We start from the raw sequence: 90,433 nt of genomic DNA on the forward strand, positions 1-90,433 counted from the left end.
GCAGGCCCGGGCCGCCTGAGGCCCGGAAACGCTGTAACGCCGGGTTAGTGGCTCTACCCACCCCGTTGCAACAGGGGGGGAAGAGCCACCAACCCGGCGTTACAGCGGCGGCTCGGCCCGCGCGGGGCGAGCGCCGAAGGTCAGGCGTTCTCGCCGAGGCTGTCGTCGGCGAGGTTGTCGACGTCGTTGCCGTGGCCCTCGGCCTTGAAGCGCTCGAAGGAGGCACGGACCTCGGCCTCCGCCTCGGTGCGGCCGACCCAGTCGGCGCCCTCGACGGACTTGCCGGGCTCGAGGTCCTTGTAGACCTCGAAGAAGTGCTGGATCTCGAGGCGGTCGTACTTGGAGACGTGGTTGATGTCGCGGAGGTGCTCCAGGCGCGGGTCGTGGCTCGGCACGCAGAGGACCTTGTCGTCGCCACCGGCCTCGTCGGTCATCCGGAACATCCCGATCGCGCGGCACTCGATGAGGCAGCCCGGGAAGGTCGGCGACTGCAGGATCACGAGCGCGTCGAGCGGGTCGCCGTCCTGGCCGAGGGTGTTCTCGATGTAGCCGTAGTCGGCCGGGTAGGCGGTCGAGGTGAAGAGCATGCGGTCGAGGCGGATCCGCCCCGACTCGTGGTCGACCTCGTACTTGTTGCGCTCACCCTTGGGGATCTCCACCAGCACGTCGAAGCTCTCCACGTCTTCCTCCACACTCCCGGCACGCACTCGGGCCGTCTCAGTCACTCTGCCGCCCCGAGCGGGAGCCCGAGGCGAAGTCCTGGGGGCAGTGTCGCGCACAATGGCCGCGATGCGCGAAGCAAGAGGGTCGAAAGATCGGGGACGTGAGGTACGCCACGTCCTCCGCAACTGGCTGCCACCCCTCCTGGTGCTCGCGCTGCTGGCAGCGGGGGTCGGTGCGTACCGCTTCGAGTGGGGCCAGCGCTACCTGCCGTGGCTGGCCGCCGACCCGGTCACCGAGCCCGAGCAGGTGCCACCGCCCGCCGGTCTCGACCTGCCCGCCTGGGCGGCGCCGGCGGTCGACGCCGAGCCGCTCGCCGTGACCGCGCCCGTGGTGCCCGACCGGGTGGAGCGGGCCGTCGCGCAGGCGCTCACCGACCCCGACCTCGGCCCTCACGTCGTCGGCGCCGTGACCTCGCTGACGCCCGGCTCGGAGGTCTGGACCTCCGGTGACGGGCGCTACCTCCCCGCCTCGACGACCAAGCTGCTCACCTTCGGCGCCGCGCTGCAGGTGCTCGGCCCCGACCACACGTTCACCACGAGGGTCGTGCGCGGCGAGGGTCCGCGCGACGTCGTGCTCGTGGGCGGCGGCGACCCGCTGCTCGCCAGCCAGCCCCTCGCGGTCGCCGAGGCGGAGTCGACGTACCCCGCCCGTGCCGACGTCTCCACGCTCGCCCTCGAGACCGCCGCGGCCCTCGGCGAGCAGGCCTGGGTCCGGGTCCGCTTCGACGACGGCCTCTTCAGCGGGCCGAGCGACAACCCCGCCTGGCGCCGCGACTACGTGCCCGACGACGTCGTCAGCCCGATCACCGCGCTGATGGTCGACAGCGGGATCGCCCCCGACGGCCTCTCCCGCTCCGACGACCCGTCCCTGGCCGCCGCCCGAGTCTTCGGGGACGCCCTCCGTGCCGCCGGCGTGGAGGTGGTCGGTCAGCCCACGCGGGTCGGCGCACCCACCGACCCGGCCGGCAGCGCCGAGGAGCTGGCCTCGGTCGAGAGCGCGCCGCTGTCGGAGGTCGCCGAGCGCATCATCGACGTCAGCGACAACGAGGGTGCCGAGGTGGTCGCCCACCAGGTCGGCCTGGCGGTCTCCGGCACCGGCTCCTTCGAGGCCGGCGCGGCCGCCGTGCTCGAGACCCTCGGCGGCGTCGGAGTCGACGTGAGCGGCGACGAGGTGTACGACGGCTCCGGCCTGTCGCGTCGCAACCGGGTCTCGACCTCCACGCTGCTGCAGCTGATCCAGCACGCCTCGGGACCCGACGGGGAGGTGATGCGGAGCATCGTCACCGGGCTGCCGGTGGCGGGCTTCACCGGCTCACTGACCTCCCGGTTCGCCGGGGGGCCGGCGATCGCGCGCGGCCTCGTGCGCGCCAAGACCGGCACGCTCACCGGCGTGCACGCGCTCGCCGGCATCGCGGTCGACCGCGACGGGCAGCCGCTGGCGTTCGTGCTCGCGGCCGACCGGGTGGCCCCGGAGGACTCCCTCGACGCCCGCGAGGCGCTCGACCGGGCCGCCGCCAGGATCGCGGCCTGCCGCTGCTCGGCGTCCGCCGCCGGTTGAGCAGGGCGCCCTGGCGCCCGTGCCGAGACCACGGCCACCCCTGGGAGATGGGTCTCGACACGCAGTCGCGAGCCCGGTCGCGTGCTTGCTCCACCTCCCGCCCCACGCCGCGAGCTCATTCTTCGCTCCCGGCTAGTGTCGTGACATGAACCTCGTCGACTGGGACTTCGCCGTGACTGTGGGGTCCCGGATCGCCGGACCGGGGCCGGACGTGTCCCCCGACGAGGCCGCCGCGGCCGTGCTCGAGCTGCGGGAGGGTGCCGCCCGCTCGACGCCGCTCGTCGGCGACTACACGGGCCTGCAGACGCGTCCCGGCACCGCACCGGTGCTGGTGGTCGACCGGCCGGGCTGGCTGCGCGCCAACGCCGACGGCTTCGCCACGATCCTCGACCCCATCGTCGCGAAGGTCGCCGAGAAGAAGGGGCGGCCGTCTCCGTTCGCCGAGGCGATCGGCTCGCGCGTCACCGGCGCCGAGGTCGGCCTGATGCTCGGCTTCCTCGGCTCGAAGGTGCTGGGCCAGTTCGACCCGTTCTTCGCCCCACACGGGCGCCTGCTCCTCGTCGCCCCCAACATCGTGCACGTCGAGCGCGAGATCGGCGCCGACCCGAGCGACTTCCGGCTGTGGGTGTGCCTGCACGAGGAGACCCACCGGGTGCAGTTCACCGCGAACCCGTGGCTCGGTGACCACCTCCTCGCCCAGATGCAGGGCATCGCCGACACCATCGAGCCCAGCGCCCTCCTCGACGGCCTGCGCCGCGGGGCCGAGGCCATCCGCGGCGGCAACGGCAGCGTCCTCGACCTGGTGTCGTCGCCCGAGCAGAAGGAGATCCTCGACCGGGTCACCGGCGTGATGTCGCTGCTCGAGGGCCACGCCGACGTGGTGATGGACGGCGTCGGCCCGACGGTCATCCCCTCGGTCAAGCAGATCCGCAAGAAGTTCAACCGACGGCGCCAGGGCATCGGCTCGCTCGACAAGCTGCTCCGACGGCTCCTCGGCCTCGACGCCAAGATGGCCCAGTACCGTGACGGCGCCGTCTTCGTGCGCCACGTCGTCGACAAGGTCGGCATGGAGGAGTTCAACGCGATCTGGACCGGCCCTGAGACGCTTCCCTCGAAGGCCGAGATCAGCGACCCCGACGCGTGGGTCGCCCGCGTGCTGTGACGCTCCACCCCTCGGTCGCCGCGGTCCGGGTGCCCGTCCGGGCCGAGCTCTCCCGGCTGGGTCCCGGGGACGTCGTCGCGGTCGCCTGCAGTGGTGGCGCCGACTCGCTGGCCCTGGCCTCCGCCGCGGTCTTCGAGGGTCACAAGCTCGGCCTGCGGGTGGCGGGGGTGACCGTCGACCACGGGCTCCAGCCCGGCTCGGCCGAGCAGGCGGAGCGCGTGGTCGCCCAGCTCGGTGCGATCGGTGTCGACGAGACGCTCACCGCCCGGGTGGAGGTCGACATCGCCTCCGGCCTCGGGCCCGAGGCCGCTGCGCGGGAGGCGAGGTACGCCGTCCTGGAGCAGGTCGCGGTCCACCTCGACGCCCGCCTGGTGCTGCTCGGCCACACGCTCGACGACCAGGCCGAGACCGTCCTGCTCGGCCTCGCCCGCGGCTCGGGCGGTCGTTCGCTGCAGGGCATGCGCCGAGGGTTCGGGGTCTTCGCGCGCCCGCTGCTCGGCGTACGCCGTGACGACACCGTGACCGCCTGCCAGGTCGAGGGCCTGGGCGCCTGGGACGACCCGCACAACCACGACCCCGGCTACACCCGCGTCCGGGTGCGCGACCGGGTGCTGCCGGTGCTCGAGGAGGAGCTCGGCCCCGGCGTCGCCCGGGCCCTGGCCCGCACCGCCGACCAGCTCCGCGAGGACACGTCGCTGCTCGAGGCGCTGGCCGACGAGGCGCTGGCACGGGCCGTGCGACCCGACGGGCTCGACGTCGACACCCTGGCCGCCGAGCCGGCCGCCCTGCGGCACCGGGTGATCCACCGGTCCGCACTCGACGCAGGCGTGCCGGCCTCGGAGCTCACCCGCGCGCACGTGCTCGAGGTCGACCGGCTGCTGGTCGCCTGGCGCGGGCAGCGCTGGGTCGACCTCCCCGGCCCGCGGCGGGCGGTGCGCCGTGACGGGCAGCTCGCGATCGAGGCCCCGCCCGCGTCCTGACGTCGCCCTCCTGAAATGATGCGGCCCGCCAGATGGGCGTGACCTCGTGGGTGGGTACGGGGTTGAGCAGGTACCCACACCTCGAGGGGGAAGAGATGCACCGAGTGCTGGTCGTCGACGACGAGCCTGATGTCAGGGACCTGGTCACCCTCATGCTGCGTCGCGCGGGATACGAGGTCCACAGCGTCGCCGACCCCCGCGAGGCCATCGCCGCCGCGGAGGACGTACGACCCGACGCGGCCGTCCTCGACTGGAGCATGCCGGGCATGAACGGTGGCCAGCTGTGCTCCCTGGTCCGCGAGCACCCCGAGCTCGGGGACCTGCCCGTGCTCATCCTGACCGCCCACGCCGACCGGCAGACCCGGGACCGGGCGTTCGCGTCCGGGGCGGACGACTTCATGTCGAAGCCCTTCACCCTCGCCGAGCTCACCCGGGCGATGGCGGGGCTGATCGACTCGCGTGACCGGGCCGGCGCCGCTCGGTCGGCACCCCTCGGACTGCCCGGCCCTGACGGCGCGCCCTAGGCTGCAGCCATGGACACGTCCCACGTGGAGCACGACCTGGTCAACGTCCTCTTCAGCGAGGCCCAGATCCAGCAGCGGCTGGGCGAGATGGCCCTGCAGATCACCGAGGACTACGAGGGGCGTGACCTGCTGGTGGTCGGCGTCCTGCGCGGGGCGGTGATGGTCATGGCCGACCTGGCGCGCGCGATGCCGCGCCACCTGGAGATGGACTGGATGGCGGTCAGCTCCTACGGCTCGGGCACGAAGTCGAGCGGTGTCGTGCGGATCCTCAAGGACCTCGACACCGACATCAGCGGTCGCGACGTGCTGATCGTCGACGAGATCATCGACACCGGCCTGACGCTGAGCTGGCTGGTCAACAACCTGTCCAGCCGCAGCCCCGCCAGCGTCGAGATCGCCACGCTGCTGCGCAAGCCGGAGGCGCTGTCGATGCCCGTCGAGCCCAAGTACGTCGGCTGGGACATCCCCAACGAGTTCGTCGTCGGCTACGGCCTGGACTACCGCGAGCGCTACCGCAACCTGCGTGACATCGGCACCCTCGCGCCCCACGTCTACTCCTGATCCGCCGGTCGACCCCGCCCGCGGCGTCGCCAGGCTTCACCCCGCCTGAAACAATGGTGTCCGAGCGGCGTGTAGCGTCGCGTCATTCATCTGTCGACACACTCGAAAGTTGCCTGTGAAGCGCATATTCAAGGGCCCCTGGCTGTGGATCGTCCTGTCCGCCTTCGCGGTGCTGCTGGCGATCCAGTTCCTCGCACCCAGTGATGGCTACGACGAGGTCAAGACCTCGACCCTCTCGAAGTACATCGCCGACGGCCAGGTCGACGAGATCGAGTTCAACGGTGTCGACCAGGAGATCCGGGCCACCCTCGACAAGGGCGTGCGCGAGGACGGCGACAAGGTCGTCGCCTACTACATCGACGGTCAGCAAGAAGGCATCCTGGCCGCCGTCGACGAGCAGGTCGCGGCAGGCAAGATCAAGGACTCCAACTCCGAGTTCCCCCAGCCCAGCTTCCTCGGCTCGCTGCTGGCCACGCTCCTGCCGTTCGCGCTGATCATCTTGCTGTTCATCTTCTTGATGAACCAGGCCCAGGGCGGCGGTGGTCGCGGCGTCATGCAGTTCGGCAAGTCCAAGGCCAAGCTGATCAGCAAGGACATGCCGAAGACGACGTTCAGCGACGTCGCCGGCTGCGAGGAGGCGATCGAGGAGCTCGGCGAGATCAAGGAGTTCCTCACCGACCCGGCCAAGTTCCAGGCCGTCGGCGCCAAGATCCCCAAGGGCGTCCTGCTCTACGGCCCGCCCGGCACCGGCAAGACGCTGCTGGCCCGCGCCGTTGCCGGCGAGGCCGGCACCCCCTTCTACTCGATCTCCGGCTCCGACTTCGTCGAGATGTTCGTCGGTGTGGGCGCCTCGCGCGTGCGCGACCTGTTCGAGCAGGCCAAGGAGAACGCGCCGGCGATCGTCTTCATCGACGAGATCGACGCCGTCGGTCGCCACCGCGGCGCCGGCATGGGCGGCGGCCACGACGAGCGCGAGCAGACCCTCAACCAGCTGCTGGTCGAGATGGATGGCTTCGACGTGCGCGGCGGCGTCATCCTCATCGCCGCCACCAACCGGCCCGACGTGCTCGACCCCGCGCTGCTGCGACCGGGCCGCTTCGACCGCCAGATCCAGGTCGACGCGCCGGACCTCAACGGCCGTCACCAGATCCTCAAGGTCCACTCGCGCGGCAAGCCGATCGCGCAGGACATCGACCTGCTCAGCATCGCGCGTCGCACGCCGGGCTTCACCGGTGCCGACCTGGCCAACGTGCTCAACGAGGCCGCGCTGCTCACCGCCCGCAGCAACGAGAAGCTCATCACCGACGCCTCGCTCGACGAGGCCATCGACCGCGTCATCGCCGGTCCGCAGCGGCGTACGCGCCTGATGAGCGAGCGCGAGAAGCTCATCACCGCCTACCACGAGGGCGGCCACGCCCTGGTCGCCGCGGCCCTGCCCGGCACCGACCCGGTGCACAAGGTCACGATCCTGCCGCGCGGTCGCGCGCTGGGCTACACCATGGTGCTGCCCGACCGCGACAAGTACTCCCAGACCCGCAGCGAGATGCTCGACTCCCTCGCCTACATGCTCGGCGGGATGGCGGCGGAGGCGCTGATCTTCCACGACGTCACCTCCGGTGCGGGCAACGACATCGAGAAGGCCACCGGGCTGGCACGCGCGATGGTGACCCAGTACGGCATGACCGAGCGCCTCGGCGCGGTCAAGCTCGGGGACAGCAACTCCGAGCCCTTCCTGGGCCGCGACATGGGCCACACGCGCAACTACTCCGAGGAGACCGCCGCCGCGGTCGACGGGGAGGTCAAGAAGCTGCTGGGCCACGCGCACCAGGAGGCGTTCGAGATCCTGGAGACCAACCGCGACGTCCTCGACGCGCTGGTGCTCGCGCTGCTCGACAAGGAGACGCTCGACAAGGCGGAGATCGCGACGATCTTCGAGCCCCTCACCCGGCGTCCCAACCGCCCCGCGTGGACCGGTTCGCCCGAGCGGGTCCCGTCGTCCATCCCGCCGGTCGACATCCCGCAGGAGATCCGCGACCGCGTCAACGCGGAGGCGGCCGCCCAGGAGGCCGAGGGCAACGTGATCCTCACGCCGCCCGGTGCTGGTGGTGACATGCACGGCACTCCCGACCCGGGCACGGACACCCCGGCCCCGCCACGCCCGGACGCGCCGTGACCGACCGGATCTCCACGCCGGAGGTGGCGCCCGAGGAGGTGCCGCCGTTCGACCACGCGCGGGCCGAGGCTGCGGTCCGCGAGCTGCTCGCCGCCATCGGCGAGGACCCCGACCGCGAGGGGCTGCTCGAGACGCCGGCGCGGGTGGCTCGGGCGTACGCCGAGCTGACGCAGGGCATGCGCCAGACCGCGGCGGAGATGCTCACCACCACCTTCGACCTCGGCCACGACGAGATGGTGCTGGTCCGCGACATCGAGCTGTGGTCGATGTGCGAGCACCACCTCGTGCCCTTCACCGGCGTCGCCCACGTCGGCTACATCCCGGCCGAGAGCGGCAAGATCACCGGTCTGTCCAAGCTCGCCCGGCTCGTCGACGTCTACGCCAAGCGTCCGCAGGTCCAGGAGCGGCTGACCACCCAGGTCGCCGACGCGCTCATGGAGATCCTCGAGGCACGCGGTGCCATCGTGGTGATCGAGGCCGAGCACCTCTGCATGACCATGCGCGGGGTGCGCAAGGCCGGGGCCCGCACGATCACCTCCGCGGTGCGCGGCACGATGCTGACCGACCAGGCCACCCGCGCCGAGGCGATGTCGCTGATCCACGCGGGATCCAGGTGAGCGAGGGCGCCGCGCCGCGTCCCCCCCGGGTGATGGGCATCGTCAACGTCACCCCCGACTCCTTCTCCGACGGCGGCCTCTACGACACCACCGACGCGGCCGTCGCCCACGGGCGCGAGCTGCTGGCGCAGGGTGCCGACCTGCTCGACATCGGCGGCGAGTCCACCCGGCCCGGCGCCACCCGTCCCCTCGTCGCCGAGGAGCTCGACCGCGTCGTCCCGGTGATCCGCGAGCTCGCCGAAGGCGGTGCCCTGGTGTCGGTCGACACGATGCGCGCCGAGGTCGCCGAGGCGGCCCTCGCGGCCGGCGCCCGGATCGTCAACGACGTCTCCGGCGGACTCGCCGACCCCCGCATCCTCGACGTCGTCGCCGGCAGTGGCGCCACCTACGTCGCCATGCACTGGCGCGCCCACGCCGACCGGATGCGGGACTTCACCGACTACTCGCCGGACGGTGTCGTCGACACCGTGCGCCGCGAGCTGGGCGAGCGGCTCGAGGCGATCGAGGCCGCCGGGATCGGCCGCGAGCGGGTGCTGCTCGACCCGGGCCTGGGCTTCGCCAAGGAGCCGCGGCACAACTGGGAGCTGCTCGCCGCGCTCGACGTGCTGCACGGGCTGGGCTGCCCGCTGCTGGTCGGCGCGAGCCGCAAGTCGTTCCTCGGCTCCCTGCTGGCCCGCGACGGCCGTCCGCGCTCGATCGAGGACCGTGAGCACGCGCACGTGGCGCTGGTCGCGCTGCTGGCCGACCGGGGCGTCGACTGTCTCCGCGTGCACGACGTACGAGCCACCCGCGACGCGCTCGCGGTGGCAGCAGCGATGGGAGCGGTCAGTGACCGATGAGCTCTCCGTGTCGGGGATCGAGTGCTGGGCCCACCACGGCGTCTTCGAGTTCGAGCGGCGCGAGGGGCAGACCTTCGTGGTCGACCTGGTCCTCGGCATCGACACCCGACCCGCGGCCGCCTCGGACGACCTGGCGGACACGGTCAACTACGGCTCGCTGACGACCGACGTGAAGGCCGCCGTGGAGCGCGAGCCGGTCGACCTGATAGAAACCGTCGCGCAACGCATCGCGGATGTGTGCCTGTTGGACACTCGTGTTGAATGGGCGCGAGTCACGCTCCACAAACCTGATGCCCCCATCGACGCGACGTACTCGGACGTCGCGCTGACGATCACCAGAACGCGAGGCAACGCTCATGACTGAGACCCCCAACCCCAACATCGTGGACGCCGACTCCCTCACCGGTGAGATGCACCCGATCCGCCGGGTGGTGGTCGCGCTGGGGTCCAACCTGGGGGAGCGGCTCTCGTCGCTCCAGGGAGCCGTCGACGCACTCGCCGACACCCCGGACTTCTTCGTCACCGGCGTCTCGCCCGTCTACGAGACCGAGCCGGTCGACTCGCCCGAGGAGGCCAAGCCCTACCTCAACGCCGTCGTCCTGGCCGACACCACCCTGCCGGCGGCCCGCCTGATGGAGCGCGCCCTGGCGATCGAGGACGCCTACGAGCGTGAGCGCAGCGAGGTCCGCAACGCGCCGCGCACGCTCGACGTCGACCTGATCGTCGTCGGCGACCGTCGCTCCAACGAGGACTTCCTGCGACTGCCCCACCCGCGCGCCCACCAGCGGGCCTTCGTGCTCCAGCCCTGGCACGACCTCGAGCCCGACGCGGTCTTCCCGGAGCGGGGCCCGATCGCCGACCTGCTCGCCGACGTCGACGGCTCCGGCGTGCGCAGGCGCGAGGACCTGGCCCTCGAGGTCGAGTGACCATCCCCCGAGCGGCACCCGGATGAGCGGGACCGGGCCGGAGGACGAGCCTCCGGAGCCACGCGGCACCCTGCACCCCACCTCGGCCCGAGCCCTCACGGCCTGCTCGGTGACCGGCCTCGTGCTCGGCTGGGGGATCCACCCGCTCATGACGCGGATCGCCGGTGGCCCGCCGCTCGTCTCGTGGACCCAGTCGCTCGCCCTGGTGCTCGTCGCCGGCATCATGTCGTTCCTGGCGTGGCACACCTGGCAGACCGTCCAGGTCCGCGGCGAGCGTCTCGAGGTGCACCAGGCCGTCAACCGGCTCGTGCTGGCCCGGGCCTGCGCCCTGGGAGGTGCGCTCGTGGCGGGCGGGTACGCCGGCTACGCGGTGAGCTGGCTCGGCGACCAGTCGCAGTACTCCGACCGCTGGATCGTCCGGTCCGTGGTGGCGGCCCTCGGCGCGGGCGTGGTGATGCTCGCCTCGCTCGCGCTCGAGCGTGCGTGTCGCGCCGACGGCGGCGAGCCGCGGCCCTAGTCTGGCCGCATGCCTTCCCAGCAGTCACAGCAGTCACAGGCGTCCCGTACGCCGGCACGTCGCCGCCAGCGGAGCACCCGGCTGGCCGTCGCGGTCACCCTCCTGGTGGTCGCTGGAGTCGTCGTGGTCGCCGCTGTGGTGTCGGGATCCGCCGTCCTGACCACCGCCGCCGCGGTCCTCGCGGTGCTGCTCGGTGCTGCCGCGACCCGGATCACCCACTCCGAGCTGATGCAGGCCCGGCGAGACGCCGCGCGGGACCGCGCCGAGCAGGCCCAGGAGTACCGCGCGCTCACCGAGCGTCGTACGACCGAGTCCGCGGCGTTCGCCGCCGACATGCGGCGCAAGATCGCCGACCGCGAGGAGGCCATCGACGTCCTCGAGCGTGCGCTCTCCTCAGCGCAGAAGAACGCCGCCGAGCAGACCCTCAAGCGCGGCCAGGAGGCGCGTCGCGCCGATGCCGCAGAGCGGGGTCGCGACCTCGCCCAGAGCGGGCGCGACGATGCCGAGGGCCGTGCCGCCGAGGCGATCGTGCTGGTCGCCGAGCTCGAGGCCGAGCTCGACGTGCTCCGCGCCGAGGTGGTCTCGCTCCGCGCGGCCGCCACGCGGACGCACAAGAGCGCCTGACTCCCGCCGCCGCCCCCGCGAGCGGTGAGCGAGACACCTTCTCGACGCACGGAACCTGCCTCACGCACCTGTCCCACGCACCGCCCGACGTCCGGCGGGCAGCGTGCGGAAGAATGACCTGACGTGATTCCCGAGGACAACCGGTTCGAGAGCGACCCCTCCGACGCGCTGCCCGAGGACCCGGGACTTCCCGACGGGTGGTACGCCGACACGCCGGACGCTGCCGACGAGGCCACCGTCGACCGGCTGACCGAGCTGCTCCGCGCCCACGAGCGCGCGGGCCGGGGCTGGGCCGGCGCGGGTGCGGACGACGTGCTGGTCGAGATCTCCGAGCACGGCGTGGCGATGCGGGAGAACGTCGTGGTCCGCGATGCCGGCGATCGGATCCAGGCGTGGGGCAGCGTCCACGACCGGGCCGAGGGACGGATGCTCTTCGTGCACGTGGTCGACCGCGACATCGACGAGCGCGCCGCGGACGCCTGCAGCAGCACGCTCTTCGCGTGGGCCGACGCGCAGGCGAGGGCGGTCGGCGAGGCCCGCGGCCTGGCGACCCAGCAGATCGACTCCGGCTCCTTCGCCGACGACGAGCGTCAGCACCGCTGGCTGGCCGACGCCGGCTTCGACCGGGTGCGCACCTGGTGGCAGATGAGCCGCTCCGTGGAGGCGGAGGAGGCCGAGCTGGTGCCGGACCCGTCGCGCTGGGAGCGCAAGGGCGTCGTGTTCCGGCGGGTCGAGCGGCAGGGGGACGGCATGCCCGACGTCGCCGACCTGCGGGCCGTCCACGACGTGCTCGAGGGCGCGTTCACCGACCACTTCAACTCCGCCGAGGAGACCCTGCAGGAGTTCGTCCACCGGCTCCGGGAGGACCCGGGCCACCGGTGGGACCACTGGTGGCTCGCCGAGCTCGAGGACGGCGAGGCCGCCGGCGCGCTCGTCGGCACGGTGAGCGAGTCCGCCACCGGTCCCGACGGGTCGTACGTCTCCTACCTCGGCGTCCTCGAGTCCGCCCGCGGTCGCGGGGTCGCCACCGGTCTGCTGCGCACGATCATCGCCGACGCCGCCTCCCGCGGCCGCGACCGTGTCGGCCTCGAGGTCGACGCCGACTCGCCCACCGGGGCCGACAGCCTCTACCGCTCGATGGGCTGGGGCACGAAGTACGTCACCGAGTCCTGGCACCGGGACGTGCCGGTCCGGTAGGTCCGGCACCCTTTGCACCCGAGACTCCCGCCTCGACCCCCAGATCTCGGCCGACAAGCGAGGTGGTCACCGGATATCCGGAGACTCCAGAGTCAGCGGAGCGACTCGCGCAGCGCCTGGTGCACACCCGCCGGGGTGAGCACGCCGAGGAACGTCGGGCCGCGGCGCACGCCCACCATCGGCTTGTCGTCGCGCAGCATCGCGGCGAGGGCGTCCTCGAGGGAGGAGTCGATGTCGATCGCCGCGCCCAGGTCGCCGGTGGAGATGCCGTCGAGCGGCTCGAGGTGCTCCTCGCGGAGCCGGGTGACGGTGAGCGTGCGCAGGCCCCCGGCGCCCACGAAGTCGGCGACCTGCTCGTCGGCCGGGTGCGCGAGCAGCTCCGACGGGGTGGCGTACTGGGCCAGGCGGCCGCCGGTGGCGAACACGGCCACCCGGTCGCCCATCCGGATCGCCTCGTCGATGTCGTGGGTCACCAGCACCACGGTCTTGCCGAGCTCGGCCTGGAGCCGGCGGAACTCGTCCTGCAGCCGGTGGCGCACGACCGGGTCGACGGCTCCGAACGGCTCGTCCATCAGCAGGACCGGCGGGTTGGCGGCCAGCGCCCGGGCCACGCCGACCCGCTGCCGCTGGCCGCCCGAGAGCTCGTGCGGGTAGCGACGGGCGTACTGCTCGGGCTCCAGCCCGACCGTGGCGAGCAGCTCGTGGGCGCGCTCGCGGGCGACCGACTTCGACTCGCCGTAGAGCAGCGGGACGGTCATCACGTTCTGCTCGATGCGCTGGTGCGGGAACAGGCCGATCTGCTGGATGACGTAGCCGATGCCGCGGCGCAGCTCGACCGGGTCGGCGCCGGTCACGTCCTCGCCGTCGAGCCAGATCCGCCCGGTCGTGGGCTCGATCAGCCGGTTGATCATCTTCAGCGTCGTCGACTTGCCGCACCCGGACGGACCGACGAGGCAGACCATCTCGCCGCGGGAGACCTCGAGGTCGAGCTCGTGGACGGCCACGGTCCCGTCCGGGTAGGTCTTGCCCACGCCCTCGAGCCGGATCATCGCGTCGACGGCCGAGTCGCTGCCCCGTGTAGCGTCCATGCGGTGACCTTACTGGGAGTCGCCGACGACCCGAGCTGCTACAGCCAGCTCGTCAACGACTGGATCTGTCCGGCCTACGTCTCGGATCGGCAGCAGGAGATCGTCGACGCGACGATCCAGCACATCGGGATCACCGTCGTCTCGGTGGTCCTCGGGCTCCTGATCGCCTTCCCGCTCGCGCTGGCCGCGCGGCGGCTGCCACGGCTGGAGTCGACGATCCTCGCGGCCACCACGGGGATCTACACGGTGCCCTCGCTCGCGCTGTTCCCGCTGCTGGTGCCGTTCACCGGGCTGACCGCCACGACCGTGGTGATCGGCCTCGCGCTGTACGCCCTGACGATCCTGGTGCGCAGCCTGCTGGAGGGCCTGCGGTCGGTGCCCGACGAGGTGCGCGAGTCGGCCACCGGTCTCGGCTACGGCCGCGGTCAGCTGCTGCTCAAGGTGGAGCTGCCGCTCGCGCTGCCGGTGATGATGGCCGGTCTCCGGGTCGCCACGGTGTCGACCGTGGCCCTGACGACCGTCGGGTCCCTCGTGGCCTACGGCGGTCTCGGCAACCTGATCAAGGACGGCGTGCTGACCGACTTCCGCGCCGAGCTCTTCACGGCGTCCCTGCTGTGCGTGCTGCTCGCGTTCGTGCTGGACGGACTGCTGGTGCTGGCCCAGAGGGTCATGACCCCGTGGACGAGGGGAGCGCGCGCATGAACACCCCACGACGTTCTTCGCCTCCCCCGCTCCGCTCCTCCACCGAACAACGCCGCGGGGGCCCCGCATGAGGGTCTTCAGCGACATGTGGACCTACCTGTCCGCCGGCGCCAACTGGTCGGGCAGCGACGGCATCGCCGCCCTGCTCGGCCAGCAGCTGCTGCTCACCGTCACCGCGCTGCTGATGGCGATGGTCGTCGGGCTGCCGATCGCGCTGTGGCTGGGGCACCTCGGCCGCGGCGGCTTCCTCGCGATCAACATCTCCAACGTCGGCCGTGCCATCCCGACCTTCGCGCTGCTGGCCCTGCTCGTGGTCGCGCCGTGGCCCGGTGCCGCGCAGCTCGGCCCCTACGGCCGCGCCGGTCTCGCCACCCTCATCGCCCTGACCCTGTTCGCGCTGCCGCCCATCATCACCAACTCCTACGTCGCCATGCGCGAGGTCGCACCCGAGGTGCGGGAGGCGGCGAGGGGCATGGGCATGACGGGGTGGCAGCAGTTCTGGCGCGTCGAGCTGCCGCTCGGCCTGCCGCTCGTGGTCTCCGGGCTCCGGCTGGCGCTGGTGCAGGTGTGGGCGACCGCCACGATCGCGGCGCTCGTCGCGGGACCCGGGCTCGGGCAGATCATCACCGACGGGTTCTTCCGCTCCAACTACGGCAAGGGCATCGCCGGGGCGCTCGTCGTGGCGGCGGTCGCGCTCGTGCTCGAGCTGCTCGCCGCGTTCACCCAGAGGGCGGTCGACAGCACCCGTCGGAGCACCCCTTCAGGTGGGCACACTGACGCATTGTCGGTCACCGGGTCTACGGTGGACGAGCACGCCGAAACCGTCGGCTGACGTCGCTTTTCCGGACACGCGCAGCTCTCGCTGCGGGACACAGAAGGACCACCATGCCCATCGTTCGCACGCTCGCCGCGGTCCTCGCCGCCACCGCGCTCACGCTCACCGGCTGCGCCGGTGACGACCTCTCCAGCGACAACGCCTCCGACAGCCCGAGCTCGTCGGGTGGCGACAAGGGTTCGGTCACCGTCGCGGGCCAGAACTTCCCCGAGGCCACGCTCGTCGCCTCGATGTACCAGCAGCTCCTGGAGAACGCCGGCTACACGGTCGAGACCAAGCTCGTCGACTCGCGTGACGCCTACATGCCGACCTTCCCCGGAGACGTCGACATCGTCCCCGAGTACGTCGGTGGCATCGTCAACTTCCTCAACACCCAGGCCAACGGCGACAGCGCCAAGCCCTTCGAGGCCGGTGACGGCCAGCAGCTCGCCGACGACGGCGCCACCCTGCTGAAGGACGCCGGCATCGAGCTGCTCGACATCTCCCCGGCCACCGACACCAACGCCTTCTTCGTCACCCAGGACTACGCCGACTCCGAGGGCCTGAGCACGCTGTCCGACCTCGAGGGCAAGAGCGTCGTGCTCGCCGCGGCGCCCGACTGCAAGGGACGCCTCGACTGCGAGGGCGGCCTGTCCGACGACTACGGCATCGACGTGACCAAGGTCCTCGAGCTCGGCTACGCCTCCGCCCAGACCTACAAGTCCGTCATCGACGGCGAGTCGCAGCTGGGCGAGACCTCGACCACCGACGGCACCCTGGAGTCCCAGGGCCTCGTCGTGCTCGACGACGACAAGCAGATCCAGCCCGCCCAGAACCTCGTGCCCGCGGTCTCGGCCGACTTCCTCGCCGACAACCCCGACGTCGCCGACATCCTCAACCCGCTGATGGCCGCCCTCACCACCGAGAACCTCACCGAGCTCAACGGCAAGATCGCCGTCGACCGGGCCAAGCCGGAGGACGTGGCCAAGGAGTTCCTGGAGTCCAACGACCTGCTCTGACCTCCCGCAAGGTCGGGGCACGAGCAGCAGCAGCGACGAGCCTCGAGATCACGTTCATCAGCGTGGTCTCGAGGCTCGCTGACTGTCCGGTCCGCCGTGTCGCGGGTCAGACCTCGTGGTCCCGCAGTGCCAGGGCCTCGGGAGCCACGGTGGTCTCGTCGAGCACCGTGTGCGGGATCGACAGCCGCCAGGCGCCGGTCGCGACGTCCTGGACGCGCGGGACCGGTCCGTCGAGGGTGGCGACCCACTCCATGAGCGAGGTGACCTCGGCGCGTCGGTCCTCGGCCACCAGCCAACCCGCCAGCCGGTGCACCGGCGGGAGCCCGCTCCCGACGAGGGTGCGCGTCCCCCAGAGCTCGAGCACGCCGGAGCGCAGCAGCCGCCACCACTCGGGCGTGCAGCCCGGCACCAGCAGTAAGTAGCGCCACAGGTCACCGGCGAGCACCCGGTCGACGAAGACCTGCTCCACCTCGACCGAGCCGTGCGCCCGGACGGAGGCGAGGCTCGTCCGCTTGGTCTCCCAGCGGTCGGCGAGGTCCTGCACCGACGAGGCGCGGGTCTGGGTGATCGACCCCGGGCGGATGCGCCAGTGGTAGACGACCTCGTCGAGCACGTCGAAGGTCGCGTCGAGGAAGGACCGGGTCGTGGTCGGCTGGTCCTCGTAGCGGGTGCCCTCGGGCCAGGTCAGGCCGGCCTCGTCCCAGAACGAGCGTCGCCAGACCTTGTTCCACGCGAAGACGTCGCCGAGGATCTCCGGCCGGTCCTCGATGCGCGCTCCCCGGAGGGGACGGTGCAGCCGGCGCATCCACGGCGGTTCGACCAGCTGGTCGCCCTCCCAGCGCACGATCGAGCCGGTCGCGAAGTCGGAGCCCGAGTCCGCGAGCGCCCCGACCAGGTCGGCGTACGCCGTCGGGGGGAGGACGTCGTCGGAGTCGAGGAAGGCGAGGTGGTCGCCGCGCACGTGCTGCACGCCGAGGTTGCGGGCCGCGCCCAGGCCGCCGTTGACGGAGTGCACGACGGTGATGCGGGTGTCGCGGCGGGCCCACTCGTCGGCGATCTCGCCGGTCCGGTCGCTCGACCCGTCGTCGACGATGACCGCCTCCCACCGCCGGTGGGTCTGCGCCAGCAGCGACCGGACGCAGTCGTCGAGGTAGTCCTCCACGCCCCAGGCCGGGATCACCACGCCGAGGAGCGGCGCGCGACCGAACAGGCGTCTCATGGGTCGCGACCCTAGCCGCCGGTAGGCTGCCCGCCGTGACCGAGCAGCCCAGAGCGATCGACGAGATGAACCCCGACGGAGTGCCGCGGAAGGTCCTCTTCGTCGCCGGCGCCGGCCGCAGCGGCACCAGCACGCTGGCCGGCATCGTGTCCAAGCTGGGCATGCACGTGCCGCTGCCGGAGGTCCCGCCCGACGAGTCCAACCCGCGCGGCTTCAGCGAGCCGCAGTGGGTCGTCGACGTCCACGACGAGTGGCTCAGCGAGGCACTGGTCCAGGTCAGCGACTCACGCCCGAGCGCCTGGTTCGACACCGGTCGCATCTGCAGCCGCGAGCCGGCCCGGATCCGGGTGAGCGAGTGGCTCGAGCCGCACTTCGCCGAGCATCCCGAGCTGGTGATCAAGGACCCGCGGCTGAGCTGGTTCCTCGGGCTGTGGCGCGTGGCCGCGATCCGCACCGGCGCGACCCCGGTCTTCGCCACCATGCTCCGGGCGCCGGCCGAGGTCGTCGGCTCCAAGCAGAAGTACTACGCCAACAAGCTCGGCTCGGCCCACCTCGCGGCCAGCTGGGTCAACATGCTGCTCCACACCGAGCGCGCCACGCGGCCGGCGGAGGGTGACGGCGGCCGCGTCTTCGTCCGCTACGAGGACCTGCTGAGCGACTGGGTGAGGACCACGACGGCACTGGGTCACGCGCTCGACCTGCAGACGATCGTCCACACCCGCAGCGACCAGATCCGCGAGGTCCACCGCTTCATCGACCCCACCCTGCGCCGGGTTACCTCGACCCTCGACGACCTCGCCCTGCCGAAGCGGCTGCACGAGCTCACCGGCCAGACGTGGGAGGAGCTCAACAAGCTCGCCGACGAGGGCGGCGACACCACCGAGCGCCAGGCGACCTTCGACCAGCTCCGTGAGGAGTACGTCGACCTCTACGAGGAGGCCGCGGCCATCAGCCGCTCGAGCGCCGAGCACTCGCGCCTCCAGGCGCGGCGTCGGGCGCTGGCCGAGGCGCAGCCGGAGGAGCCCTCGAGGTCGCTCGCCGACCGGGTCCCCCACGACGTACGCGCCGCCATCCCGCCGTCCGTGCGCCGCGGGGTGCGCAGGGCGCTCGGGCGCGAGCGGGACGACCAGCAGTGAGCGTCCCGGTCGGCGGCGGTCAGGGCCTGACCAACCTCGAGGGGCACGAGGACTTCGACATCGTCTGGCCCTGGGCCGAGTCACGCGGGGGACCGGGGGCACTGCGCCGCGGTGCGACCGCGGTGCTGCGGGTCAAGAACGAGGCGCCCGGACTGCGGTTCGTGCTCCCGCCCCTGCTGCGCGCCTGCGACCACGTGCTGCTGGTCGACAACGGCTCCGACGACGGCACCGGCGAGGAGGCGCTGCGCGTCGCCGCCGAGCACGGCCTGGCCGACAGGTTCACGCTGAAGGAGTACCCCTTCGCGGTGGCCCGCGCGGGCGCCGAGCACCTCGCTGTCAACGAGCGCTCGGTGCACTCCCTGGCCTACTTCTACAACTGGTGCTTCTCGCACGTGCGCACCCGCTACTCGTGGAAGTGGGACGGCGACATGGTCCTCACCACCGAGGGCGAGGTGTCGATGGCCGACCTGTCCTGGCAGGTCGGGATGGCTGAGGCGGTGATCCGCTTCCCGCGGCACGGGCTCTACATCGAGTCCGACCAGAAGGCCTACCTCGACCTCGGCCTGCGCAACATCGAGGAGTGGGGCTTCCCGGTGAGCCCCGACTACGTCTATGCCAAGGCGCCGGAGTGGGAGATCCGCACGACGCCCGACCACATCGAGATGTTCGCGCTGCCGCAGGGGCTGTGCGTCGAGCTCAAGTGGCTCGACGGCGACGAGTTCGCCCACTGGACCAACCCCGAGTCGTTCGCCACCTCGATCCGCAACCGTCGCAAGCGCCGCGAGTGGCTGGTCTGGAACGCGCTGCACGACGGCGAGGTGCCAGACGGCGTCGTCGAGATCGCCTCACCCGACGGAGTGCACGTGGTCGACCACGTGACGCACACCTGGCTGCCGCGCGCGCCCCGGCCGTTCGTCGTCGACGATCCCGACCACGCGAAGCTCCACCTGCGCGCCTGACCCGGGGTAGTCCAGTGGCAGATGGCTGCCGGATGTCCTCTGGGACGACCACTTGCCACTGGACTACCCCGGCGGGGCGACCATCTGCCACTGGACCACCCCCAGCGGGCGAGTGGGATGCGTCACGCTCGCGCTCGGTTCCGCAGCTGTGTGCGCGGGCGTAGGCTCGATGGTGATCGCAGTAGATCGGTACCCGCGAGGGACTGAAACGAAGAGGTCGTCATGCAGAAGCTCTCCATCGGTGTCGTCGGCGCCGGTCGTGTCGGTGCCGTCCTGGCCTCCGCACTCCGCTCCGCCGGGCACCAGGTCGTGGCAGCGGCCGGCGAGTCCGACGCCTCCCGCAGGCGCATCGAGTCGCTGCTCCCCGGTGTCGCGGTCGCCAAGCCGACCGACGTGGCACGCGCGAGCGACCTGCTCCTGCTGACCGTCCCCGACGACATGCTCGGCAACGTCGTCCGCGTGCTCAGCGACAGCGGCGCGATCCGTGCGGGCCAGGTCGTCGTGCACACCAGCGGTCGCCACGGCCTCGCCGTGCTCGAGCCGGCCCGCGAGGTCGGCGCCCGCACGATCGCGATGCATCCGGCGATGACCTTCACCGGCACCGACGTCGACCTCCCGCGGCTCTCCGGCTGCGTCTTCGGCATCACCGCCGACGAGCCCGACCGCGAGCTCACCGAATCCCTCGTCGCCGACCTCGGAGGGCGCCCCATGTGGGTCCCCGAGGAGCGTCGCACGCTCTACCACGCCGGCCTCGCACACGGCGCCAACCACCTCGTCACCCTCGTCGCCGAGGCGATGGAGATCCTGTCCGCAGCCGGTGCCGACGACCCTGCCGCCACGCTCCGCCCGCTGTTGACGGCCGCGCTCGACAACGCCCTCGAGGACGGCGACGCCGCCCTCACCGGCCCGATCGTCCGCGGCGACGTCGAGACCGTGCGCGCACACGTCGCCGACCTGGCCGCCACCGCGCCGCAGACGCTGCCGTCGTACGTCGCGATGGCGCACGCCACGCTCGACCGCGCCGTCACCGACGGTCGGCTCCTGCCGATCCGCGCCTCGAAGATCCTCCGGGTGCTCACCGCCGCCGAGGCCGCCGGGGCCGGCGCACACCGGGACGATGTACGTCGATGACGACCACCCCGGCCCTCGCGAGCACCCGCGAGGAGCTGGCCGCCCTGCTCGCCGACGCCCGGCGCTCGGGCGACCGGATCGCCTTCGTGCCGACGATGGGCGCCCTCCACGAGGGCCACGCCAGCCTGATGCGCACCGCCCGTGACGCCACGTCCGGTCCGGTCGTGGTGAGCATCTTCGTCAACCCGATGCAGTTCGCGGCCGGCGAGGACCTCGACCGCTACCCGCGCACCCTCGACGCCGACCTCGAGGTGTGCGCCGTCGAGGGCGTCGACGTCGTCTTCGCGCCGAGCGTCGAGGAGATGTATCCCGGCGGCTTCAGCCACGACTCGGTCCACGAGAGCGTCACCGTCGCACCCGGCACCCTCGCCACGATCCTCGACGGCGCCTCCCGGCCGGGTCACTTCGACGGCGTGCTCACCGTCGTCGCCAAGCTCTTCGGGCTCGTCCGCCCCGACGTCGCCGTCTTCGGGCAGAAGGACTACCAGCAGCTCGCGCTGATCCGGCGGATGGTGCGCGACCTCTGCATGGGCATCGAGATCATCGGCGCGGAGACCGTCCGCGAGGCCGACGGCCTCGCGCTGTCCAGCCGCAACCGCTACCTCGACGCCGACCAGCGCCGGACCGCCGCGGCACTCAGCCGCGCGCTCCGGGCCGCGCAGGAGCGGGCGGCGTACGGCGTCCCTGCCGCACGCTGGGCCGCGATGTCGGTCCTCAACGTCGAGCCCGGCCTCGAGCTCGACTATCTCGCGCTGACCGACGTCGACCTCGGCGAGGCGCCCGAGACGGGCGAGGGTCGGGTCCTCGTGGCCGCGCGGGTCGGGTCGACGAGGCTCATCGACAACGTGGCGGTCCGGTTCGACCGGGTCGTCGCGCCGGCGGGGACCGCGACCGCGGCCCCGACCACACCCTGAGAGGAACGGCTGAGACGGATGCTGCGCACGATGATGAAGTCCAAGATCCACCGGGCGACCGTGACCCAGGCCGACCTGCACTACGTCGGGTCGGTGACCGTCGACGAGGACCTGCTCGACGCTGCCGACCTGCTGGCCGGCGAGCTCGTGCACATCGTCGACGTCACCAACGGCGCCCGCCTCGAGACGTACACGATCGCCGGCGAGCGCGGCTCGGGCGTCATCGGCATCAACGGCGCGGCCGCCCGGCTGGTGCACCCGGGCGACACCGTGATCCTCATCGGCTACGGGCAGATGGAGACTGCCGAGGCGAGGGAGCACCAGCCGCACGTGGTATTCGTCGACGCCGACAACGCGATCATGGCCACCGGCCACGACCCGGCCGAGACGTTCGGCGACGAGACCCTGAGCCGCGGCGACCTGGTCGCTCGATAGCCTGCCCGGATGACAGACCACCGGCCGGTCCCGGGTCGCCTCCGCGCACCCGCACCCGGTTGGACCACCCGCGCCGACGTCGTGGTCGTGGGCTCCGGCATCGCCGGGCTCACCGCCGCTCTGCGGATCCATGCGGCTGATCCCTCGCTCCACCTGCTCGTCGTGACCAAGGACGTCCTCGCGGCCGGCTCCACCCAGTGGGCGCAGGGCGGCATCGCCGCGGCCCTCGGCCCGGGCGACACCCCCGAGCAGCACGAGCGCGACACGCTCGTCGCGGGCGCCGGTGCCTGCGACGTCGAGGCTGTGCGCGTGCTGGTGACCGAGGGACCCGAGGCGGTCCGCGAGCTCATCGCGCTGGGCACCCAGTTCGACCTGCACCCCGACGGCGAGCTGTCCCTGACCCGCGAGGGCGGCCACCACCGCGACCGCATCGCCCACGCGGGCGGCGACGCGACCGGGGCCGAGATCCAGCGGGCGCTGATCGCCGCTGTCGAGCGGGCGCCCGCGATCGAGGTCATCCAGCACGCGCTCGCCGTCGACCTCCTCCGCGCGAGCGACGGAGGGGTGGCCGGGCTGACGCTGCACGTGCTCGGCGAGGGCCAGCACGACGGCGTCGGCGCCGTGCTCTGCCGGGCCGTGGTGCTCGCCTCCGGTGGGCTCGGCCAGGTCTTCAGCCAGTCGACCAACCCCAGCGTGTCCACCGGCGACGGCATGGCGCTCGCGATGCGCGCCGGCGCGCGGGTGCGCGACCTGGAGTTCGTCCAGTTCCACCCCACCGTGATGTGGCTCGGTCCCGACTCCCAGGGCCAGCAGCCGCTGATCTCCGAGGCGGTCCGCGGCGAGGGCGCCTTCCTGGTGGACTTCGAGGGCGACCGCTTCATGCGGGGCCAGCACGAGCTCGCCGACCTCGCCCCGCGCGACGTCGTGGCCAAGGCCATCACCCGGCGGATGATCGAGACCGGCCGGCCGCACATGTGGCTCGACGCACGCCACCTGGGCGCGGAGTTCTGGGAGCGACGGTTCCCCACCATCCTCCGGGTCTGCCGCGAGCACGGGGTCGATCCGGTGACGCAGCTGATCCCGGTGGCCCCGGCCCAGCACTACGCGTCGGGCGGCGTGGTCACCGACCTCTGGGGCCGTACGACGGTGGCCGGCCTCTACGCCACCGGAGAGGTCGCCTGCTCCGGTGTCCACGGCGCCAACCGTCTCGCCTCGAACTCGCTGCTCGAGGGGCTGGTCTTCTCCCGCCGGATCGCCGAGGTGCTGCCCGCCGAGCTCCGCGACTGGGCCGAGCCGGCTGGTGACGAGCGGCCAGCGGGGCTGGTGTCGGGGGAGCGTCGTCGCGCGCTGCAGGAGGTGATGACCAGCCGGGTGGGCGTGCTGCGGCAGGCCGACGGGCTGGCCGAGGCGCTGGACCTCCTCGCCGCGATCGAGCCGGGCGACGCCGAGGTCGGCCCCGCTGCCTGGGAGACCACCAACCTGGTCGCGATCAGCACCGCGCTCGCCGGGGCCGCCGCGCTGCGCACCGAGACCCGCGGCTCCCACTGGCGCGAGGACTTCCCCGACCGCGACGACACGAAGGCCGGCCACGTCGACTCGTGGCTCGTCGACGGCGTCGTCCACAACGTCTGGCACCACGCACCCTCGACCGACCCGAGCACCACGGAGGTCCCGGCATGAGCACCCTCGACGACGTACCCACCGAGCTGCTCGACGAGCTCACCGCAGCCGGTCTGGACCCCGACCACGTCTGGGAGATCGTCCGCCGTGCGGTCGCCGAGGACCTGCCCGACCCGTCGATGGACGATCCGACCAGCTCGTCGACGATCGACCTCACCGCCCGTGGCGAGGCGGTCCTCGCCGCGCGCGAGCCCGGTGTCGTCGCCGGCCTGGGCGTCGGCGCGCTCGCCTTCTTCATGCTCGGCGCCGACGCCACGATCACCGACCGGGTGGCCGAGGGCACCCGCGTCGCGCAGGGCGACGTCGTCATGCGGATCACCGGCCTGACCCAGCGGATGCTGGTCGCCGAGCGCACCGCCCTCAACCTGGCCTCGCACTTGTCGGGCATCGCCACCGCGACGTCGCGGTGGGTCGAGGCGCTCGAGGGATCGCCGACCCGCGTCCTCGACACCCGCAAGACGCTGCCGGGTCTGCGCGCGCTGCAGAAGTACGCCGTGCGCTGCGGCGGTGGGGTCAACCACCGCACCAGCCTCCAGGACATGGCGATGGTCAAGGACAACCACGTCGTCGCCGCCGGGGGAGTGCTGCCCGCGCTGGAGGCGATCCGCGACCGCTTCCCGGGCCTGCCGGTCGAGGTCGAGGTGACCACGCTCGAGCAGCTCGAGGAGCTGCTGGCGCTGCCCGAGCCCCCGGAGCGGATCCTGCTCGACAACATGACCGACGAGCTGATGACCGAGGCCGTACGACGGACGGGCGGGCGGGTGCCGCTCGAGGCGAGCGGCGGGATCACCCTCGAGCGGGCCGGTCGCATCGGCGCCACCGGCGTCGACTTCGTCTCGGTCGGGGCGCTGACCCACTCGGTGATCGTCCTCGACCTCGGCATGGACCTGTCCCCCCCATGACGTTCTTCTCCTCCGCTTCGCTCCCCCGAACAACGCCGCGGGGACCCCGGACCTCGATGAAGGTGCTGCTATGACGCTGCTCGCGGTCGACATCCGCAACACGCACACCTTCCTCGGCCTGCTGGACGGGGAGGAGGTGACCGACCACTGGAGGGTCAGCTCGCTGGAGGGGCGCACCGCCGACGAGTGGTCGGTGCTGATGCTCGGGCTGCTCGCCGAGCGGGTCGACGACGTCGACGGGATCGCCCTCTGCTCGACCGTCCCCGCCGTCCTGCACGAGTGGCGCGAGATGATCGCCCGCGAGCTCGGCGACGTGCCGGCGGTCATCGTCGAGCCCGGCGTGAGGACGGGCCTGCCGGTGCTGATGGACAACCCCCGCGAGGTCGGCGCGGACCGGATCGTGAACTCGCTGGCCGCCGCGACGCTCCACGGCGGCCCGGCCATCGTGGTCGACTTCGGCACCGCGACGACGTTCGACGTGGTCAACGCCCAGGGGCAGTACGTCGGTGGTGCGATCTCGCCCGGCCTCGAGATCTCGCTCGAGGCGCTCGGGCGACGGGGCGCGCAGCTGCGCAAGGTCGAGCTCGCCCGGCCCCGATCGGTCATCGCGAAGAACACCGTCGAGGCGCTCCAGAGCGGCCTGGTGTTCGGCGTCGCCGCCCAGGTCGAGGGACTCGTGGGCCGCATGATCGCCGAGCTCGATGTGGCTGCGGATGAGGTCACGGTGATCGCCACCGGCCACCTGGCACCTCTGCTCGTCGACGAGTGCCGGTGTTTCACGGTGCATTCGCCGTGGCTGACGCTGCAGGGTCTGCGTCTGGTGTTCGAACGCAATTCCTAGCCCGTGGCCCGAGGGACGGGCGCGCGACGCGTAGCATCGGCGCTTTGGCCACGGACCACGGAGGGTATTCGAGGTGTCGGCGAGCGTTCCCCATGCCGAGCAGGCGCACGTCCGCGAGGACGGGCACCCCTCGACGTCCGATGCTCCGGGTCCGGGGCTCGGCACCGGACAGCGCCGTCGACCGGCCGTGGCCGTCGGCCTGGGTGTCATCGCGCTGCTCGCCTCGTGCGCGATCGTCGTCGGCGGTGGCAGCCCGGCGGCGCTGGTGCTCGTCGCGGTCGCCGTCTCGACCCTCGCCCTGCGCTGCTGGCTCACCACCGCCCTGGCGTTCGCGACCGTGCTGTCGGGAGCCCTCGCGCTGGTGGCGGTGAGCATGCGGGTCGCGCCGGTGATCGGGGTACCCGTCACGTGGCTGCCGGTGCTCCCGGCCGTGGCCGCGGCCGTCGCGCTGGTCGTGCTCTGGCTGCGCCGCAGCACGGCCTTCGCCGTGGATCGGTCCGACCTGGTGCTGGGTGCGGTGCTGGTGGCGCTCTCGCTGGTGCAGGTCGTCGCGGTGCCCGTGGTGCGCTGGCTGTCCGGCAGCCCCAAGCTCGCCTGGATGATGAACAACGACAGCGTGTGGAACCTGGTGTCCGCGCGCTTCATCGTCGAGGACGGCGGCCTGGTCCCGGTCTCGCACCGCAACCCGGCACCGCTGGCCAACGAGGTGGTGGCCTTCTTCATGGCGCCCGGCCGCTCAGGGGTCGACCGGACCGCACTGCTGGAGCACGACCTCTACCGCGCCTCCGAGGTGCTGCTCCTGCTGGTGGGAGCCACGAGCCTGCTCGCGGGCCTGGTGGTGGCTGCCGGCGTCCCATCGTCACGTCGGTGGTCCCGTGCCGTCCTCACCCTGGTGGCGGCGGCGATCCCCTGGACCTGGTCGCTCGCCGGTCAGGTCTTCCTCTACGGCTTCTGGAACTCACTGCCCGCGGCGATCCTGATCCTGGCGGCCTGGGCGGCGTGGACGTCGTCCGATCGCTTCCCGGTGACCTCCTCCGGCCTGCTGGCGCTCATCGGGACGGGTCTGCTCGCGTCCTGGGCGCCGCTCGTGCTGGCGCCGGCCGCACTCGGCGTCGCCGTGGTCTGCTGGCGGTGGCGCGCGCACCTCGACCTGCGCGGTCTCGCGATGCTGGCCTGGTTGTCGCCCCTGGCCCTGCTGGTGGCGTACGCCGGCTTCGTCACCCGAGCCGATTTCGCGGCCGCGTCCGGCGGCCTGGCCGCGGAGGGCCTGTTCCCGCCGTTCGGTCAGAACCTCCCGCCGGTGTTCTGGCTGGTTCCGTTCGGTGTGCTCGTGCTGCTGTCGACGTGGTCCACGGTGCGCATCGATCTCGTCGGCGCGGTCGTGGTGGGCCTGGCAGGAGCCGTCGGCACCCACTACCTGATGGGGCAGCGGGCCGGCGCGGCCGGGGGGCCGTGGGGCTACTACCCCCAGAAGTTCGCGTGGACGCTCGCGCTGCTCGCCCCGCTGCTGGTGCTGCTCTCCGTGCGCGGAGGCCTCGCGGTGGCCGGTCTGCGCCGCATCCAACAGGGAACTCTCGTGCTCGGATCGGTCGCGCTGGCCGGGACGCTGTTGCTGCAGGTGCCGCCGGCAGATCCTCGGCCGGTCACCGGGGAGCGGTACCCGGTCGCCCACGGCACGCCCGACTATCGCCTGTCCTCGATGCTGCCGGTCGTGTCGATCTCGTTGAGCGACCGCTCGAGCGCGCTCGACCCGGCTGTCGACACGCTGCTGCGGTTCGAGGATCCTGACCGCAAGGTCGTGGTGTCGCGGTGGTCGCCGGAGCCCGGCGACAACACCTTCGTCAACTACTGGCTGCTGCAGCTTCCGGTGGATCGCAGCGACGAGATGCCCAGGCCGTACGCCTACGGCCTGGACAGCTTCGACCCGTCCGCGCTCTGTGACCTCGTGCGCGACTGGGGTGGCGGGGTCGTGATCCAGACGCGCAGCGACACCCTCGACGACGAGATGAGGGCGTTGTGCCCGCGGCAGGACTTCGAGGTCCGCGTCCACTGAGCAATTCGCGGCGCAATCCTCGCGCACCGGTTCGAATTGCCTGAGGGGCGGCCGCGAGACGGTTCTTCCCGCGTTTGCCGAATTGTTGCGTCAGGGTATTCCTGACTCCTTTTGTCGAATTGTCGCATTCCTGCCACACTCCTTTTCATCCGCACGTGCGAATGAAAAGGAATACCGTCATGGCTCAGAAGGTCAACATCATTCTCGTGGACGACCTCGACGGGACCGAGGCCACCGAGACGGTCACGTTCGGCCTCGACGGGACGTCGTACGAGATCGATCTCAACGACGCCAACGCAGCCGCGCTCCGCGAGGCGGTGAGCGGCTACGTGGGCCACGCCCGCAAGGTCACCGGTGGTGGACGTCGTACGCGCAGGGCGAGCAACGGTTCGGCAGGCACCGCCTCGAACTCCAAGGACGTCCGCGAGTGGGCCAAGGCCCAGGGCATGGAGGTCTCCGAGCGCGGGCGCATCTCCGCTGACGTGCAGCAGGCCTACGACGCCGCGCACTGACCCCCCGTACGGCTGAGCGCCACGTCCCCGAGAGGGTGCGGGGCGTTCGCTGTCAGCGGACGCCTCCGATGTTGCGTGGGGAACACGTAGGCTGAGGTCGGGCGTTGAGCCCAGTGTCCGTGCTCCCGCTCCGGCGGGGGACAGGCGGACCACGCAGACGTAGAGGAGCGCACATGTTCGAGCGGTTCACCGACCGAGCCCGGCGAGTTGTCGTGCTGGCCCAGGAAGAGGCCCGCATGCTCTCCCACAACTACATCGGGACCGAGCACATCCTGCTCGGCCTCATCCACGAGGGCGAGGGCGTGGCGGCCAAGGCCCTCGAGTCCCTCGACATCTCCCTGGAGGCCGTGCGCGCCCAGGTCGAGGAGATCATCGGCCAGGGCCAGCAGGCCCCGTCCGGCCACATCCCGTTCACCCCCCGCGCCAAGAAGGTGCTTGAGCTCTCGCTGCGCGAGGCGCTCCAGCTCGGCCACTCCTACATCGGCACCGAGCACATCCTGCTCGGCCTGATCCGTGAGGGCGAGGGCGTCGCCGCCCAGGTGCTGCAGAAGCTCGGCGCCGACCTCAACCGGGTGCGCCAGCAGGTCATCCAGCTGCTCAGCGGCTTCCAGGGCAAGGAGTCGGCCGCGGCCGGCGCCCAGACCTCGGGCTCGGGCGGCGAGGCGCCCTCGAGCTCGCTCGTCCTCGACCAGTTCGGCCAGAACCTCACCCAGGCCGCCCGCGAGGGCAAGCTCGACCCAGTCATCGGGCGCGAGCAGGAGATCGAGCGCGTGATGCAGATCCTGTCGCGCCGCACGAAGAACAACCCCGTCCTCATCGGCGAGCCCGGCGTCGGCAAGACCACCATCGTGGCCGGCCTCGCGCAGGACATCGTCAAGGGCAACGTGCCCGAGACGCTGAAGGACAAGCAGATCTACACGCTCGACCTGGGCGCGCTGGTGGCCGGCTCGCGCTACCGCGGTGACTTCGAGGAGCGCCTCAAGAAGGTGCTCAAGGAGATCCGCACCCGCGGCGACATCGTGCTGTTCATCGACGAGATCCACACCCTCGTCGGCGCCGGCGCGGCCGAGGGCGCGATCGACGCCGCCAGCATCCTCAAGCCGATGCTGGCCCGCGGCGAGCTCCAGACCATCGGCGCGACCACGCTCGACGAGTACCGCAAGTACCTCGAGAAGGACGCCGCGCTCGAGCGCCGCTTCCAGCCCATCCAGGTGCAGGAGCCCTCGATCGCGCACACGATCGAGATGCTCAAGGGCCTGCGCGACCGCTACGAGGCCCACCACCGCGTCACGATCACCGACGAGGCCCTGGTCTCCGCCGCGACGCTGGCCGACCGCTACATCTCCGACCGGTTCCTGCCGGACAAGGCCATCGACCTCATCGACGAGGCCGGTTCGCGCCTGCGCATCCGCCGGATGACCGCGCCGCCGGACCTGCGCGAGTACGACGAGAAGATCGGTGACGTGCGCCAGCGCAAGGAGGCCGCGATCGACGGGCAGGACTTCGAGGCCGCCGCGCGCCTGCGCGACGAGGAGAAGCAGCTCTCCGCCCGCAGGTCCGAGCGCGAGAAGCAGTGGCGTGCCGGTGACCTCGACGAGATCGCCGAGGTCGACGAGGAGCTGATCGCCGAGGTCCTGGCCGTGGCCACGGGCATCCCGATCGTCAAGCTCTCCGAGGAGGAGTCGACCCGGCTGCTCAAGATGGAGGACGAGCTCCACAAGCGCGTCATCGGCCAGGAGGAGGCCGTCAAGGCCCTCTCCCGCGCCATCCGGCGCACGCGTGCGGGCCTCAAGGACCCGAAGCGTCCCGGTGGGTCGTTCATCTTCGCCGGCCCCTCGGGCGTCGGCAAGACGTGGCTGTCGAAGACGCTCGCCGAGTTCCTCTTCGGCGACGAGGACGCCCTCATCCAGCTCGACATGAGCGAGTTCTCCGAGAAGCACACCGTGTCGCGGCTCTTCGGTTCGCCGCCCGGATACGTCGGTTACGAGGAGGGCGGGCAGCTCACCGAGAAGGTGCGCCGCAAGCCGTTCTCCGTGGTGCTCTTCGACGAGGTCGAGAAGGCTCACCCCGACATCTTCAACAGCCTGTTGCAGATCCTCGAGGAAGGTCGCCTGACCGACTCCCAGGGTCGCGTGGTCGACTTCAAGAACACCGTCATCATCATGACCACCAACCTCGGCTCGCGTGACATCGCCAAGAGCGTCAACCTCGGCTTCGGCGCGGTCGGCGCGGACCCGGCCGGCTCCTACGAGCGGATGAAGAGCAAGGTCTCGGAGGAGCTCAAGCAGCACTTCCGCCCCGAGTTCCTCAACCGTGTCGACGAGATCGTCGTGTTCCCGCCGCTGTCGCAGGAGCAGATCGTCGCGATGGTCGACAACATGATCGACGCGGTCGAGCTGCGGATGAAGGACCGCGACATGTCGCTCGAGCTCACGCAGGGCGCCAAGGCGCTGCTCGCCGAGCGCGGGTTCGACCCGGTGCTCGGCGCGCGCCCGCTGCGTCGCACGGTGCAGCGCGAGATCGAGGACGTGCTCGCCGAGAAGATGCTCTTCGGCGAGGTCGGCCCCGGTCAGATCATCCTGGTCGACGTCGAGGGAGAGGGCCCGGCAGCGAAGTTCGTCTTCAAGGGCCAGAAGAACTCCGCGGTGCCCGACATGCCGCCGCTCGAGACCGCCGACCTGGCGCTCGAGCCGCAGCGTGACGACGAGGGCAACCTCGAGGGTCCCGACGACTCCGAGGGTCCGGTGGACATCCCTCGCGACCCCGCCTGACGACCAGCCTGGCAGTCAGCCGATCACCCCGGGAGCGCCCAGCGCCCCGGGGTGGTCTGCGTCAGGAGGCCGTCGTCGACCAGCCCGGCCAGGCAGCGCTCGCGCTGGTCGGTCGTCGGCCACGCGGCTTCGACCTGCGCGGCCGTGACCGCGTCGTTCTCACGCACGAGGGCCATGATCCGGCCGCGGCACTGCCGGTCGGTGCCGGCCCACGCCTGTCCGCGACGGGGCGGGCCGTCGTACGCCGGGAACCCGGCGCCGCGCCAGGCGCACGCCTCGGCGACCGGGCAGGCGTGGCACGCGGGCTGGCGCGCGGTGCAGACGAGCGCACCCAGCTCCATCGTCGCGACGGCCCACGTCGCGGCGGTGGCCGGGTCGTCCGGCAGCAGCGCGGTCGCGACGTCCCGCTCGGCGCGGGTCACGGCGGGCGCGGGGAACTCCTCGCCCGTCACGACTCGGGTCAGCACCCGGCGGACGTTGGTGTCGAGGACGACGTGGCGCTGGCCGAAGGCGAAGCTGGCGATGGCCGAGGCGGTGTAGTCGCCGACGCCCGGGAGCGCGAGCAGGTCGTCGTACGACGCGGGCACCTCGCCGCCGTGCCGCTCGACGATCGCGATCGCGGCGGCGTGCAGCCGCAGTGCGCGGCGGGGATAGCCCAGCCGGCCCCACATCCGCACCGCCTCGCCGGTGGACTCCCCGGCGAGGTCGGCCGGCGTCGGCCAGCGCTCGAGCCAGAGGGCGTGGACGGGCAGCACCCGGGCCACCGGGGTCTGCTGCAGCATGAGCTCGCTGACCATCACCGACCACGGCGTGGCCTCGAGCCCGCGCCAGGGCAGCTCGCGCGCGTGGTTGTCGTACCAGTCGATCACGGCGTCGTGCAGCACGCGGGGATAGGAGTCCATCGCGGCGATCGTAGGTGAGCCGGTGCGCCTCCGCCGAGACGGGCCGCCCGCTCCCTAGCCTGGGGCCATGCCGACGACCAGACGACCTCGCAGGCCGTTGCCGGCCCGGGTCTACTGGATCCGGCGCCTCGTCGTGCTCGGCGTCCCGCTCGTGCTCGTCGTCGTCCTCGCGCGCTGGCTGGGTGGCTCGTCCGACGCCCAGGACCCTGCCGGTGGCACCGCGACCCAGGCCGGGGCGAGCGTCGAGACGACGCCCGCGCCGACGGCCGGCCCGACCGCCCAGGCGCCGACGGGCAAGAAGGGCGGCAAGGGCAAGAAGAACCAGCAGCAGCAGGAGCCCGCTCCGCCGCCCGAGCCGGTCCTGGCCGAGCCCACGGGCCCGTGCGTCGACTCCGACATCGTCGCCACGCCGGCGATCACCTCGGCGCCCGGCGGATCCGACATCGCGCTGACGATCAACCTCCGCACCGCCATCTCCGAGGCCTGCACCTGGCAGGCCTCGGCCGAGACGATGACGGTGACCATCACCTCCGGCAGCGACGACATCTGGAGCAGCCGCCAGTGCCCGGCGTCGATCCCGGCCCAGGACGTGGTGATCCGTCAGGCCGTCGACGCCCCCGTCGTGGTGACCTGGTCGGCGAAGCGCTCCGACGACGGCTGCACCGCCCGCACCAAGTGGGCGATGCCGGGCTTCTACCACGTCCAGGCGGCCGCGCTCGGTGGCAACGAGACCGACGTCCAGTTCGAGCTCGTCCCCCCGACGCCCCCGGTGGTCACCCAGACCGTCGACCCGCAGCCGCAGGGCGGGAAGAACAAGAACAAGGACAAGAGCAAGAACAACCAGGGCGGCGGCAACAGCGCGGGCTGAGGCGCTCGGGCGGTGGTCCACCCACCGTCCTGCGTCGCGAGCGTGGCCCGGCCTCCGCTGCAACGCGTGTCGTCGAACGCTGCGCCCGAGGGCGGCGACATCCTGCCGGGCTCGGAAAATCGGCGGACCACCTCGGGATCGAGCGGTGCGTGAGACAGGTTCTCGGCGCTCTGCTCGTGTCCCACTGACCGCTGTCCGGGTGGTACGGCCTGCTCGCCTCGGGGCCACATCGCGGACACGTGTCCGAGATGTGGCCCTTGGTCGAGCGGGTCGGGGGCCACTTCTCGGACACGTGTGTCAGGCGTCGCCCCGCGCAGCGCGATCGAGGGGCGAGATCGCGGACACGTGTGGCGATGGTGGGCGTACGACGAGAGCGCGGGCCACATCTCGGACATGTGTGTCAGACGTCGGCCCGCGCAGCGCCATCGACGGGCGACATCTCGGACACGCGTGGCGATGGTGGGCGTACGACGAGAGCGAGGGCGACATCTCGGACACGTGTGTCAGACGTCGCCCCGCGCAGCGCGATCGTGGGGCGAGATCGCGAACACGTGTGGCGATGGTGGGCGTACGACGTGAGCGCGGGCGACATCTCGGACACGTGTGTCAGATGTCGCCCCGCGCGGTGCCCTCGAGGGGCGAGATCGCGGACACGTGTGGCCGTTGTAGGCGGCCAAGCGGGTGGAGGGCCACTTCTCGGACACGTGCGGCGGTTGCGGTCCCGGGCTGGCCCGGTCCGCCCACGCCCCGAGCCGTTGCGTCGCTCGCGGCTGCGGGTACTCAGATGTAGCGCTCGGTGATGCTCGACTCGGCGAGGCGGGAGAGGCCCTCGCGCACGGAGCGGGCGCGGAGCTCGCCGACGCCGTCGACGGCCTGGAGGTCGTCGATCCCGGCGGAGAGCAGCTGCTGGAGGCCGCCGAAGTGGTCGACGAGCCGGTCGACGACCGCGACCGGGAGGCGCGGCACCTTGGCGAGCAGGCGGTAGCCGCGGGGTGCGACGGCGGCGTCGAGGTGCTCGGCCCCACCGAGGCCGATGGCGCGCGCGACGGCAGCAGGGTCGACGAGCTCGGTGGGGGAGAGGCCCTCGAGCTCGGCGAGGTGGGACTCGGGGCTGGCCTGACGACGCCTGCCGGAGGGAAGGTAGTCGCGGACCACGAGCTCGCGCTCGGCGTCGACTCCGGTGACGAGCTCCTCGAGCTGGAGGGACAGCAGTCGTCCGTCGGTGCCGAGCTCGAGGACGTAGTCCTCGATCTCGCGGGCGATCCGGATGACCATCTCGAGGCGCTGAGCGACCACGGCGACGTCGCGCACGGTGACGAGGTCCTCGATCTCGAGCGCGGACAGCGTCGCGGAGACCTCGTCGAGACGGAGCTTGTAGCGCTCGAGGGTGGCCAGGGCCTGGTTGGCGCGGGACAGGATCTTGCCGGAGTCCTCGAGCACGTGGCGGATCTGGCCGACGTAGGCCGCGATGATCTGCATCGACTGGGAGACCGACACGACCGGGTGGCCGGTCTGCTTGGCGACGCGCTCGGCGGTGCGGTGCCGCGTGCCGGTCTCCTCGGACGGGATCGTGTGGTCCGGCATCAGGTGCACCGCGGCCCGGTGGATGCGGGTGATGTCCTTGTCGATGACGATCGCGCCGTCCATCTTGGCCAACTCGCGCAGCCCGGTCGCGGTGAAGGGCACGTCGAGGGTGAAGCCGCCGGTCGAGATCGACTCGACCAGCCGGTCCTGGCCGAGCACGATGAGGGCACCTGTGCGGCCGCGGAGGATCCGCTCGAGACCGTCGCGCAGCGGCGTACCGGGTGCGATCGAGGCCAAGGTCGCGCGCAGCCTGAGCTGCTCGTCGTTGCGCTCTGCCACCGGGTCCTCCGCGTGCTCTGTCCGTGGCGCCCCCGTGCGCCCCCGGTGAAGTGTAGGGCGCGGGCCCGGTCTGGACGCTCGCGCGGTCAAGGCGTGAGGAAGCCGTGACCTGCCGGTCCCGGCACCGTGCGGTGGCAGCCGCGGTGACGGGTGCGGCGCGGTCTAGAGCGGAGGCGTCAGGTCGAGGGTCAGCAGGGCGCCGAAGACGTCGTCCACCTCGACCACCCGCAGCCCGTCGACCGTGCGGTGCGAGGGGATGCCGCGCTCGCCGGCGAGCACCCGACCGCGGGGGACGACGGCGACCTTGAAGCCCAGCCGGGCGGCCTCGGCCACGCGCTGGGGCAGGTCGCGCACGCGGCGCAGCTCGCCGGCCAGGCCGATCTCGCCGATCGCGACGGCGCCGCGCGGTGCGGGCACGCTGAGGTGGGAGCTGGCCACGGCGACGGCGATCGCCAGGTCGGCGGCCGGGTCGTGCAGCCGGGCGCCGCCGACGGTCGCGACGAACGTGTCGCTGCCGGTGATGCGCAGGCGGGCATGGCGCTGGAGCACCGCGAGCACCATGTCGACCCGGGAGGACTCCACGCCCGAGACCGTCCGACGCGGCCGCTCCAGCGGCGACGGCGTGAGCAGGGCCTGCACCTCGGCGAGCAGGGGGCGGCGCCCCTCCATGGTGACGGCGACGCACGTGCCGGCGACGTCTTGGGAGTGGTGCTCCACGAAGAGGCCGGTCGGGTCGGTGACGGCCTGGATGCCGTCGGAGGAGAGGTCGAAGCAGCCGACCTCGTCGACGGGGCCGTAGCGGTTCTTCATGGCGCGGACCATCCGGAAGCGGGAGTTGCGCTCGCCCTCGAAGTGCAGGACCACGTCGACGAGGTGCTCGAGCACCCGCGGGCCGGCGATCGAGCCGTCCTTGGTGACGTGGCCGACGATCATCGTGGTGATGTTGCGGGTCTTGGCGACCCGGATCAGGGCGGCAGCGACCTCCTTGACCTGGGTGACGCCGCCGGGGACACCGTCGATGCCGGAGGCGCCGATGGTCTGGATCGAGTCGACCACGATCAGCGTGGGACGGACCTCCTCGATGTGGGTCAGCACCGCCCCCAGGTCGGTCTCCGCGGCGAGGAACAGCTCGTCGTGGACGCCGCCGGTGCGGTCGGCGCGGATCCTCACCTGGGCGGCCGACTCCTCACCGGTGACGTAGAGGGTGCGCTGGCGGGTGCGGGCGGTCTGCGCGGCGACCTCGAGGAGCAGGGTGCTCTTGCCGACGCCGGGCTCACCGGCCAGCAGGATCGCCGCGCCGGGCACCAGGCCGCCGCCGAGCACCCGGTCGAGCTCCGGGACGCCACTGGGCCGCGCGACGGACTCGGTGATCGGGACCTGCCCGATCGGGATGGCGGGGGTCGACACCGGCCCGGCGGCGGCGCGCAGCGTGGGTGCTCCCGCCTCGGCGACCGAGCCCCAGGCCTGGCACTCGCCGCAGCGCCCGACCCACTTGACCGTCTCCCAGCCACACTCGGTGCAGCGGTAGGTGGAACGCTGCCTGGCGGTCTTGGTCGACATGGCGGCCACGCTAGGCGAGGCCACCGACACCCGGGCGGACGCTCACCGGGAGAGGAGGGCCGCGATCTCGTCGTACCCCCGGGCGCGCGCATGAGCCAGCGCCGTGACGCCGTCGCGGTCCGGGATCGAGCGGTCGGCACCGTGGCGCAGCAGGATCGTCACGATCCGCTGCCAGCGCTCGGTCCCCTCGCCGAGCACCACCGCCTCGAGCAGGGCGGTCCAGCCGAGGTCGTTGACGTGGTCGACGTCGATGTCGGTGTGCTGCAGTGCCCAGCGCACGTAGGCGACGTGGCCCCGCTCGGAGGCAGGGATGATCGAGACGCCTCCGTAGCGGTTGCGCAGCGTGACGTCGGGGTCGAGCGGCAGGAGCAGCTGGCCCATCGCGACCGACCCGGTCACTCCGGTGACCAGCCACGGGGTGTCCTGCTGTGCGTCGACCGCGTCGGGGTCGGCGCCGAGTCGGGCGAGGAGGTCGGCCACCTCGAGACGGTCGTCGATGACCGCGAGCAGGAGGGGCGTACGCCTGCGCGCATCACGCGCCTCGAGCGGGGCACCTGCCCGGACCGCCAGTGCCGCGCCGTCGGCGTCGCCGCTCGCAGCGGCGCGAAGGAGCGCGTCGCGGGGCCGGGGCACCGGGTCGTCGGCGCGGGCCAGCAGGCGGGCCAGGGAGTCCAGGCCGCGAGAGCGCGCCAGCTCCTGCGCCGTCGTGACCTCCCCCGAGCGGATCGTGGTGTCGGCGCCTCGTGCCAGCAGCTCTCGCACCTCCGCACGGGCGGCGGCCGGGTCGTCCGCTGCGGCGTCGACGGCACTGAGCAGTGGCGTCGGTCCGGGGTCGGGCGTGTCCGGCACCTCGGTGGACGGGGGCGCCACAGGCGTCGAGGGCCCGGGGCGGACGTCGGGCGTGCCGCCGGGGCCGACCGAGCACGCGGTCGCCGCGAGCAGGCCGACGAGGACGACGGCCGCCCGGACCGGTGTCGGGCACGGGCGTGCATCTGCGTGTGTCACGACACGATCATCCAACCGCCCACCAACACCCGATCACCGACGACGCGGCCGGTCCAGACCGCATCTCCACAGGACGGCCGAGTTCTTGTGGATCGAGATCCGAGCCTGTGGATGAGTGTGGGTCCTGCTGGGGACGGGAGGCCCGGATCGGTGGACGAACCGGTGGACGCGAGGTCGCGTCGGGAACCCCCTTGCGCGGCCCTCGTCCGAGCGCGTAGAACTTCTCCCACGCCGCCCGGCAACGGGAGGCGGGATGACTCGGAGACGAGGGTCCATCCGGTCAGCTCGCTTCGGCGGGCCGGCCGCCGCGACTGGGTGACGCAGGCGTGGGGACCGTCGAGGAGGAGCCATCGACCGGAGGTCGTCACATGATCCGGTCGCCCGAAGGGCCCTTGCGACTCATACTCGCGAGGGCCCTTCACCCGTTTGAGCCGCGGACACGGGCTTATAGTGCTCGCACTTGGATCGATCAAGGGGGCACGGGGGAATGGCGCGCATCGAGAGCCGGCCCGGCAGCCAGCTGCCGGTCACGCCACCGACCCTCGCCGACGTCGCCGAGCGCGCCGGCGTCTCGCGCCAGACGGTCTCCAACGCGGTCAACAACCCCGACCTGCTGCGCCCCGACACCCTCGAGCGCGTCCGGCAGACGATCGCCGAGCTCGGCTACTCGCCCAACCGCGCAGCCCGCAACCTCCGCACCCGCACGTCCCAGCTGATCGGCCTGCGCTTCGCCCCGGTCCAGGAGGGCACGGCCAACGCGGCCATGGACCGGTTCGTGCACTCGCTCGTCGAGGCGAGCGAGGAGGCCGGCTACCACGTCCTGCTCTTCCCGGGTGACGACGAGGACCCCGTGGGCGGATACGACAACCTGCTCCGCTCGACCGCGGTCGACGCCTTCGTGGTCACCGACACCTACCTCGGCAACCCGCAGGCCGCCTGGCTCAGCCAGCAGCGCGCACCGTTCGTGGCCTTCGGCCGGCCCTGGGACGACGAGGAGCCGCGCCACATCTGGGTCGACGTCGACGGCGCGGCCGGCACCCGCCTCGCCACCCAGCACCTCATCGACCGCGGGCACACGCGCATCGCGTGGATCGGCTGGCGCAAGGACTCCCCGATCGGCGAGGACCGGCGTGCGGGCTGGCTGAGGACGATGCACGACAACGGCCTCTCGACCACCGGCCTCGCCTCCCGCGTGGAGGACGTCGTCCACAGCGGCGCCGAGGCGGCAGCCGTGCTGCTCGACGAGTCACGCCCGACGGCGTTCGTCTGCGCGTCCGACACGCTCGCGATGGGCGTGATGCACACGCTCTGGATCCGCCAGCTCGCCCCGGGCCGCGACATCGCGGTGGTGGGCTTCGACGACTCCCAGGTCGCGCAGGTCTACCCGGTGGGCCTGACGTCCGTGCGCCAACCGCTCGAGGACGTCGCGGTGGAGATCGTGCGCACCCTGCGGCTGCTGCTCACCCACCAGCCGGTCGAGACGTGGGGTGTCCTGCTCGAGCCGACCCTGGCGATCCGCGAGTCCAGCTGACCCCGACGTCAACCGGCCCGGCCCCGCCGTCGTCCTTTCGGGCAGAGGACCGACGACGAACGAGGAGGGGCCGTGGCCCGACGAGACGACGACTTCGTCGCCTTCGTGGACGCCCGCTCCGCAGCCCTGCTGCGGACGGCGCGACTGCTCACCGCGGGTGACCAGCACGCTGCCGAGGATCTCGTGCAGACCGCGCTCGAGAAGGCGTACGTCGCCTGGGCGCGCATCGAGCGCCGGGGCTCCCAGGAGGCCTACGTCCGCTCGATCATGACCCGGGCCGCGATCGACCGCACCCGCCAGCGCACCCGGCGCGGTGAGGTGGTGACCGACGAGGTGCCCGACGTGCCCGTGCACCAGGCCGGGCCCGAGGACCGCGACCAGGTCTTCGCCCTGCTCGCACGGCTCTCCCCGCGGCAGCGCGCCGTGATGGTGCTGCGCTACTACGACGACCTCTCCGAGGCGCAGATCGCAGAGGCGCTCGGCTGCAGCGCCGGCGCGGTGAAGTTCCACGCCTCGCGCGCCCTGGCCGTCATGCGCGGCCTGTCCGCCGACACCCGCGACTACTCAGGGGCCTCCCGATGACGCTCGACACCCAGCTCCGCACCCAGCTCACGTCCGCCGTCGACGACACCACGGTGCCGCCCGGCCTGGCCCGCACCGCTCTCGCGGGTGGCCGGGCGCGGCGACGCCGACGCGACCTCGGTGGACTGGCCCTCGGCGTCGCAGCGGTGGTCGGCGGCGTTCTCGCCCTGCCCCACGTCGCTCCCGGAACCGCCGACACCCAGGTCGCCGACTCCGGTCGTGGCAGCCAGGCCGGCCTGGAGTGGGCGCGCTCGCTGCCCGAGGGCCAGGCTGCCGCGCTGCCGTTCTTCGGCCGGGGCGGTCTGTGGTCGAGCGGCGAGGTGTTCGCCGTTCCGGAGGAGGTCAACCGGTCGATGGCCCCGCAGGAGGTGGCCGGGGGTTGGCTGGTCTTCCTCGGCGCGGGCGAGAGCGACATCGCCGTGGCAGTGCTGTCGCGTGACGGCACGCTGCGCAGGCTCCCCTCCGAGACCTGGGACCACGGCATGGGTGACGCCCGCGTGGTGGTCTCACCGGACGGTCATCGTGCCGCGCTCGGCAGGTGGGTCGTCGACCTCGACACCATGACCACCACCGAGGTGCCGCACCAGCCGCGGGCCGACGGGACCGACGGCTACTACACCAACCTGCGGATGGCCGGCTTCACCGACGAGGGGCTGATCTACGAGGGTGCCCCGTTCGACCGAGGCGTCGGAACCCCGTACCTCCTCGGCGACGACGGCAGCACCGTCGAGATCGACCCTCCGGACGGCTACCGCGACACCCATGTCCCGGCGGATGCGCTCCTCGTCTACGACGACACCACCGACCCCACCGGCACCTGCGTGACCGGCTACGTCATCGAGGACGCCGCCTGGAGCCCGATCGGCCACGGGTGCGCGGACAGCACGATCCAGCGCACCTTGTCGGTCTCGCCCGACGGCCACCACCTGCTCACCTCCGACCTGCCCCGGGTCTGGGATGTCCGGGACGGCGAGTGGGACGAGGTCGACGTGCCGCGCGACCTCGTCGCGTCCTGGGGCGAGGCCTGGATGTATCGCGCGGCGTGGGAGAGCGACGACAGCTTCGTGCTGCCGGTCGCAGACCCCTGGGGCGGCGACGGGCAGGTGCGGGGCTACGACCAGACCGTGCAGGTCGTGCGCTGCACGGTGTCGACGGGCGTGTGCGAGCGCGCCGGAGCCGAGCAGGACGTCCGGGTCACCCAGACGTGGTCCGGCAGCACGATGGCGAGGTTCGCCGCTCAGTAGTGGCGCCACCAGAGGTTGACGGCGTAGTCGACCGTCGTGCCGGTGTGGGAGGCCAGCGCCTCCTCCGCGGCCTCGGGCGGCAGCTCGATGCGGACGACCGACTCGAGGTCCTCGCGCGAGCCGAAGGACCAGCCCATCTCGACCGGCCGGCGCCGCCAGCCGTGCATCGACCAGAACCGCTCCACCGCCACCGGGTCGACCTCGGGGAAGCCCCGGCGGAACCAGCGCCCGAACGTCGAGCGCGTCGGGTCGTTGTCGATCACGAACGCGGTGCCACCGCGGCGTACGACGCGGTCGAGCTCGCGCAGCCCCGGCTCCGAGCCCGGGCCGAAGAAGTAGGCCCAGCGGGCGTGGGCGACGTCGACCGACGCGTCCGGGACGGGCAGGGACTGGGCGCCGCCCTCGAGGACGGAGACGTGCGCGAGCGAGCGCGTACGCCGACGGGCGAGCGCGACCAGGGGAGGGTGCGGCTCCACGCCGACGACCCGGGCGGCGCTCGCAGCCCACAGCGGCAGGTGGAAGCCGCTCCCGCAGCCGACGTCGAGCACGGTGCGACCGGCCCAGTCCCCGATCTCCCGCATCGCGGTGGCGATGCGGTCGTGCGGGTCGGCGGCACGGTTCTCGAGCTCGTAGAGCTCGGGGGTGTTCCAGATGTTCGGGCTCGGCCGGGGTCTCACCCGATCAGAGGCGCACGAGGCCGTTCGGCGTCTGGAGCTGCACCGCGACGATGCCCGGGGTGCCGTTGGGGGCGACCCACTCGACCTTCACGTCCTCCAGCGGGGACTCGACGGTCTCGCCGAGCCACTCGCTGACCCGCTGCGGGTCGCCGGCGATCTCCAGACAGGCCAGGGAGAAGTCACCGGTCGAGCCGCTGCTCGGGTGCATCCCGGGGTCCGACTGCCACTGGACGAAGAAGGGCAGCTGCGGGTCGGAGAGCAGGCCGTTGACGCCGATCTGGCGCCACAGCAGCTCGGTGCCGTCGGGACGGTGGCGGTTGCCCTTGACCGACTCGCGGCCCAGGCGTGCCTCGATCGGCTCGATGTCGTCGACGGAGACGACCCAGCCCATCCAGCCGCCGCCGAGCGCGGATCGCGCGCGGACGGCCTGGCCGAACGGGGCCTTGTCGCTCGCCGGGTGGTCGAGCACCTCGACGACCTCCATGTAGGTGCCGTCCGACAGCGGGAGGATCATGTTGCGGGTGCCGAAGCGTGGGTGCACGCCGCCGTCGACGAAGTCCGTGCCGAGCAGCCCCCCGAGGCGCTGAGCGGTGCTGGCGAGTCCATCAGGTCCGGCGGCGAAGCTGACGTGGTCCAGGCGCATGCAGAGATTCTGGGTCGTCCACGTCCCGCGTCCGACACCGGGGTCAGGTTTTCTTGACGTCAAGAGGTGCGGGCGAGCCTCAGGATGAGGTCGCGCACGTCGGTCGCGGGCACCGACCCCGAGACCGTGTCCGGAGTGCTGCAGAGCACGACCGGACCGCCGGCGGGGTCCTTCGGCAACCGGCCGTGCGTGCCGCGGACGGGTGCCGGATCGAGCGGCACGACCTTCATCGCGTAGCGCAGCCCGGCCATCTTCCTGGCCAGCGTGAGGCCGGCCTTGAGCTTGACCGCGCGGTCGTCGGGGTCGAAGAACAGCTCGGCCGGGTCGTAGCCGGGCTTGCGGTGGATCTCCACGCCGCGCGCGAAGTCGGGCGCGCGCTCGTCGTCGAGCCAGTAGTAGTAGGTGAACCACGCGGTCTCGTCGGCGACCAGCACCAGGTCGCCGGCACGCTCGTGGTCGATGCCGTACGCCGCCTGTGCCTCGCGGTCGAGCACCTGGTCGACGCCGGGCAGGTCGGCGCAGAGGCCGCGCACCGTCTCGAGGTCGGCGTCGTCGTCGACGTAGACGTGCGCGACCTGGTGGTCGGCGACCGCGAACGCGCGCGAGGTCCAGGGATCGAGGTACTCCATGCCGTCTTGGGTGTAGACCTCGAGCAGCCCCTGGCGGCGCAGCATCCGGTTGACGTCCACCGGCTGGTCGGCCGCGGTGATGCCGTACTCCGAGAGCACGAGCACCGTGACGCCGGCGCGCTCGGCGTCGTCGAGCAGCGGGGCGAGCGCACCGTCGACGTCGCGAGCGGCCTGCGCGGCCTCGGCGGAGTCGGGACCGAAGCGCTGGAGGTCGTAGTCGAGGTGCGGGACGTAGCAGAGCGTGAGGTCGCTGCGCGGCATCAGCCGCCGGGTCGCCGCGATGATCCACTCGCTGGAGACGATCGAGGCGGTCGGGCCCCAGTAGGTGAACAGCGGGAACTCGCCGAGCGCGCCGACGAGCTCGTCGTGCAGCTCCGGCGGACGGGTGTAGCAGTCCGGGGCCTTCTTGCCGTCGGCGTAGTAGATCGGCCGCGGGGTGACGGTGTAGTCGGTCGTGGCGCCCATGGCGTACCACCAGCAGACGTTGGCGACGGTGTAGTCGGGGTGCTCGCGGCGCAGCGTCTCCCACACCTTCTCGCCCTCGACGAGCTTGTTGTGCTGGCGCCAGAGGAAGACCTCGCCGAGCTCGCGGAAGTACCACCCGTTGCCGACGATGCCGTGCCCCCGGGGCGGTTCGCCGGTGAGGAACGTCGACTGGACCGAGCAGGTGACGGCTGGCAGGACCGGCTCCAGCGTGGCCTGTGAGCCCTGGTCGGCGAGGCGCCGCAGGCGGGGCATGTGGGTGAGCAGGTCGGGCGTGAGGCCGACGACGTCGATGACGAGCAGCGGTGAGTGGGCCACGGTGGCGTCCTGTCCTGAGGGTCCGAGAAGGAGGGATGGGTGAGGGGTCAGTCGAGCGGGGTCAGGCCGAGGGCGACCAGCTCGCGGTGCACCCAGTCGAGCTCGGCGGCCAGACCGGCCGCCAGCGCCTCGTCGTCGGCGGGTGCGCCGTCGGGGAGGACCGACCAGGTGTAGGTCTCGACCTCGAGGTGGTCGGTGCGGGCGACGTCGCCACCGAGCAGCGCGGCCAGCGAGGAGCGCAGCTCCTCGCGGCTGTTGCGCAGCGGGGGCGCGGGGTCGGCGTGGACCGGGACGTGGAAGTGGACCCGCCAGGGTGAGCGGACGTCGAGCGGCCGACGGCCCTCGAGCGCGTCGGGGAGGTCGTCGCGCGATGCGAGCCGGTGGCCCACCTGCTGGCGCACCTGGTGCAGGAAGCGGTCCTCGGAGTACGCCGTGAGCGCGGCACGCGCGTCGGGGTCGGCCGGGTCGTCGACGACGAGGGCGGCCGCCGGCTGCACCTTGACCACGTCGAGGCCCGCCGCGTCGAGCCGCTCGAGGGCTCCAGCAGCGTCCTCGAAGCCGACGGCGAGGTGGCACAGGTCCAGGCACACGCCGAGGCGCTCGCGGTCGGCGGCCTCGAGGCGCTCGACGGCCTCGGCGATCGTCTCGATGACGCAGCCGGGCTCGGGCTCGAAGGCGACGCGGACGGTGCGCCCGGTCTCGGCCTCGATCTCGGCCAGTCCCTCGGCGAGCGCCTTGAGCTGGAGCTCGGCGTGGGCCTGCCGGTCGGCCAGCCACGGTGCCCGCCAGGCCAGTGGCAGCGTGGAGATGCTGCCGCGCACGGCGTCCTCGGGGAGCAGCGCGGCGAGCACCCGGGCGACGTCGAGGGTGTAGTCGAGCCGGGCCTGCTCGGCCCAGGTCGGGTGGTAGACGCGCTTCTTGACGACCTCGTCCTGGAACGCGGCGTAGGGGAAGGCGTTGAGGGTGACCATCTCCACGCCGTGCTCGGCGGCGGTGTCGCGCAGCCGGTGGAGGGAGTCGGGGTCTGCGGCCAGGCGGCGGGCGGCAGCGGCCGGGAGCCACATGCCCAGTCCGATGCGGTCGGTGTCGAGGTGGCGCCGGAGCCGGTCGCCGTAGGAGCTGACCTGGTCGATCAGGCCCTCGACGTCCTCGGCGGGCAGCACGTTGGTGCCGTAGCCGAGGTGCACGACGGTGCCGTCGGGGTGGCGGAGCCTCACCGCGTCAGTCCCGCGATCCGCGCAGGACCGAGTTGCCCTCGAAGGTCGCCGTCGTGTCGACGGCCTCGTCCTGGTCGAGGAGCAGCCGGCCGCTCTGGCCGAAGAACTCCACCGGGTTGCGCCAGAGCACCCGGTCGACGTCGTCGTCGCTGAAGCCGGCGGCGAGCATCGCCTCCCCGGTCCGCACGGTCTTCATCGGGTCGCTGCGGCCCCAGTCGGCGGCGGAGTTGACCAGCACCCGGTCGAGCCCGCGACGCTGGAGGATGGCGACCATCCGGTGCTCGTCCATCTTGGTGTCGGGATAGATCGAGAACCCCATCCAGCACCCGGCGGCGTCGACCTGGTCGACGGTGACCTCGTTGAGGTGGTCGACCACGACCATGCCCGGCGCCAGCCCGGAGGCCTCGACGAGCTCGAGGGTGCGCCGGGTGCCCTGCTCCTTGTCGCGGTGCGGGGTGTGCACCATCGCGGGCAGCTCGAACTCCACGGCGAGCTCGAGCTGTCGGACGAAGGCGTCCTCCTCGGCGCGGGTCATCGAGTCGAAGCCGACCTCGCCGACCGCGACCACGCCGTCCTTGGCGAGGTAGCGGGGGAGCACGTCGAGCACCTCGGCGCAGCGCGGGTCGTTGGCCTCCTTGGGATTCAGCGCGATCGTGCAGTGGTGGCTGATCCCGAACTGCGCCGCCCGGAACCGCTCCCAGCCGATGATGGCGTCGAAGTAGTCGGTGAACGACCCGAGGCTGGTGCGCGGCTGGCCGAGCCAGAACGCCGGCTCGACCACGGCCCGCACGCCGCCGGCGTACATCGCCTCGTAGTCGTCGGTCGTGCGCGAGGTCATGTGGATGTGGGGGTCGAAGATGCGCATCAGGAGTCCCTGGGGGTGGGGTCGGTGGGTGCGCAGGCGTCGAGGACGACCTGCACGTCGGGGGGTACGACGCGGCCGGCGGCCTCGCGCTCGCGCTGGTAGCGGGTGACCATCTCGGCCAGCTCCCGGTCGGCGCGCGCGGCGAGGCCCGTGACGGCGGACACCGGGACCTCGGTGAACAGGCACTTGAGCACGCCCTGGCGCCAGGCGTCGTCGTCGAGCCGGTCGCTGTGCGGGCCCATGGCCGCGGCGACGAGGCGGGTGTCGTTGGTGCGCAGGGCGTCGAGCAGCACGTCGCTGCCGTCGACGTCGGCGGGTGCACCGTTGAGCGCGTGGAGCACGGCCCGCTTCTCGTCGCTGTCGCCGTAGCGGTAGACCTCGCGGAGCTCGTCGAGGAGGGCCGCCGCGTCGAGCGTGCTGGCGGCCGAGCGGACGAGGTCGACGCGCACGGCGTCCTCGATCAGCACGCCGTCGGTGCCGGGGAGCGGGCCGCGGCCGGTCTGGCGGGCGGCGGCCGGGAACACGCGGCCGAGCCGGGTCGGGTCCTCGCCCACCTCGGTGGTCATCCGCGTCCAGCGCTCGCGCCCGGCGTCGTCGAGCGCGGCCCGGATCGTGTCCGGCTCGGCCAGGGGGCTGATCTCGGTCATCGGGCGGTCTCCTTGGTCGTGGTCGCGAGCCGGTCGAGCGAGGCGCGCAGCGCCTCGATCTGGCGTGCGGCCACGGTGGGCGCCGCGTGGGAGTGGCGCGGCAGCTCGACACTGGCCAGCCCGGTGAAGCCGACCGCCAGGAGGGCACCGAGGGTGGCGTCGAGGTCGAGGGTGCCGTGGCCCAGCTCGAGGTGCTCGTGGACGTCGCGCACCATGTCGTCGACCTGCACGTTGCCGATCAGCTCGCCGGCCAGGGCGATCGAGGCTGCGGGACTGCGCGGCTCGTTGCACACGAGGTGGCCCAGGTCGACCGTGAGCCGCAGGTGCTCGGGCTCGCCGAGGCGGCGGCGCAGCTCGAGGGCCTCGTCGACGGTGTCGACGTGCATGCCCGGCTCGGGCTCGAAGCAGACGATGACCCCGCGCTCGTGGGCGAGGTCGAGGACCGGTCCGAGGCCGTCGGTGAGGCGTCGCCAGCCGTCGTCGGCCGTGGCGCCCTCGGGCAGCACCCCCGACCAGCACGACATCGCCTCGGCGCCGAGCTCGGCGGCGATCCGCACCGCGCGCAGCAGCAGCTCGGTGCGCGGACCTCGATCACCGTCGCTGACGAGCGTCGGCTCGTGCTTGCGCCACGGGTCGAGGACGAAGCGCGACCCGGTCTCGATGACCACGGCCAGCCCGTGGTCGGCCAGCGCCTTGGCGGCCCGGGTCGTCTGGGCGCCGGCGTCGTCGGCGAACGGGTCGAGGTGCGGCTGGTCGAGGGTGAGGGCGACGCCGTCGTAGCCGAGCCCGGCGATGACCGCGCACGCCTCGGGGAGCCGGTGCCCGGAGAAGCCGTTGGTGCCGTAGCCGAGCCGGATCGCGTCGGTCCGGCCGCTCACGTCGGGCTCCAGCGGCGCGAGAGCGCCCGGTAGGCCGGGCCGGCGCCGACGACGGTCGCCGCCGCGAGGAGCCGGCCGCGGCGGGCGAGCCACGCACCCTGCAGGAGCGAGAAGCCGCCGATGCCGGTCCGGGTGGCGCTGCGCGCGGCCTCGGCGGTCGGCTGCTGGGCCGCCCGGGCCTGCGCCCGGCCGACGACGACGGCGTAGGCACCGGACAGGCCCACACCGGCCACACGGGTCGCGCGGGTCGCGGCGGGGTCGTGCCAGGCGGCGTGCGCGGTGGCCGCCGCGACGGTGAGCGTGCCGGCGGTGACGGCGGCGGCGACCTCCGGTCGGGTGCCGTGGACCTCCCCGCGGCTGAGCCAGGTGAGGCCGGCGGTGTGGGCCGTCATCGCCAGGGCGGGCTGCCATGCGGTCGCGGGGGAGGCGTGGGCACCGAGCAGCACGTCGAGACCGCGCGTCGAGGCCATCGTCAGCGGACCGACGGCGGCGTCCTTGGCGAGGGCGTCGTAGGCGACGACCATCAGGGCGAGCGGTGCGCCGACGGCGAGCGCCGAGCGACCGCCCACCAGTGCGGCCAGGCCGAGACCCGTCGCGCCGAGCCCGGCGGCGACACCCAGCGCGGCGCCCGGGCTGACCCGTCCCGACGGGATCGGGCGCTCGGGGCGCTCCTCGGCGTCCACGCGCCGGTCGCACCAGTCGTTGAAGGCCATCCCGGACCAGTAGAGGCAGGTCGAGGCCACCGGCATGAGCCACTGGCGCCGCGACGCACCCGGGCCGGCGTGGGCGACGCCGGACCACGCGTCACCGGGGATGGAGAAGGCCGCGGGCGCGCGGGTCAGCTCCACCAGGTCGCCGATCCTCACGCCGACACCCGGTCCGCGCAGGTGTGCGACCAGGCGAGGAGGTCCTCCCACTGCTGCGAGAGCCGGTGCTCGGTCGAGCCCACGGGCTGCTTGAAGAAGAACCCGAGCGCCGCGAGCGGTCCGGTCTCGCCGGCCGCCTGCGCGCGTCCGGCCAGCCGCGCCAGGTCGAGCACGAGCGGCGCCGCGAGGGCCGAGTCGCAGCCCTCCCAGGTGAACTGCATCGTCATCCGGGTGCCGAGGAAGCCGTCGAAGCGGACGTGGTCCCAGGCGGTCTTCCAGTCGCCGAGGTCCTCGACGTAGTCGATGTGCATGGGACCGGGGACGGCGTGGCCGAGCATCGACTCCAGGCCGGACCGCTTGGTCTCGGTCTTGCTGGAGCGCGCGGCCGGGTCCGACAGCGTGGAGCCGTCACCGCCGCCGAGCAGGTTGATCGAGGTCCACGACCGCACGGCGAGGGACCGGGTCGCGAACATCGGTGCCAGGGCGGACTTCACGAGCGTCTCGCCGGTCTTCCCGTCACTGCCGGCGTAGGGCACACCCCGCTCGTCCGCGAGCTCGCGGAGGGCGGGCACGTCCATGCCCGGGCTCGGCGTGAAGGCGACGAAAGGCGCTCCGGCGAGCAGGGCGGCGCAGGCGTAGACCGAGCTCGACGCCAAGGGGGCGCGGCCCGCGGCCCACGCGGCCTCGAGGTCCGCCCAGGTGGCGGCGTCGGGACCCGCGTCGTGCGGGGCCTCGGTGCTGGAGACGTCGACCACCACGACCCGGTCGACCGCGGCGGCGAACTCGCGGATGTCGCCGGCCAGCCGCTCGACCTCGGCGCGCTGGTCGCTCGTGTCGTCCTGGTGGGTCCCGAGACGCAGCCGGGCCTCGGTGGCTGCGAGCTCGTCGCCGAGCTGCTGCACGAGGATGCCGGGCACCACGCCTCCGGCGACGAGGCGCTCGGCCTGCTTGGCCAGCGGGACGGTGCCGACGTCGTGGCCGCCCACGACGATGTCGGCGTAGGCCGCCAGCCCCCGCGCGTCCAGGTCGGGGTGGGCGCTCACGCACCCGGTCTCGTCGGTCAGTCGGGCGGCGAGGGCGCCGAGGCCGATGGTGGCCGTGGTCGCCAGCGAGCCGCGGGCGCCGACGAACCAGATGCCGAGAGAGCCGGAGGGGGACGAGGTGACGCCGCTGCCGGAGGGGTCTGCGAGCTCCGAGGACGTGGAGGGGGTGGCCACTACACGAACGTAATGCACGTCACAGGTGCTTTCAACGCCTGGTCTCGCGCCTTTTGTCGGACGACGGTCAAAAGATCGGTGAAAACGGTCGCACGACGGTGGCGACGCGACAGAAAGCCGGCAGGAACTAGCGAGCGGACGGGTCCGCCGGGTGCAGGGCGAGGGCCGAACGCGACCGGACGTGGGCGTCGCAGTGGCGCGACAGCTCGACGTACGCCTCGCGTCCCATCAGCTCGACCAGCTCGGGCTCGTGGGTGACCCAGACCGGCTCGACGGCGACGTGGGCCTCGGTGTTGCCCGAGCAGTACCAGTCGAGGTCGTGGCCGCCCGGACCCCAGCCGCGGCGGTCGTACTCGCCGATGGAGACCTCGGTGTAGGACGTCCCGTCCTGCCGCTCGACCGAGCGGTACTGCCGGCGGATCGGCAGCTGCCAGCACACGTCGGGCTTGGTCTCCAGCGGGTTGCGACCCTGACGCAGGGCCAGCCCGTGCAGGGCGCAGCCGGCGCCGACGTGGCCGTCGGCGTTGGCGAAGTCGGTGCGGTTGTGGAAGACGCACGCCTGCTGCCCGTCGACCTCGACGGCGAGGGTCTTGCGCTCGCCGTCGTCGTCGGTCTCGATCCAGTCCTTCTTGCGCACCGCACGACCGGGGTGGAGCTGCCAGTCGTCGGGGGTGAGCTGGGCGACGAAGCCGGCCACCCGCACCTCGTCGTCCTTGTCGGCGAAGTGCGCGCCGAGCGTGCAGCACCCGACGTCGGGGGCGTCGGCGTAGATCCCCGCGCACCCCTGGCCGAAGATGCACATGTAGGACGACGTGAGCCACGTCAGGTCGCAGCGGAACACCTGGGTGTCGTCGGCGGGATCGGCGAACTCGACGAACGCGCGGGGGAAGACCAGGTCTACTTCGGGCACTCGATCAGCCTAGTTCCCGCTGGTTGAGCAGCGAGCGCAGCGAGCGTGTCGAAACCCTGGGCAGTAGTTTGGGCCGTATGCGCCTGGGCGTCCTCGACATCGGATCCAACACCGGTCACCTGCTGGTCGTGGATGCGCACGGTGGCGCGGCGCCGCTCCCGGCCTCCTCCCACAAGCAGCCGCTGCGCCTGGCCGAGCACCTCGACGACGAGGGCGCGGTGACCGCGAAGGGGATCGCGGCGCTCACCGACTTCTGCGCCTCGGCCACCGAGATCGCCGAGGACAAGGGCTGCCAGGAGATGCTCGGCTTCGCCACCTCCGCGGTGCGGGACGCGGTCAACTCGCACGAGGTGCTGGCGCACGTCGCCGAGCACAGCGGCGTCACGCTGGAGGTGCTGTCGGGCGAGGACGAGGCGCGCCTCACCTTCCTGGCCGTACGCCGCTGGTTCGGCTGGTCGGCCGGCCGGCTGGTGCTCTTCGACATCGGCGGCGGCTCCCTGGAGATCGCCGGCGGCACCGACGAGGCTCCCGACGTGGCGTGGTCGCTCCCGCTCGGCGCCGCGCGGATGGCCCGCATGTGGTTTGGCGGAGACCGTCCGTCCGACGACGACATCCGCGAGCTGCGCAAGCAGATCCGCGCCGAGATCGCCCGCGACGCCGGCCACCTGCTCCGGCCCGGCGTGCCGGACAAGGCGGCAGCCACCTCGAAGACCTTCCGGTCGCTGGCGCGCATCTGCGGAGCCGCGCCGAGCGGCGACGGCCCGCTGGTGCCCCGCGTGCTGGAGCTCGAGACGCTGTCCGGCTGGATCCCCAAGCTGATGGAGCTCGCGCCCGACGAGCTCGCCGCCCTGCCCGGCGTCTCGCCGAGCCGCACGCACCAGATCGTGCCGGGCGCGCTGGTCGCCGAGGCGTGCATGGACATCTTCGACCTCTCCGAGCTGGAGATCTGCCCGTGGGCGCTGCGCGAGGGCGTCATCCTCGAGCGACTCGACCAGATCTCCGTCATCACGAGGCTGCGCTGACGATGGCATCCCGCTCGTCCTCCTCGGGGACCCCGGTCGTCGGGCTGTCCACGGCCTCGATCTATCCCGAGTCGACCGCCCACGGCTTCGCCTGGGCGGCGTCGCTGGGCTACGACGCGGTCGAGGTGATGGTCGGCATCGACTCGCTGAGCCAGCAGGTCGACGCGGTGAAGAAGCTCAGCGAGCACCACGAGATCCCGATCTGCGCCGTCCACTCCCCGTGCCTGCTCTTCACCCAGCGCGTCTGGGGCACCGACCCGTGGGGGAAGCTCGAGCGGTCGGCGGAGATGGCGCACGAGGTGGGCGCCGACGTCGTCGTGGTGCACCCGCCGTTCCGCTGGCAGAAGGACTACGCCGCCGGCTTCGTCGAGGGGATCGCGTCGCTCGAGGCCCGCACCGGCATCGCCTTCGCCGTCGAGAACATGTATCCCTGGCGCGCCTCCTCGCGCCGTGGCATGGAGATGTACCTCCCCGGCTGGGACCCCAGCGACGAGGACTACTCCCACATGACCATCGACCTGTCCCACGCCGCGATCGCGCGCTCGGACGTGATCGAGATGGCCGACCGGATGGGTGATCGGCTGCGCCACGTCCACCTCACCGACGGCACCGGCTCGGCCAAGGACGAGCACCTCGTGCCCGGTCGGGGGGTGATGGGCGCGCAGGCCTTCCTCGAGCACCTCGCCGGCCAGGGGTTCTCCGGCCACGTCGTGCTCGAGATCAACACGCGCCGCGCCGCCGACCGCGCCGAGCGGGAGGCCGACCTGAGGGCGTCGCTGGAGTTCGCGCGCGAGCACCTGCGCGTCCCGTCGCGGTGAGGTCGCGGTGAGCCCGCCGACCGGTCGTGGCCGACGGCCCGGCGCGCCGGACACCCGCGCCGAGGTGCTCACCGCCGCGCGGGCGTCGTTCGCCGAGAAGGGCTTCCGCGCCACCACCATCCGTGCCGTCGCGGCCGCCGCCGGCGTCGACCCGGCGCTCGTGCACCACTACTTCGGCACCAAGGACGACCTCTTCGTCGCCGCCCTCGAGATCCCCGTCGACCCGCGCGAGGTGCTGGCCCCGGTCGTGGCGGCCGGCCCCGACGGTGCCGGGGAGCGGCTCCTGCGGACCTTCCTCGGCGTCTGGGACGACCCGGAGATCCAGCCCGGGCTGCTCGCGATGGTGCGCTCGCTCGTCGGCGACGACACCGGCGGGCTCGTCCGCGACGCCTTCATCCCGGTCGTGGTCGGGCCGGTCCTCGCCGGCCTCGTCTCCGACCGTCCCGAGGTGCGCATCCCCCTGGTCGCCAGCCAGGTCGTCGGGCTGGTCGTCGCCCGCTACGTCATCGCCCTCCCGCCGATGGCGGACATGCCGGCCGAGGACGTGGTCGCCCGGGTGGGTCCGGTGCTCCAGCACTACCTGACCGGCGAGCTGCCCTGACCTGGTCCGGGCGCGACCGGCACCAGGAGCCGCCGGACTAGACCTCAGCAGGATCACCGATGCGGACGGCGTACGTCCGGGTCGATCGTGGTGCCTCCAGTCGACGGGTGGATCCGGGAGGGATCGTCATGGCGCCAGCAGCAGAGCAACCGACACCGCGACACGGGCGGGACGCGTTCTTCATCGAGGGCGAGGGGGTCGTCGGCGACGGTCCGACTCCCGCGCTCACCGCCCGTGCGAACACCTCGCAGACCAGCGTGGCGGCACGCGCAGCTGCGCCGACCTTCCGGTTCTCGCGCGTCGGTCCGACGGGCGTACGTCTCCCGGAGGCGACGCTCCGCAAGGTCGCACAGGCCATGACCGGCGGCTCCGAGAGCGACGGCGCGATCCCGTCGGGCTACACCTACCTCGGTCAGTTCGTCGACCACGACCTGACCTTCGACGCCACGAGCGTCGCCTTCGGGGACGCCGTCTCACCCGCCGACCTGCTCCAAGGCCGCTCGCCCACGCTCGACCTCGACAGCCTCTACGGAGCCGGCCCGCTCGACTCCGTGTCGTCCGGCTTCTACGAGTCCGACCGCACCCGGCTCAAGGTCGGGAGGACGACCAAGGTCGGTGGCGACAAGGCGCGCGCCGGGTTCGACGTGCCCCGTGTCGGGGGTGACGCGGCCGGGCGCGCCAGGGCGAACATCCCCGATCGTCGCAACGACGAGAACCTCGTCGTCGCGCAGACGCACGCCGCGATGATCCGCTTCCACAACCGGGTCGTGGCCGGGCTCGGGGCCGGTACGCCGGCGGGCGAACGGTTCGAGAAGGCGCGCCGCCGAGTGGTGCTGCACTACCAGTGGATGCTGCGCCACGACTACCTGCCGCGGATCTGCGACGGCGCGGTCGTCAAGGACGTCTTCGACAACGGGCGCAAGGTCGTCGAGCCCGGGGCCGACCCGCTGAGCATGCCGACGATGCCGGTCGAGTTCTCCGTCGGCGCCTTCCGGCTCGGCCACTCGATGGTGCGCGAGGCCTACGACTGGAACGCCCGGTTCCCGAGCGGGTCGGGCACCCTCGACCTGCTCTTCTTCTTCTCCGGCACCAGCGGCGGTCTCGGCGGCGACCCGACCCTGCCGTCGAACTGGATCGCCGACTGGCGTCGCCTCTACCGCTTCGCCCAGGTCGGACGGCCCGACCTCAAGCCGCCGGCGGGGGAGTTCAACCTCGCGCGCCGCATCGACACGCGGCTGGTCGATCCGCTGGGCCTGCTGCCGGCCGGCTCGTTCGCCGGGAGCGCGTCGGACGAGGGCACGATCCGGGCCAACCTCGCCTTCCGCAACCTCGTGCGCGCTCGGATGCTCCAGCTCGCGAGCGGCCAGCAGATGGCCGCCCTGCTCCGCGCCAACGGCGTACCCGTCGCCACGCTGACCAAGGCGCAGCTGCGCGACGGAGCGGGCGGTCGCAGCTCCGCGCAGCTCGACACGCTCACCGCTGCGCAGCGCGACGCGTTCCTCGCCGACACCCCGCTGTGGTTCTACGTCCTGCGCGAGGCCGAGCTCAACGACGGCACGCTGAGCGGCGTCGGTGCCCGGCTCGTCGCGGAGACGTTCCACCGGGCGATGGAGGGGAGCACGCACTCGATCGTGCGCAGCACCGGCTTCCGGCCGAGCCTGGGGGCGAAGGCCGGTCGCTTCCGGATGGCCGACCTGCTGCTCGTCGCGTTCGAGGGCAGGAGGGAGCTGCTCGCCCCGCTGGGTGACTGACCGTCTCGAGGGGTTGACCCTCCGCACGACCCGGCGCACAATTCAACACATGATGAAAAACGTCGTGGAGGTGCGGGACCTCGTCGTCGTCCGTGGCGGCCGGGACGTGCTGCCCGGCATCTCGCTCGACGTGCCGGCCGGCGTCACCGGGCTGCTCGGGCCGAGCGGGTGCGGCAAGACCACGCTCCTGCGCTGCCTCGTCGGCGCCCAGCGGGTCAGGTCCGGCAGCGTCGAGGTGCTCGGCGCACCTGCGGGGAGCGGCGAGCTGCGCACCCGGGTCGGCTACGTCACGCAGGCGGCGAGCGTGTACGACGACCTGACGGTGGGCGAGAACCTCGCCTTCTTCGCCCGGGTCCTGGGCGTCGACCGGTCCTCGGTCGACCGGGTGATCGACGCGGTGTCGCTCGGCGACCACCGGGACCAGGTCGTCGGACGGCTGTCCGGGGGCCAGCGCAGCCGGGCGGGCCTCGCGGTCGCCCTCCTGGGCGAGCCCGAGCTGCTGGTCCTCGACGAACCCACCGTGGGCCTCGACCCTGTGCTGCGCCGCGACCTGTGGGAGCTGTTCCACCGGATCGCCGAGGCTGGGTCCGCCGTGCTCGTGTCCAGCCACGTCATGGACGAGGCCGAGCGCTGCCACCGGCTGCTCCTGATGCGCGAGGGCCGGATCATCGCCGACGGGTCACCCGACGAGATCCGTGCCAACACCGGGACCACCGACATCGAGGCCGCCTTCCTGCACCTCGTGGAGGGAGAGCGATGAGCGCCCGCGTGACCCTCGCCGTGGCCGGCCGCGTGCTGACGCAGGTCCGTCGCGACCACCGGACGCTCGCGATGCTGCTCGTCGTCCCGTGCCTGCTGATCAGCCTGCTCTGGTGGATGTTCGCGGACCTGACGGGAGACCTCTTCGACCGGTTCGGGCCGGGACTGCTGGCGACGTTCCCGTTCATCGTGATGTTCCTGGTGACCAGCGTGACGACCTTGCGCGAGCGGTCGTCGGGCACCCTCGAGCGGCTGCTGACGATGCCGATGGGCAGGCTCGACTTCCTCCTCGGCTACGCCCTCGCCTTCGGCCTGCTCGCCGCGGTGCAGTCCGCGCTCGCCGTCGCGGTCAGCGTCGGCCTGCTCGGCCTCGACGTCGCGGGACCGGTGTGGCTGCTCGGCGTCGTCGCCGTCGTGGACGCGGTCCTCGGCACGGCGCTCGGGCTGCTGGTGAGCGCGTTCGCGACGACGGAGTTCCAGGCGGTCCAGTTCATGCCGGCCTTCGTGCTGCCGCAGATCCTGCTCTGCGGGCTCTTCGTGCCACGGGCCTCGATGCCCGGGGTGCTCGCGGCGGTCAGCGACGCCCTGCCCCTGTCGTACGCCGTCGACGCCATGCAGGAGCTGGGCGCAGCGGCCGACGTCGCAGAGGTCTGGCGCGACGTCGTGGTCGTGCTGTGCTTCGCGCTCGCCGCCCTCGGACTGGGTGCCGCCACCCTCCGACGACGCACGCCCTGATGTCTGAGGACGTGGTGCACGTGATCTCGCCCGATTCGCGTGCGCCACGTCCTCAGATATGTCAGCCGCGGGGCCGGGCGTAGCCTCGTGGCCATGTCGTTGCTCCGCCAGCCGATCCTCCTCCTCGCCCGCAGCCAGGGCGTCAAGAAGCTCGTCTCGACGATGCCGGTGTCCAGCGGGATCGTGACCAGCTACGTCCCGGGCGAGAGCACCGCCGACGCCGTGGGTGCCACCGCCGAGCTGGTGGACGACGGGCTGCGCACGACGCTGGACTACCTCGGCGAGGACACCGCCGACGCCGCGCAGGCCGACGCCACCGTCGCCGCCTACAAGGAGCTGCTGGCCGAGCTCGCCGCCCGCGGGCTCGCCCCCAAGGCCGAGGTGTCGGTCAAGCTCAGCGCGATCGGCCAGTTCCTGCCCGACAACGGTCACAAGGTCGCCTTGGAGAATGCCCGCGACATCTGCCGCGCTGCCCGCAACGCGGGCACGACGGTGACCCTCGACATGGAGGACCACACCACCACCGACTCCACGCTGGCGATCCTGCGCGAGCTCCGCAAGGACTTCCCCGAGACCGGAGCGGTGCTCCAGGCCATGCTGCACCGCACCGAGGCCGACTGCCGCGCTCTGGCCCACGAGGGCTCGCGCGTGCGGCTGTGCAAGGGCGCCTACATGGAGCCCGAGGAGGTCGCCTTCCAGGACCGGGTCGACGTCGACCGGTCCTACGTCCGGTGCCTGAAGGTGCTGCTCGGCGGCCAGGGCTACCCGATGATCGCCACCCACGACCCGCGGATGATCCAGATCGCCTCGTCGCTGGCCAGTCGCTTCGGCCGCCAGCCGGGGACCTACGAGTTCCAGATGCTCTACGGCATCCGGCCTGAGGAGCAGAAGCGCCTCGCTGCCGCCGGCGAGACGATGCGCGTCTACATCCCCTACGGCACCGAGTGGTACGGCTACCTGATGCGCCGCCTGGCCGAGAAGCCCCAGAACCTCGCCTTCTTCGCGCGCTCGCTGGTCAGCAAGAAGTGAGCCACGGACTAGATTGACCTCATGAGCACAGCGATCATCGGCGCCGGCGTGATGGGGGAGGCCCTGCTGTCCGGGCTCGTCCGCGCCGGGCGCCGCGTCGACCAGCTGATGGTCGGCGAGAAGCGGGCCGAGCGCGCCCAGGAGCTCGAGGAGCGCTACGGCGTGTCCGTCCTCTCGAACCGCGAGGCGGCCGCCAAGGCCGACACCGTCGCGCTCGTGGTCAAGCCGCAGGACATGGACGAGGTGCTCGGCGAGATCGCCCCGGACCTCCGCGCCGGACAGCTCGTCGTCTCCCTCGCGGCGGGGATCACCACCGCCTTCATCGAGGCGCGGGTGCCCGAGGGCGTCGCCGTCGTCCGGGTCATGCCCAACACGCCGGCCCTCGTCGACGAGGGGATGGCCGCGATCTCGCCCGGCTCGCACTGCGCCGAGGAGCACCTCGCCGAGGTCGAGTCGCTGATGGCCTCGACCGGCAAGGTGCTCCGGATCCCGGAGAAGCAGATGGACGCCGTCACCGCGATCTCCGGGTCGGGCCCGGCCTACATCTTCTTCGTCGTCGAGTCGATGGTGGAGGCCGGCGTGCACCTCGGCCTGCCCCGCTCGACCTCCACCGATCTCGTCGTCCAGACCCTGATCGGCTCGGCGGCGATGCTGCGCGAGACCGGCGACCACCCGGTGGTGCTGCGCGAGCAGGTCACCTCGCCAGGCGGCACGACGGCGTCGGCGCTCCGCGAGCTCGAGATCCACCGCGTCCGTGCGGCCTTCCTCGCCGCCATGGAGGCTGCGCGCAACCGCTCGCGCGAGCTGGCCGAGGGTTCCTGAGACCTGCCGACCCACCGGATCCTGCTCGGTGTCACCGAGATGATGGAGTCCCCGAGTCGCCTGACGGCACAGGGACTCCACCATCTGTGCGGGTGCTCCGGCTCGCGTCATCCGGAGGCGACGGCCGCGTGCGCGTCACCACGGTCGAGCACCGCCGGGCACCGGGCGACGTGGCCGTCCGGTCTCCTCAGGTCTCGCGCAGCCGGCGCACCAGCCCCAGCGCATCGTCGACCAGTCCGCGCACCAGTGGCAGCCGGGTCAGGCGCACCGACCGGTCCACCAGCGGCACGACTCCCGCGACGAGGGTACGGGTGCGTCGCTGCCGCTCGCTGTCGTCGTGCACCCAGAACAGCACCATGCCCATGTGCAGCAGCCAGAGCAGGTCGGGCAGCTCCTCGCGCAGGGCGGGTGCGACCTTGAGGTCCGAGCCCTCGACCGTCCGGCGGAACAGGGCCGTGCTGGCCTCCCGCGCCGGCGACGACTCCTCCGAGAACGGCGAGAGCGGCGAGCGCGGGTCGGCCGCGTTGCGGAAGAACTGCCCGCCGAAGTCGTGGAAGGGCTCGGCCACGTCGAGGAACGCCTCCATCACCCCGCGCAGCCGATCCGCGAACGCCGCCTGTTCGTACGCCGGCTCGGCGGCCGTGGCGTGCTCGACCTGGAGCTGGTCGTAGAACGCCTGGACCAGCTCCTCCTTGCCGGAGAAGTAGTAGTAGGCGTTGCCGAGCGAGACCCCGGCCTCGTCTGCGATCGCCCGCATCGTGGTCGCGTCGTAGCCACCGGAGCGGAAGAGGGTCATCGCGGCGTCGACGATGCCGGACCTCGTCTGCTCGGCCTTGGCGGTTCGCTTCTCGGGCACGGGCGCCACCCTAGGAGACCCCGCCCGGAGCGCAGCACGCATCGGTGCACGCCCCGGCGTCCGTACGACGACCCGGGTCCGTCGTGACGCTGCGGATCCCGGCGGCCACGTGGGCCGCGGCCCGCGCCATCGGGAGCCGCCCGGGTCGGGCCAGCAGCTCCGCGTGCCCGCGGTGGGCGGCCGTCGCCCACAGGCACATCACCCAGGCGTGGGCGCCCTCCCACACCTCCCCGCCGTCACTGACGACGGTGATCTCCACCAGGGTCCGATCGTGGTCGAGGCCGGGGAAGCGGTGCCGCGCCGTCTCCGAGCCGGCCGGGACCTGGTTGAGCGCGACGAGGAGCGGCTGCCGCGCCAGCCAGGTGCTGAAGGCGCGGCACATCGGGCAGCGGTCGTCGTAGAGGACCGTCAGCTGCATGCCCTCACCCCTGGTAGGAGGGCAGGTCGCTGGTGACGACTCGCTGGGGCGCGAGCGGCGGGGTGCGGTAGCTCTCCATCCGCACCCGGCGGCGGATCGAGTTGAAGACGTAGACGTTGGTGAAGTGGACCAGGCCGAGCACCAGCATCACGACGCCGACCTTCAGGCTCACGACCTCCATCAGGCCCGGCAGGTCCACGACCCGGTCGCCGGTGCGGAGGTAGAGCAGCACGAAGCCGACGTTGAGCAGGTAGAAGCCGACCACCAGGAGCTTGTTGATGGCGTCGGCGAGAGCGGCGTTGTCGCCGAAGACGTCCTCCAGGAAGACGCGACCGTTGCGCGAGAGCGTGCCGGCGACCCAGATGGTCAGGGGAACCGTGACGGCGAGGTAGGTGACGTACGAGGCAGCGATCCAGTCCATGGCTTCTCCTTGAGTTGAACACGTTCAAAACGATGACGACCCGAAGGTAGCATTGTTTTGAACATGTTCAACACCGTCCGCACGACGGACGAGGCTCCGGGCGGGGGTAACGTCCGCCACATGGAGTGCGCGGGGCCCACGTCGGTCGTCTTCGACCAGACGCTCACCGACTACAACTTCGGGCCCACCCACCCGATGTCGCCGATCCGCGTCGACCTCACGATGCGGCTGGCCGACGAGCTCGGCATCCTCGACGGGGTCAAGCGCGTCGACGCTCCGATCGCCACCGACGAGCAGATCCTCACCGTGCACGAGCAGGGTCTGCTGGACGCGGTGATGAAGGGCGGCTCGACGCCCGGCTTCGAGGACTCCTCGCGCGGCCTCGGCACCGACGACGACCCGTGCTTCGCCGACATGCACACCGCCAGCGCGCACGTGGTGGGCGCGAGCCTCGAGGCGTTCCGCCAGGTGTGGAGCGGGGAGTCGCTGCACTCGGTCAACATCGCCGGCGGGCTGCACCACGCGATGCCCGAGCGCGCCAGCGGCTTCTGCATCTACAACGACGTCGCGGTGGGCATCAAGCAGCTGCTCGCCGACGGTGCCGAGCGGGTGGCCTACGTCGACATCGACGTCCACCACGGAGACGGTGTCGAGAAGGTCTTCTGGGACGACCCGCGGGTCCTCACGATCTCCCTGCACGAGACCGGCCAGATGCTCTTCCCGGGCACCGGCTTCCCGACCGACACCGGTGGCCCCTCCGCCGAGGGCTCGGCGGTCAACGTGGCGCTGCCGCCCGGCACCTCCGACGCGGGCTGGTTGCGGGCCTTCCACGCGGTGGTGCCGCCGGTGCTCCGCGAGTTCGGGCCCGAGGTGCTCGTCACCCAGCACGGCTGCGACTCCCACATGAACGACCCGCTCGCCCACATGATGCTGAGCGTCGACGGTCAGCGCGCGGCGTACCTCGCGCTGCACGAGCTCGCCCACGAGGTGGCCGGCGGCCGCTGGGTCGTCACCGGGGGAGGTGGCTACTCCGTCGTCGACGTGGTGCCCCGCGCCTGGTCGCACCTGCTCGCGATCGCCTCCGGCAAGCCCCTCGACCCGTCGGTCGAGACGCCTCCGGCGTGGCGGGCGTACGTCGAGGAGGTGCTGGGCGCGACCGCGCCGCACCGGATGACCGACGGCCGGACGCCGGCCTATCGCGACTGGTCCTCGGGCTACGACCCCGACGCCTGGCTGGACCGTGCGATCAACGCGACGCGCACCGAGGTCTTCCCGCTGCACGGGCTCGATCCATTGCCGTGAGCGGCGCAGGGCACTGAATCAACTCGACGCGCCGACAGTCCCACAAGTTTCTCTGTCATTCCTCTTCCCCACGCGTCACACGAGCCCTATTGTCAGGCGGAGCGGCACGCCTGTGACGCCGGTGGGGAAGCCGGCGCCGTCGCCGCTCAGAAGGATCGGTGCACATCATGGCTGAGAACATCCCTGGCGACATGTCGGAGGCGCAGTTCCTGACCATTGCCGAGGTCGCGTCGCGGATGCGGGTCTCGAAGATGACGGTCTACCGGCTCGTCCACGGCGGCGAGCTGCCCGCGGTGCGCGTCGGCCGTTCGTTCCGGGTCACCGAGGACGACGTCAACGAGTACCTCCGCAAGAGCTTCTACGACGCTGGCTGACCGGCTGGACCGAGCTGCGGGGAGACGATTCCTCGGTCCACACGCCCGGGAAGTAGGGTGTGCGGACCGGCCGACGAGCGTCGGCTGAACGGAAAGGTCTCACCGTGGGTTCTGTCATCAAGAAGCGGCGCAAGCGCATGGCCAAGAAGAAGCACCGCAAGCTGCTCAAGAAGACGCGCGTGCAGCGCCGCAAGCTCGGCAAGTAACACCCCCTCGACCATGGGACGGGTCGTGCTGGTCACCGGGATCTCCCGGGACATCGGACGACGATTCGCGCGCGCCGCGGCCAGCGACCCGTCCATCGAGCGAGTCATCGGGGTCGACGTGGTCCCGCCACGCGGTGACATCGGGGACGTCTCCTTCGTCCGCGCCGACATCCGCAACCCGGTCATCGCGAAGGTCCTCGCCAAGGAGGACGTCGACACCGTCGTCCACATGAGCGTGATCGCCACACCGGGTTCGGCCGGTGGGCGCGGGACGATGAAGGAGCTCAACGTCATCGGCTCCATGCAGCTGCTCGCTGCGTGCCAGAAGTCGACGACGGTCGAGCGCCTGGTCGTGAAGTCGACGACCACCGTCTACGGCTCGAGCCCGCGCGACCCCGCGATGTTCACCGAGGACATGGGCCCCAAGCGGCTGCCCGCGTCGGGCTATGCCAAGGACGTCTACGAGATCGAGGGCTACGTGCGCGGCTTCGCGCGCCGCCGCCCCGACGTCGCGGTGACGATGATCCGCGCGGCCAACGTCGTGGGCCCCCACGTCGACAGCCCGCTGACCAACTACTTCCGCCTCCCGGTGATCCCGCGCGCGCTCGGCTTCGACCCGCGCCTGCAGTTCCTCCACGAGGACGACCTGCTGCGGGTGCTCCGGCACGCCGCGATCACCGGCATCCCCGGCACCTTCAACGTCGCCGGCGACGGGATGCTCACCCTCACCCAGGCCGTACGCCGCCTGGGCAAGCCGTCGGTCTCGATGCCGCGCTTCGCGGTCGGCAGGCTCGGCGCGACCATGCGGCAGGCCCGCCTCTCGGACTTCTCGCCCGAGCAGCTGGGGTTCCTGACCTACGGTCGTGGTGTGGACACCACCCGGATGCGCGACGTGCTCGGCTTCGAGCCGAGGTTCACCACCGCCGAGGCGTTCGCCGACTTCTGCCGCGAGATGGCACCGACCACCGAGGCGCCCGAGCGAGTGGCAGCCGGTCATGGCTGAGGAGGCCCGCGACGCGGTCGTGATCCCCATCGGCACCGGCGGCCGGCCGGGCCGCGGCACGGGCAGCGCCCGGCCGTCCTCCGCGGCCCGCAACCTCGCGCCCGCCGCGAAGAGGTCGCCCCGCAGGCCCGCTCCCCGCAAGCCCGCCGCTCCCGGGCCCGACGCACCGCGGGCGGTCGAGCCGGCCGAGCAGCCCGTCGCCGAGCAGCCCGCCACCGAGCAGACCGCCGCCGGGCGTACGGCGACACCGCGCGCCGAGCGGATCGCCGAGGCCGCGCCGACGACCGGGATCCCGGTGGGTGACTGGCTCTCGGCGTTCCAGGGCGCCGCGCACGAGGTCTTCGGCGCCGACTGGGAGCGCCGGCTCGCCGAGCTGATGGCGTTCGCGCGCCGTCGTCTCGAGGGCGACTTCGAGATCGACGACTACGGCTTCGACCGCGAGCTCACCGAGCGCTTCTTCATGGCCGCGCTGCGACCGGTCGCGGAGAAGTGGTTCCGCCTGGAGGTCCGCGGCCTCGACAACATCCCCGCCGAGGGCGGTGCCCTCGTGGTGTCCAACCACTCCGGCACCGTGCCGGTCGACGGCCTGATGACGATGCTCGCCGTGCACGACCACGCGGGCCGGTTCCTGCGCCCCCTGGGTGCCGACCTGGTCTTCAAGATGCCCGTGGTGAGCTCGCTGGCCCGCAAGAGCGGCGCCACCCTGGCCTGCGTGGAGGACGCCGAGCGGATGCTCTCCGGCGGCGACCTGGTCGGTGTCTGGCCCGAGGGGTTCAAGGGCATCGGCAAGCCGTTCAGCGAGCGCTACAAGCTCCAGCGCTTCGGCCGGGGCGGCTTCGTCTCGGCGGCGCTGCGCACCGGCGTGCCCATCATCCCGCTCTCGGTCGTGGGCGCGGAGGAGATCTATCCCCTCGTCGGCAACGTGCCGTCGCTGGCGCGGCTGCTCGGCGTGCCCTACATCCCGATCACGCCGTTCTTCCCCTGGCTCGGGCCGTTGGGCCTGGTGCCGCTGCCCTCGAAGTGGATCCTCGAGTTCGGAGAGCCGATCCGCACCGACGCCTACGACGCGACCGAGGCTGAGGACCCGATGCTGGTCTTCAACGTGACCGACCAGGTGCGCGAGACCATCCAGCACACGCTCTTCGACCTGCTGCGCGACCGCGAAGGGGTCTTCGGCTAAGCAGGTCGTGGCTCAGTGCAGCAGGCCGCCGGTCGCGTTGCCGAGCAGGTTGCCGGTCACTCCGTTGGCGGTGCCGGTGAGGTCGCCGATGAGGCCGCCCGTCGCGTCGTCGAGCCCCGTGGTGAGACCGCCGAGCGCCCCACCGGTGACCTGGTCGATGGTGGTGGTCACCGTGCTCGTGGTGTTGGTGACCGTGTTGGTGACCGTGTCGGTGGTGTCCTTCACCGGCTTGGTCGGGTCGGTCTTGACGGGTGTCGTCGGCGAGCTCGTCGGGGTCGCCGTGGGCTGCGAGGTCGGGTCCGTCGGGAGCGTGGTGGGCAGCTGCGTGGGCAGCTGGGTCGGGAGGGACGTCGGGGCGCCCTTCGGTGGCTGGAGCTGCGGGGGGATCGTGATGCCCGAGAGGTCCTGCCCGGAGATCGGCGCGGCGGCCTCGAGGGTCTGGGCATCGACGTCGAGGCCGCTCATCAGGTCGGCGGGTGCGCTGCTGAGCAGGAAGTCGGGAACCGAGGTGATGCCGCCCTGGCAGGGGGCGCAGACGAAGGAGACCTCGAGGTCGAGGTCGGACAGCGTGCGTCCGGCCGCCAGCAGCTGGTCGCGGGCGCTCGCCGGGAGCTCGGGCTGGAGGGCGTCGAGGCGCTCCATGCTCGTGGCGGTGAAGTCGCGGGCGTGCTGGACGTCCTGCTGCGCGCCGCCGCCGTCGTACGACGCCACGATGTTGCGCACCCCGTCGCTCGCATCCGCGGTGAAGTCGTCGAGCGTCTCGGGGATGAGACGTGCGTTGCCCTCGCCCCGGGCGAGCTGCTCGAGCTCGGTGAGCCGCTTGTCGGCCAGCGCGAGCTGGACCCGGCCGCGAGCGGCGTCGCCGTCGGCCAGGCGGACCTCGGCGGCCTCCATGCCTCGCTTGACGCCGTAGAGCGACTCACCCGGCAGGGAGCTCTGCGCCGCGACGGTGACCGTGGCGGTCGCCCCGAGGAGTGCCGCGCCGCCGAGCAGCACCGCGATCCGGCGATCGCGCGTGCGCGACCGGGTCGGCATCGCCAGGCGCGACGGGGTGGTGGGCTGGCGGACCAGGGCGGTGTCGGCCTCGATCATCAGCCGCTCGCGCAGGTCGCCGGTGAACTCCGCGCGCGGGGCCGCCTCGGGCAGCGCGTGCAGGTCCGCGACCACCTCGAGGAGGCCGGCGAACCGTGCGGCGTCCCGGCCGGTCAGCGGCGCGTCGTGGTCACCGGAGAGGAGTGCCTCGAACTCGTCGGCACGCCGGCGTGCCGGGAAGGCGGGTGTCATCGCGCTGGTCCTGTCTCACTGCTGGTGGGTCCTCCCACACAGACGAACGAGCAGGACGTGGTGCGGGTTACGGGTGAGGTCGTGGGGGCGCTCATCAGTCCCTCAACCCCTCGGGCATCAGCTTGGCCAGGTTGCGCACGCCGCGCAGCTGCAGCTGCTTCACCGCTCCGTCCGAACGGTCGAGGATCTTGGCGGTCTCCGCGATCGAGAGTCCCTGGAGGAAGCGCATCACCAGGCAGTCGCGCTGCTCGCTCGGCAGCTCGGTGAGCGCCTGGAGCAGGATCTCGTGGGTGAGGTCGGCGATGACGGCGTCCTCCGGGCCGTCGGTGGCGTCGTCGTGCGGCGACATGTCCTCGGTCGTCATCTCGAGGCGGGTGCGACCGGCCTTGAAGTGATCGGTCGTGAGGTTGCGCGCGATCGTCATCAGCCAGGCGCCGAAGTCCTTGCCCTGCCAACGGAAGCTGTTCATGCTCCGCAGCGCCCGGAAGAACGTGTCGGCCGTCAGGTCCTCGGCCAGCGACTGCGAGCGGGTGCGGTAGTAGAGGAAGCGGTAGACCGACGGCTGGTAGTGGTCGTAGAGGAGCCCGAAGGCCTCCTTGTCGCCCGCGCGCGCCAGCTCGACCAGGGCGATCAGCCGCTCGCGCTCGGCCGCGTCGGCCTCGGAGGAGGCGGCGTCGCCCTCGTCGCCGTAGGGGCCCGGGGTGGCACCCGTCCCCGACGCGCCGGTGCCGCCCGGACGACCGGGGCCGGAGGAGCCGACGGTCGTGGCCTCGGCCACGAGGAGCAGGTCGGCGGGCGCCAGGGCAGCGAGCACGGCGCGCCGAAGCGCCTCGAGCCCCTCTCCGAGCGTGCGCTCGGGCACCTGCCGTGGCATGCGGTAGCCCCTCCCAGTTGCTGCTGCATCCTCCACGATAGGCGCCAGCCGAGCACGTGTGAACCCGTGAGTAACCAGGAGTTGCTGAGCGGTCAGGAGCGCCGGTTGCGCGCCCTCACGGTCGTACCCGCGGCCACTGCACCCGAGACCGCGCCGGCGACTGCCGCGGCCATCAGCCCGGCGCGCGCCGCCTTGCGGCCGGTGCGGTAGTCACGCACGCGCCAGCCCTGGGCTCGCGCGTGCGCCCGCAGCCGGGCGTCGGGGTTGATCGCGCACGGGTCACCGACCAGGGACAGCATCGGCAGGTCGTTGAAGGAGTCGGAGTACGCCGAGCAGCGGGCCAGCTCGAGACCCTCGCGGGCCGCGAGCGCCTTGACCGCCTCGGCCTTGGCGGGGCCGTGCAGCATGTCGCCGACGAGGCGGCCGGTGTAGACGCCGTCGACGTGCTCGGCGACGGTGCCCATCGCCCCGGTGAGGCCGAGCCGACGGGCGATGGTGCTCGCGATCTCGACGGGCGCGGCCGTCACCAGCCAGACCCGTTGGCCCTCGTCGAGGTGGAGCTGGGCCAGGGCTCGGGTGCCCGGCCAGATCCGGTGCGCCATGCCCTCGTCGAAGATCTCCTCGGTGAGCTCCTGCAGCTCGGACGTGGTGTGCCCGGCGATGAAGGAGAGGGCGGAGGCGCGGGCCTCTGCCACGTGCTCGGGGTCCTCGACCCCGACGAGGCGGAAGTAGGCCTGCTTCCAGGCAGCCGACGCGATCTCGCGCGTCGTGAAGAACTCGCGCCGGTGCAGGCCGCGGGCGAGGTGGAAGATGCTGGCGCCCTGCATCACGGTGTTGTCGACGTCGAAGAAGGCCGCCGCGGTCGGGTCGCTGGGTGTCGTCAGCGCGCTCTCGACGTCCGCAGAGGCTGCTGAGGCCTCACCCGCGAGTGCCGATCGTTGCTGCAGGTTCAGGCGTCTGGGGCGATCCGGCGGGGTCACCCGGGCCACCCTAGCGGCGCCCGGTCCGCCGATCTCCCGCCTCCTGTCGCGCGCACGGCTGTGGAAAGATTCGCCCATGCCGCGCAACGACATCTCCGCGTTCGTGGCCGAGGGTGCCGCGGACGTGCCCGAGCGTCAGGCCATGGTCGAGAGCGGCGGCCGCTCGCTCACGTGGGCCAGCCTCGAGGACGAGGTGGCCCGGATCGCGACCGGGCTCGGCGCCCGGGGCATCCGCGCCGGGCAGCGGGTGATGATCGTCGTCGGCAACCGGATCGAGTTCGTCACGACCTATCTCGGCGTGCTGCGCGCGCAGGTCGTCGCAGTGCCGGTCAATCCCCGCTCGACGCTCGGGGAGGTCGCCCGCATGGTCGTCGACTCCGGCACCCGGCTGGTCGTCGTCGACGAGACCGCCGTGGAGATGGTCCGCGGCGCGCTCGCCGAGCTCGACGCGGAGGCTCGGCCGGTCGTGGTCGTCACCGGAGCCGAGCCGGGGGAGGGCGAGGTCGCGTTCGCCGACCTGCGCGCGGACGTCGTACGCCCCGTGCCGCCGCTGCCGGACCCCGAGAAGCTCGCCGCCCTGCTCTACACCAGCGGCACGTCCGGCCGCCCGCGCGCGGCGATGCTCACCCACCGTGCGCTCCTGGCCAACATCGAGCAGGTCGCCGCCGTCGAGCCGCCGATGATGCACGGCGACGACGTCGTGCTCGGCGTGCTCCCGCTCTTCCACGTCTACGGCCTCAACGCCGTCCTCGGCGGCGTGCTGCGCCACCGCGCCCGGCTGCTGCTCGTCGAGCGCTTCGAGCCGCAGGCGGTCCTCGACCTGATCGACGACGAGGCGTGCAGCGTCGTGCCCATCGCACCCGCGGTCTTCGGCCACTGGCTGCCCGACGAGCACCTCAGGGAACGGCTCGGCCCGGTCCGGCTGGTGCTGTCGGGGTCGGCGCCGCTCGAGCCGGAGATCATCGAGCAGTTCACCGCGATCACCGACATCCCGGTGCACCAGGGCTACGGCCTCACCGAGGCCTCGCCCGTCGTGACGAGCACGCTGTGCAGCCGTGCCCTCCAGCCCGGCTCGGTCGGCGCCGCGCTGCCGGGCATCGAGCTGCGGCTCGTCGACGAGACGTGGGGGCAGGTCGAGGGCGAGGACCCCGGCCAGATCCAGGTCCGCGGCGACAACCTCTTCAGCGGCTACTGGCCCGACGGCGCCGACGGCCCGGGCGAGGACGGGTGGTTCGCCACCGGCGACGTCGGCTTCCTCGACGCCAGCGGCGACCTCTTCCTGGTGGACCGGGTCAAGGAGCTGGTCATCGTCAGCGGCTTCAACGTCTACCCGACCGAGGTGGAGGACGTGGTCCGCGAGGTCGACGGCGTCGCCGACGCCGCCGTCATCGGCGTGCCCGACGAGGAGACCGGTGAGGCCGTGGTGGCCTACGTCGTCCCGTCGCACTTCCGCGAGCACCTCGAGGAGGTGGTCCGGGCGCACACCGTCGTGCGGCTGGCGCGCTTCAAGCAGCCGACGCGCATCGAGGTCGTCGACGAGCTGCCGGTCACCGTCACCGGCAAGGTGCAGAAGGGCCGGCTCCGCGGGCTGGAGCGGCGCCGCGCGCTGGGGCTGCTGGAGTGATGGCCCCGTGACTGCTCGCGTCACCCTCTACTCCCGGCCGGGCTGCCACCTGTGCGACGACGCCCGCGCGGTCGTCGCGCGGGTGTGCGAGGACCTGGGGGAGTCCTTCGCGGAGGTCGACATCACCACCGACGACGACCTCGAGGACCGCTTCCGCGAGGAGGTCCCGGTGACCTTCGTCGACGGCAGGCAGCACGACTTCTGGCGGGTGGACGAGGCGCGCTTGCGGGCGGCACTGGGCTGAGCGGACGTCATGGCCCGCGGTCGCGCCGGCAGCCGCCGGCCATGACGTACGTCGCCAGCGTCATGGCCCGCGGTCGTCCCAACGACCGGCGCCCATGACGTCCTCGCCGGGATGCTGATCGGCCGTCGAGGCGTTGGGACAGAGGTGAAGCTCTCCCTCCTCGACCGCTCCCGGACCCGACTCGGCGCCTCGGACGCCGAAGCGCTCGAGGCGACGATCGCCCGGGCCGTGCACGCCGAGCAGGTCGGCTACGAGCGGTTCTGGGTGGCCGAGCACCACGCCGTCCCCGGGATCGCGTCGGGTACGCCGGCGGTCCTGCTCGCCGCGATCGGCGCCCGCACCTCGCACGTCCGCATCGGCTCGGGCGGCGTGATGCTCCCGCTGCACCAGCCGTTGGTCGTCGCCGAGCAGTTCCTCGTGCTCGATGCCCTGAACCCGGGGCGCGTCGACCTCGGTCTCGGTCGCTCGCTCGGCTTCACGCCGCCGGTGCGACGTGCCCTGCGCCGCGACCACGAGGACGGCGACACGTTCGAGGACGACCTCGTCGAGCTGCGCTCCTACCTCGAGGGCGCCGCCGAGATCACCGCCCGGCCCGCCGCCGGTCGGCCGGTGCCGATGCACCTCCTCGCCACGGGGCGCGGCCTGGAGGTCGCCGCCCGGCTCGGCCTGCCGGTGGTCGTGGGCGGCCCGGTCCTCGACTCCGAAGACCTGTCGGACGCGCTGGCGCGGTACCGCCGTGAGTTCCGTCCGCACCTCGGCAGCGAGCCGCGCGTGACGATCTCGCTGGACGCCCTCGTCGCCGACGACGACGCGACCGCGCGAGATCTCGCCCTGCCGGAGGCGTGGGCCATGGCCGTCTCCCGACAGACGGGTGAGTTCCCGCCGCTGGACAGCGTCGCCTCTGTCCGTGGCACCGAGTGGCCCGACCAGGTACGCCGTCGGGTCGAGGCCTCGCTCGACCGCGCCGTCGCCGGCAGCCCCGCGACGGTGCGCCGCCGGCTCGAGGCACTGGGGGAGAGCACGGGTGCCGACGAGCTGCTGGCGAGCTCGTCGACGTACGACCGTGACGCGCTGCTCGCCTCGGACCGGATGCTGCGCGAGCTGCTGGGCTGAGCGATCTCGCGGTTGGCGCCGCCAGCGGCAGCAGGGGCCGCCGTCAGGCGTCGGCGTCTGCCGTGCGTCGACTCGACACCCACACACCGATCCAGGCTGCGACGAGCGCGAGCCAGATCAGCAGCTCAGCGGATCCGATCCCGCCGACGTTTCCTGCCAGGGCCAGGATTGCAATGAGCGCCACGAACCCAAGGACGAGACTTCGCACGGACATGTCCGCATCATGCCGCGGCCGACATGGGATGTCGCCCATTCCTGGCGACTGGTGTGAGGTTCGTGCCAGTGGAGGAGGGCGCCCCGCGGCATCGTTGGTCGAGGCAGGACAGAGTCGGCTCGCTGTCGTCGATCGGGGAAGGACGGAGTGCTGTCGCGAGACCCGGTCAGTCGGGTGGTTCGTCGATGCGGGTGGTGCCGGTGTGGTCGCGTCGGTAGCGATGCTCGTGGGGGCTGGTCCACTCGAAGACTCCGGGTTCGACCATGCGGTAGCGCCAACCGGTGTGGGTCTTGAGTCGGTGGTGGAACCGACAGAGGGCGGCGAGGTTGCCGGTCTCGGTGGGTCCGGTCTGAGGTCTGCCGTCGGCATCTGCTTCGTGGTCGAAGGCGACGATGTGGTCGATGTCGCAGGCTCGCGCGGGTCGGGCGCACCAGCTGAACACGCAGGTGCGGTCGCGGAGGGTGACGTGGTCGCGGATGCGGTCGGGGATCTTGTACGCCGGGGTGTTGAGCTGGTGGTGGAGGTCGATGACGGGCGTGACGGTCACCTCGGTGCGGGAGTCGGCGCACCAGGCCTGGATCTGGTCGAGGAGGGCGAGGCGTCGGGCGTGTTCCATCTGGCCGGTGGGACCGAACACGGTGGTGTCGCCGGCTGTGTGGGCGTCGAAGTGGGCGAAGAGGACGACCTGCCGCGCGGCCGGGAGGCCGTCCCGATCGTCAGCGTCGGTGCTGATGGTGTCGGACTTCGCTGACCCACCGCTCTGGTGGAAGAGGTCGAGAGCAGTCTGGGTGCGGGCGAGGTCACCGAGTGCCTTGGCGCGTCGGACGTCGAGGGACTCCTCGGACCCGAGGGCCTTCTGGGTGGCGGCGCCGTGGGCGAGGGCTCGGTCGACGTCGAGGCTGTCGGCGAGGTCGACCTCGGCCTCGATGCGGACGGTGCCGGCGAAGTGGACGTCTTGGCCGTGCACGGTCACATGCCTCGGGTCGACGTGGAGGTAGCCGTCCTCGGGATCGGCGGCCGGGTCCGGGGCGGCGAGGTCGAAGCGGGTGATGGTCTCGGCGACGAGCCGGTCGAGCTGGGCGGGGCCGATGCGTGCGGCGACGGCGGCGACCTGGGCGTCGACCCACCCAGCTGCCTCGACAGTCAGGGCAGGGCTGGTGTGGATGGTGGCTTCGGCGACCGACCGTGCCCGCCAGGCAGGCACTGCGCCGGCGCGGACTTGTGCCCAGAGGCGGGGGAGACGGTGGCGCAGCTCGAGGGCGTGGCCGATGAGCTTCTTCGCAGACAGAGTGGAGATCCCGAGAACGGCACCGAGCTCCGCGACGCAGAACTCCGCGACGACCGGGCACCCGTCACCGGCGATGGGCTCCTCGTGCTCACACCCCGGCACCGTGAACGCGGCGGCGGAGTGGATGGACTCGGGTGGGTGGAGGTCGGCCCACCGGGCGGCGACCTCCAGCAGGTCGGCCGCGGCCCGGTCCTCGGCGGCCTTCCGTTCCCGTGCCACCGCGAGCAGCGCTGAGGCGGAGAGGTCGTCTGCCTCTGCCTCGGGTGCGCCTGCCGGTGGGTCGATCATTTGTTCGATTGTATCGGCGACCACCGACAACGGCCGTCGGTGAACGGGATCTGTCGAGAGGTCGGGCCGGCGGCGGTAGCCCTTGGTTTCGACACGGTCGCTGCGCGACCTGCTCAACCGGCGGGCGAGGGTGTGCGCTCGCAGCCCGACCGCCGGCGACGTGTCGCGCTCGCGCTTGCCGACGGCACGTACCGCCACCGCGTTCGACGCACCCTGAGGAGCCCTCCTTTACGTCGTCGCCGACCCGAAGTGCAAGTCGAGGGGACCCCACCTCGGGTGGGTCTTCTCACGTGTGCTAGCCCGGCCGTCTGCCGTTTTGTTCTCCCGTTCACAAACTCCTACAGTGACGGAGTCCACGCGAGGTTCGCGGGGACTGGAAAGAGCAAGCTGTGACCGCACGGACCCCCGACTCTGCCCGGGACATCCCCGAGGCGACCGTCGCCAGGCTTCCCGTGTACCTGCGTGCCCTGACCGGCCTGGCCGAGGACGGCACGACCACCTGCTCGAGCGAGGAGCTCGCCGCGACGGCGGGGGTCAACAGCGCCAAGCTCCGCAAGGACCTCTCCTACCTCGGCAGCTACGGCACCCGCGGCGTCGGCTACGACGTGGAGTACCTCCGCTACCAGATCGCGCGCGAGATCGGCGTGACGCAGGACTGGCCCGTGGTCATCGTCGGCATCGGCAACCTCGGCCACGCGCTCGCCAACTACTCCGGGTTCCGCAGCCGCGGCTTCCGGGTCGTCGCGCTGCTCGACGCCGACCCCGACCGGCACACCGACGTCGTCGCCGGGCTCGAGGTCAGGAGCTTCGAGGACCTCGAGGCCATCGTGACCGAGCACGACGTGTCCATCGGCGTCATCGCGACGCCGGCCGTCGCCGCGCAGTCGGTCGCCGACCGGATGGTCGCCGCCGGCATCACCAGCATCCTCAACTTCGCGCCGACGGTGCTGACGGCGCCGGAGGGAGTCGACGTGCGCAAGGTGGACCTCTCGATCGAGCTCCAGATCCTCGCCTACCACGAGCAGCGCAAGGCGGTCGCAGGGTCGGAGGACGTCTCGTGAGCGTCCTCGTCGTGGGGATCTCCCACAAGTCCGCACCGGTCGACCTGCTCGAGCGGCTCGCCCTCGACGCGGACGGCACCGTCAAGCTGATCGCCGACGTGGTGGGCGGCGAGCACGTCACCGAGGCGACCGCCATCGTCACCTGCAACCGCCTCGAGGTCTACGCCGAGGTCGACCGCTTCCACGGCAGCGTCGAGGACCTCTCCGGCCTCCTCGTCGCGCGTGCCGGGCAGTCCACCGAGGCGCTGCTGCCCCACCTCTACGTCCACTACGACGAGGGCGCGGTCTCCCACCTCTTCCAGGTGGCCGCCGGCTTGGACTCGATGGTCGTCGGCGAGGGCCAGATCCTCGGCCAGACCCGCGACGCGCTGCGGGTCGGGCAGGAGCACGGCACGGTCGGCCCTGCCCTCAACACCCTGTTCCAGCAGGCGCTGCGCGTCGGCAAGCGCGCCCACGCCGAGACCGACATCGACCGGGCGGCTCCGTCGCTGGTCAGCACCGCGCTCGAGCGCAGCGTCGTCCCCGTCGCGGGGGCGCGCACCCTCGTCGTCGGCGCGGGCGCGATGGCCTCACTGGCGGTGGCCCACCTCTCGCGCGGCGGCGCGGCGAGCATCTCCGTGCTCAACCGCTCCGCGGGGCGTGCCCAGCGCCTCGCCGACGAGTACGCCGCCACGTCGCTGCCGCTCGACCGGCTGGCCGCGGAGCTGGCCGACGCCGACCTCGTCGTCTCCTGCACCGGCGCGCCCGAGCCGCTGGTGCGTCTGGCCGACGTGGCCGCGGCCCGCGTCGGCAGCGACCGGCCGCTGACGGTCATCGACCTCGCGCTGCCCCACGACGTCGAGCCGACCCTGGCCGACCTGCCCGGCGTCCAGCTGATCAACCTCGCCGGGCTCGCCGACGAGCTGCGCGGCCTCGAGGCGACCGCAGGCGTCGACGACGTGCGCACGATCGTCGGGCAGGAGATCGCCGCCTTCCTCGCCGTACGCCGGCAGGCGAGCGTGACGCCCACCGTCGTCGCCCTCCGGTCGATGGCCACCCACGTCGTCGACAACGAGATGGCACGGCTCGCCACCCGCCTCCCCGACCTCGACGAGGCCACCCGCGCCGAGGTGCTGCAGACCGTGCGACGTGTCGCCGACAAGCTGCTCCACGAGCCGACGGTCCGGGTCAAGGAGCTCGCCGACGCCGAGCCGGCGGTGTCCTACACCGCGGCCCTCGCCGAGCTGTTCCGCCTCGACCCGCAGGCCGTGGACCGCGTCACCCGAGCGGACGGCAAGCCATGAGCAGCACCATCCGCCTCGGCACCCGCGCCTCGGCGCTCGCCACCACCCAGTCCGGCCACGTCGCCGACATGATCCGCGGGCGCCTCGGCCGCGAGGTGGAGCTCGTCGAGGTCTCGACCGAGGGTGACGTCAACCGCGCGCCGCTCGCCACGATGGGCGGCACCGGAGTCTTCGTCAGCGCCCTGCGCGACGCCCTCCTCGACGGCCGGGTCGACGTCGCCGTCCACTCGCTCAAGGACCTCCCCACCACCCCCGCCGACGGCATCACGCTGGCCGCGGTGCCGCCGCGCGAGGACCCGCGCGACGTGGTCGTCGCCCGCGACGGGCTGACGCTGGGCGAGCTCCCGGTCGGCAGCAGGCTGGGCACCGGCTCGCCGCGCCGCGTCAGCCAGCTCCACGCGCTCGGCCTGGGCCTCGAGCTCCAGGGCATCCGCGGCAACGTCGGCACCCGGATCCGCAAGGTCCGCGACGGCGAGGTCGACGCGGTCGTCCTCGCCCGTGCCGGGCTGGCCCGCCTGGGTCGCCTCGACGAGGTCACCGAGGTGCTCGACCCGCTCCAGATGCTCCCCGCGCCCGGTCAGGGTGCGCTCGCCGTCGAGTGCCGCACGGCCGACGCCGAGCTCGTCGCCGCGCTGGCGCGGCTCGAGGACCCCTCCACCCGCGCCGCGGTCACCGCCGAGCGCGCGGTCCTCTCCACCCTCGAGGCCGGTTGCTCGGCCCCGCTGGGTGCCCTCGCCGACGTCGTCGAGGGCGACGACGGCGAGGAGCTGTGGCTCCGCGCGGTCGCGCTGTCCGAGGACGGCGGGCTCTCGGTGCGGATGAGCGCCACCGGCCCGGTCGCCGACGCCGCGGCCCTCGGCACACGCCTCGCGAGCCTGATGCTCGACGAGGGAGCAGCAGACCTGATGACGGCATCACCCATCACGACAGCACCTTCGCAGGACCACCAGTGAGGAACCAGCACGCATGACGCGAGTACAGACCCCGCAGGCCAGCACGTCCGGAGCCAAGGTGGCGAGCCCCGCTCCGGGCTGGGTGTCGTTCGTCGGCAGCGGACCCGGTGACCCGGGCCTGCTGACGGTGCGCGCCGTGGAGCTGATCAGGTCCGCCGAGGTCGTCGTCACCGAGGCCCCCGACCACGCCGACATGGTCCGCACCCTCCTCGGCCTCGTCGAGGGCCCCGACGGTGACGTCGAGGGCGGCCCGGAGATCGTCGACGGCGGCTTCGGCGAGGACGGCCAGCCCCTGACCCACGCGGCCCGCGCCAAGGTCGTCGTCCGCCACGGCAAGAAGCAGCGCGTGGTCCGGCTGATGACCGGCGACCCATTCCTCTACGCCTCCGGCCCCGAGGAGGCGCAGGCCTGCGTGAAGGCCGGCGTCGGTTTCGACGTCGTGCCGGGTGTCTCCTCGGTGAGCGCGGTCCCGGCCTATGCCGGCATCCCGCTGACCGACAAGCGCCACAAGGAGATGGCTGTCGTCACCTGCGGCGACAAGGTCGACTGGAGCGCCTACGCCGACGACCGCACGCTCGTCCTGCTCTCCGGCGTCGGCAGCATCGGCGAGACGGCCGGCGCGCTGGTCGAGGCCGGCCGCTCGCCCCAGACGCCCGTCGCGATCACCCGCGTCGGCACCACGACCGAGCAGCAGACCCTCGTCTCCACCCTGGCCACCGTCGCGGCCGACGTCCGCTCCGCCCGCATCGCCCCGCCCGCGATTATCGTGATCGGCGACGTCGTCGACCTGCGCCAGACGCTGTCGTGGTTCGAGACCAAGCCGCTCTTCGGCTGGCGTGCCCTCGTGCCCCGCACCAAGGAGCAGGCCGGCTCGCTGTCGCGTCGCCTCCGCGAGTACGGCGCGGTGCCCGAGGAGGTGCCGACCATCTCCGTCGAGCCGCCGCGCAACCCGCTCCAGATGGACAAGGCCGTGCGCGGGCTCGTCGAGGGCCGCTACGAGTGGATCGCCTTCACCTCGGTCAACGCCGTGAAGGCCGTGCGCGAGAAGTTCGAGGAGTACGGCCTCGACGCGCGCGCCTTCTCCGGGCTCAAGATCGCGGCGGTCGGCGACAAGACCGCCCAGGCGATCGCCGCCTGGGGCCTGCGTGCCGACCTGGTGCCGTCCGGTGAGCAGTCCGCCGCCGGCCTGCTCGCCGACTGGCCGCCCTACGACGAGGTGCTCGACCCGATCAACCGGGTCTTCCTCCCGCGCGCCGACATCGCCACGGAGAACCTGGTGGCCGGCCTGATCGACCTCGGCTGGGAGTGCGACGACGTCACCGCCTACCGCACCGTGCGGGCCACCCCTCCGCCGGCGCCGGTGCGCGACGCGATCAAGACCGGCAAGTTCGACGCCGTCGTCTTCACCTCGTCCTCGACCGTGCGCAACCTCGTCGGCATCGCCGGCAAGCCGCACCCGTCGACGATCATCGCCGTCATCGGCCCCGCCACCGCCAAGACCGCCGAGGAGCACGGCCTGCGGGTCGACGTCCTCGCCCCGTCGCCCGACGTGGAGGTCCTGGTGGACGCGCTGGCCGACTTCGGTGCCTCCCGGCGCCTGGCGATGCTGGAGGCCGGCGAGCCGGTCACCCGCCCGAGCGAGCGCACCGCGTCCGGTCGCCGCAAGGCCCGCGCCAAGTAGTCACCACGGCTGGGGAAGGATGAGCGCGTGACCGAGGAGCAGCAGATCGAGACCCCGCTCGTGCGGCCCCGCCGACTCCGGCGCACACCCGCGCTGCGGCGGATGGTCGCCGAGACCCATGTGGTGCCGAGCTCGCTGGTGCTGCCGGTCTTCGTGCGCGAGGGCCTCGACGAACCCCGGCCGATCGCGTCCATGCCGGGGGTCGTGCAGCACTCCCGCGACTCGCTCAAGGCGGCCGTCAGCGAGGCTGCCGAGCTCGGCCTCGGCGGGGTGATGCTCTTCGGCATCCCCGAGCACAAGGACGCCACCGGGTCCGGCGGCATCGACCCCGCCGGCGTGCTCAACCTCGCGATCACCGACGTGGTCGCCGAGGTGGGCGACCAGCTGACGGTCATGTCCGACCTCTGCCTCGACGAGTTCACCGACCACGGGCACTGCGGGCTGCTCACGCCCGACGGCGAGGTCGACAACGACCAGACGCTGGCGGCGTACGCCGAGATGGCGCTCGCGCAGGCCGCGGCAGGTGTCGACATGGTCGGGCCCAGCGGCATGATGGACGGTCAGGTCGCCGTGGTGCGGCAGGCGCTCGACGCCGCCGAGCACAGCCACGTCTCGATCCTCGCCTACTCCGCGAAGTACGCCTCGGCGTTCTTCGGGCCGTTCCGCGAGGCCGTCGACTCCTCGCTCGTCGGGGACCGCAAGACCTACCAGCAGGACCCCGCCAACGCGGTGGAGGGCGTGCGCGAGGTGCTCCTCGACGTCGAGCAGGGCGCCGACATCGTGATGGTGAAGCCGGCCCTGGCCTACCTCGACGTGATCCGTCGGGTGCGCGACGCCGTCGACGTACCGGTCGCGGCCTACAACATCTCCGGCGAGTACTCCATGGTCGAGGCCGCCGCGGCCAACGGCTGGATCGACCGCGAGGCCGCGATCCTGGAGACCCTCACCTCGATCCGCCGCGCCGGGGCCGACGTGGTGCTGACCTACTGGGCCTCCGAGGCCGCGCGGCTCGTCCGCCGCTGAGGCGGCTCGCCGCCCGCGTCAGGGGCTGAGCAGGCCGTCGATGCAGGCGTTGAGCGCCGGGAGGTCGAGCGCGGAGATGCCCGACGCCAGGCACTGGGTCTGCGCCTGCACCCACGTGAGGGTCGACGGCACCGCGGTCGGGACCGGCAGCGTGGGCACGACGGTGGGCAGGCTCGTCGGCACCGGAGTGGTCGGCGTGGCCGTCGGCGTCGTGGTGGGCGTCGGAGTCTGGGTCGGGGTGGGCGTCTGGGTCGGGGTGGGCTTGCTCGTCGGGGTGGGCTTGCCGGTCGGGGTGGGCGTCGCGCTCGGCGTGCTGTCGCCCTTGCCCCCGTCCTTGCCGCCCTTCCCGCCCTTGCCGCCGTTCGTCCCGTCGCTCGTGCCGCCCCGGTCGCCCTGGCCGCCGCCGGGCTTCGGCGGCGCCATGGACGTCTCCGGGAGCACCACCGAGCTGGGCGTCGAGGTCGGGACGGCGCTGAAGTCGCCGTCCTGGTAGGCCCGCATGATCTCGAGGACCAGGTCGACGTAGGCGTTGGAGTGGTTGTAGCGGTAGACCGCGGCGCGCTGGCCCTGCTCCTGGGAGAGGTCGTCGTCGCCCGAGCAGAGGTAGACCGCCGTCGCGAGCGAGGCGTCGTCGATGTCCTGAGGGTTGCGGGTGCCGTCGTTGTCGCCGTCCACGCCGACGACCGCCCAGGTCGAGGGGATGAACTGCATCGGGCCGACCGCCCGGTCGAAGCGGGTGTCGTTGTCGTACTCCCCGCCGTCGGTGTCGGGGATCAGCTGGGTGTGGTTCTTGCCGTCGAGCGCGACACCGTAGATGCCCGGTCGTGCCACGCCCTGCTCGTCGAGGGTGTTGCCGCCGAAGCGCCCGTGGTCGGACTCCACGCGGCCGACGGCGCCGATGAGCTCCCACGGCAGCTGGCAGCCCGAGTCGGCCTTGTCGATCACCGACGCGGCGCGCTGGTAGGCGGCGAGGGCGGCCTGCGGGATGTCGGTGGGCTCGCCGGGCGTGACGGCGGCGGCCCGCTCGAGCGCGTCGTCGCCGACGCTGGCCGGCGCCTCGATGACCGCGGCGGGCAGGCTGGTGCCGTCGGGGAGCGTGTGCGAGCCGTCGGAGTCGGCGGTGGCGGTCTGGACCCCCACGCCCGCGAGGCTCGCGGTCCAGGCCGCCGAGAGGACGGCGAGCGGGATGATCGCGGTCACTCGATGGAGCCGGCCGAAGCTGGACATTGGACTACTTCCCCCTGGAGTCGGAACAGGTGCCGATCATGCCCCGTGCGGGGCGCCTCACACCTCGTCAACGACGAAACTTCGGCCCACGTTACGCGGCGGTTCACGTGTGGGCCAGTGCACAGCCCCGGACCCCGGGCGTACGCCGAGTGGGTGAGGCTTGCACGTCTGCGTGACAATGACCGGGTGACCTCCGCGACGACGACCACCTCGACGACGGCGGCGAGCGAGGCGCTCTTCGAGCGTGCTCGAGCCGTGACCCCGGGCGGCGTGAACTCACCCGTCCGGGCGTTCAACGCGGTCGGTGGCACGCCGCGCTTCATCACCTCGGCGTCGGGCGCCTGGCTGACCGACGCCGACGGCAACGACTACGTCGACCTCATCTGCTCGTGGGGTCCGATGCTGCTCGGTCACGCGCACCCCGACGTCCAGGCGGCGGTGGCCGGCGCGGTCGCACGCGGCACGTCGTACGGCACTCCCACCCAGCCCGAGGTGGAGCTCGCCGAGGAGATCGTCGCGCGCACGCCGGTCGACCGGGTGCGCTTCGTCTCCTCCGGCACCGAGGCCACGATGTCGGCGATCCGCCTGGCGCGCGGGGCGACGGGTCGCGACCTCGTGGTGAAGTTCGCCGGCTGCTACCACGGACACGTCGACCCGCTGCTCGCCGAGGCCGGCTCCGGCGTCGCGACGCTCGCGGTGCCCGGCACCAGCGGCGTCCCCGCCTCGTCGGCGGCCGAGACGCTGGTGCTGCCCTACAACGACCGCGAGGCGGTGTCGGCGGCCTTCGCCGCCCACGGGTCCCGGATCGCGTGTCTGATCACCGAGGCCTCGCCCGGCAACATGGGCGTGGTCCCGCCCGCACCGGGCTTCAACTCCTTCCTCTCCGAGACCTGCCGCGCGCACGGTGCGCTGTTCATCAGCGACGAGGTGATGACCGGGTTCCGCGCCACCGAGCAGGGCGGCTGGGGACTCGACGGCGCGATCGAGGGCTGGGTGCCCGACCTGATGACCTTCGGCAAGGTCATGGGCGGCGGGTTCCCGGCTGCGGCCTTCGGTGGCCGGGCCGACCTGATGGCCCATCTCGCGCCCGAGGGCCCCGTCTACCAGGCCGGCACGCTCTCGGGGAACCCGGTCGCCACGACCGCCGGCCTCGCCACGCTGCGCCTCGCGACACCGGAGGTCTACGCCCAGCTCGACCGCACGGCCGAGACGATCCGCGAGGCGGTCACCGCGCACCTCTCGGCCGCGGGCGTGCCCCACGTCGTGCAGACCGCAGGCACGATGTTCTCGGTGTTCTTCCGCGACGGCGCCGTCCACGACTTCGCCGAGGCGAGCACGCAGGACACCACGGCGTACGCCGAGTTCTTCCACGCGATGCTCGACCGGGGCGTCTACCTGCCGCCGTCGGCCTACGAGGCGTGGTTCGTCTCCGCGGCCCACGACGACCGTGCGGTGTCCACCATCGTCGACGCGCTCCCGGCCGCGGCCCTCGCGGCCGCCCGGGCGGGGGGACACTGACATGGGCGAGCAGACGATCGTGCACCTCCTGCGCCACGGTGAGGTGCACAACCCCGGCGGCGTGCTCTACGGCCGGCTCGACGGCTTCCACCTCTCCGACCTGGGCCGCCGGATGGCCGAGCGGGTCGCGGAGACGATCGGCGGGCGCGACATCGTCCACCTGCGCACCTCGCCGCTCGAGCGCGCCCAGGAGACCATCGCGCCGCTGGCGAAGCGACTGGGCCTGACCCCCGAGCTCGACCGGCGGGTCATCGAGTCGAGCAACAAGTTCCAGGGCGTGAACTTCGGCAGCGGCGCCGCGACGTTCCTCAAGCGACCCGCGCTGCTGCGCCACATGTACAACCCGCGGAAGCCGTCGTGGGGCGAGCCCTACGACGAGATCGCCGGCCGGATGGTCGCGGCGCTGCACGACGCCCGCGACGCGGCGCGCGGCCACGAGGCCGTGGTCGTCTCCCACCAGCTGCCGATCTGGACGACCCGCCTGTTCCTGGAGAAGCGCAGCTACCTCCACCACCCCAAGCACCGGCAGTGCACGCTGTGCTCCCTGACCAGCGTGGTCTTCGACGGCGACCGGATGGTGCAGGTGCGCTACTCCGAGCCGGCCGGCGACCTGATCCCGGTCGGCGACCGCTCCGCCCCGTTCTCCGCCGGCGGTGCTCCCGACGAGGAGCGTCCGTGAGGCTCGCCCGTGCCGCGCTCGGGGCGCTCGTGTGCGTGCTCGTGCTGGCGGGCTGCTCCAACCTGGGCGGCACCGGCGACAAGGGCTACATCACCGGCGCGGGCGTGCCGGTGGAGGTCGCTGCCCAGGATCGCGGCAAGCCCCTGGAGCTCACCGGCGAGGACCTCGAGGGCAACCCGGTCGACGTCGCCGAGATGCGGGGCAAGCCGGTCGTGGTCAACGTGTGGTGGTCGGAGTGCCCGCCGTGCCGGGTGGAGCAGCCCGACCTCAACGAGGCGGCCGCCGAGCTCGGCGACCAGGCGACCTTCCTCGGGCTCAACATCCGTGACTCGTCCGCCGCGAAGGGCCTCGCGTTCGCGCGCAACCTCGACGTGACCTACCCGTCGATCTACTCGCCCGACGGCTCGGCCCTCCTCTCCTTCGCCGGCACGCTCAACCCGCGGTCGATCCCGAGCACGGTCGTCCTCGACGCCGAGGGTCGTGTCGCCGCCTCGGTCCAGGGTCGGATCCCGACCACGCAGACACTCCTCTCGCTGGTCGAGAAGGCCGCGGAATGAGTGACTGGTTCCAGTCCACCGCCCTGTCCGGGTCGCTGGTCCTCGCCCTTCCGGTGGCCCTGGTCGCCGGGCTGGTCTCGTTCTTCAGCCCCTGCGTGATCCCGCTGCTGCCGGGCTACCTGTCCTACGCCACCGGCCTCTCGGGCGCCGACCTCGAGGGCGCCCGCCGCAGCCGCATGGTCCTCGGGGCCGTGCTCTTCGTCCTGGGCTTCGCGGTGGTCTTCGTGCTGCTCGGCAGCCTCACCGGGGCGGCCGGCGCCTGGCTCTTCGTCCACACCCGCCAGCTCAACGTCGTGCTCGGTGTCATCACGATCCTGCTGGGGGTCGCGTTCCTGGGCGGCATCGGCTTCCTGCAGCGCGACTGGCGCATCCACCGGGTGCCCGCGGTCGGCCTCGCCGCCGCCCCGCTGCTGGGCTTCCTCTTCGGGCTCGGCTGGGCTCCGTGCGTGGGCCCGACCCTGGCCGCGATCAACATCCTCTCGGTCAACGAGGCGACCGCCACCCGGGGTGCGGTCCTCTCGGCCGTCTACGCCCTCGGGCTCGGCCTGCCCTTCATCGCCGCGGCCGTGGCCTACCGCCGGATGATCCGTGCGTTCACCGCCATCCGTCGCCACCAGGTGCTGATCATGCGCATCGGCGGCGTGATGATGATCGCCGTCGGGGTCCTGCTGGTCACCGGCTGGTGGGACTGGGCCGTGCAGTGGCTCCAGGGCACCCTCGTCGACGGGTTCTCGGTGCCGGTGTGACCGACCTCAAGCACCGGCCGTCCGACGACCGCCAGGCCACCGCGCTGCCGATGGACCTGACGGCGCGCGAGCTCGCCCGGTGGAGCTGGCGCCAGGTCACCTCGATGCGTACGGCGCTGGTGCTGCTGCTCCTGCTCGCCCTCGCCGCCATCCCGGGCTCGGTGATCCCGCAGGAGAACATCGACTCCCTCGCGGTGTCGCAGTGGCGCGACAACCACCCGCGGCTGGCGCCGATCTGGGACCGGCTCGACCTGTTCTCCGTCTACGGCTCGGTGTGGTTCTCGGCGATCTACATCCTGCTGATGATCTCGCTGGTCGGCTGCATCATCCCGCGCCTGTTCGTCTACGCGCGCGCCCTGCGGGCCAAGCCCCCGAGGGCGCCCCGCCACCTGCAGCGGTTGCCCGAGTCGACGTCGTACACCTGCGACGAGGACCCCGAGGTCGTGCTCACCCGCGCGGCGAAGGTCATCAGGAGGCGTCGGTTCCGGGTCGTGCGGCTCGAGGGATCCGACGCCGTCTCGGCCGAGCGCGGCCATCTCCGCGAGGCCGGCAACCTGGTCTTCCACCTCGCCGTGATCGTCGTCCTTGTCGGCGTCGCCACCGGCAGCCTCTTCGGCTACAAGGGCGGCGTGATCATGTTCAACGGCGAGGACTACGGCTTCTCCAACAACCTCACCCAGTACGACGACTTCGCCCCGGGCAGCCTCTTCGACCCGTCGGTGATGGAGCCGTTCACCTTCAAGATCACCGACTTCGACGTCAGCTGGATCACCGATGGCCGGCGCACCGGCATGGCGCGCGACTTCGTCGCACACCTCGACTACACGACCGAGCCCGGCGCGGAGACGCAGGAGTACGACCTCAAGGTCAACCACCCGCTCACCATCGGCGGCACCGACGTCTTCCTCATCGGCCACGGCTACGCGCCGGTCATCACGATCAAGGACGGCGACGGCAACGTCGTGCAGTCGGGACCGACGGTGTTCCTGCCGACCAACGCCCAGACCTTCGAGTCGTTCGGCGTCATCAAGGCGCCCGACGCCCAGCCCGACCAGCTCGGGCTGGAGGGCACCTTCTACCCGACGTTCGCGATGAGCCGCGACGCCGAGGGCAACCTCAGCATGCCGGCCTCGGTGTTCGGCGACGCCTACGACCCGCTCGTCTCCCTCTTCGTCTACACCGGCGACGTCGGCCTCGACGACGGCAGCGGCTCCTCGGTCTACGTGCTCGACAAGAGCAGGACCACGCAGGTGATGAAGAAGGACGGGCAGCCGTTCCGGATGGACCTGCGCCCCGGCGACACGGTCACCCTCCCCGACGGGCTGGGCAGCGTGACCTTCGACGGGCTCCAGCGCTGGAACAAGATCCAGGTCAGCCGCACGCCCGGCTCGATGGTGGCGCTGACCGGCGTCGTCGCGGCCCTGATCGGGCTGCTCGGGTCACTGTTCATCCGGCCGCGCCGCGTCTGGGTCCGGGCCCGCCGGCGGGACGACGGCACCACCCTCGTCGAGGTCGCCCGCCTCGACCGCTCGAACGGGGCCGTGCCCGGTGAGAGCACCGAGCTCGCAGACATCGTGGGGTCCCTCCGGGGATCCGAGAAGGAGTCGTCGTGACCGACGCACAGTGGGAAGTCTTCAGCTACCAGAGCGTCATCGGCGCCGCGGTGCTCTACTTCCTGGCCATGCTCGCCTACTTCGTCGAGCTCGCCGGGCTGCGCGCAGTGGCGCCCGACGAGGAGGTGGGCGACCGGCGCACGGCCGTGGCGGGCCGCCTCGGCCTGGTGCTGACGGTCTTCGCCGTGGTCGTCCACTTCGTGGCCCTCGTCGCGCGCGGCCTGGCGGCCGACCCCAACCGGGTCCCGTGGGGCAACATGTACGAGTTCACGATCTCCGGCACGTTCGTGGTCGCGCTCGTCTTCCTCGTCGCCACCAAGGTGTGGGGCACCGAGTGGCTGGGCCCTCTGGTCACCACGTTCGTCGTCGCCGCGCTGATGGCGGGCTTCCTCGCCCTCGACGACGCCGTGCTGCCGCTGCCCGACGCCCTCAACTCCTACTGGCTGGTCATCCACGTCGTCTCGGCGGTCATCTCGACCGGCGCGTTCACGATCGGTGCGCTGCTCTCGGTGCTCTACCTGGTCAAGAGCAGGTCGACCTCGGACAGGGGCTACCTCGCGCGGGTGCCCGACCTGCCCAAGCTCGACCGGCTGTCCTACCGGATGCACGCGTTCGGCTTCCCGGTGTGGACCTTCGCGGTGCTGATCACCGGTCCGATCTGGGCCCACCAGGCCTGGGGCGCCTACTGGAACTGGGACCCCAAGGAGGTCTGGGCCTTCATCACGTGGGTGGTCTACGCGGCCTACCTGCACGCCCGCGCGACCGCCGGCTGGCGGGGGCGCAACGCGGCCTACCTCGCGCTCGTGGGAGTGGCGACGCTGTGGTTCAACTTCATCGGGATCAACTTCTTCAGCAGCTCCAGCCAGCACTCGTACGCCAAGAGCACGGGGGCGGAGCACTCGCTGGTGCAGCGATCAGCCGTCGTCGACGTCCTTGCGACGGTCGAGGTCGCGCAGGAAGTCCGGGTCGTCGTCCGGGCCGATCACCCGAGGCTCTGACGACCCGCCGGTCCCGCCGTCGAGACGGCGCAGGGACAACCTGACCAACGTCCACACGACGAAGGCGATCACGGCGACCACCAGCAGGACCTTCAGCATTCCTCCAATGTAGTCGGCAGACCCTAGGCTGGGTCCCCGTGAGGGAGTTCGTCGTCTACACCGTCATGCGGATCCTGCTGTTCGCCGCCTCGTTCGGCATCGTCGTCGGCGTCATGGCGCTGCTCTTCGACGGTCGCTACCACCTCTTCTGGGCGATCGTGCTGGCGTTCCTGATCTCCGGGGTGGCCTCGTTCTTCGTGCTCGACCGCCAGCGCGAGGAGTTCGCGCGACGCGTGGAGAGTCGCGCGGCCAAGGCCTCGAAGGCCTTCGAGGAGCGCAAGGCCCGCGAGGACGAGGACTGACGGAGGGCTGATGTCCGCGCTGTCGGTGTCACGCAGCCAGGCGCTCACCTGGCGCCTGCGCCGCCAGCACCTGACCGGCGGGAGCGGGGCCGGCGACGCCGTCGAGGTGGTGCGCACCCTCGCCGCCGTCTCCGTCAACGGGAGTGACCCCGACCTCGCCGTACGCCGTCGGCTCGCCGCCGCGGGCGAGCCGGGGGAGGTGGGCCGCGCCCTGGCCGACGGCCGGCTGATGCACACCTTCTCGTTCCGCGGCTCCGTGCAGGTGATGGCGCCGGAGACCGCCGGGGCCTACCTGGCCCTGCGCTCGGCCGGACGCCAGTGGGCGCTGACGAGCTGGGTCGAGCACTACCGGCTGCCGGCCGACGAGTGGCCCGACCTGCGTGCGCTCGTCCGGGACGTCGTCGCCGCCGGTCCCGTGCATTCGCAGGCGATCGCGGACGCGGTGTCCGGCGGGCGCTGGGACCACCTCGCCCGTGAGTTCGCCGAGCCCAACATCACCCTCCTCAAGCCCTTCGCCTGGCAGGGCGACATCGCGCTCGCGCCGTCGCCGGACGGCTCGCTGATGCTCCAGGACCCGGCCGTCGCGCCCGGCTGGGCCGGGGTCTGGCCGCTCGAGGAGGCGGGACCCTGGGCCGTCCTCGACTACGTCTCCGGCTACGGGCCCACGACCCCGGACCACGTCGAGCACTGGCTGGGAGGCGGCCTCAGCGCCGGCCGCTCCCGGTTGACGCGGTGGTGGTCCGAGGTGGCCGACCGGCTCACCGAGGTCGAGGTCGATGGCGAGCGCCGCTGGCTCCGCACCGACGACGCCGACGAGCTGGCCGACACGCGTCCCGAGCCCTCCGCAGTGCTCCTGCCCGGCAAGGACGACTGGGTGATGGGGCCGGGGACGAAGGACACCTGGGTCGTGCCCGCGGAGCACCGCACGTCGATGACCCGCGGCGCCCACCCGGTGGTGGTCGACGGCGTCGTCGCCGGCACCTGGCGGCTCGACGGCGACACGGTGGACGCGACCTGCGACGTCCCGGGGCTCGCGGACGAGGCGGCCCGGCTCGGCGGCCTGATGGGGCGCGAGCTGTCGCTCAGAACCCCGTGAGGTTGTAGGGCGGCTCGTCGAGGTCGGCCATCGCGGCGAAGCGGCGTACGTCCTCGGCGGAGCCGGCGACGCGACCGGCGCGGTGCAGCGGGGCCACGCGGACGCCGCTGAGGTAGAGCGCACCGAGCGTCTCGGCGTCGAGCCGGACGTCGGCGGCCCGGTCGGTGAGCCCGACCTCGGCGACGCCGTCCGCGGTGGAGACGCGGAAGCGCCCGGCGGCGTGACCCTGCTGGTCGTCCACCTCGATCACGACGGTGCCGTCCGCCGCCCACGGTCGCGCCGTCAGCGCGCGCGGCACGTCGAGGAGGCGCAGCCACAGGAAGTGCCGGCTGGCGGTGTGCTTGAGGCGGTCGACGTCGACGAGCGCCCACTGCAACGGGTCGGCGGGATGGGCCAGGGTGAAGCTCACCTTCTGCACCCGGTCGGTGTGGGCCAGGAACGACCAGAGGCTGAGCTGCGTCGCCGGGTCGAGGGCGATCATCTCGGCGACCTTGAGCGTGTAGTCCTCGCCCCACGAGTAGACGACGAAGCCGTCCACGGTCTCGTCGGCGTCGAGGTGGACCGCGGCGCGGATCTTGGTGTTGGCGCCGCCCGCCTCGAAGTCGTAGGCCCCGGTGTGGATGTCCTCGTACTGCGCCGGCCACTCGACCGACCCGCGCTGGCGGGCGTGGAAGGCGTCGAAGACGGCCTTCACGTGCGGCCAGGCGTCGGCCGGCTCGATCATCTCGACGCGACCGCTGTCGTCGTAGGGGCGCAGGGCGAAGCCGGCGGACGTGTCGAGCTCGACGCTCTGGTTGAACGTCGCCGGGCCGAAGCCCCAGCGGCCGTAGATCGTGGCCTCGGACGCCGTCAGCGCCGCCACCGGGACGCCCTGCGCGACGGCGTCGGCGAGGTCGTCCTCGAGCAGGCGCCGCAGCAGGCCGCGCCGGCGGTGGGTGGCGCTCGTGGTCACGTCGGTGATCATCCGCAGCGGCAGCAGCCCGCGACCGGCGTTGAGGGTCTTGTCGAGGCTGGCGTAGGTCGCGACCGGCATCGCTCCGGCGCCGAACGCTCCCTCGGGCAGCCACGCACCGCTGACGTTGACGTGGTCGGTGCGGTAGTGGGTGGTCCAGCGCTGCACGAGCTCGTCGTCGGGACGCGGCTCACGGAAGCCCCGCTGCGTCGCGCCGATCCACCCCCGGCGACGGGCCACCGCCTCCTCGGAGTCGTCGGAGAAGTCGAGGCGGGCGAAGTTGTAGTCCACGGCCGAGACGCTAGCCAGCCGCTGCGTGCGCGGCCACGGGTTATCGCGTCCTCGGGTCAGGACGGGTCAGGCCAGGACGAGCAGGGGGGCGGCGACCAGCACCGACCAGATGAGCTCGGAGGCGCCGGTGGCGGCGAGGACCGGGATGAGCGCGGGGCCCGTCGCGCCCTGCAGCACCGACCGCGCCGGCGCGGCGATCCGGGCCAGGAAGGCGAGCCCGACCAGCGCCCACCACGTGGTGGCGGCGGCGACGGCGACCACCGCGGCGGCCGCGACCAGGACGAGGAAGGCGTAGAGGTAGCGGGTGCGCTCGTCGCCGAGGCGTACGGCCAGGGTGCGCTTGCCGGCGACGGTGTCGGTCGGGATGTCGCGCAGGTTGTTGGCGACCAGGATGGCGCAGGCGAGCGCGCCGATGCCGATGCCGGCGTAGAGGGCCGGCCACTCCCACGTCTGCGTCAGGACGTACGTCGTGCCGACGACCGCGACCAGCCCGAAGAAGACGAACACCATCACCTCGCCGAGCCCGAGGTAGCCGTAGGGATTGTCGCCGCCGGTGTAGAACCACGCGGCGACGACGCAGACGAGACCGACCGCGACCAGCCACCACGCGGTCGTGGCGGCGAGGACCAGCCCGGCCACGCCCGCGACCCCGAAGGCGGCGAAGGCGGCGGCCTTCACCGCGCGCGGCGTCGCCGCGCCGGATCCCACGAGGCGCATCGGGCCGACTCGGTCGGCGTCGGTGCCGCGGATGCCGTCGGAGTAGTCGTTGGCGTAGTTGACGCCCACCTGCAGGGCGAGGCTGACCACGAGGGCGAGCAGCGCCTTCCACCACTCGAGGTCCGCGAGCGGGGCCGGGTCGACGTACGCTGCGACGCCGGTGCCGGCGAGGACCGGCGCGACGGCGGCGGGGAGGGTGCGCGGCCGGGCGCCGGCGAACCAGTCAGCGGGTGAGGTCACCGGTGGATTCTGGCAGGGGAGCCTCGGGCTCGAGCATCGAGGCGGGTCCCGCGAGCGCCGAGGCTTCCGGGGCCGGGCGGTCCACCCGTGCGTCGGCGAGCACGTCGGGCGGCACGTGGGCCTCGAGGAATCGGCGTCCGGCGTGGGCGGCGTAGTGCAGCCCGACCGCGGCCGAGGTGACGATCGCGGCGATCGTGAGCCAGCCGTAGGCGCCCCAGTGCATCGCGAGGAAGCCGTAGACCGCAGGCGCCCAGAACCGGCCCAGCGTGCCGCCGAGCTCGGAGACCCCCTGGTAGTCGCCGCGACGACGGGGGTCCATCAGCTCGGCCTCGAAGGTCCAGCCCGAGGCCGACAGGAACAGCTCGGCCCAGGTGAGCACGATGTGTCCGAGGAAGAACATCACGATCGTCACCCAGCCGACCGTCTCGTGGGTGGCGAGGGTGATGAGGCAGGTCAGCACGAAGAAGACCGTCGAGAAGCGGACGGCGCGCAGGGCGGTGGAGACGTCGCGGATGCCGCGCGAGGCGACGCGGGGGAGCACGATGCACATGACCGTGTTGGTCGCGAACAGCACGGCCACCAGCACCTTGGGTGCGTCGGTCTCGGTGACCAGCCAGACCGGGATGACCGTGTGCAGCAGGACCTGGTTGGTCCACATGACGCCGGTGAAGAACGTGACCGCGATCCAGCTCTTGTTGCGGATCGCGGGGATGCCCTCCGGCTTGGCCCGCGGCTCGTCGCCGCGCACGTCGTGCGTCGCGTCGGGCAGCCGCAGGATCGCCGCGCTGTTGACCAGGTAGAGGGCGGCGGTGAGCACGGGCGTCCATCGCAGCACGTCGGTGCCGAAGGCGATCGCTCCCGCACCCAGGAACGCGCCCAGGCTGAAGCCGACGTTGAGCGCGGAGTACATGTAGGCGCGCGACTCCACCCGCTCCGAGGGCGGCAGCACGTCGATGACGTAGGCCCCGTGGGCCGCGCCGCCGAGCGTGCCCGCGACCTCCATGACCACGGCCAGCGCGACGTACTCCGGGAAGCTGTCGATGAAGGGCCACACCAAGAACAGCGCCCCCTGGATGATCGCGCTCAGCGACCACATCCGCTTGGGGCCGAAGTGGTCCACGAGCTTGCCGGCCGGCACCGCCACGCAGAAGCTCGCGACGGCCGCGATCGTGAGCCCGATGCCCACCTCGGCCAGCGACAGGCCCACGACCATCGTGAAGAAGACCGCGGAGCCGGCCAGGAACGTGCCCTCTCCGGAGGCGAAGAGGAGCGACTGGGTCGACAGCCGTCGGGCGAGGACCGAGGGTGGGCTGGCGTAGCGGATCAGTGCGGCGAACATCGTCGGACATCCTCTCCCGACAGCCCGCTGCGCGTCCTGTGATTAACGCGACCCTCGACCCTCGCTGGTTGAGCAGCGAGCGCCAGCGAGCGTGTCGAAACCAAGGCCCCCGCCGTCCGTCCTTCGTTGGTCGAGGAGGTCGCGCGGCGACCGTCACGAGACCCGCCCGCCCCGGGTCGCGCCCGGTCCGCCGGTTGAGCAGCGAGCGCCAGCGAGCGTGTCGAAACCAAGGCCCCCCGGCCCGACCGACACCGTCAGCAGAGGTGTGCACCTGTTCGGAAACATGTCTCCACAGATCCATTCGCGCAGGTCACGGTGTCGGTGGTCACTGGGAGGATGGACCCATGTCCACCACCGCCCCCGCACCGTCGCACACGGACTCCCGTGTGGTGCTCGAGCGAGCTGTGCTGGACCGGGCGGCTACGGCGATCACCGCCCGCCGGCAGGCTGAGGTCGAGGTGCTCGATGCTGCGTTGGAGTGGGCCCACGCCCACGTGGTCACCTCGGACGATGACGCAGCCGGGTGGCTGCCCGAGACCATCCACTCCTTGTTCGGGGAGCAGGCGGTCCCGATCGCCGGGCCCGGCACCCCACTGGTCGCGGAGTTCGCGGTCCACGAGCTCGCCGCGACCCTCGAGGTCTCCCACGAGGCCACCCTCGCGCTGCTCGGTGACGTCCTCGACCTCGCCCACCGCCTCCCACGCCTGTGGACCCTCGTCAAGACACTGCGGGTCCCGGTCCGGGTGGCTCGCGACGCGGCCCGGGAGTCCCGCGACCTCGACGTCACGGCGGCCGGGCACGCCGACCGGCTCCTGACCTGGCAGCCCCACCGGTTGAACCCCCACCGGGTCGGGGTCCTGGTCCACGAAGCCCGCCTCTACGCCGACCCCGACCGCGCGATCGCCGACCACGACGCAGCCCTCGCCGCACGACGCGTCGACGTCGACCACGACCGCGGCGCCCCCGGCGTCAGCGAGGTCTACATGAGCCTCGACACCGCTGATGCCCTCGCGTTCGACCACACCGTGTCCACGATGGCCACCACCATGCGGGTCCTCGGCCACCCCGGTGACCTCGACGTACGCCGCGCCCACGCCGTCGGAGTCCTCGCCGACCCCCAAGCCACGCTCGACCTCCTCACCGCGACCGACCTCGCCGACCCCGACCGGGCGATCTGAACCGCCCCGGGATGTCCGGAGAGCTGATTCGTTGGAAGGATCACTCTCATGGCACGTCCCTCGAAGTGAACCGCCCCGGGATGTCCGGAGAGCTGATTCGTTGGAAGGATCACTCTCATGGCACGTCCCTCGAAGTACCCGCCCGAGTTGCGTGAGCGCGCGGTGCGGATGGTGTTGGAGTCGCGTGCGGACT

At 72.3% G+C, this 90,433-nt stretch carries 90 protein-coding genes (1 of these 90 running past the window's edge); 62 read left to right on the plus strand and 28 right to left on the minus strand.

What is annotated here, in order from left to right; genetic code table 11:
• A protein-coding gene (lon, locus tag IEZ25_RS14020) for an endopeptidase La (protein ID WP_191200048.1) crosses the window boundary here: on the plus strand, positions 1 to 19 show its final stretch. It extends 2,354 nt beyond the left edge of the window; 19 of the gene's 2,373 nt are visible here — the last part of the coding sequence; its start codon lies beyond the left edge, outside the window; the stop codon is at positions 17 to 19.
• Between the two features lie 121 nt (positions 20 to 140).
• On the opposite strand, the gene IEZ25_RS14025 is transcribed toward lon, so the two are convergent.
• Positions 141 to 725 carry an inorganic diphosphatase gene (locus IEZ25_RS14025; protein WP_425572754.1) on the minus strand — a complete coding sequence of 195 codons (585 nt, stop codon included), beginning with the start codon at positions 723 to 725 and terminating at the stop codon, positions 141 to 143.
• 64 nt (positions 726 to 789) lie between these two features.
• Here IEZ25_RS14025 and dacB point away from each other — a divergent pair, with 64 nt between their 5' ends.
• The 13 genes from dacB (at position 790) to IEZ25_RS14090 (ending at position 12,400) form a co-directional block, all read left to right on the plus strand.
• Positions 790 to 2,280: a D-alanyl-D-alanine carboxypeptidase/D-alanyl-D-alanine endopeptidase gene (dacB, locus tag IEZ25_RS14030; protein WP_191200050.1), complete on the plus strand. Its 1,491-nt coding sequence runs from the start codon at positions 790 to 792 to the stop codon at positions 2,278 to 2,280.
• A gap of 145 nt (positions 2,281 to 2,425) precedes the next feature.
• A complete protein-coding gene (locus IEZ25_RS14035; RefSeq protein WP_191200051.1) occupies positions 2,426 to 3,442 on the plus strand; it encodes a zinc-dependent metalloprotease in 1,017 nt (338 codons plus the stop codon).
• Entirely contained in the window at positions 3,439 to 4,422 is a 984-nt protein-coding gene (gene tilS, locus IEZ25_RS14040; protein ID WP_191200052.1) for a tRNA lysidine(34) synthetase TilS, read from the plus strand. Before IEZ25_RS14035 ends, tilS begins: the two co-directional genes overlap by 4 nt.
• Before the next feature lie 95 nt (positions 4,423 to 4,517).
• The gene (locus IEZ25_RS14045) at positions 4,518 to 4,946 is read left to right on the plus strand and encodes a response regulator (protein ID WP_191200053.1); all 429 of its coding nucleotides are present in this window, start codon (positions 4,518 to 4,520) and stop codon (positions 4,944 to 4,946) included.
• A 9-nt stretch (positions 4,947 to 4,955) separates the two neighbouring features.
• Entirely contained in the window at positions 4,956 to 5,507 is a 552-nt protein-coding gene (gene hpt / locus IEZ25_RS14050; protein WP_191200054.1) for a hypoxanthine phosphoribosyltransferase, read from the plus strand.
• Positions 5,508 to 5,622: 115 nt separating this feature from the next.
• On the plus strand, positions 5,623 to 7,680 hold the full coding sequence (gene ftsH / locus IEZ25_RS14055) for an ATP-dependent zinc metalloprotease FtsH (RefSeq protein WP_344057203.1): 2,058 nt from the start codon (positions 5,623 to 5,625) through the stop codon (positions 7,678 to 7,680).
• Positions 7,677 to 8,297 (plus strand): GTP cyclohydrolase I FolE, encoded by a 621-nt coding sequence (folE, locus tag IEZ25_RS14060; protein ID WP_318152234.1) that lies wholly within the window; start codon positions 7,677 to 7,679, stop codon positions 8,295 to 8,297. Before ftsH ends, folE begins: the two co-directional genes overlap by 4 nt.
• A gap of 32 nt (positions 8,298 to 8,329) precedes the next feature.
• Positions 8,330 to 9,136 (plus strand): dihydropteroate synthase, encoded by an 807-nt coding sequence (gene folP / locus IEZ25_RS14065; RefSeq protein ID WP_191200162.1) that lies wholly within the window; start codon positions 8,330 to 8,332, stop codon positions 9,134 to 9,136.
• A complete protein-coding gene (gene folB, locus IEZ25_RS14070) occupies positions 9,126 to 9,500 on the plus strand; it encodes a dihydroneopterin aldolase (RefSeq protein WP_191200056.1) in 375 nt (124 codons plus the stop codon). The genes folP and folB overlap by 11 nt, the downstream gene beginning before the upstream one ends.
• Positions 9,493 to 10,062, plus strand: a complete 570-nt coding sequence (folK, locus tag IEZ25_RS14075) for a 2-amino-4-hydroxy-6-hydroxymethyldihydropteridine diphosphokinase (RefSeq protein ID WP_191200057.1) — start codon at positions 9,493 to 9,495, stop codon at positions 10,060 to 10,062. Before folB ends, folK begins: the two co-directional genes overlap by 8 nt.
• Positions 10,063 to 10,084: 22 nt before the next feature.
• Complete coding sequence (locus tag IEZ25_RS14080) at positions 10,085 to 10,579, plus strand: DUF3180 domain-containing protein (protein ID WP_191200058.1); 495 nt, start codon at positions 10,085 to 10,087, stop codon at positions 10,577 to 10,579.
• A 9-nt stretch (positions 10,580 to 10,588) separates the two neighbouring features.
• A complete protein-coding gene (locus tag IEZ25_RS14085) occupies positions 10,589 to 11,203 on the plus strand; it encodes a hypothetical protein (protein ID WP_191200059.1) in 615 nt (204 codons plus the stop codon).
• Between the two features lie 123 nt (positions 11,204 to 11,326).
• Complete coding sequence (locus IEZ25_RS14090; protein WP_318152235.1) at positions 11,327 to 12,400, plus strand: GNAT family N-acetyltransferase; 1,074 nt, start codon at positions 11,327 to 11,329, stop codon at positions 12,398 to 12,400.
• Between the two features lie 92 nt (positions 12,401 to 12,492).
• Here the strand turns inward: IEZ25_RS14090 and IEZ25_RS14095 are convergent, their stop codons facing one another.
• On the minus strand, positions 12,493 to 13,488 hold the full coding sequence (locus tag IEZ25_RS14095) for an ABC transporter ATP-binding protein (protein WP_191200060.1): 996 nt from the start codon (positions 13,486 to 13,488) through the stop codon (positions 12,493 to 12,495).
• A 3-nt stretch (positions 13,489 to 13,491) separates the two neighbouring features.
• Here IEZ25_RS14095 and IEZ25_RS14100 point away from each other — a divergent pair, with 3 nt between their 5' ends.
• The 3 genes from IEZ25_RS14100 to IEZ25_RS14110 all read left to right on the plus strand — a co-directional run bounded on the left by IEZ25_RS14100 (position 13,492) and on the right by IEZ25_RS14110 (position 16,023).
• Positions 13,492 to 14,190 carry an ABC transporter permease gene (locus IEZ25_RS14100; protein WP_191200061.1) on the plus strand — a complete coding sequence of 233 codons (699 nt, stop codon included), beginning with the start codon at positions 13,492 to 13,494 and terminating at the stop codon, positions 14,188 to 14,190.
• Between the two features lie 67 nt (positions 14,191 to 14,257).
• Positions 14,258 to 15,022, plus strand: coding sequence for an ABC transporter permease (locus IEZ25_RS14105; protein WP_191200062.1), 765 nt, complete (start codon positions 14,258 to 14,260; stop codon positions 15,020 to 15,022).
• A 53-nt stretch (positions 15,023 to 15,075) separates the two neighbouring features.
• Complete coding sequence (locus tag IEZ25_RS14110; protein WP_191200063.1) at positions 15,076 to 16,023, plus strand: ABC transporter substrate-binding protein; 948 nt, start codon at positions 15,076 to 15,078, stop codon at positions 16,021 to 16,023.
• A 106-nt stretch (positions 16,024 to 16,129) separates the two neighbouring features.
• Here IEZ25_RS14110 and IEZ25_RS14115 read toward each other — a convergent pair whose 3' ends face one another.
• Positions 16,130 to 17,242: a glycosyltransferase family 2 protein gene (locus IEZ25_RS14115; protein WP_191200064.1), complete on the minus strand. Its 1,113-nt coding sequence runs from the start codon at positions 17,240 to 17,242 to the stop codon at positions 16,130 to 16,132.
• A gap of 35 nt (positions 17,243 to 17,277) precedes the next feature.
• On the opposite strand from IEZ25_RS14115, the gene IEZ25_RS14120 reads away from it, so the two are divergent.
• The 11 genes from IEZ25_RS14120 (at position 17,278) to IEZ25_RS14170 (ending at position 30,576) form a co-directional block, all read left to right on the plus strand.
• On the plus strand, positions 17,278 to 18,378 hold the full coding sequence (locus IEZ25_RS14120; protein WP_318152236.1) for a sulfotransferase family protein: 1,101 nt from the start codon (positions 17,278 to 17,280) through the stop codon (positions 18,376 to 18,378).
• Positions 18,375 to 19,337, plus strand: a complete 963-nt coding sequence (locus tag IEZ25_RS14125; RefSeq protein WP_191200065.1) for a glycosyltransferase — start codon at positions 18,375 to 18,377, stop codon at positions 19,335 to 19,337. The genes IEZ25_RS14120 and IEZ25_RS14125 overlap by 4 nt, the downstream gene beginning before the upstream one ends.
• Before the next feature lie 222 nt (positions 19,338 to 19,559).
• On the plus strand, positions 19,560 to 20,468 hold the full coding sequence (locus tag IEZ25_RS14130) for a Rossmann-like and DUF2520 domain-containing protein (protein WP_191200066.1): 909 nt from the start codon (positions 19,560 to 19,562) through the stop codon (positions 20,466 to 20,468).
• Positions 20,465 to 21,382, plus strand: coding sequence for a pantoate--beta-alanine ligase (gene panC / locus IEZ25_RS14135; protein WP_191200067.1), 918 nt, complete (start codon positions 20,465 to 20,467; stop codon positions 21,380 to 21,382). The genes IEZ25_RS14130 and panC overlap by 4 nt, the downstream gene beginning before the upstream one ends.
• A gap of 18 nt (positions 21,383 to 21,400) precedes the next feature.
• The gene (gene panD, locus IEZ25_RS14140) at positions 21,401 to 21,817 is read left to right on the plus strand and encodes an aspartate 1-decarboxylase (RefSeq protein ID WP_191200068.1); all 417 of its coding nucleotides are present in this window, start codon (positions 21,401 to 21,403) and stop codon (positions 21,815 to 21,817) included.
• Positions 21,818 to 21,826: 9 nt separating this feature from the next.
• Entirely contained in the window at positions 21,827 to 23,497 is a 1,671-nt protein-coding gene (locus tag IEZ25_RS14145) for an L-aspartate oxidase (protein WP_191200069.1), read from the plus strand.
• Entirely contained in the window at positions 23,494 to 24,399 is a 906-nt protein-coding gene (gene nadC, locus IEZ25_RS14150; RefSeq protein WP_191200070.1) for a carboxylating nicotinate-nucleotide diphosphorylase, read from the plus strand. The genes IEZ25_RS14145 and nadC overlap by 4 nt, the downstream gene beginning before the upstream one ends.
• Positions 24,400 to 24,469: 70 nt before the next feature.
• A complete protein-coding gene (locus IEZ25_RS14155; protein ID WP_191200071.1) occupies positions 24,470 to 25,240 on the plus strand; it encodes a type III pantothenate kinase in 771 nt (256 codons plus the stop codon).
• 73 nt (positions 25,241 to 25,313) lie between these two features.
• On the plus strand, positions 25,314 to 27,293 hold the full coding sequence (locus tag IEZ25_RS14160) for a hypothetical protein (protein ID WP_191200072.1): 1,980 nt from the start codon (positions 25,314 to 25,316) through the stop codon (positions 27,291 to 27,293).
• 179 nt (positions 27,294 to 27,472) lie between these two features.
• Entirely contained in the window at positions 27,473 to 27,805 is a 333-nt protein-coding gene (locus tag IEZ25_RS14165) for a histone-like nucleoid-structuring protein Lsr2 (protein ID WP_191200073.1), read from the plus strand.
• A 173-nt stretch (positions 27,806 to 27,978) separates the two neighbouring features.
• Positions 27,979 to 30,576 carry an ATP-dependent Clp protease ATP-binding subunit gene (locus IEZ25_RS14170; RefSeq protein ID WP_191200074.1) on the plus strand — a complete coding sequence of 866 codons (2,598 nt, stop codon included), beginning with the start codon at positions 27,979 to 27,981 and terminating at the stop codon, positions 30,574 to 30,576.
• A gap of 23 nt (positions 30,577 to 30,599) precedes the next feature.
• On the opposite strand, the gene IEZ25_RS14175 is transcribed toward IEZ25_RS14170, so the two are convergent.
• Complete coding sequence (locus IEZ25_RS14175) at positions 30,600 to 31,478, minus strand: A/G-specific adenine glycosylase (RefSeq protein ID WP_191200075.1); 879 nt, start codon at positions 31,476 to 31,478, stop codon at positions 30,600 to 30,602.
• A 67-nt stretch (positions 31,479 to 31,545) separates the two neighbouring features.
• On the opposite strand from IEZ25_RS14175, the gene IEZ25_RS14180 reads away from it, so the two are divergent.
• Complete coding sequence (locus tag IEZ25_RS14180) at positions 31,546 to 32,346, plus strand: hypothetical protein (protein ID WP_191200076.1); 801 nt, start codon at positions 31,546 to 31,548, stop codon at positions 32,344 to 32,346.
• Between the two features lie 780 nt (positions 32,347 to 33,126).
• Here the strand turns inward: IEZ25_RS14180 and disA are convergent.
• The 3 genes from disA to IEZ25_RS21520 form a co-directional block, all read right to left on the minus strand.
• Positions 33,127 to 34,209 (minus strand): DNA integrity scanning diadenylate cyclase DisA, encoded by a 1,083-nt coding sequence (gene disA, locus IEZ25_RS14185; RefSeq protein ID WP_318152237.1) that lies wholly within the window; start codon positions 34,207 to 34,209, stop codon positions 33,127 to 33,129.
• A gap of 162 nt (positions 34,210 to 34,371) precedes the next feature.
• On the minus strand, positions 34,372 to 35,769 hold the full coding sequence (gene radA / locus IEZ25_RS14190; RefSeq protein WP_191200077.1) for a DNA repair protein RadA: 1,398 nt from the start codon (positions 35,767 to 35,769) through the stop codon (positions 34,372 to 34,374).
• Positions 35,770 to 35,811: 42 nt separating this feature from the next.
• Positions 35,812 to 36,774, minus strand: a complete 963-nt coding sequence (locus IEZ25_RS21520) for an ankyrin repeat domain-containing protein (RefSeq protein WP_224748980.1) — start codon at positions 36,772 to 36,774, stop codon at positions 35,812 to 35,814.
• Positions 36,775 to 37,261: 487 nt separating this feature from the next.
• Here IEZ25_RS21520 and IEZ25_RS14200 point away from each other — a divergent pair, with 487 nt between their 5' ends.
• The 3 genes from IEZ25_RS14200 to IEZ25_RS14210 all read left to right on the plus strand — a co-directional run bounded on the left by IEZ25_RS14200 (position 37,262) and on the right by IEZ25_RS14210 (position 40,131).
• The gene (locus tag IEZ25_RS14200; protein ID WP_191200078.1) at positions 37,262 to 38,305 is read left to right on the plus strand and encodes a LacI family DNA-binding transcriptional regulator; all 1,044 of its coding nucleotides are present in this window, start codon (positions 37,262 to 37,264) and stop codon (positions 38,303 to 38,305) included.
• A 72-nt stretch (positions 38,306 to 38,377) separates the two neighbouring features.
• Positions 38,378 to 38,887, plus strand: a complete 510-nt coding sequence (locus tag IEZ25_RS14205; RefSeq protein ID WP_191200079.1) for a SigE family RNA polymerase sigma factor — start codon at positions 38,378 to 38,380, stop codon at positions 38,885 to 38,887.
• Positions 38,884 to 40,131, plus strand: coding sequence for a hypothetical protein (locus tag IEZ25_RS14210; RefSeq protein ID WP_191200080.1), 1,248 nt, complete (start codon positions 38,884 to 38,886; stop codon positions 40,129 to 40,131). The genes IEZ25_RS14205 and IEZ25_RS14210 overlap by 4 nt, the downstream gene beginning before the upstream one ends.
• Here the strand turns inward: IEZ25_RS14210 and IEZ25_RS14215 are convergent.
• The 10 genes from IEZ25_RS14215 to IEZ25_RS14260 all read right to left on the minus strand — a co-directional run bounded on the left by IEZ25_RS14215 (position 40,125) and on the right by IEZ25_RS14260 (position 49,481).
• Positions 40,125 to 40,808 (minus strand): class I SAM-dependent methyltransferase, encoded by a 684-nt coding sequence (locus IEZ25_RS14215; RefSeq protein ID WP_318152238.1) that lies wholly within the window; start codon positions 40,806 to 40,808, stop codon positions 40,125 to 40,127. The two genes, IEZ25_RS14210 and IEZ25_RS14215, sit on opposite strands and share 7 nt — an antisense overlap.
• A gap of 4 nt (positions 40,809 to 40,812) precedes the next feature.
• Positions 40,813 to 41,451, minus strand: a complete 639-nt coding sequence (locus IEZ25_RS14220; protein ID WP_191200081.1) for a VOC family protein — start codon at positions 41,449 to 41,451, stop codon at positions 40,813 to 40,815.
• 59 nt (positions 41,452 to 41,510) lie between these two features.
• Positions 41,511 to 42,881 (minus strand): nucleotide pyrophosphatase/phosphodiesterase family protein, encoded by a 1,371-nt coding sequence (locus tag IEZ25_RS14225; protein ID WP_191200082.1) that lies wholly within the window; start codon positions 42,879 to 42,881, stop codon positions 41,511 to 41,513.
• Positions 42,882 to 42,928: 47 nt separating this feature from the next.
• Positions 42,929 to 44,098 carry a metabolite traffic protein EboE gene (gene eboE, locus IEZ25_RS14230; RefSeq protein WP_191200083.1) on the minus strand — a complete coding sequence of 390 codons (1,170 nt, stop codon included), beginning with the start codon at positions 44,096 to 44,098 and terminating at the stop codon, positions 42,929 to 42,931.
• Positions 44,099 to 44,102: 4 nt separating this feature from the next.
• Positions 44,103 to 44,963 (minus strand): TatD family hydrolase, encoded by an 861-nt coding sequence (locus IEZ25_RS14235; protein ID WP_191200084.1) that lies wholly within the window; start codon positions 44,961 to 44,963, stop codon positions 44,103 to 44,105.
• On the minus strand, positions 44,963 to 45,610 hold the full coding sequence (locus tag IEZ25_RS14240) for an EboA domain-containing protein (protein WP_224748981.1): 648 nt from the start codon (positions 45,608 to 45,610) through the stop codon (positions 44,963 to 44,965). The genes IEZ25_RS14235 and IEZ25_RS14240 overlap by 1 nt, the downstream gene beginning before the upstream one ends.
• A complete protein-coding gene (locus IEZ25_RS14245; RefSeq protein WP_318152239.1) occupies positions 45,607 to 46,488 on the minus strand; it encodes a sugar phosphate isomerase/epimerase family protein in 882 nt (293 codons plus the stop codon). Before IEZ25_RS14245 ends, IEZ25_RS14240 begins: the two co-directional genes overlap by 4 nt.
• Positions 46,485 to 47,354, minus strand: coding sequence for an SCO3242 family prenyltransferase (locus tag IEZ25_RS14250; RefSeq protein WP_318152240.1), 870 nt, complete (start codon positions 47,352 to 47,354; stop codon positions 46,485 to 46,487). The genes IEZ25_RS14245 and IEZ25_RS14250 overlap by 4 nt, the downstream gene beginning before the upstream one ends.
• Complete coding sequence (locus tag IEZ25_RS14255) at positions 47,351 to 48,571, minus strand: inositol-3-phosphate synthase (RefSeq protein WP_191200085.1); 1,221 nt, start codon at positions 48,569 to 48,571, stop codon at positions 47,351 to 47,353. The genes IEZ25_RS14250 and IEZ25_RS14255 overlap by 4 nt, the downstream gene beginning before the upstream one ends.
• Positions 48,572 to 48,698: 127 nt before the next feature.
• Positions 48,699 to 49,481 (minus strand): hypothetical protein, encoded by a 783-nt coding sequence (locus IEZ25_RS14260; protein WP_191200086.1) that lies wholly within the window; start codon positions 49,479 to 49,481, stop codon positions 48,699 to 48,701.
• A 77-nt stretch (positions 49,482 to 49,558) separates the two neighbouring features.
• Here IEZ25_RS14260 and IEZ25_RS14265 point away from each other — a divergent pair, with 77 nt between their 5' ends.
• From IEZ25_RS14265 to proC, 8 genes are all read left to right on the plus strand, one after another.
• Entirely contained in the window at positions 49,559 to 50,503 is a 945-nt protein-coding gene (locus IEZ25_RS14265) for a Ppx/GppA phosphatase family protein (protein WP_191200087.1), read from the plus strand.
• A 2-nt stretch (positions 50,504 to 50,505) separates the two neighbouring features.
• Complete coding sequence (locus IEZ25_RS14270; RefSeq protein ID WP_191200088.1) at positions 50,506 to 51,321, plus strand: sugar phosphate isomerase/epimerase family protein; 816 nt, start codon at positions 50,506 to 50,508, stop codon at positions 51,319 to 51,321.
• A gap of 7 nt (positions 51,322 to 51,328) precedes the next feature.
• The gene (locus IEZ25_RS22305; protein WP_191200089.1) at positions 51,329 to 51,922 is read left to right on the plus strand and encodes a TetR/AcrR family transcriptional regulator; all 594 of its coding nucleotides are present in this window, start codon (positions 51,329 to 51,331) and stop codon (positions 51,920 to 51,922) included.
• A gap of 128 nt (positions 51,923 to 52,050) precedes the next feature.
• Positions 52,051 to 53,673, plus strand: coding sequence for a peroxidase family protein (locus tag IEZ25_RS14280; RefSeq protein WP_191200090.1), 1,623 nt, complete (start codon positions 52,051 to 52,053; stop codon positions 53,671 to 53,673).
• A 52-nt stretch (positions 53,674 to 53,725) separates the two neighbouring features.
• The gene (locus tag IEZ25_RS14285; RefSeq protein WP_318152241.1) at positions 53,726 to 54,433 is read left to right on the plus strand and encodes an ABC transporter ATP-binding protein; all 708 of its coding nucleotides are present in this window, start codon (positions 53,726 to 53,728) and stop codon (positions 54,431 to 54,433) included.
• Complete coding sequence (locus IEZ25_RS14290; protein ID WP_191200092.1) at positions 54,430 to 55,167, plus strand: ABC transporter permease; 738 nt, start codon at positions 54,430 to 54,432, stop codon at positions 55,165 to 55,167. Before IEZ25_RS14285 ends, IEZ25_RS14290 begins: the two co-directional genes overlap by 4 nt.
• Positions 55,168 to 55,260: 93 nt before the next feature.
• Positions 55,261 to 56,196 carry a proline dehydrogenase family protein gene (locus IEZ25_RS14295; RefSeq protein ID WP_224748982.1) on the plus strand — a complete coding sequence of 312 codons (936 nt, stop codon included), beginning with the start codon at positions 55,261 to 55,263 and terminating at the stop codon, positions 56,194 to 56,196.
• Positions 56,197 to 56,217: 21 nt separating this feature from the next.
• A complete protein-coding gene (proC, locus tag IEZ25_RS14300; protein WP_191200093.1) occupies positions 56,218 to 57,018 on the plus strand; it encodes a pyrroline-5-carboxylate reductase in 801 nt (266 codons plus the stop codon).
• Between the two features lie 187 nt (positions 57,019 to 57,205).
• Here proC and IEZ25_RS14305 read toward each other — a convergent pair whose 3' ends face one another.
• Genes IEZ25_RS14305 through IEZ25_RS14315 form a run of 3 tightly spaced genes read right to left on the minus strand, consistent with a single transcriptional unit; the run spans position 57,206 to position 58,713 of the window.
• Entirely contained in the window at positions 57,206 to 57,874 is a 669-nt protein-coding gene (locus IEZ25_RS14305) for a TetR/AcrR family transcriptional regulator (RefSeq protein WP_318152242.1), read from the minus strand.
• A gap of 10 nt (positions 57,875 to 57,884) precedes the next feature.
• A complete protein-coding gene (locus IEZ25_RS14310; protein WP_191200095.1) occupies positions 57,885 to 58,292 on the minus strand; it encodes a thiol-disulfide oxidoreductase DCC family protein in 408 nt (135 codons plus the stop codon).
• 4 nt (positions 58,293 to 58,296) lie between these two features.
• The gene (locus IEZ25_RS14315) at positions 58,297 to 58,713 is read right to left on the minus strand and encodes a hypothetical protein (protein ID WP_191200096.1); all 417 of its coding nucleotides are present in this window, start codon (positions 58,711 to 58,713) and stop codon (positions 58,297 to 58,299) included.
• A gap of 120 nt (positions 58,714 to 58,833) precedes the next feature.
• Here IEZ25_RS14315 and IEZ25_RS14320 point away from each other — a divergent pair, with 120 nt between their 5' ends.
• The 5 genes from IEZ25_RS14320 to IEZ25_RS14340 all read left to right on the plus strand — a co-directional run bounded on the left by IEZ25_RS14320 (position 58,834) and on the right by IEZ25_RS14340 (position 62,778).
• Positions 58,834 to 60,015 (plus strand): acetoin utilization protein AcuC, encoded by a 1,182-nt coding sequence (locus tag IEZ25_RS14320; RefSeq protein WP_191200172.1) that lies wholly within the window; start codon positions 58,834 to 58,836, stop codon positions 60,013 to 60,015.
• Between the two features lie 167 nt (positions 60,016 to 60,182).
• Positions 60,183 to 60,389 (plus strand): helix-turn-helix domain-containing protein, encoded by a 207-nt coding sequence (locus IEZ25_RS14325; protein WP_191200097.1) that lies wholly within the window; start codon positions 60,183 to 60,185, stop codon positions 60,387 to 60,389.
• Between the two features lie 104 nt (positions 60,390 to 60,493).
• Positions 60,494 to 60,595, plus strand: coding sequence for a 30S ribosomal protein bS22 (locus tag IEZ25_RS14330; protein ID WP_008356322.1), 102 nt, complete (start codon positions 60,494 to 60,496; stop codon positions 60,593 to 60,595).
• Between the two features lie 13 nt (positions 60,596 to 60,608).
• A complete protein-coding gene (locus IEZ25_RS14335) occupies positions 60,609 to 61,598 on the plus strand; it encodes an NAD-dependent epimerase/dehydratase family protein (RefSeq protein WP_191200098.1) in 990 nt (329 codons plus the stop codon).
• A complete protein-coding gene (locus IEZ25_RS14340) occupies positions 61,591 to 62,778 on the plus strand; it encodes a lysophospholipid acyltransferase family protein (protein ID WP_191200099.1) in 1,188 nt (395 codons plus the stop codon). The genes IEZ25_RS14335 and IEZ25_RS14340 overlap by 8 nt, the downstream gene beginning before the upstream one ends.
• A 12-nt stretch (positions 62,779 to 62,790) precedes the next feature.
• Here IEZ25_RS14340 and IEZ25_RS14345 read toward each other — a convergent pair whose 3' ends face one another.
• The 3 genes from IEZ25_RS14345 to IEZ25_RS14355 all read right to left on the minus strand — a co-directional run bounded on the left by IEZ25_RS14345 (position 62,791) and on the right by IEZ25_RS14355 (position 65,916).
• Positions 62,791 to 64,062, minus strand: coding sequence for a DUF5667 domain-containing protein (locus IEZ25_RS14345; RefSeq protein WP_191200100.1), 1,272 nt, complete (start codon positions 64,060 to 64,062; stop codon positions 62,791 to 62,793).
• Positions 64,063 to 64,156: 94 nt separating this feature from the next.
• Entirely contained in the window at positions 64,157 to 64,936 is a 780-nt protein-coding gene (locus IEZ25_RS14350) for a sigma-70 family RNA polymerase sigma factor (protein ID WP_191200101.1), read from the minus strand.
• A 92-nt stretch (positions 64,937 to 65,028) separates the two neighbouring features.
• The gene (locus IEZ25_RS14355) at positions 65,029 to 65,916 is read right to left on the minus strand and encodes an HAD family hydrolase (protein ID WP_318152243.1); all 888 of its coding nucleotides are present in this window, start codon (positions 65,914 to 65,916) and stop codon (positions 65,029 to 65,031) included.
• Positions 65,917 to 65,992: 76 nt separating this feature from the next.
• Here IEZ25_RS14355 and IEZ25_RS14360 point away from each other — a divergent pair, with 76 nt between their 5' ends.
• From IEZ25_RS14360 to IEZ25_RS14370, 3 genes are all read left to right on the plus strand, one after another.
• The gene (locus IEZ25_RS14360) at positions 65,993 to 67,540 is read left to right on the plus strand and encodes a class I adenylate-forming enzyme family protein (protein ID WP_191200103.1); all 1,548 of its coding nucleotides are present in this window, start codon (positions 65,993 to 65,995) and stop codon (positions 67,538 to 67,540) included.
• 7 nt (positions 67,541 to 67,547) lie between these two features.
• Entirely contained in the window at positions 67,548 to 67,784 is a 237-nt protein-coding gene (locus IEZ25_RS14365; protein ID WP_191200104.1) for a glutaredoxin family protein, read from the plus strand.
• A gap of 144 nt (positions 67,785 to 67,928) precedes the next feature.
• Entirely contained in the window at positions 67,929 to 68,897 is a 969-nt protein-coding gene (locus tag IEZ25_RS14370; protein WP_191200105.1) for an MsnO8 family LLM class oxidoreductase, read from the plus strand.
• Positions 68,898 to 69,277: 380 nt separating this feature from the next.
• On the opposite strand, the gene IEZ25_RS14375 is transcribed toward IEZ25_RS14370, so the two are convergent.
• Complete coding sequence (locus IEZ25_RS14375; RefSeq protein WP_191200106.1) at positions 69,278 to 70,687, minus strand: HNH endonuclease signature motif containing protein; 1,410 nt, start codon at positions 70,685 to 70,687, stop codon at positions 69,278 to 69,280.
• 389 nt (positions 70,688 to 71,076) lie between these two features.
• Here IEZ25_RS14375 and IEZ25_RS14380 point away from each other — a divergent pair, with 389 nt between their 5' ends.
• Genes IEZ25_RS14380 through hemB form a run of 5 tightly spaced genes read left to right on the plus strand, consistent with a single transcriptional unit; the run spans position 71,077 to position 76,688 of the window.
• On the plus strand, positions 71,077 to 71,748 hold the full coding sequence (locus IEZ25_RS14380; protein ID WP_191200107.1) for a redox-sensing transcriptional repressor Rex: 672 nt from the start codon (positions 71,077 to 71,079) through the stop codon (positions 71,746 to 71,748).
• Entirely contained in the window at positions 71,745 to 73,031 is a 1,287-nt protein-coding gene (locus tag IEZ25_RS14385; RefSeq protein WP_191200108.1) for a glutamyl-tRNA reductase, read from the plus strand. The genes IEZ25_RS14380 and IEZ25_RS14385 overlap by 4 nt, the downstream gene beginning before the upstream one ends.
• Positions 73,028 to 73,984, plus strand: coding sequence for a hydroxymethylbilane synthase (hemC, locus tag IEZ25_RS14390; protein ID WP_191200109.1), 957 nt, complete (start codon positions 73,028 to 73,030; stop codon positions 73,982 to 73,984). The genes IEZ25_RS14385 and hemC overlap by 4 nt, the downstream gene beginning before the upstream one ends.
• A 13-nt stretch (positions 73,985 to 73,997) precedes the next feature.
• Positions 73,998 to 75,665: a bifunctional uroporphyrinogen-III C-methyltransferase/uroporphyrinogen-III synthase gene (locus tag IEZ25_RS14395; RefSeq protein WP_191200110.1), complete on the plus strand. Its 1,668-nt coding sequence runs from the start codon at positions 73,998 to 74,000 to the stop codon at positions 75,663 to 75,665.
• Positions 75,666 to 75,692: 27 nt separating this feature from the next.
• Positions 75,693 to 76,688 carry a porphobilinogen synthase gene (gene hemB, locus IEZ25_RS14400; RefSeq protein WP_318152244.1) on the plus strand — a complete coding sequence of 332 codons (996 nt, stop codon included), beginning with the start codon at positions 75,693 to 75,695 and terminating at the stop codon, positions 76,686 to 76,688.
• Between the two features lie 18 nt (positions 76,689 to 76,706).
• On the opposite strand, the gene IEZ25_RS14405 is transcribed toward hemB, so the two are convergent.
• Positions 76,707 to 77,915, minus strand: a complete 1,209-nt coding sequence (locus IEZ25_RS14405; RefSeq protein ID WP_191200111.1) for a lytic transglycosylase domain-containing protein — start codon at positions 77,913 to 77,915, stop codon at positions 76,707 to 76,709.
• Between the two features lie 186 nt (positions 77,916 to 78,101).
• Between IEZ25_RS14405 and hemL the strand changes: the two genes are divergently transcribed.
• The 8 genes from hemL (at position 78,102) to IEZ25_RS14445 (ending at position 85,523) form a co-directional block, all read left to right on the plus strand.
• Positions 78,102 to 79,433, plus strand: a complete 1,332-nt coding sequence (gene hemL, locus IEZ25_RS14410; RefSeq protein WP_191200112.1) for a glutamate-1-semialdehyde 2,1-aminomutase — start codon at positions 78,102 to 78,104, stop codon at positions 79,431 to 79,433.
• Position 79,434: 1 nt separating this feature from the next.
• Positions 79,435 to 80,112, plus strand: a complete 678-nt coding sequence (locus IEZ25_RS14415) for a histidine phosphatase family protein (protein ID WP_191200113.1) — start codon at positions 79,435 to 79,437, stop codon at positions 80,110 to 80,112.
• On the plus strand, positions 80,109 to 80,669 hold the full coding sequence (locus IEZ25_RS14420) for a TlpA disulfide reductase family protein (RefSeq protein WP_191200114.1): 561 nt from the start codon (positions 80,109 to 80,111) through the stop codon (positions 80,667 to 80,669). Before IEZ25_RS14415 ends, IEZ25_RS14420 begins: the two co-directional genes overlap by 4 nt.
• Positions 80,666 to 81,415, plus strand: a complete 750-nt coding sequence (locus IEZ25_RS14425; RefSeq protein WP_191200115.1) for a cytochrome c biogenesis CcdA family protein — start codon at positions 80,666 to 80,668, stop codon at positions 81,413 to 81,415. Before IEZ25_RS14420 ends, IEZ25_RS14425 begins: the two co-directional genes overlap by 4 nt.
• Positions 81,412 to 83,028 carry a cytochrome c biogenesis protein ResB gene (gene resB / locus IEZ25_RS14430; RefSeq protein ID WP_318152245.1) on the plus strand — a complete coding sequence of 539 codons (1,617 nt, stop codon included), beginning with the start codon at positions 81,412 to 81,414 and terminating at the stop codon, positions 83,026 to 83,028. The genes IEZ25_RS14425 and resB overlap by 4 nt, the downstream gene beginning before the upstream one ends.
• Positions 83,025 to 84,026, plus strand: a complete 1,002-nt coding sequence (gene ccsB / locus IEZ25_RS14435; protein WP_191200116.1) for a c-type cytochrome biogenesis protein CcsB — start codon at positions 83,025 to 83,027, stop codon at positions 84,024 to 84,026. Before resB ends, ccsB begins: the two co-directional genes overlap by 4 nt.
• Before the next feature lie 137 nt (positions 84,027 to 84,163).
• A complete protein-coding gene (locus tag IEZ25_RS14440) occupies positions 84,164 to 84,427 on the plus strand; it encodes a DUF4229 domain-containing protein (RefSeq protein ID WP_191200117.1) in 264 nt (87 codons plus the stop codon).
• Positions 84,428 to 84,437: 10 nt separating this feature from the next.
• Positions 84,438 to 85,523: a DNA glycosylase AlkZ-like family protein gene (locus IEZ25_RS14445; protein WP_191200118.1), complete on the plus strand. Its 1,086-nt coding sequence runs from the start codon at positions 84,438 to 84,440 to the stop codon at positions 85,521 to 85,523.
• Here IEZ25_RS14445 and IEZ25_RS14450 read toward each other — a convergent pair.
• The 3 genes from IEZ25_RS14450 to IEZ25_RS14460 all read right to left on the minus strand — a co-directional run bounded on the left by IEZ25_RS14450 (position 85,510) and on the right by IEZ25_RS14460 (position 89,062).
• The gene (locus IEZ25_RS14450; protein WP_191200119.1) at positions 85,510 to 86,766 is read right to left on the minus strand and encodes a GNAT family N-acetyltransferase; all 1,257 of its coding nucleotides are present in this window, start codon (positions 86,764 to 86,766) and stop codon (positions 85,510 to 85,512) included. The genes IEZ25_RS14445 and IEZ25_RS14450 overlap by 14 nt on opposite strands.
• A 66-nt stretch (positions 86,767 to 86,832) precedes the next feature.
• On the minus strand, positions 86,833 to 87,723 hold the full coding sequence (locus IEZ25_RS14455; protein ID WP_191200120.1) for a 1,4-dihydroxy-2-naphthoate polyprenyltransferase: 891 nt from the start codon (positions 87,721 to 87,723) through the stop codon (positions 86,833 to 86,835).
• Positions 87,707 to 89,062 carry an MFS transporter gene (locus IEZ25_RS14460; RefSeq protein ID WP_191200121.1) on the minus strand — a complete coding sequence of 452 codons (1,356 nt, stop codon included), beginning with the start codon at positions 89,060 to 89,062 and terminating at the stop codon, positions 87,707 to 87,709. Before IEZ25_RS14460 ends, IEZ25_RS14455 begins: the two co-directional genes overlap by 17 nt.
• Positions 89,063 to 89,406: 344 nt before the next feature.
• Here IEZ25_RS14460 and IEZ25_RS14465 point away from each other — a divergent pair, with 344 nt between their 5' ends.
• Positions 89,407 to 90,240, plus strand: a complete 834-nt coding sequence (locus tag IEZ25_RS14465) for a hypothetical protein (protein ID WP_191200122.1) — start codon at positions 89,407 to 89,409, stop codon at positions 90,238 to 90,240.
• The last annotated feature ends 193 nt before the right edge of the window (positions 90,241 to 90,433 follow it).

It is taken from the genome of Nocardioides hwasunensis, assembly GCF_014779665.1.
GTDB lineage: Bacteria > Actinomycetota > Actinomycetes > Propionibacteriales > Nocardioidaceae > Nocardioides > Nocardioides hwasunensis.

What these genes read in the sequence shown, in the direction of transcription:
- IEZ25_RS14080 (WP_191200058.1), top strand. Translation starts at nt 10,085, where the DNA reads ATGAGCGGGACCGGGCCGGAGGACGAGCCTCCGGAGCCACGCGGCACC.
- folK (WP_191200057.1), top strand. Translation starts at nt 9,493, where the DNA reads ATGACTGAGACCCCCAACCCCAACATCGTGGACGCCGACTCCCTCACC.
- hpt (WP_191200054.1), top strand. Translation starts at nt 4,956, where the DNA reads ATGGACACGTCCCACGTGGAGCACGACCTGGTCAACGTCCTCTTCAGC.
- IEZ25_RS14045 (WP_191200053.1), top strand. Translation starts at nt 4,518, where the DNA reads ATGCACCGAGTGCTGGTCGTCGACGACGAGCCTGATGTCAGGGACCTG.
- IEZ25_RS14035 (WP_191200051.1), top strand. Translation starts at nt 2,426, where the DNA reads ATGAACCTCGTCGACTGGGACTTCGCCGTGACTGTGGGGTCCCGGATC.
- IEZ25_RS14265 (WP_191200087.1), top strand. Translation starts at nt 49,559, where the DNA reads ATGCGCCTGGGCGTCCTCGACATCGGATCCAACACCGGTCACCTGCTG.
- folP (WP_191200162.1), top strand. Translation starts at nt 8,330, where the DNA reads ATGGGCATCGTCAACGTCACCCCCGACTCCTTCTCCGACGGCGGCCTC.
- IEZ25_RS14085 (WP_191200059.1), top strand. Translation starts at nt 10,589, where the DNA reads ATGCCTTCCCAGCAGTCACAGCAGTCACAGGCGTCCCGTACGCCGGCA.
- IEZ25_RS14345 (WP_191200100.1), bottom strand. Translation starts at nt 64,062, where the DNA reads ATGACACCCGCCTTCCCGGCACGCCGGCGTGCCGACGAGTTCGAGGCA.
- IEZ25_RS14130 (WP_191200066.1), top strand. Translation starts at nt 19,560, where the DNA reads ATGCAGAAGCTCTCCATCGGTGTCGTCGGCGCCGGTCGTGTCGGTGCC.
- IEZ25_RS14360 (WP_191200103.1), top strand. Translation starts at nt 65,993, where the DNA reads ATGCCGCGCAACGACATCTCCGCGTTCGTGGCCGAGGGTGCCGCGGAC.
- IEZ25_RS14340 (WP_191200099.1), top strand. Translation starts at nt 61,591, where the DNA reads ATGGCTGAGGAGGCCCGCGACGCGGTCGTGATCCCCATCGGCACCGGC.
- proC (WP_191200093.1), top strand. Translation starts at nt 56,218, where the DNA reads ATGAGCACAGCGATCATCGGCGCCGGCGTGATGGGGGAGGCCCTGCTG.
- IEZ25_RS14445 (WP_191200118.1), top strand. Translation starts at nt 84,438, where the DNA reads ATGTCCGCGCTGTCGGTGTCACGCAGCCAGGCGCTCACCTGGCGCCTG.
- IEZ25_RS14095 (WP_191200060.1), bottom strand. Translation starts at nt 13,488, where the DNA reads ATGGACGCTACACGGGGCAGCGACTCGGCCGTCGACGCGATGATCCGG.
- IEZ25_RS14310 (WP_191200095.1), bottom strand. Translation starts at nt 58,292, where the DNA reads ATGCAGCTGACGGTCCTCTACGACGACCGCTGCCCGATGTGCCGCGCC.
- IEZ25_RS14295 (WP_224748982.1), top strand. Translation starts at nt 55,261, where the DNA reads ATGTCGTTGCTCCGCCAGCCGATCCTCCTCCTCGCCCGCAGCCAGGGC.
- IEZ25_RS14350 (WP_191200101.1), bottom strand. Translation starts at nt 64,936, where the DNA reads ATGCCACGGCAGGTGCCCGAGCGCACGCTCGGAGAGGGGCTCGAGGCG.
- IEZ25_RS14280 (WP_191200090.1), top strand. Translation starts at nt 52,051, where the DNA reads ATGGCGCCAGCAGCAGAGCAACCGACACCGCGACACGGGCGGGACGCG.
- IEZ25_RS14165 (WP_191200073.1), top strand. Translation starts at nt 27,473, where the DNA reads ATGGCTCAGAAGGTCAACATCATTCTCGTGGACGACCTCGACGGGACC.
- IEZ25_RS14170 (WP_191200074.1), top strand. Translation starts at nt 27,979, where the DNA reads ATGTTCGAGCGGTTCACCGACCGAGCCCGGCGAGTTGTCGTGCTGGCC.
- IEZ25_RS14115 (WP_191200064.1), bottom strand. Translation starts at nt 17,242, where the DNA reads ATGAGACGCCTGTTCGGTCGCGCGCCGCTCCTCGGCGTGGTGATCCCG.
- IEZ25_RS14425 (WP_191200115.1), top strand. Translation starts at nt 80,666, where the DNA reads ATGAGTGACTGGTTCCAGTCCACCGCCCTGTCCGGGTCGCTGGTCCTC.
- IEZ25_RS14405 (WP_191200111.1), bottom strand. Translation starts at nt 77,915, where the DNA reads ATGTCCAGCTTCGGCCGGCTCCATCGAGTGACCGCGATCATCCCGCTC.
- IEZ25_RS14460 (WP_191200121.1), bottom strand. Translation starts at nt 89,062, where the DNA reads ATGTTCGCCGCACTGATCCGCTACGCCAGCCCACCCTCGGTCCTCGCC.
- panD (WP_191200068.1), top strand. Translation starts at nt 21,401, where the DNA reads ATGCTGCGCACGATGATGAAGTCCAAGATCCACCGGGCGACCGTGACC.
- IEZ25_RS14375 (WP_191200106.1), bottom strand. Translation starts at nt 70,687, where the DNA reads ATGATCGACCCACCGGCAGGCGCACCCGAGGCAGAGGCAGACGACCTC.
- IEZ25_RS14395 (WP_191200110.1), top strand. Translation starts at nt 73,998, where the DNA reads ATGACGCGAGTACAGACCCCGCAGGCCAGCACGTCCGGAGCCAAGGTG.
- hemC (WP_191200109.1), top strand. Translation starts at nt 73,028, where the DNA reads ATGAGCAGCACCATCCGCCTCGGCACCCGCGCCTCGGCGCTCGCCACC.
- dacB (WP_191200050.1), top strand. Translation starts at nt 790, where the DNA reads ATGCGCGAAGCAAGAGGGTCGAAAGATCGGGGACGTGAGGTACGCCAC.
- panC (WP_191200067.1), top strand. Translation starts at nt 20,465, where the DNA reads ATGACGACCACCCCGGCCCTCGCGAGCACCCGCGAGGAGCTGGCCGCC.
- IEZ25_RS14335 (WP_191200098.1), top strand. Translation starts at nt 60,609, where the DNA reads ATGGGACGGGTCGTGCTGGTCACCGGGATCTCCCGGGACATCGGACGA.
- radA (WP_191200077.1), bottom strand. Translation starts at nt 35,769, where the DNA reads ATGTCGACCAAGACCGCCAGGCAGCGTTCCACCTACCGCTGCACCGAG.
- IEZ25_RS14315 (WP_191200096.1), bottom strand. Translation starts at nt 58,713, where the DNA reads ATGGACTGGATCGCTGCCTCGTACGTCACCTACCTCGCCGTCACGGTT.
- IEZ25_RS14105 (WP_191200062.1), top strand. Translation starts at nt 14,258, where the DNA reads ATGAGGGTCTTCAGCGACATGTGGACCTACCTGTCCGCCGGCGCCAAC.
- IEZ25_RS14465 (WP_191200122.1), top strand. Translation starts at nt 89,407, where the DNA reads ATGTCCACCACCGCCCCCGCACCGTCGCACACGGACTCCCGTGTGGTG.
- nadC (WP_191200070.1), top strand. Translation starts at nt 23,494, where the DNA reads ATGAGCACCCTCGACGACGTACCCACCGAGCTGCTCGACGAGCTCACC.
- IEZ25_RS14325 (WP_191200097.1), top strand. Translation starts at nt 60,183, where the DNA reads ATGGCTGAGAACATCCCTGGCGACATGTCGGAGGCGCAGTTCCTGACC.
- IEZ25_RS14110 (WP_191200063.1), top strand. Translation starts at nt 15,076, where the DNA reads ATGCCCATCGTTCGCACGCTCGCCGCGGTCCTCGCCGCCACCGCGCTC.
- IEZ25_RS14240 (WP_224748981.1), bottom strand. Translation starts at nt 45,610, where the DNA reads ATGACCGAGATCAGCCCCCTGGCCGAGCCGGACACGATCCGGGCCGCG.
- IEZ25_RS14320 (WP_191200172.1), top strand. Translation starts at nt 58,834, where the DNA reads ATGGAGTGCGCGGGGCCCACGTCGGTCGTCTTCGACCAGACGCTCACC.
- IEZ25_RS14235 (WP_191200084.1), bottom strand. Translation starts at nt 44,963, where the DNA reads ATGCGCATCTTCGACCCCCACATCCACATGACCTCGCGCACGACCGAC.
- IEZ25_RS14175 (WP_191200075.1), bottom strand. Translation starts at nt 31,478, where the DNA reads ATGGACTCCTATCCCCGCGTGCTGCACGACGCCGTGATCGACTGGTAC.
- IEZ25_RS14200 (WP_191200078.1), top strand. Translation starts at nt 37,262, where the DNA reads ATGGCGCGCATCGAGAGCCGGCCCGGCAGCCAGCTGCCGGTCACGCCA.
- IEZ25_RS14210 (WP_191200080.1), top strand. Translation starts at nt 38,884, where the DNA reads ATGACGCTCGACACCCAGCTCCGCACCCAGCTCACGTCCGCCGTCGAC.
- IEZ25_RS14290 (WP_191200092.1), top strand. Translation starts at nt 54,430, where the DNA reads ATGAGCGCCCGCGTGACCCTCGCCGTGGCCGGCCGCGTGCTGACGCAG.
- IEZ25_RS14285 (WP_318152241.1), top strand. Translation starts at nt 53,726, where the DNA reads ATGAAAAACGTCGTGGAGGTGCGGGACCTCGTCGTCGTCCGTGGCGGC.
- IEZ25_RS14180 (WP_191200076.1), top strand. Translation starts at nt 31,546, where the DNA reads ATGCCGACGACCAGACGACCTCGCAGGCCGTTGCCGGCCCGGGTCTAC.
- IEZ25_RS14415 (WP_191200113.1), top strand. Translation starts at nt 79,435, where the DNA reads ATGGGCGAGCAGACGATCGTGCACCTCCTGCGCCACGGTGAGGTGCAC.
- IEZ25_RS14145 (WP_191200069.1), top strand. Translation starts at nt 21,827, where the DNA reads ATGACAGACCACCGGCCGGTCCCGGGTCGCCTCCGCGCACCCGCACCC.
- IEZ25_RS14220 (WP_191200081.1), bottom strand. Translation starts at nt 41,451, where the DNA reads ATGCGCCTGGACCACGTCAGCTTCGCCGCCGGACCTGATGGACTCGCC.
- IEZ25_RS14270 (WP_191200088.1), top strand. Translation starts at nt 50,506, where the DNA reads ATGGCATCCCGCTCGTCCTCCTCGGGGACCCCGGTCGTCGGGCTGTCC.
- IEZ25_RS14155 (WP_191200071.1), top strand. Translation starts at nt 24,470, where the DNA reads ATGACGCTGCTCGCGGTCGACATCCGCAACACGCACACCTTCCTCGGC.